98 protein-coding genes (2 of these 98 only partly in view) are annotated in these 115,343 nt (G+C 55.6%); 47 read left to right on the top strand and 51 right to left on the bottom strand.

Features of this window, described 5'->3' with window-relative positions; translation table 11 throughout:
* The 7 genes from rsxG to ydgT form a co-directional block, all read right to left on the bottom strand.
* On the bottom strand, positions 1 to 380 hold the 5' portion of the coding sequence (rsxG, locus tag FOC35_RS21480; RefSeq protein ID WP_172570160.1) for an electron transport complex subunit RsxG. Its footprint begins 247 nt before the window's first position; the window shows 380 of its 627 coding nt (coding positions 1-380); it begins with the start codon at positions 378 to 380; the stop codon falls past the left edge of the window.
* Positions 381 to 389: 9 nt separating this feature from the next.
* Positions 390 to 1,442: an electron transport complex subunit RsxD gene (gene rsxD / locus FOC35_RS21475; RefSeq protein WP_016536129.1), complete on the bottom strand. Its 1,053-nt coding sequence runs from the start codon at positions 1,440 to 1,442 to the stop codon at positions 390 to 392.
* Positions 1,443 to 3,404 carry an electron transport complex subunit RsxC gene (rsxC, locus tag FOC35_RS21470; RefSeq protein ID WP_172570159.1) on the bottom strand — a complete coding sequence of 654 codons (1,962 nt, stop codon included), beginning with the start codon at positions 3,402 to 3,404 and terminating at the stop codon, positions 1,443 to 1,445.
* Complete coding sequence (gene rsxB / locus FOC35_RS21465; RefSeq protein WP_016536131.1) at positions 3,397 to 3,975, bottom strand: electron transport complex subunit RsxB; 579 nt, start codon at positions 3,973 to 3,975, stop codon at positions 3,397 to 3,399. The genes rsxC and rsxB overlap by 8 nt, the downstream gene beginning before the upstream one ends.
* Positions 3,975 to 4,556, bottom strand: a complete 582-nt coding sequence (gene rsxA / locus FOC35_RS21460) for an electron transport complex subunit RsxA (RefSeq protein WP_016536132.1) — start codon at positions 4,554 to 4,556, stop codon at positions 3,975 to 3,977. Before rsxA ends, rsxB begins: the two co-directional genes overlap by 1 nt.
* Positions 4,557 to 4,633: 77 nt before the next feature.
* Positions 4,634 to 5,074, bottom strand: a complete 441-nt coding sequence (locus FOC35_RS21455) for a DUF2569 domain-containing protein (RefSeq protein WP_172570158.1) — start codon at positions 5,072 to 5,074, stop codon at positions 4,634 to 4,636.
* Positions 5,075 to 5,154: 80 nt separating this feature from the next.
* Positions 5,155 to 5,370, bottom strand: coding sequence for a transcription modulator YdgT (gene ydgT / locus FOC35_RS21450; protein WP_039899250.1), 216 nt, complete (start codon positions 5,368 to 5,370; stop codon positions 5,155 to 5,157).
* A gap of 360 nt (positions 5,371 to 5,730) precedes the next feature.
* Between ydgT and FOC35_RS21445 the strand changes: the two genes are divergently transcribed.
* Positions 5,731 to 6,771 carry an oxidoreductase gene (locus FOC35_RS21445; protein WP_172570157.1) on the top strand — a complete coding sequence of 347 codons (1,041 nt, stop codon included), beginning with the start codon at positions 5,731 to 5,733 and terminating at the stop codon, positions 6,769 to 6,771.
* 34 nt (positions 6,772 to 6,805) lie between these two features.
* Here the strand turns inward: FOC35_RS21445 and FOC35_RS21440 are convergent, their stop codons facing one another.
* Together FOC35_RS21440 and FOC35_RS21435 are read right to left on the bottom strand one after the other, a co-directional pair.
* Entirely contained in the window at positions 6,806 to 8,521 is a 1,716-nt protein-coding gene (locus FOC35_RS21440; RefSeq protein WP_172570156.1) for a ShlB/FhaC/HecB family hemolysin secretion/activation protein, read from the bottom strand.
* Between the two features lie 89 nt (positions 8,522 to 8,610).
* A complete protein-coding gene (locus FOC35_RS21435) occupies positions 8,611 to 9,795 on the bottom strand; it encodes a collagen-like triple helix repeat-containing protein (RefSeq protein ID WP_254065325.1) in 1,185 nt (394 codons plus the stop codon).
* Between the two features lie 444 nt (positions 9,796 to 10,239).
* Here FOC35_RS21435 and FOC35_RS21425 point away from each other — a divergent pair, with 444 nt between their 5' ends.
* Entirely contained in the window at positions 10,240 to 11,238 is a 999-nt protein-coding gene (locus tag FOC35_RS21425; protein ID WP_016536142.1) for a bile acid:sodium symporter family protein, read from the top strand.
* Between the two features lie 19 nt (positions 11,239 to 11,257).
* Here FOC35_RS21425 and add read toward each other — a convergent pair whose 3' ends face one another.
* The 7 genes from add to malX all read right to left on the bottom strand — a co-directional run bounded on the left by add (position 11,258) and on the right by malX (position 20,181).
* Entirely contained in the window at positions 11,258 to 12,259 is a 1,002-nt protein-coding gene (gene add / locus FOC35_RS21420; RefSeq protein ID WP_172570154.1) for an adenosine deaminase, read from the bottom strand.
* A gap of 118 nt (positions 12,260 to 12,377) precedes the next feature.
* On the bottom strand, positions 12,378 to 12,839 hold the full coding sequence (locus FOC35_RS21415) for a GNAT family N-acetyltransferase (protein ID WP_172570153.1): 462 nt from the start codon (positions 12,837 to 12,839) through the stop codon (positions 12,378 to 12,380).
* Between the two features lie 203 nt (positions 12,840 to 13,042).
* On the bottom strand, positions 13,043 to 13,840 hold the full coding sequence (locus tag FOC35_RS21410) for a class I SAM-dependent methyltransferase (protein WP_172570152.1): 798 nt from the start codon (positions 13,838 to 13,840) through the stop codon (positions 13,043 to 13,045).
* Between the two features lie 273 nt (positions 13,841 to 14,113).
* Positions 14,114 to 15,589 (bottom strand): peptide MFS transporter, encoded by a 1,476-nt coding sequence (locus FOC35_RS21405; RefSeq protein WP_172570151.1) that lies wholly within the window; start codon positions 15,587 to 15,589, stop codon positions 14,114 to 14,116.
* A 215-nt stretch (positions 15,590 to 15,804) separates the two neighbouring features.
* Positions 15,805 to 17,235, bottom strand: coding sequence for a CehA/McbA family metallohydrolase (locus tag FOC35_RS21400; protein WP_172570150.1), 1,431 nt, complete (start codon positions 17,233 to 17,235; stop codon positions 15,805 to 15,807).
* A 139-nt stretch (positions 17,236 to 17,374) separates the two neighbouring features.
* Positions 17,375 to 18,547: a MalY/PatB family protein gene (locus FOC35_RS21395; RefSeq protein WP_172570149.1), complete on the bottom strand. Its 1,173-nt coding sequence runs from the start codon at positions 18,545 to 18,547 to the stop codon at positions 17,375 to 17,377.
* A gap of 44 nt (positions 18,548 to 18,591) precedes the next feature.
* Positions 18,592 to 20,181 (bottom strand): maltose/glucose-specific PTS transporter subunit IIBC, encoded by a 1,590-nt coding sequence (gene malX, locus FOC35_RS21390; protein WP_172570148.1) that lies wholly within the window; start codon positions 20,179 to 20,181, stop codon positions 18,592 to 18,594.
* Between the two features lie 186 nt (positions 20,182 to 20,367).
* On the opposite strand from malX, the gene FOC35_RS21385 reads away from it, so the two are divergent.
* Complete coding sequence (locus FOC35_RS21385) at positions 20,368 to 21,402, top strand: Mal regulon transcriptional regulator MalI (protein ID WP_172570147.1); 1,035 nt, start codon at positions 20,368 to 20,370, stop codon at positions 21,400 to 21,402.
* A gap of 104 nt (positions 21,403 to 21,506) precedes the next feature.
* Here FOC35_RS21385 and FOC35_RS21380 read toward each other — a convergent pair whose 3' ends face one another.
* Both FOC35_RS21380 and manA read right to left on the bottom strand, forming a co-directional pair.
* Positions 21,507 to 23,060, bottom strand: a complete 1,554-nt coding sequence (locus FOC35_RS21380; RefSeq protein WP_172570146.1) for a YdgA family protein — start codon at positions 23,058 to 23,060, stop codon at positions 21,507 to 21,509.
* A 275-nt stretch (positions 23,061 to 23,335) separates the two neighbouring features.
* Positions 23,336 to 24,511 carry a mannose-6-phosphate isomerase gene (gene manA, locus FOC35_RS21375; RefSeq protein WP_172570145.1) on the bottom strand — a complete coding sequence of 392 codons (1,176 nt, stop codon included), beginning with the start codon at positions 24,509 to 24,511 and terminating at the stop codon, positions 23,336 to 23,338.
* Between the two features lie 206 nt (positions 24,512 to 24,717).
* On the opposite strand from manA, the gene fumA reads away from it, so the two are divergent.
* Positions 24,718 to 26,364 (top strand): class I fumarate hydratase FumA, encoded by a 1,647-nt coding sequence (fumA, locus tag FOC35_RS21370; protein WP_172570144.1) that lies wholly within the window; start codon positions 24,718 to 24,720, stop codon positions 26,362 to 26,364.
* 50 nt (positions 26,365 to 26,414) lie between these two features.
* The gene (gene fumC / locus FOC35_RS21365) at positions 26,415 to 27,812 is read left to right on the top strand and encodes a class II fumarate hydratase (protein ID WP_172570143.1); all 1,398 of its coding nucleotides are present in this window, start codon (positions 26,415 to 26,417) and stop codon (positions 27,810 to 27,812) included.
* A 16-nt stretch (positions 27,813 to 27,828) separates the two neighbouring features.
* Here fumC and tus read toward each other — a convergent pair whose 3' ends face one another.
* The 6 genes from tus to ydgH all read right to left on the bottom strand — a co-directional run bounded on the left by tus (position 27,829) and on the right by ydgH (position 34,253).
* A complete protein-coding gene (gene tus / locus FOC35_RS21360) occupies positions 27,829 to 28,758 on the bottom strand; it encodes a DNA replication terminus site-binding protein (RefSeq protein ID WP_172570142.1) in 930 nt (309 codons plus the stop codon).
* A 123-nt stretch (positions 28,759 to 28,881) separates the two neighbouring features.
* Positions 28,882 to 30,177 (bottom strand): two-component system sensor histidine kinase RstB, encoded by a 1,296-nt coding sequence (gene rstB, locus FOC35_RS21355; protein ID WP_016536162.1) that lies wholly within the window; start codon positions 30,175 to 30,177, stop codon positions 28,882 to 28,884.
* On the bottom strand, positions 30,177 to 30,905 hold the full coding sequence (gene rstA / locus FOC35_RS21350) for a two-component system response regulator RstA (RefSeq protein WP_016536164.1): 729 nt from the start codon (positions 30,903 to 30,905) through the stop codon (positions 30,177 to 30,179). Before rstA ends, rstB begins: the two co-directional genes overlap by 1 nt.
* Positions 30,906 to 30,983: 78 nt before the next feature.
* Positions 30,984 to 31,757 (bottom strand): dihydromonapterin reductase, encoded by a 774-nt coding sequence (gene folM, locus FOC35_RS21345; RefSeq protein WP_254065400.1) that lies wholly within the window; start codon positions 31,755 to 31,757, stop codon positions 30,984 to 30,986.
* Positions 31,739 to 33,121, bottom strand: a complete 1,383-nt coding sequence (locus FOC35_RS21340) for an amino acid permease (protein WP_039898155.1) — start codon at positions 33,119 to 33,121, stop codon at positions 31,739 to 31,741. Before FOC35_RS21340 ends, folM begins: the two co-directional genes overlap by 19 nt.
* A 187-nt stretch (positions 33,122 to 33,308) precedes the next feature.
* Entirely contained in the window at positions 33,309 to 34,253 is a 945-nt protein-coding gene (gene ydgH, locus FOC35_RS21335; protein WP_016536167.1) for a DUF1471 family protein YdgH, read from the bottom strand.
* A gap of 774 nt (positions 34,254 to 35,027) precedes the next feature.
* Between ydgH and pntA the strand changes: the two genes are divergently transcribed.
* Positions 35,028 to 36,554, top strand: a complete 1,527-nt coding sequence (gene pntA / locus FOC35_RS21330) for a Re/Si-specific NAD(P)(+) transhydrogenase subunit alpha (RefSeq protein ID WP_172570425.1) — start codon at positions 35,028 to 35,030, stop codon at positions 36,552 to 36,554.
* Positions 36,555 to 36,564: 10 nt separating this feature from the next.
* Positions 36,565 to 37,953 carry a Re/Si-specific NAD(P)(+) transhydrogenase subunit beta gene (gene pntB / locus FOC35_RS21325; RefSeq protein ID WP_016536171.1) on the top strand — a complete coding sequence of 463 codons (1,389 nt, stop codon included), beginning with the start codon at positions 36,565 to 36,567 and terminating at the stop codon, positions 37,951 to 37,953.
* Here pntB and FOC35_RS21320 read toward each other — a convergent pair.
* A complete protein-coding gene (locus FOC35_RS21320) occupies positions 37,945 to 38,880 on the bottom strand; it encodes a DMT family transporter (RefSeq protein ID WP_172570141.1) in 936 nt (311 codons plus the stop codon). The genes pntB and FOC35_RS21320 overlap by 9 nt on opposite strands.
* A 229-nt stretch (positions 38,881 to 39,109) precedes the next feature.
* Here FOC35_RS21320 and FOC35_RS21315 point away from each other — a divergent pair, with 229 nt between their 5' ends.
* Entirely contained in the window at positions 39,110 to 40,024 is a 915-nt protein-coding gene (locus FOC35_RS21315) for a LysR family transcriptional regulator (protein ID WP_172570140.1), read from the top strand.
* Positions 40,025 to 40,081: 57 nt separating this feature from the next.
* Here the strand turns inward: FOC35_RS21315 and uspE are convergent, their stop codons facing one another.
* From uspE to ogt, 3 genes are all read right to left on the bottom strand, one after another.
* The gene (gene uspE, locus FOC35_RS21310; protein WP_016536173.1) at positions 40,082 to 41,032 is read right to left on the bottom strand and encodes a universal stress protein UspE; all 951 of its coding nucleotides are present in this window, start codon (positions 41,030 to 41,032) and stop codon (positions 40,082 to 40,084) included.
* Positions 41,033 to 41,166: 134 nt separating this feature from the next.
* Complete coding sequence (fnr, locus tag FOC35_RS21305; RefSeq protein ID WP_147293938.1) at positions 41,167 to 41,919, bottom strand: fumarate/nitrate reduction transcriptional regulator Fnr; 753 nt, start codon at positions 41,917 to 41,919, stop codon at positions 41,167 to 41,169.
* Between the two features lie 197 nt (positions 41,920 to 42,116).
* Positions 42,117 to 42,632 carry a methylated-DNA--[protein]-cysteine S-methyltransferase gene (ogt, locus tag FOC35_RS21300; protein WP_039898162.1) on the bottom strand — a complete coding sequence of 172 codons (516 nt, stop codon included), beginning with the start codon at positions 42,630 to 42,632 and terminating at the stop codon, positions 42,117 to 42,119.
* Positions 42,633 to 43,011: 379 nt separating this feature from the next.
* Between ogt and smrA the strand changes: the two genes are divergently transcribed.
* Positions 43,012 to 43,575, top strand: a complete 564-nt coding sequence (gene smrA / locus FOC35_RS21295; RefSeq protein ID WP_039898163.1) for a DNA endonuclease SmrA — start codon at positions 43,012 to 43,014, stop codon at positions 43,573 to 43,575.
* A 24-nt stretch (positions 43,576 to 43,599) separates the two neighbouring features.
* Here the strand turns inward: smrA and FOC35_RS21290 are convergent, their stop codons facing one another.
* On the bottom strand, positions 43,600 to 44,523 hold the full coding sequence (locus FOC35_RS21290; protein ID WP_216845772.1) for a LysR substrate-binding domain-containing protein: 924 nt from the start codon (positions 44,521 to 44,523) through the stop codon (positions 43,600 to 43,602).
* A gap of 379 nt (positions 44,524 to 44,902) precedes the next feature.
* Between FOC35_RS21290 and FOC35_RS21285 the strand changes: the two genes are divergently transcribed.
* Positions 44,903 to 46,246: a VOC family protein gene (locus FOC35_RS21285; protein ID WP_172570139.1), complete on the top strand. Its 1,344-nt coding sequence runs from the start codon at positions 44,903 to 44,905 to the stop codon at positions 46,244 to 46,246.
* Between the two features lie 41 nt (positions 46,247 to 46,287).
* Positions 46,288 to 47,790, top strand: coding sequence for a carboxylesterase/lipase family protein (locus FOC35_RS21280; RefSeq protein WP_172570138.1), 1,503 nt, complete (start codon positions 46,288 to 46,290; stop codon positions 47,788 to 47,790).
* Here the strand turns inward: FOC35_RS21280 and FOC35_RS21275 are convergent.
* Positions 47,777 to 48,628, bottom strand: coding sequence for a LysR family transcriptional regulator (locus FOC35_RS21275; protein WP_172570137.1), 852 nt, complete (start codon positions 48,626 to 48,628; stop codon positions 47,777 to 47,779). The two genes, FOC35_RS21280 and FOC35_RS21275, sit on opposite strands and share 14 nt — an antisense overlap.
* 118 nt (positions 48,629 to 48,746) lie before the next feature.
* Between FOC35_RS21275 and FOC35_RS21270 the strand changes: the two genes are divergently transcribed.
* The 3 genes from FOC35_RS21270 to FOC35_RS21260 all read left to right on the top strand — a co-directional run bounded on the left by FOC35_RS21270 (position 48,747) and on the right by FOC35_RS21260 (position 52,630).
* Positions 48,747 to 49,916: a pyridoxal phosphate-dependent aminotransferase gene (locus FOC35_RS21270; RefSeq protein ID WP_172570136.1), complete on the top strand. Its 1,170-nt coding sequence runs from the start codon at positions 48,747 to 48,749 to the stop codon at positions 49,914 to 49,916.
* Between the two features lie 11 nt (positions 49,917 to 49,927).
* Positions 49,928 to 50,704 carry a transporter substrate-binding domain-containing protein gene (locus tag FOC35_RS21265; protein ID WP_172570135.1) on the top strand — a complete coding sequence of 259 codons (777 nt, stop codon included), beginning with the start codon at positions 49,928 to 49,930 and terminating at the stop codon, positions 50,702 to 50,704.
* Between the two features lie 270 nt (positions 50,705 to 50,974).
* Positions 50,975 to 52,630 (top strand): glucan biosynthesis protein D, encoded by a 1,656-nt coding sequence (locus FOC35_RS21260; RefSeq protein WP_016536184.1) that lies wholly within the window; start codon positions 50,975 to 50,977, stop codon positions 52,628 to 52,630.
* A 38-nt stretch (positions 52,631 to 52,668) separates the two neighbouring features.
* On the opposite strand, the gene FOC35_RS21255 is transcribed toward FOC35_RS21260, so the two are convergent.
* Both FOC35_RS21255 and FOC35_RS21250 read right to left on the bottom strand, forming a co-directional pair.
* Positions 52,669 to 53,031, bottom strand: a complete 363-nt coding sequence (locus FOC35_RS21255) for a type II toxin-antitoxin system HicB family antitoxin (protein ID WP_016536185.1) — start codon at positions 53,029 to 53,031, stop codon at positions 52,669 to 52,671.
* The gene (locus tag FOC35_RS21250; protein WP_172570134.1) at positions 53,028 to 53,303 is read right to left on the bottom strand and encodes a type II toxin-antitoxin system HicA family toxin; all 276 of its coding nucleotides are present in this window, start codon (positions 53,301 to 53,303) and stop codon (positions 53,028 to 53,030) included. The genes FOC35_RS21255 and FOC35_RS21250 overlap by 4 nt, the downstream gene beginning before the upstream one ends.
* Positions 53,304 to 53,573: 270 nt before the next feature.
* Here FOC35_RS21250 and rimL point away from each other — a divergent pair, with 270 nt between their 5' ends.
* Positions 53,574 to 54,128, top strand: coding sequence for a 50S ribosomal protein L7/L12-serine acetyltransferase (rimL, locus tag FOC35_RS21245; RefSeq protein ID WP_016536188.1), 555 nt, complete (start codon positions 53,574 to 53,576; stop codon positions 54,126 to 54,128).
* Here rimL and ydcK read toward each other — a convergent pair whose 3' ends face one another.
* A complete protein-coding gene (ydcK, locus tag FOC35_RS21240) occupies positions 54,129 to 55,055 on the bottom strand; it encodes a YdcK family protein (protein ID WP_172570133.1) in 927 nt (308 codons plus the stop codon). It lies immediately after the preceding gene.
* Positions 55,056 to 55,168: 113 nt separating this feature from the next.
* Here ydcK and tehA point away from each other — a divergent pair, with 113 nt between their 5' ends.
* Together tehA and tehB are read left to right on the top strand one after the other, a co-directional pair.
* Complete coding sequence (gene tehA, locus FOC35_RS21235) at positions 55,169 to 56,161, top strand: dicarboxylate transporter/tellurite-resistance protein TehA (RefSeq protein ID WP_172570132.1); 993 nt, start codon at positions 55,169 to 55,171, stop codon at positions 56,159 to 56,161.
* Positions 56,158 to 56,751 carry a tellurite resistance methyltransferase TehB gene (gene tehB, locus FOC35_RS21230; protein ID WP_172570131.1) on the top strand — a complete coding sequence of 198 codons (594 nt, stop codon included), beginning with the start codon at positions 56,158 to 56,160 and terminating at the stop codon, positions 56,749 to 56,751. Before tehA ends, tehB begins: the two co-directional genes overlap by 4 nt.
* Before the next feature lie 73 nt (positions 56,752 to 56,824).
* Here the strand turns inward: tehB and pepT are convergent, their stop codons facing one another.
* Positions 56,825 to 58,054, bottom strand: coding sequence for a peptidase T (gene pepT / locus FOC35_RS21225; protein WP_016536192.1), 1,230 nt, complete (start codon positions 58,052 to 58,054; stop codon positions 56,825 to 56,827).
* A 119-nt stretch (positions 58,055 to 58,173) separates the two neighbouring features.
* Here pepT and FOC35_RS21220 point away from each other — a divergent pair, with 119 nt between their 5' ends.
* Positions 58,174 to 59,769, top strand: coding sequence for an ABC transporter substrate-binding protein (locus tag FOC35_RS21220; RefSeq protein ID WP_016536193.1), 1,596 nt, complete (start codon positions 58,174 to 58,176; stop codon positions 59,767 to 59,769).
* A gap of 84 nt (positions 59,770 to 59,853) precedes the next feature.
* Here FOC35_RS21220 and celB read toward each other — a convergent pair whose 3' ends face one another.
* From celB to FOC35_RS21205, 3 genes are all read right to left on the bottom strand, one after another.
* Positions 59,854 to 61,221, bottom strand: a complete 1,368-nt coding sequence (gene celB, locus FOC35_RS21215; RefSeq protein ID WP_016536194.1) for a PTS cellobiose transporter subunit IIC — start codon at positions 61,219 to 61,221, stop codon at positions 59,854 to 59,856.
* Between the two features lie 91 nt (positions 61,222 to 61,312).
* Positions 61,313 to 62,614: a 6-phospho-beta-glucosidase gene (locus tag FOC35_RS21210; protein ID WP_172570130.1), complete on the bottom strand. Its 1,302-nt coding sequence runs from the start codon at positions 62,612 to 62,614 to the stop codon at positions 61,313 to 61,315.
* A gap of 18 nt (positions 62,615 to 62,632) precedes the next feature.
* Entirely contained in the window at positions 62,633 to 62,938 is a 306-nt protein-coding gene (locus tag FOC35_RS21205) for a PTS sugar transporter subunit IIB (RefSeq protein ID WP_039898171.1), read from the bottom strand.
* 250 nt (positions 62,939 to 63,188) lie between these two features.
* Between FOC35_RS21205 and FOC35_RS21200 the strand changes: the two genes are divergently transcribed.
* A complete protein-coding gene (locus tag FOC35_RS21200) occupies positions 63,189 to 64,313 on the top strand; it encodes a MurR/RpiR family transcriptional regulator (RefSeq protein WP_254065324.1) in 1,125 nt (374 codons plus the stop codon).
* An 82-nt stretch (positions 64,314 to 64,395) separates the two neighbouring features.
* Complete coding sequence (locus FOC35_RS21195) at positions 64,396 to 65,064, top strand: DUF3313 domain-containing protein (RefSeq protein WP_172570128.1); 669 nt, start codon at positions 64,396 to 64,398, stop codon at positions 65,062 to 65,064.
* 49 nt (positions 65,065 to 65,113) lie between these two features.
* Here FOC35_RS21195 and FOC35_RS21190 read toward each other — a convergent pair whose 3' ends face one another.
* On the bottom strand, positions 65,114 to 66,013 hold the full coding sequence (locus FOC35_RS21190; protein ID WP_172570127.1) for a DMT family transporter: 900 nt from the start codon (positions 66,011 to 66,013) through the stop codon (positions 65,114 to 65,116).
* 172 nt (positions 66,014 to 66,185) lie between these two features.
* On the opposite strand from FOC35_RS21190, the gene FOC35_RS21185 reads away from it, so the two are divergent.
* Positions 66,186 to 67,055, top strand: coding sequence for a helix-turn-helix domain-containing protein (locus FOC35_RS21185; RefSeq protein ID WP_172570126.1), 870 nt, complete (start codon positions 66,186 to 66,188; stop codon positions 67,053 to 67,055).
* On the opposite strand, the gene FOC35_RS21180 is transcribed toward FOC35_RS21185, so the two are convergent.
* Positions 67,038 to 68,204, bottom strand: coding sequence for a benzoate/H(+) symporter BenE family transporter (locus tag FOC35_RS21180; RefSeq protein WP_172570125.1), 1,167 nt, complete (start codon positions 68,202 to 68,204; stop codon positions 67,038 to 67,040). The genes FOC35_RS21185 and FOC35_RS21180 overlap by 18 nt on opposite strands.
* 94 nt (positions 68,205 to 68,298) lie before the next feature.
* Here FOC35_RS21180 and FOC35_RS21175 point away from each other — a divergent pair, with 94 nt between their 5' ends.
* The 11 genes from FOC35_RS21175 to FOC35_RS21125 all read left to right on the top strand — a co-directional run bounded on the left by FOC35_RS21175 (position 68,299) and on the right by FOC35_RS21125 (position 80,843).
* Complete coding sequence (locus FOC35_RS21175) at positions 68,299 to 68,838, top strand: helix-turn-helix domain-containing protein (protein ID WP_172570124.1); 540 nt, start codon at positions 68,299 to 68,301, stop codon at positions 68,836 to 68,838.
* 1,413 nt (positions 68,839 to 70,251) lie between these two features.
* Positions 70,252 to 72,216 (top strand): U32 family peptidase, encoded by a 1,965-nt coding sequence (locus FOC35_RS21170; protein WP_172570123.1) that lies wholly within the window; start codon positions 70,252 to 70,254, stop codon positions 72,214 to 72,216.
* Between the two features lie 367 nt (positions 72,217 to 72,583).
* Positions 72,584 to 73,723, top strand: a complete 1,140-nt coding sequence (gene arnB / locus FOC35_RS21165) for a UDP-4-amino-4-deoxy-L-arabinose aminotransferase (protein ID WP_016536207.1) — start codon at positions 72,584 to 72,586, stop codon at positions 73,721 to 73,723.
* 1 nt (position 73,724) lies between these two features.
* The gene (gene arnC / locus FOC35_RS21160; RefSeq protein WP_016536208.1) at positions 73,725 to 74,705 is read left to right on the top strand and encodes an undecaprenyl-phosphate 4-deoxy-4-formamido-L-arabinose transferase; all 981 of its coding nucleotides are present in this window, start codon (positions 73,725 to 73,727) and stop codon (positions 74,703 to 74,705) included.
* A complete protein-coding gene (gene arnA, locus FOC35_RS21155; RefSeq protein ID WP_016536209.1) occupies positions 74,705 to 76,687 on the top strand; it encodes a bifunctional UDP-4-amino-4-deoxy-L-arabinose formyltransferase/UDP-glucuronic acid oxidase ArnA in 1,983 nt (660 codons plus the stop codon). The genes arnC and arnA overlap by 1 nt, the downstream gene beginning before the upstream one ends.
* A complete protein-coding gene (arnD, locus tag FOC35_RS21150; RefSeq protein ID WP_016536210.1) occupies positions 76,684 to 77,580 on the top strand; it encodes a 4-deoxy-4-formamido-L-arabinose-phosphoundecaprenol deformylase in 897 nt (298 codons plus the stop codon). The genes arnA and arnD overlap by 4 nt, the downstream gene beginning before the upstream one ends.
* A gap of 4 nt (positions 77,581 to 77,584) precedes the next feature.
* Positions 77,585 to 79,246, top strand: coding sequence for a lipid IV(A) 4-amino-4-deoxy-L-arabinosyltransferase (arnT, locus tag FOC35_RS21145; protein ID WP_172570122.1), 1,662 nt, complete (start codon positions 77,585 to 77,587; stop codon positions 79,244 to 79,246).
* Positions 79,243 to 79,566 carry a 4-amino-4-deoxy-L-arabinose-phosphoundecaprenol flippase subunit ArnE gene (gene arnE / locus FOC35_RS21140; protein WP_016536212.1) on the top strand — a complete coding sequence of 108 codons (324 nt, stop codon included), beginning with the start codon at positions 79,243 to 79,245 and terminating at the stop codon, positions 79,564 to 79,566. Before arnT ends, arnE begins: the two co-directional genes overlap by 4 nt.
* Complete coding sequence (arnF, locus tag FOC35_RS21135) at positions 79,566 to 79,961, top strand: 4-amino-4-deoxy-L-arabinose-phosphoundecaprenol flippase subunit ArnF (RefSeq protein ID WP_172570121.1); 396 nt, start codon at positions 79,566 to 79,568, stop codon at positions 79,959 to 79,961. Before arnE ends, arnF begins: the two co-directional genes overlap by 1 nt.
* A 55-nt stretch (positions 79,962 to 80,016) precedes the next feature.
* Complete coding sequence (locus FOC35_RS21130) at positions 80,017 to 80,601, top strand: flavin reductase family protein (protein WP_172570120.1); 585 nt, start codon at positions 80,017 to 80,019, stop codon at positions 80,599 to 80,601.
* A complete protein-coding gene (locus tag FOC35_RS21125) occupies positions 80,601 to 80,843 on the top strand; it encodes a DUF2164 domain-containing protein (protein ID WP_172570119.1) in 243 nt (80 codons plus the stop codon). Before FOC35_RS21130 ends, FOC35_RS21125 begins: the two co-directional genes overlap by 1 nt.
* On the opposite strand, the gene FOC35_RS21120 is transcribed toward FOC35_RS21125, so the two are convergent.
* Together FOC35_RS21120 and FOC35_RS21115 are read right to left on the bottom strand one after the other, a co-directional pair.
* The gene (locus FOC35_RS21120; protein WP_172570118.1) at positions 80,833 to 84,120 is read right to left on the bottom strand and encodes a response regulator; all 3,288 of its coding nucleotides are present in this window, start codon (positions 84,118 to 84,120) and stop codon (positions 80,833 to 80,835) included. The genes FOC35_RS21125 and FOC35_RS21120 overlap by 11 nt on opposite strands.
* A 4-nt stretch (positions 84,121 to 84,124) precedes the next feature.
* Positions 84,125 to 84,748 (bottom strand): response regulator, encoded by a 624-nt coding sequence (locus FOC35_RS21115; RefSeq protein ID WP_172570117.1) that lies wholly within the window; start codon positions 84,746 to 84,748, stop codon positions 84,125 to 84,127.
* 551 nt (positions 84,749 to 85,299) lie between these two features.
* Here FOC35_RS21115 and FOC35_RS21110 point away from each other — a divergent pair.
* The 5 genes from FOC35_RS21110 to FOC35_RS21090 all read left to right on the top strand — a co-directional run bounded on the left by FOC35_RS21110 (position 85,300) and on the right by FOC35_RS21090 (position 91,223).
* A complete protein-coding gene (locus tag FOC35_RS21110; RefSeq protein WP_172570116.1) occupies positions 85,300 to 85,827 on the top strand; it encodes a fimbrial protein in 528 nt (175 codons plus the stop codon).
* A gap of 68 nt (positions 85,828 to 85,895) precedes the next feature.
* Positions 85,896 to 86,579 carry a fimbria/pilus periplasmic chaperone gene (locus FOC35_RS21105; protein ID WP_172570115.1) on the top strand — a complete coding sequence of 228 codons (684 nt, stop codon included), beginning with the start codon at positions 85,896 to 85,898 and terminating at the stop codon, positions 86,577 to 86,579.
* A 26-nt stretch (positions 86,580 to 86,605) separates the two neighbouring features.
* A complete protein-coding gene (locus FOC35_RS21100; RefSeq protein WP_172570114.1) occupies positions 86,606 to 89,140 on the top strand; it encodes a fimbria/pilus outer membrane usher protein in 2,535 nt (844 codons plus the stop codon).
* Positions 89,141 to 89,165: 25 nt separating this feature from the next.
* The gene (locus FOC35_RS21095; protein WP_172570113.1) at positions 89,166 to 90,191 is read left to right on the top strand and encodes a fimbrial protein; all 1,026 of its coding nucleotides are present in this window, start codon (positions 89,166 to 89,168) and stop codon (positions 90,189 to 90,191) included.
* A 15-nt stretch (positions 90,192 to 90,206) separates the two neighbouring features.
* The gene (locus FOC35_RS21090; RefSeq protein ID WP_172570112.1) at positions 90,207 to 91,223 is read left to right on the top strand and encodes a fimbrial protein; all 1,017 of its coding nucleotides are present in this window, start codon (positions 90,207 to 90,209) and stop codon (positions 91,221 to 91,223) included.
* Positions 91,224 to 91,230: 7 nt separating this feature from the next.
* Here the strand turns inward: FOC35_RS21090 and FOC35_RS21085 are convergent, their stop codons facing one another.
* The 6 genes from FOC35_RS21085 to FOC35_RS21060 all read right to left on the bottom strand — a co-directional run bounded on the left by FOC35_RS21085 (position 91,231) and on the right by FOC35_RS21060 (position 97,675).
* The gene (locus tag FOC35_RS21085) at positions 91,231 to 91,857 is read right to left on the bottom strand and encodes a response regulator transcription factor (protein WP_016536224.1); all 627 of its coding nucleotides are present in this window, start codon (positions 91,855 to 91,857) and stop codon (positions 91,231 to 91,233) included.
* A gap of 33 nt (positions 91,858 to 91,890) precedes the next feature.
* Complete coding sequence (locus FOC35_RS21080) at positions 91,891 to 94,377, bottom strand: ATP-binding protein (protein WP_172570111.1); 2,487 nt, start codon at positions 94,375 to 94,377, stop codon at positions 91,891 to 91,893.
* A 64-nt stretch (positions 94,378 to 94,441) separates the two neighbouring features.
* Positions 94,442 to 94,987 (bottom strand): shikimate kinase, encoded by a 546-nt coding sequence (locus tag FOC35_RS21075; RefSeq protein ID WP_172570110.1) that lies wholly within the window; start codon positions 94,985 to 94,987, stop codon positions 94,442 to 94,444.
* A gap of 96 nt (positions 94,988 to 95,083) precedes the next feature.
* Complete coding sequence (locus FOC35_RS21070; RefSeq protein WP_016536227.1) at positions 95,084 to 95,899, bottom strand: MetQ/NlpA family ABC transporter substrate-binding protein; 816 nt, start codon at positions 95,897 to 95,899, stop codon at positions 95,084 to 95,086.
* 92 nt (positions 95,900 to 95,991) lie between these two features.
* Positions 95,992 to 96,660, bottom strand: a complete 669-nt coding sequence (locus tag FOC35_RS21065; protein ID WP_016536228.1) for a methionine ABC transporter permease — start codon at positions 96,658 to 96,660, stop codon at positions 95,992 to 95,994.
* Positions 96,653 to 97,675: a methionine ABC transporter ATP-binding protein gene (locus FOC35_RS21060; protein ID WP_172570109.1), complete on the bottom strand. Its 1,023-nt coding sequence runs from the start codon at positions 97,673 to 97,675 to the stop codon at positions 96,653 to 96,655. Before FOC35_RS21060 ends, FOC35_RS21065 begins: the two co-directional genes overlap by 8 nt.
* A 452-nt stretch (positions 97,676 to 98,127) precedes the next feature.
* Between FOC35_RS21060 and FOC35_RS21055 the strand changes: the two genes are divergently transcribed.
* Together FOC35_RS21055 and btsR are read left to right on the top strand one after the other, a co-directional pair.
* Positions 98,128 to 99,816 (top strand): sensor histidine kinase, encoded by a 1,689-nt coding sequence (locus FOC35_RS21055; protein WP_172570108.1) that lies wholly within the window; start codon positions 98,128 to 98,130, stop codon positions 99,814 to 99,816.
* Positions 99,810 to 100,529, top strand: a complete 720-nt coding sequence (btsR, locus tag FOC35_RS21050; protein WP_172570107.1) for a two-component system response regulator BtsR — start codon at positions 99,810 to 99,812, stop codon at positions 100,527 to 100,529. The genes FOC35_RS21055 and btsR overlap by 7 nt, the downstream gene beginning before the upstream one ends.
* A 1-nt stretch (position 100,530) precedes the next feature.
* Here btsR and yjiA read toward each other — a convergent pair whose 3' ends face one another.
* From yjiA to FOC35_RS21035, 3 genes are all read right to left on the bottom strand, one after another.
* On the bottom strand, positions 100,531 to 101,493 hold the full coding sequence (gene yjiA, locus FOC35_RS21045; RefSeq protein ID WP_172570106.1) for a GTPase: 963 nt from the start codon (positions 101,491 to 101,493) through the stop codon (positions 100,531 to 100,533).
* Positions 101,494 to 101,504: 11 nt separating this feature from the next.
* Positions 101,505 to 101,708 (bottom strand): YbdD/YjiX family protein, encoded by a 204-nt coding sequence (locus FOC35_RS21040; RefSeq protein ID WP_016536233.1) that lies wholly within the window; start codon positions 101,706 to 101,708, stop codon positions 101,505 to 101,507.
* 76 nt (positions 101,709 to 101,784) lie between these two features.
* Positions 101,785 to 103,938, bottom strand: coding sequence for a carbon starvation CstA family protein (locus tag FOC35_RS21035; protein ID WP_016536234.1), 2,154 nt, complete (start codon positions 103,936 to 103,938; stop codon positions 101,785 to 101,787).
* A gap of 432 nt (positions 103,939 to 104,370) precedes the next feature.
* Here FOC35_RS21035 and cueP point away from each other — a divergent pair, with 432 nt between their 5' ends.
* The gene (cueP, locus tag FOC35_RS21030) at positions 104,371 to 104,919 is read left to right on the top strand and encodes a copper-binding periplasmic metallochaperone CueP (protein WP_172570423.1); all 549 of its coding nucleotides are present in this window, start codon (positions 104,371 to 104,373) and stop codon (positions 104,917 to 104,919) included.
* A gap of 30 nt (positions 104,920 to 104,949) precedes the next feature.
* On the opposite strand, the gene FOC35_RS21025 is transcribed toward cueP, so the two are convergent.
* Complete coding sequence (locus tag FOC35_RS21025; protein ID WP_016536236.1) at positions 104,950 to 105,516, bottom strand: hypothetical protein; 567 nt, start codon at positions 105,514 to 105,516, stop codon at positions 104,950 to 104,952.
* A 670-nt stretch (positions 105,517 to 106,186) separates the two neighbouring features.
* Between FOC35_RS21025 and pgaA the strand changes: the two genes are divergently transcribed.
* The 7 genes from pgaA to umuC all read left to right on the top strand — a co-directional run.
* Entirely contained in the window at positions 106,187 to 108,529 is a 2,343-nt protein-coding gene (gene pgaA / locus FOC35_RS21020) for a poly-beta-1,6 N-acetyl-D-glucosamine export porin PgaA (RefSeq protein ID WP_172570105.1), read from the top strand.
* Positions 108,530 to 108,537: 8 nt separating this feature from the next.
* Positions 108,538 to 110,553, top strand: coding sequence for a poly-beta-1,6-N-acetyl-D-glucosamine N-deacetylase PgaB (gene pgaB, locus FOC35_RS21015; RefSeq protein WP_172570104.1), 2,016 nt, complete (start codon positions 108,538 to 108,540; stop codon positions 110,551 to 110,553).
* Entirely contained in the window at positions 110,546 to 111,877 is a 1,332-nt protein-coding gene (gene pgaC, locus FOC35_RS21010; protein ID WP_016536241.1) for a poly-beta-1,6-N-acetyl-D-glucosamine synthase, read from the top strand. Before pgaB ends, pgaC begins: the two co-directional genes overlap by 8 nt.
* Positions 111,874 to 112,329: a poly-beta-1,6-N-acetyl-D-glucosamine biosynthesis protein PgaD gene (pgaD, locus tag FOC35_RS21005; protein ID WP_172570103.1), complete on the top strand. Its 456-nt coding sequence runs from the start codon at positions 111,874 to 111,876 to the stop codon at positions 112,327 to 112,329. The genes pgaC and pgaD overlap by 4 nt, the downstream gene beginning before the upstream one ends.
* Before the next feature lie 91 nt (positions 112,330 to 112,420).
* A complete protein-coding gene (locus FOC35_RS21000) occupies positions 112,421 to 114,520 on the top strand; it encodes an NEL-type E3 ubiquitin ligase domain-containing protein (RefSeq protein ID WP_172570102.1) in 2,100 nt (699 codons plus the stop codon).
* Positions 114,521 to 114,730: 210 nt separating this feature from the next.
* A complete protein-coding gene (gene umuD / locus FOC35_RS20995) occupies positions 114,731 to 115,165 on the top strand; it encodes a translesion error-prone DNA polymerase V autoproteolytic subunit (RefSeq protein ID WP_172570101.1) in 435 nt (144 codons plus the stop codon).
* On the top strand, positions 115,149 to 115,343 hold the start of the coding sequence (gene umuC / locus FOC35_RS20990; protein WP_172570100.1) for a translesion error-prone DNA polymerase V subunit UmuC. It continues 1,068 nt past the right edge of the window; only the first 195 of its 1,263 coding nucleotides appear in the window; it begins with the start codon at positions 115,149 to 115,151; the stop codon falls past the right edge of the window. The genes umuD and umuC overlap by 17 nt, the downstream gene beginning before the upstream one ends.

Below are 115,343 nucleotides of genomic sequence, written 5' to 3'. Positions count from 1 at the left end.
GTTTCGTGGTGTTCGGTTACGCGAGTGCCGAGAATGGTGCCTTTAAAATCGGCGCCAACCAGAATTTGTATCGCACCAGAATAGCCGTCCGGAGCAGTGGCTTCCATTACGACGGCAACCGGCGTATCGCCTTTACGAGCGACATAAATATGGCGAGCCCCTTTCCCGAGCGGGGAGTCCTTTACCAGCAGGCAGCTATTCTGAATATTGGTATCGTAAACATCATCCGGGATAACCTGGTCGAACAGCATTTTTTGCTGAAGCGCAGACTGCTGGGCGATTGTCGGCTTTGTAAGTTCGTTCACCAGCGCGGTGAGGCCGGTAAAGAGTGCGGCAAACAGCGCCAGCGCTACGCCATGCTTTTGCATTGTTTTAAACATAGCGCTTCCTTAACGGTGGCCGTAAGCGCGAGGGCGCGTGTAGTAGTCGATAAGCGGCACGGTAATATTGCCAAGCAGCACCGCAAACGCCACGCCGTCCGGGTAGCCGCCGTAAGTGCGGATAAGCCACACCAGCAGACCAACCAGAGCGCCAAAAATCAGGCGGCCACGGTTAGTTGTTGAGGCGGTAACCGGGTCGGTAAGAATAAAGAATGCGCCCAGCATGGTTGCGCCGGAGAACAGGTGTACCAGCGGAGAAACGCATTTCTCAGGAGCGATGAGCCAGCCCAGCGTGGAGCAAACCAGCAGGGCAATCAAGAAGCCCGCAGGAATATGCCAGCGAATCGTTCCGCGCCACAGCAGGAACAGGCCGCCTGCCAGATAGGCAAGGTTAACCCACTGCCAGCCCAGGCCCGCGAGTACGCCGCCAAAAATCGGGGCTTGCAGCAGCTGTTCGGCGGAATGCCCTGCGTGCAGGCCGGTTTTAAAGGTATCGAGCGGCGTAGCCTGGCTAATGCCGTCCACGCCCATACGCAGCTTGTCCATGGTGTCGCCGGCGGCGGTAGCACCGTGGAAAATCACCTGCAGGCTGTCAACGAAACCCGGCACCGTAGCGGCAATCGACTGCGGAGGCAGCCAGGAGGTCATCTGTACCGGGAAGGCTATCAGCAGAACAACATAGCCAATCATCGCCGGGTTGAAAGGGTTATTGCCCAAGCCGCCGTACAGCTGTTTGGCGATAATAATCGCAAATACCATGCCCAGCACCACCATCCACCACGGCGCAAGGGGAGGAATACTGATGCCCAACAGCAGCCCGGTGAGCAGGGCGGAGTTATCCCCGAGATGGCTTTGCAGCGATTTTTTGCGCAGGCGAAGCACCAATGCTTCTGCGGCCATGGCGCTGGCTATCCCGAGCGCGACCTGAACCAGCGTTCCCCAGCCAAACCAGTACCACTGCATCGCGATGCCGGGCAGGGCGGCGAGGGAAACCAGCATCATAATCCGCGCCGTGCTGCGCTGGTTATGGGTAAACGGGGAGCTTGCGATTTTAAAAACCATTTATTCCTCTGGAGACATCTGAGCGGCTTTGCGTGCCTGTACTCGGGCGATCGCCGCAGCCACCGCGGCTTTGCGTGGATCTTGTTCTTTTTCAGCCGGTTCAGACTGCTCCGACTCGGCTTTCTGAGCCGCTTTACGTGCTTTAGCGCGGGCAATTGCGGCCTCAACGGCGGCTTTACGCGGGTCTACCGGAGTAGCCTGAACGACCGCTTCTTGCTCAACTGGCGCGGCTGCCTGAGCCGCTTTACGTGCTTTAGCTCGGGCGATAGCGGCTTCAACGGCGGCTTTACGTGGATCTGCCTCCGCGTTGGCAGGAGCTTCCGTCTGCTGAGCTTTCTCCGCCTGGCGCGCACGCGCTTCGGCTTTACGCGCTTCGCGAGCGGCAATGACTTCGCTATTGTCCGGCACGCTTCCAGCTTTAACGATAATGGGCTCTTCGCTGGCCTGCGCTTTTTTGCTTTTCACGCGGGCAAGTGCAGCCTGAATAGCATCGTTGTCCTTCGCCGTTGGCTGAACTGCGGCGCTTTTATGGCGCTCAAGGCGGGCGGCCTTCTCGCGCTCAAGCCTTGCCTGACGGGCTTCAAAACGCGCTTTCGCTTCAACGGTGCGCTTAGCCTCAACCTCAATCTCGCGGATCTCGGCTTTTTCCTGGCGGAAGTATTGCACCAGCGGAATATTACTCGGGCAAACATAGGCGCAGGCGCCGCATTCGATGCAGTCCGAGAGGTTATGCGCGGTGGCCTTGTCGTGCTGCTGGCCTTTGCTGAACCAATAAAGCTGCTGCGGCAGCAGATCGGCCGGGCAGGAGTCCGCGCAGGCGCTACAGCGAATACAGCCTTGCTCTTCCTGCTCTTCGCCCATTTCGCTTGCCGAAGGGGCAAGCAGGCAGTTGGTGATTTTTACCACCGGCACGTCAAGCCACGGCAGGGTGAAGCCCATCAGCGGCCCGCCCATAATCACCTTCTGCTCTTGTACCGGCCTGAAGCCCGCAAACTCCAGAAGATGATTAACCGGCGTACCGAGGCGCGCCCATACGTTACCCGGCTGAGAGATGGACTCCCCGGTTAAAGTGACCACGCGTTCGGTAAGCGGCTCGCCGTCAATAACCGCGCGTTTTACCGCATAAGCCGTCCCGACGTTTTGCATCAGAATGCCGATATCCGACGAACGGCCGCCGTGCGGAACCTGCTTACCGGTCAGGATCTGAGTCAGCTGTTTGGCGCCGCCGGACGGATATTTCGTTGGGATCACGCGTAACTGCATGTCGTGGCTATTTGCCAGCACCGCACGCATCATCGAAATCGCCTGCGGCTTATTATCTTCGATGCCAATTAGAATGCGCTGCGGCTGCAATATATGGGCGAGAATGCGTACGCCTTCGACGATTTGCGCCGCGCAATCCTGCATTAGCCGGTCATCGGCGGTGATATAGGGTTCGCACTCAGCGGCGTTAATGATGAGCGTGTCGATCTTATCGCCGCCGCCCAGCAGCTTATTGCCGGTAGGAAAACCCGCGCCGCCCAGTCCGGCAACGCCGAACTGATGAATGCGTTCAATAAGCGCCTCGCGGCTCTGGCAGCGGTAGTCGCTCCAGCCGTCACGCTCAATCCAGAGGTCTTCACCGTCGGCATCGAGGATGACGCTTAACTCTTCGAGTGCGGAAGGGTGTGCCGTTGAGTGTGGGGCAATGGCTTTTATCGTACCGGAGGTTGGGGCATGTACCGGCAGCATTCTGCCGCGCCCGCGGGTCAGCGGCTGGCCGCGCAGCACGTAATCACCCGGCTTCACGCAAAGCTCGCCTTCAGGGCCGATGTGCTGTTTAAGCGGAATAACCAGCTGAGAGGGCAGAGGAACCTGGCGCAGCGGCGTGCCGTTGGACTGGGTTTTCATCTCCGGGGGATGAATGCCGCCGTCGAAATCCCAGATCCTGTCTTTTTTAAAGCGATTGAAAAAATTAAGCATGATTATCCGCCGGGATCATACGCACCGGGATGGTCTGCAAATCCCATTTCCAGCTTTCGGTAGTGGGGCTGACCGGACGCAGTTCAATGCAGCGGGTCGGGCAGGGGTCAACGCAGAGATTACAGCCGGTACACAGGTCGCTCACCACGGTATGCATCGCGCGGGTTGCCCCGACAATGGCATCTACCGGGCAGGCCTGAATACATTTGGTGCAGCCGATGCAGTTCGCTTCGTCGATAATAGCCAGCATGCGCACCGGTTCCGCATCGGCGGCGTCGCCGTCAATGGGCTGCGGGTCAACGTTTAGCGTAGCGGCAATCTTGAGCATCACGGCTTCACCGCCGGGCGCACAGAGGTTTATCTTCGCGCCCTGGTTTCCTACCGCTTCAGCATAAGGGCGGCAGCCGGGGTAGCCGCACTGGCCGCACTGGCTCTGCGGCAGCAGTTCGTCAATGCGGTCAACAATCGGATCTTCTTCAACCTGGAAGCGGCGCGAGGCATACCCGAGGATCACGCCAAACAGCAGGCCCATCAGCGTGACCGAAATAATAGCCATCCACAGCGTAGTCATCAGAACTTCACCAGACCGCTAAAGCCCATAAATGCAAGCGCCATCAGTCCGGCGGTAACCAGTGCAATGGCGTTGCCACGGAAAGGCGCGGGGATGTCGGCAACGACCATGCGTTCGCGGATGGCGGCAAATAGCACCATCACCAGCGAGAAACCAAGCGCGGCGGAGAAGCCGTAAACGGCGGACTGCAGGAAGTCGTGCCCGAGGTTAATGTTGAGTAGCGCCACGCCGAGCACCGCGCAGTTGGTGGTGATAAGCGGCAGGAAGATACCCAGCAGACGGTAAAGCGCGGGGCTGGTTTTACGCACCACCATTTCGGTGAACTGCACCACCACCGCGATAACCAGAATAAAGGCCAGCGTGCGCAGGTAAATCAGGTCCAGCGGCACCAGGATAAATTCATCAATTATCCAGGCAAAAATTGAGGCGAGCGTCATCACGAAGGTGGTTGCCAGACCCATGCCGATGGCGCTTTCCAGTTTTTTGGAAACCCCCATAAACGGACACAGGCCAAGGAACTTCACCAACACGAAGTTATTGACCAGCACAGTACCAACAAAGAGCAGTAAGTAATCTGACATTATTCGACCTGAAACAAAAAAAGCCGCCTATTATCGACTAATCGAAGGGCGGCGACAACGGGCTATCTATAGGGTTATTACGGGTTAATGAAGGTCTGCTTTACGCGCCTGGAACGCTTCAAATAGGGCACCAGTAATGCCGCCGCCATCAGGGAAGGGAGCAGCAACTGTACCGCCACCTTGTCGCTTACCGGCGAGAATGCAAAAGATTTAATCGCCAACAGCACGGTAAACAGCAGCCAAAGGACATAATGGCGGACCACGTTCTGGCGGCGTTTAAAGAAAGCGATAGTTAACCACAGCGTGTAGCCCCACATCGCCAGCGCGCAGCCGACGGAAAGGGCAAACAGCAGGGTCGTTTTGGCATCCGCATTGCCGAGGGCCTGGCGGGCCTCAGGGGAAAGAAGCAGCATCAGGAAGCTCGCCAGCGCTACGGAGCTGCTGAGTAACGACATTAATAGCCACGCCAGAGGCGCAAGCAGCCAGCCTGCAATACGAGGCGGTTGGGTCGTTGTCATATTTCCTCCCGATTTACCAATATGATGAATAAAGCGGGGGGATTATAAGGGATTTTGCCGCCATTGCTACCGGCAGGCGTTTACTGAACGTAACGCCAGACGGTTTTGGGGACACAGCCAAGGTCAAAAAGGCGGCCGCCGGAAGCGAGTTCTGCCCGGCGATGATCGGCCGCGCGGTACATACTAATGATTTCGCCGCTGTCGGTTAGCGTGTAATTGAGGTGGTCGAACAACTTTTCCAGACTGTCGGATGTGTTGATTTTACGAAACTTCATCAGGTAATCGAGGGTGCTCAGGGCGGTAGCATTTTCCATAAGTAGAGTAAGATTATAATTATCAGTTAACGGGAATGAGGGATAATAATCGCAAAAGGGGACAGAAACTTAGCGCTATTATTAAGCAACTGAACAATTAGGAGTTTTCTCTGCCGGAGCCAGGAAGATAGTGACGCAGGAGGCTAATTATCTTATTCATTTAATTTAATCTGACAGACTGTAGATCTTATTAGACATTGATATTAAGACCACAGCTAATATCAGGTTAATTAGCAATAATGGCTCTCAACCGGCCGGTAATTACGCAACGCGGTAACTTGCTGTTGTGGCAAGTCGGGGGATAAGGTGAAATGACGGAGTCCATTGACGAGAGGAAAACAAATGAGTGATACCATTCGTGTCGGGCTGATCGGTTACGGTTATGCCAGCAAAACTTTTCACGCACCGCTTATCTCCGGTACGCCTGGAATGAGCCTCGCTGCGGTATCCAGTAGCGATGCCGATAAGGTTCACGCTGACTGGCCGGGAATGAAGGTTGTTTCAGACCCTCAGCATCTGTTTAACGACCCCAATATTGATCTCATTGTGGTTCCCACCCCGAATGATACCCACTTCCCGCTGGCAAAAGCGGCGCTGGAAGCGGGAAAACATGTCGTTGTCGACAAACCGTTCACCGTAACGTTGTCGCAGGCTCGCGAGCTGGATGCGCTGGCGAAAAATCTCGGCCTACTGCTTTCGGTATTCCATAACCGCCGCTGGGACAGCGACTTCCTGACGGTGAAAAATCTGCTCGCCGACGGCACGCTGGGCGAAGTGGCCTATTTTGAATCTCATTTTGATCGTTACCGCCCCCAGGTTCGCAACCGCTGGCGCGAGCAGGCGGGCGTCGGGAGCGGTATCTGGTACGATTTGGGGCCGCACTTGCTTGACCAAGCGCTGAATCTGTTTGGCCTCCCGGTCAGCATGACGGTCGATCTCGCGCAGTTGCGGGCGGGCGCTCAGGCTACCGATTACTTCCACGCCGTGCTGGCTTACCCTCAGCGCCGCGTGGTGCTGCACGGAACCCTGCTGGCGGCGGCGGAAACGGCTCGCTACATCGTTCATGGTACGCGCGGGAGTTATATCAAATATGGGCTCGACCCTCAGGAAGACCGCCTCAAGGCCGGTGAGCGTCTGCCGCAGGAAGACTGGGGCTATGATATGCGAGACGGCGTGCTGACCCTGGCTCAGGGCGAGTTGATGGCCGAGCAAACCTTGTTGACTGTCCCCGGTAACTACCCGGCTTACTATGCAGGCATTCGCGATGCGCTGACCGGCAAAGGGGAAAACCCTGTTCCGGCCGTGCAGGCAATTCAGGTGATGGAGTTGATTGAACTGGGCATGGAGTCGGCGAAGAAACGCGCCACGCTGAACCTTTCCTGAGTAAGATCCCTCACCGCAGCGGTGAGGGATTTCCTTAATGCAGATTATTAAAGTTGTAGGTAAACGTCAGGCTGAATCGCCAGTCGCGACGGCTGCTGTCGCTGGGCAAATCTGCCAGCGGCCTTGCGGCTTCAACGGAAACAGAATAATGACGGCTGTCGCCGACCGTGACGCCGGTAGCCACCGAGGCCAGACGCTGGTGCCGGAACCCCTGCTGGTTAAACCAGGTTTGGGCGGTATCCGCCACCACGTAAGGCTGCACCGTGTTAAGCCATACGCCTTTCTCCAGATTATGCAGATAGCGCAGTTCAACCTGCCCGCCGTAGCCGTAGTCACCGCTTGCCTCGCCGTCCGGGTAGCCTCGCCCGTAGCGCTGGGCGCCAAAGCTCACGCGCTCTGCTTCCGGTAAATTATTGTTCGACCAGTCACCCTCCAGCGAAGTGCTTAACTTCCAGCGCTCGGCCACCATCCAGGCGGCATCGCCGTTGGCTTTCCAGCGGGTAAAATTGAGGTTAGTGCCTGAGCCCGGCGTGGTGCTTGCGCCGAATCCGTCGATGCCTTTGCGCAGCGTCAGACGTGTGCTCCAGTTTGTTTTCTCATATTCCCGGTAGCCCCAGGCCGAAAACTCGGCTGCCGGGTAGCGCGTCCGCTGGCTGACGGAAGGTAAGTCGATACTATTTTCGAACCTGCTGGCCCGCAGGGCGTAATCGTCGCGCTTATCTATATAATCCAGCCCGCCGCTGACGGAGAACTGTTTTTTACGCTCCAGGAGCAGCGGATAGCTGAAGGCAATCCCGCCGGTGTACTGCGTGGTTTTTTCCCGTGCTTCAATGGCAATGTCCTGCGGCAGATACAGCAGCGGCGTAAAGTCGCGCGGGTCTTCGCGGTAGAAACTGCCCTTGAGCTGCATCAGCAGGCCGTTATCGGTGAGGTATTGCTGATAGTTGGCGCCGAAATAGGTTTTTCGGGTGCCGTTATCCAGCGGGATAAGCGTTGCCAGCCCCAACTGATCGCCGTAGCTGGTGAGATTGCTCAGCGTGCCGTTCACCAGCGCCAGGTTAGATCCTTTGCGCGTATCGATGGTGGAAGAGAGATTCCATATATGCGGCTGCGTGGCATCGATTTTCATATCTGCCGCGCCGTAAATATTATTCGGCAGGGCGGCATTAGCCTCAACTTTAGTGGCCGGAGTACGCTGCATCAGCAGGCTGTAGCGGTCGAAGGTGGCCTGGCTGAGCGGCTTTTCCTCCATCATCAGCGCCGAAAGGCGGCTTAAACGCTCGCTGGTGCTGGCATTGTCGCTGTTGATATTGCTGTGGGCGATATAGCCCTCAACCAGCACGATGCGCACCGTGCCGTCATGAAAATTATCGCTCGGTAAATAAGCATACGAGAGCGGGAGGCCATCCTGCTGATAGCGCTGAGTGATGCCGTTGGTTAACGCCAGCAACTGTGAGAGCGGAACGGTTTTGCCTACCAAAGGGCGAAAGGGTTCAACCAGCGAGTCCAGCGGGTAGCGGGTACCGCCGATAAACTGCAAATGCTTTACCGTCACCGGCGTTTGCGGTGTCAGCTGTGGGGCCGGAGGGGCAACACTGACCTGAGGCGTTTTTTGCCCGACCGGGGGAAGCGCAACGGGGCGCGCCGCTTTGGCGGGGTTATTGGGGTCGATAAGCGTGGGGGACATGTCAGCAAAGCTGATGCTCAGCGTTGCTCCGTACAGCAGCAGAATACCCAGACGATTGTCCATAGTGAGCTCCCTTAACTGCGCAGCGAATCAAATGCTGTGAAAAAAGTGCTCCCGCCGTTACCACGGGAGCACATGTGCCATATTAAGCACTATTTACTTTTCAGAAGACCGCCGACCGCTCCGGTAAGCCCGGTTTGCTGGCCTGTTGTTCCGTTATTGGTAGTGCCTGCGCTGGCGCTGACGTTCGTGGTTAGCGATGAGGTCAGGCCGGTGACGGTAGTGCCGAGGTTGGTGACCAGCCCGTTACCGCCGATGCCGAGCGAGCCGGAAGCGCCCGCCGATACCGAACCTGAACCGCTGCCGCTGCTGCCGGTTTGCACCGGTTTTACCAGCGCGCCGCTGTCCGTAACGGCCTGCCCGGTATTCTGAACGACTTGCCCAACGCCGCTAAGTGAAGGGTTGCTGCCGCTGATATTTGAGCCAATGCCGCTCACTGCGCCACCTGCCGACGTCAGGATATTGTTAACCGGCGTGCCGAGCCCGGTTGCGCCGCCTACGGCCTGAGTGGCTTTTTGAGTGTCGGCGAGCGTAGTGTTAACAAGACCGGTAGCGCCGGTCGTGAGATTGGCGACGCCCGGGCTTTGTACGGTTTGCGTCAATGCATTACCCGCGCCGGTAACCACTTTGCCCGTGGTATCCACCAGGCCGCCCGCTGCGCCGGTTAAGCCACCGGCTGGAGTATTCGCCGTGCTACTGGCAAGGTTAGTGCCGATAGCCGAAACGGTAGTTCCGAGCCCTGAAACCGCGTTAGTTGAACCGGACAGAGTTGTGCCGAGACCGTTCGGGTTATTGGCGTTACCCAGCCCGGTAACCAGCCCGTTGCTGACGGTTGAAACCGCGCTGCCGGTTCCGCCGACGGCAACCGCTACGGTTGAGGTCACCGGATTATTAACCGGAAGTTGAGAGGCTACTCCGGTAAGCGTGCTGCCCACGCCGCCGGTTACCCCGCCGACATCTTTAATCACGTTATTTCCGGCGCTGTTGGCAACGGTTTTACCGCCACCGCCTGTTCCACCGCCGCCAGTACCTCCTCCTCCGGTGCCTCCGCCAGAGCCGCCGCCACCTGTTCCACCACCGGTTCCTGTTCCGCCTGAACCAGAGCCACCCCCGCCGTTATTTGCGGTATCTGTCCCGCCGGCGTTGGTGCCGGTCGCCCCGGCCGTTTTCGCCGTATTGTGCGAACTTCCGCCCCCGCCGCTACAGGCGGACAGGGAGAATACAAGCAGTACCGCCATCGCAATAGCGCTGAGGCGGCCAATGTTATTTGAGCGCATAGCAATACTCCACTATTAGCACGCCGGACGGCGTAATAATAAGTGTATGGCTTATTTCACGCATCGCCACACGATAGGCAATTTAATATGAATTTAAATTGCTAAATGAGAGCTATATCTTCTTTATTTATTGGTCTGGTTAAAGATAATGTATTAATTCTCAATGTTATCAATTGTTTGATTTTTTACCATGAAGTCAAAATTTATTTATTTAAATCACCTTGATTTAATCTAATGTGCGTTATTAGAGTGGTTTTAAATTAAGCGCTACTGTATTCATACTTTAGTTGTAGTTGTGCTAAAAACTTAGCGTTTCGTTTTTCAATAAAAATAGAACGAGAAGGTAAATAATTTTTCGATGGTTATGAAATTGTTAACTCGCCAGCGCGGCAAAATTGTTGCAAAGTAACGGACTGGTTCGTTTTGGTAAGGAAAGGAACAACAATGGGTTGGTTGCAAAAACTAAAAATTGATAATTTTTTGCTGATAATGATTGCTGTCGTTGTGGTTGCTTCGCTGTTTCCCTGCGAGGGGATAGTGAAAACCGGGTTTGAGTATCTGACGACTTTTGCGATTGCGCTTCTGTTCTTCATGCACGGCGCCAAGCTCTCCCGTGAGGCGATTATGGCGGGAATGGGGCACTGGAAACTGCATTTAGTCGTGTTTCTCAGCACCTTTGCTCTGTTCCCTCTACTGGGGCTGGCAATGGGCTTTCTCTCTCCGGCCATTCTTAGCCAGCCGCTGTATATGGGCTTCCTTTATCTCTGTGCGCTCCCGGCGACGGTTCAGTCGGCAATCGCCTTTACTTCCGTTGCGGGCGGGAATGTAGCTGCAGCGGTTTGCAGCGCCTCTGCCTCCAGCATTCTCGGCATCTTCCTTTCGCCGGTCCTGGTTGGCGCGTTGATGCAAACTCAGGAAGGCTCCACCGATACCCTGCATGCCATCGGTAAAATCATCATGCAGCTGATGGTGCCATTTGTTATCGGCCACCTTTCTCGTCCGCTTATCGGTAAATGGGTGGATCGCCATAAGAAACTTATCGGCCTGACCGACCGGTCGTCCATCCTGCTGGTGGTTTACGTCGCCTTTAGCGAGGCGGTTGTTGAAGGTATCTGGCATCAGGTAAACGGCTTCTCGCTGCTGATGGTTCTTATCTGCTCTCTGGTATTGCTGGCGATTGTGCTGGTGGTAAATACCCTGGCGGCGCGGCTGCTCGGCTTTAATACTGCGGATGAAATCACCATCGTTTTCTGCGGCTCGAAGAAGAGCCTGGCAAACGGCGTGCCGATGGCAAATGTCCTGTTTCCCGCAAGCGCGGTGGGAATGATGGTGCTGCCGCTGATGATTTTTCACCAGGTACAGCTGATGATTTGCGCGGTGCTGGCCCAGCGCTATGCGCGTAAAACTGCCGCAGAAAAACGGCAACTGGAATCAGCGTCCTGACGCCAGCCGCCGCAGAGCGTTAAGCGGCGCGAACCTTAGCGGTTAGCGCCTGCTTTTCGGCTTCGCTGAGGAAGGCAATCTTCAGGCCATTCTCCTGCGCGGTGCGAATATGCGCCGCGCTTAGGCCAGCCTGCGGAGCCGCCACGGTATATTCGTGAATAATATCGATACCCTGAACCGCCGGATCGTCGGTATTCAGGGTCGCCAGCACGCCGTGGTCGAGGAAAGTTATCAGCGGGTGCTTCTCCAGCGCTGCAACGGTGCTGGTCTGAATGTTGGAGGTCAGGCAGGATTCGATGCCGATTTTTTGCTCGGCGAGGAAGTCCATCAGCGCCGGATCTTCAACCGCTTTGACGCCGTGGCCGATGCGCTCTGCGCCCAGCTCGCGAATCGCCTGCCAGATGCTTTCCGGGCCTGCGGCTTCGCCCGCGTGGACGGTAATGCGCCATCCTGCGTCACGCGCACGGTTAAAGTGATTCAGGAACAGGCTGCCAGGGAACCCCAGTTCGTCACCCGCCAGGTCCAGGGCGGTAATGCTGTCGCGGTGGGCGAGCAGGGCATTCAGCTCGGCTTCGCAAGCGGCTTCACCGAAGGTACGGCTCATAATACCAATCAGGCGGGCTTCAACCCCGAAATCACGGCAGCCCTGGCGAACGCCTTCGATAACCGCTTCTACCACGCCCGCTACCGGCAGGTTATGGCTCATCGCCATATAGCCCGGCGAGAAACGCAGCTCGACGTAATGCAGGCCGTTGCGGGCGGCATCTTCAATGTTTTCCCAGGCAACGCGGCGGCAGGCGTCCAGGTCGCCAAGCACTTTCACGCCCCAGTCCAGTTTTTGCAGGAAGCTCACCAGATCCGGTGCGGTTTCAACTACCTGAACGTGTGGACGCAGGGCTTCGAGGGTATTGGCAGGTAAAGATAAGTTAAACTGGCGGCCGAGATCGAGGATGGTTTGCGCACGAATATTGCCATCAAGGTGGCGGTGCAAATCGGTTAACGGCAGGGTGGTATCAATCATGGTCGCACTCTTTTTTTGATTAAAGTGCGGCGTATTATAAAAAGAAACCGGGGGCAATTGCTATGGTTGTGAGAACTTTGTTGCGCAAACGTCCCTGTTGCGGTTCAGAAGATAAAAACTACTTCAGCGAAAGCTTGTAACCAAGATGGCTGGCTTCGAAACCCAGCTTTTCATAAAAGCGATGCGCATCGGTTCGTGTTTTATCCGTCGTCAACTGGACTAGATGACAGCCTTTTTCTTTGCATTGATCGATGGCCCAGGCAAACATTTTTTTGCCAAAACCGGTGCCTCTTTGCGAGCGGGCGATACGCACGGCTTCAATTTGGGCGCGCCATGCGCCTTTACGCGCTAACCCCTGTATGAAAGTTAACTGCAATGTTCCGATGATTTCATCCCCGGATACGGCCACGGCGAGCAACTGATTCGGGTCGGCATTGATGGCATGGAAGGCTTCAAGATAGCGCGGGTCCGTAGGTGTACTGGGATCTTCTCTCAGGCGGCCCAGCACGTCGTCGGCCAGAAGGGTGATGATGGCGGAAACATCGGCAAGCTGTGCTTTGCGAAATATTATCTCTGTCATTAAATGGCTTCCGTCGGTGGGGAGGGGGGAAATATCTAAGCCTGCGAATATTACCATAGCCCGCCTTGGGAATTGGTTAATGTTTGTTCTCAAATGTGTTTATTTGTAGAGGTATCTCGATGAAAACTAAAGCTCATCCAGGCTGGTTTAGCTAAATGCTCCCCGGAGAAATATTGCAGAGTCTAATTCTGCGGGGAGATTTTTTATTTAATTGCGCAGGTTGCTATAAAGGTTGGCATATAGCGCTCTATTAAAAACCTTGGGTTGGGCTGCAGGTCTTCATAAAATCCGCATAACCTGAAACCTGCCGCGAGCTGGCCTCCAATTTGCTGATTTAGCGAATGACCAAAGATCAGCGCTTCTCCGCGTTTTTGCTTTGCGGCTAATTCATCCGCCTGGAGATCTTTTATGTCGGAATAAGGCAGGCTAAAGCGGGGGCGAATGATCCCTTGCTCAGCGTATTCCGCCGCCCGGTCGCCGATAAAAACGACCGGATTGAAGAAGCTGGATAATAACTTCCCTCCACTGGCTAATATTCGGTAGCAGCCCTGCCATACGGGGCGTATGTCCGGCACGTATTGGTTGGATATCGGGTGAATTATATAGTCGAAGCTTTCGGCCCCGAAGGTAGACAGGTCGCACATATCACCTTCAATCAGAGTAAGCGTTAAGCCGTCTCTTTCGGCGACGTATCGGTCTTTTTCAAGCTGGCCTCTGGACAGGTCAAAAACCGTTACTTCTGCGTCCGCTGCCGCCAGGACCGGTGCCTGCTGGCCGCCCGCAGAAGCGAGGCAGAGAATACGTTTCCCCTGCACGTCCGGGAGCCAGTCGGCAGGTAGCTTGCCCGGCGTAAGATGGATTTGCCATTCGCCACGGCGGGCGCGGGCAATAATTTCCTGGCTAACTGGCTGCGACCATTCGGCCTGCTGCCGGGCAAGCGTGTCCCAGGCGGTACGATTATGTTCGAGCAAATCGGCATGTTTTGTATAAGTATCAGGCATCTTATTTTCCTTTTAACTTGAAAAACAGAGCCAGGGGAATACAGGTGTTAGCAATAAAACGCGGGGCGGAGACTCCACGGCTGAAATTGCAATAATAAACAATAATGCGTATTCACACTGGCATAGAATTAGCGCGGTTTCGCATTAGTTGTTCATTTCGTTGCAAGCCTCGGGGGAGTTCTGAATGAGGTTTTTAATTTAGACGCAGCGTATTAGCGGGTCAATATAATTATCGGCGGGAGAGAGGCGCGAGCTATGCCCGCGCCCGAATACTTAAGCCTGTACGGCGCGTTTCTCATCAATCAGGCGGCGCAGCAGCGGGATCAGCAGCAGCAGCACGGCGCCTGTCAGGAGCGAACCCCAGCCCAGCTGATTGAAGACCGTGCTGTAGCCCGAATCGGTTAATGCCGGTGTGGTGCCGCTATTTTGCGGCATGCGGCCGGAGACATAGCCTGCAAGCACCGAGGCCACGCCGGTCACCATCATCCAGCAGCCCATCATCAGGCCCTGGAGGTTGGCCGGAGCCAGTTTGCCTATCATCGAGTACCCCACCGGGGAAATCAGCAGCTCGCCGATACTTTGCAGAATATAGCTGATAACAATCCATTTCAGAGCAACCATGCCGTCCGCGCCCGCCATAGAAATACCCAGCGGCAGTACCAGCATGCCAAGCCCCATGCAGAACAGGGAGGAGGCAAATTGCGCGGGGATATCAATCCGTACACCGCGATCGCGCAGGCGTTTGAACAGCCAGGCCATCAGCGGCCCGCCAATCACAATCACAATCGTGTTGATGTTTTGCAGCCACTGCGGCGAAACCTGCCAGCCAAAGGCGTTCAGGGTAACGTTATGTTCGGCAAACAGCGTCAGACCCATCGGTGCGAGCTGGTACAGCGACCAGAAGACCAGCGAGCCCGCCGCCAGCAGCAGGTAGGCAACCATGCGGCGGCGCTCTTGTTTACGTGAGTGGCGGGCCGTCATTACGCACAGCATCAGGAACACCAAAGCGCCCAACACCAGCACGAAGCTGCTGCTGAATTCAGGATGCCCCAACAGCAGGCGCAGCACCGGCACAAGCAGGGCGAGGATCAGCAGGCCAAACGCCATGCGCAGGTAAAAATTCCGTCCCTTAACGTGCTGGAGCGGGGTGCTGATGTCGGCCAGAACCGGCCAGCGGAGCAGGGTTATCACCACGGCGGCAACGTTGCCGAGGGTGGCGAACAGGAACAGCGCCCGGTAGCTTTCGGTCAGTTGGTAGTAGCCCGCCACGGTAAAGCCGATAAAGAAGCCCAGGTTCATCCCGGCGTAGTTCCACAGGAAGGCTGCTTCCCGGCGGTCGTCATCCGGGGCAAAGCGCTGGGTCAGCATCATATTCAGGCAGGTGACGTTCAGCCCGCTGCCGCTCAGGAACATCGCCAGGCCCCACCAGAGGCCGGTCAGGCCAGCATCCGCTATCAGATAACAGCCTGCCACCTGTAGCAGCATGCCGAGGATAAACAGGTTGCGGTTGCTCAGGTAACGCCCGCCGAGGCAGCCGCCAAACAGGTGCAGCCCGTAGTTAAAGGCTCCGAAGATACCCATCATGGCGTCGGCCTGGCCGTCGCTGAAGCCGAGGCGTTTAGTCACGTACAGGACCAGGGTGGAGTACAAAACCGCAAAGCCGAGCGTGGCGAACATCTGGATGAAGAACAATGCGCCGGAGCCGGGAGGGATCGCCTGCTGCGAGGCGTGGCCGGAAGATAAACTCATACTGGTATCTCTCTGAACAACAAAAAGACCCGGGAGGCAAAGGCGTCACCGGGTCTTATTTCTATGACTATGATGAGAGAGCATTTTCGTCGCATTTAGTCTTTTTATGCAAAAGAGATCGACTAAATATTCACATTAAATAATTTCAAAATTTTACAAACGGCGATTCGGCCAGCAACAAGCTGCTGCTTTTTCGACCGCTGGCGCAGAAAAAACTACTCATCGTCTGCGCCGCGGGGGAAGGACAGATGCGCGGTGACATCACCCCAGGTTTTGCCTACTGGCGCTTTAAACAGCGGATGATCCGCACAATAAATCGGGTTGATCATGCCCTCCAGCGTGCCGTTGCTGCGGCGAATGTCCCAGCGAACCCATGCGTGCTGCGACATATCGCAGCGAATATCCTGCGGAGCGGAGCTTAGCGGATATTCCGCCTGTATGCCTTTGTCAGAGACTACCTGGAGCCTGTAGCTCTGTTCGTCGTCACGCACGGCTACGGTCAGGATCGCCGTTTTGCCGTCGGCAGCCTGGCCCGGCAGCAGGTCACCATCGTTCAGGCTGAAGTTCAAACCGCAGCGGCGTTCAAAGTAGCTATGGCCTTTTTTAATGGCGGCAAGAATAGCTTCCCCGCTGAGCGCAGAGGCATAAACATAGGTGCTCGGGTCGCCATAAATCGAGGATTCTGTCGCCTGCGGATAGCGTTCGTGAGGCTGCATATGGCAGTCGCTGCCGCCCACGGCATAAATACGATGCCCGGCGTTCCACAGGGTAGTCAATATCTCTACAACCTGTTCGTTGCAGGTGGCGGCAGTTTTCCACGTCGGATCGTTCAGCACTTCCAGCACATCGATTTCGGCCAGCGGCATGTCGTCGTACAGCCAGCTCCAGGGGTGCAACATGGCGTGGTTTACGCTTAGCACGCTTTCCGGGCGTTTAAGCGCGATGCCCTGAGTAATCAAGCCGCGGCTGCTGTAGTCGGCGTTGTGCATATTCAGCGTAGCGGCAGGGCCGTGAACGTTCAGATGGCCTTTATCTGCCGTGACTTCAATGCCCGGTAACAGTAGCACGCTGTCGTGGCGCGGCAGGCAGGCGTGAGACAGGTTGTGTTCGGTCAGGAAAAAGAAGTCCAGCCCCTGTTCGGCCATGATATCCAGCGCCTGGTGCAGCGTGTTATTACCGTCAGACAAGGTGGTATGGCCGTGCAGATCGCCGCGATACCAGCCGGGGCGGTCGCTGAGTGTACGCTGATAGTCAAAAATGACCTGATGATCGGGGCGCAGGACGTCCAGTTTTTCAAAGTCGGCCGGGGCGGCCAGCGCGTCAAAACTAATATCCAGCCGGTAGCTCATCGGCTGCGGCGAACGGCTTTCGCCGATGACGTTATAAACGTGCAGCTGCCACTCTCCCGCAGGCAGGTCTCCGGCCAGCGCGCCAACGGAGGCCCAATCAGAGCAAACCGTCAGCACTTTTTCTGGTTTTTGCAGCATAACCGAAGCCCGCAATTGCTGGCGGCTGTCGTAGAGGTAACAGTAAAGATGACCCGTGCGCAGCGTGGTGCCCGTCAGGCTGATTGCCGGGGTATTTTCTGCTACCGCAAAGGAGTGAACAACGTGGCCGAAGGGAATTTCACCGGAAAAAACGTGCATGATTTGCTCCTGTTTTTAATGGGCAAGAGCATAAGGGGAGAGGGTGAAGATAGTGTGTCGGTTGGGTGTCGGAAAGATGACGGAGAGATGAACTGGCCCGGTGAAGAGGGGGAGTTTGTGTCTTGCTCCCCCTTTAAGACTATTTCAGAGAGCGTATCCCGGCGATAAGCCGCTCAACGCCAGCTTCTAGCTTGATGCGCGGGCAACCGGCGTTAAGGCGAATAAAACCGTTCCCTTCCACGCCGTAGGTGTAGCCCGGCATAATGGCGACCTTCTGCTGCTCGATAAGTACCTTTTGCAGTTCACGGTCATCGAGCCTCAGCGGGCGCAAATCGACCCATGCCAGATAAGTGGACTGCGGCGGCTGCCAGTTAAGCTCGGGGAAAGCCTGATTCAGGCTATCGGCTACAAACTGCAAATTGCTTTGCAGGTAAGTACGCAGGGCTTCGAGCCACGGCTCGCCTTCACGGTAGGCTGCTATGTGGGCGACAATCGCCAGCACCGCAGGGGATGAAAGACCGTCCTGGCCTTTCAGCACGTTCAGATAATGCTGGCGGTCGTCTTCATGATTAATCAGGCCGTAAGCGCCGGTCAGCGCCGGAATGTTGAAGCTTTTAGAGCCTGAAGTGAACAGAGCCCAGCCGCCGCGGCCGACTTCGCACCATGGAATGTGCCGGTTCTCGCCCCAGACCATATCCATGTGAATTTCATCGCTAATCACCCGCACACCGTGGCGCTCGCACAGGTCAGCCATCAGCTCAAGTTCTGCGCGTGTCCACACTTTGCCGGTCGGGTTGTGCGGGCTGCACAGCAGCATAATTTTGCACTCGGGGCGGGCGAGCAGGGCTTCCAGCGCGGCCATGTCACACTGCCAGCCGTTCGCCGTATTTTGCAGCGGGGCGCTCAGGACCTGGCGCTGGTTCCCTTCTATCGCTTTATAGAATGCGTCGTAAGCCGGGGTATGGATCAGCACGCCGTCGCCGGGCTGAGACCACTGGCGTACCAGCTGCGAAACCATATAAATCACCGATGGGCCATAAACCACGCTTTCCGCGTCGATGCTGGAATTAAAGCGGCGCTGATACCAGTGGGCAATGGCTCCGAGGAAATCTTCGTTTTTCCAGCGGCTGTAGCCGAGCACGCCGTGGGCCAGGCGTTTTTGCAGGGCTTCAAGAATGCAGGGAGCGGTAGGAAAGTCCATATCGGAAATGGTGAAGGGGAGCAGGTCTGCCGCGCCGAAGCGGTCGGCAACGTAGTCCCACTGGGTGCACCAGGTGCCGTGGCGGTCGACAGGAACAGAAAAATCAAACATAAAGCCTCACAGCTAAAAAGGGCGCCTGAGCGCCCATTTATAGATTAAGCCTCGACGGTTCGCATCAGGCCGACCATCTCATCTTTTACCGACTGAACCTGCGGCCCGATAACGACCTGGAGGTTATGGTCGTTGAGCTGTACCACGCCGATAGCGCGGTTAGCCTTCAGGGCTGCGGTATCAACCAGCGTCATATCTTTTACCGACAGACGCAGGCGGGTGATGCAGTTATCAAGCGTGGTGATGTTGTCGCTGCCGCCCAGCGCCGCCAGAATCGCCGGAACATTATAGCCGGACTTACCAGGCTGGCCGATAACCGGTTTTTCAGCGGTGGTGGTTTCGATATCACGACCCGGCGTTTTGATATTAAAGCGGGTGATGGCGAAGCGGAAGATGGCGTAGTAGCCAGCAAACCAGACCGCCGCCACTACCGGCACCATGTACCACTTGGTGGACAGGCCGTGCAGCACGCCGAAGACGAAGAAGTCGATAATGTTGCCGTCGGTGTTGCCGATGGTGACGCCCAGCATGGACATTAAAGTGAAGCCGATACCCGTCAGCACGGCGTGGATGAGGTACAGCACCGGCGCAACGAACAGGAACAGGAACTCGATTGGCTCGGTGGTGCCCCCGACTACGCAGGCGATAACGCCGGAAATCAGCAGGCCTTTAATCTTGTGGCGGTTTTCAGGGCGAGCACAGTGATACATCGCCAGCGCGGCGCCGGGCAGGCCGCCAAGGAAGGCAGGCATTTTACCCTGAGAAAGGAACTGGGTAGCGCTTTCAGAGAAACCGTGGTTGGTCGGGCAGCTTAACTGAGCCTGGAAGATGGTCAGCGCGCCGCTTACGGTGTGGCCGCAGACGTCCATCGTGCCGCCCGCTTCGGTGAAGCGAATCAGAGCAACCAGGATGTGTTGCAGGCCGAACGGCAGCAGCAGACGTTCGCCGGTGCCGAAGATCATCGGTCCGAACACGCCAGCGCTGTGGATCATATAGCCCAGAGCGTTGATCCCGGCGGCAAATACCGGCCAGATAAGCGGAATAACCAGGCCAACAAGGCCCATCACTACGGTGGTGATAATCGGGACGAAACGTGTGCCGCCGAAGAAGGCCAGCGCATCCGGCAGGCGGATGTTATGGAAACGTTCATGCAGCAGGTAAACGATAATCCCGGCAATCACCGCCCCGAGAATACCGGTATCGATGGATTGAACGCCAAGCACGCTTTGAATGTTGTTGGCTTTCAGAATTGCGGCGTCGGTAGTCGGCAGAATTCCCTTGGCGGTGAGCCAGAAGTTAACCGCAAGGTTCATCACCATATAGCCGACGAAGCCCGCAAATGCGGCAACGCCCTTGTTTTCACGCGCCAGGCCAAGCGGGATGGCAATACAGAACATCACCGGCAGGAAGCTGAAGGCGAATGAGCCCATTTTGCTCATCCAGGTGAAGATCAGCTGCAGGACAGGGTTGCCCAGCGCCGGGATTTCTGTAATGACGTCGTGGCTGCTTAACGAGCTGCCGATGCCGAGCATGATGCCGCAGAACGACAGCAGCGCCACGGGTAACATAAAGGTTTTGCCGAGGTTCTGGAAAAATTCCCAAAGCGATTTTTTTTGTGGTGTATTAGCCGCCATCACGACTCCTTGACCCGGTTAAAATGAGATGTTGAGTAACGAAAGTTTGGCGATGATAAAACGTTTTACCAAACTTTATCGTGAGGACGATCGCAGAATTACCGCGCATAATGAAGCTTAATATGCCAGCATAAGTAAAACGTTTTATCTTTATATTTACCGATTCACGGAGGATCTGACTTAACGATGTCGACGCTGACCAAAAGAATCACTATTAACGAGGTTGCCGAAGCCGCAGGCGTATCGGTGACCACGGTATCGCTGGTCCTTAGCGGCAAGGGGAGGATCTCCACCGCCACCGGCCAGCGGGTCAATGAAGCCATCGAAAAGTTAGGGTTTGTGCGTAACCGCCAGGCGGCGTCGCTGCGCGGCGGGCAGAGCGGTGTAATTGGTCTGATCGTGCGTGATTTGTGTAACCCGTTTTATGCCGAGTTAACCGCCGGGCTGACCGAGGCCCTGGAGCAGCAGGGGCAGTTGCTGTTTCTCACCCAAAGCGGCAGCAAAGGGCAGCATATGCAGCGCTGCTTCGACACCTTAGTGTCGCAGGGCGTGGACGGCATTATTATCGCCGGGGCGGCTGGGCAGGGGGCAGACCTGCGTGAAATGGCGGCGCAGAATAAACTGCCGCTGGTTTTTGCCTCCCGCGCCAGCTATCTCGATGAAGTGGATATTATCCGGCCGGACAATATGCAGGCCGCGCAAATGGTGACCGAACATCTGATTAAGTGCGGGCACCAGCGTATAGCCTGGCTTGGCGGGCGCAGTTCATCCCTGACGCGAGCCGAGCGGCTGGGCGGCTTTTGCGCCACCCTGATGCAGCACGGCTTACCGTTCCACAGCGACTGGATCCTCGAATGCGAGCCGAGCCAGAAGCAGGCGGCGGACGCGATAACTGAATTGTTGCACAATTTTCCGACCATCAGCGCGGTGGTCTGCCACAACAGTACGGTGGCGATGGGCGCGTGGTTTGGCCTGACACGTGCTGGCTGGCAGATGGGCGGCGGCAGCGTGGACAGCTATTATGACAGGCATATCGCCCTTGCAGCTTTTGCCGAAGTGGGCGAAGACGACCTGGATGATGTCCCGATGACGTGGGTAACGACTCCGGCCAGAGAAATTGGGCGCAGCGCGGCACAGCGTATTCTCCAGCGCGGCCAGGAGAGCGAAGTTGCCTTTAGCAATCAGATAATGCCCGCCCGCCTGATAACCATCAAAAACTGATCTTCCCCGGAACGCTGGAAGGGATTGTGCGCCATGAAAGAATCAGCCGGATGGCCGCGAGGGACTAAAAAAATAGCCAGTCATTCGACTGGCTATTTTTAAGCTTACTGCTGAGGAGCCGGAGCGGCATCCTGAGGCTGAGGAACGGCATCGCTGTCGTTATCCTGCCCCGCCGGGCCGCCGAGGCCTGCCGGCAGAGCAAACATGCTAAACAGTTCGCCCAGAGACATTTGCTCGCCGTTCAGGGAGGCTTTTCCCGTGCCGTATTGCAGGCTGGTGGTGATGTTGTCGCCGTCAACTTTAGTGACGCGGAACATCTGGCCCATTGCCGCGAGGCCTTTGATCTGCTGGCTTGCCAGTTTACCCGCTTCATCCTGGTTGTAGCCTTCCAGTTGAGCAATCTGGGTCATCATTTCGGTTGCCATCGGCATCGGAATAACCAGCTTCGCGTCAAGAGACTTCACATAGCGGTCCAGCTGTTCTTCCGGCGTGTTGGCCGGGCCGGTTACGCCCTGCGGATCTTTCATAAACAGCGACAGGTTGAAGCTGGACTCGCCTTTTGCGTTCTTCCAGCTCAGCGGCGCGACGGTTATTGTCGGGTTGCCTTTCAGCAGCAGCGGCAGGTTAGCGCCAATTAATTCAACGGACTTCTGCTGATACAGCTCAGGATTTTGCTGCAACGTCGGGTCGGTCATCAACTGCTGCACGCCAGCGTTATATTTCTGGGTGAATTCACGCAGCGCGGCGGCGTCGATATTGCCCACTTTAAGCGTTAGCTTGCCGCTGCCCATATTCTGGCTTTGCACTTTTAACGCGTCCAGGCTGTAGTCGAACTGGCCGGTGAAGTGTTTTTTATCGTCCTGAACGTCGGTTTTGGCGTTGAGGTTAAACCCTTCCACCACGGCAATTTCTTTGCCATCCACCACCATAGAGAGCTTATCTACAGTGGCTTTTTGCGAGCCAACGCGCTGGTCGAACAGGCTGCGCTTGCTGTTACCGTCGGTTTTGATGCCGTTGAATGAAAGCTGAACGCGCTGGCCGTATTCGTTAACGGTGTTGATAAGCCCGCTATCGGCAGAACCTGAAAGCGTAATTTCGTTGCCGGAGCCGTCAACGTCGGCGTTCAGTTTAGCTCCGCTGAAGCTGAACTTGTTTTCGCCTTCGGTGGCGTCGATGGCCGCCAGCGTGATGTCAGAGGAGGTTGCTCCGCTATAGCCCACCCGGGTTTCCACTTCAACAGGCTGTTTGTCTTTGGTCAGGGTGAACAGTTGTTTGGTAATGTCGGTGTTCACAAGCTCGGTGTGGATAGACGCCATGCTCGGGATCAGGTTGAATTTCTTCAGCTGAGCGAACGGGAACGGGCCGTGATCGATGGTTTCGTTAAATAATACGCTTTGCTCCGGGGTCAGCAGCGCATTTTTGGTACCGGCAGCCTGTTTAACAACCAGCTGCACGCTGCTGTGGAACAGGCCACGTTTATAGTTCTGATAGCTCAGAATCAGCCCTGATTCCGGCGCCGAGTTTTTGATCTCCGCATTGGCGTTATCGATCATTTCGGCCATACGGCCTTCGAGCTGTTTGCCCGTAAACCAGGCTCCGCCGGTCCACACTACGCCCAGCGCCACAATTACCCCAACCGCAACCAGAGATTTTTTCATCGTATCATTGTCCATGTTAAGAAGCCGGTAGCCGTCCTCCACCGGGCGAATGAAAAACGCCTGTGAGCAGGCGTTTCAAGTTATTGACAAAAGACTTCGAGATTAAAGGCACGCCTTCGGTGCGATTAAAAGCAAAGAATTTTGTCTTCTGGTTTATCCCAAATGGCTCAAAACCGCGTTTTGGGCCATTTGCCACCAATCAAAAACGCCTGTGAGCAGGCGTTTTCGTAAACGTAAACTCTAGCTTAGCAATCCGCGCTAAAAAGATCAGTAAGTTAAAGTTTGTTAAACACTCGCGCTACCCGGCCAACGCCGCTGACCGCTATCGGCGACTCGTCGGCACCGATAAACGCCGACTCGCCCGGCTTCAGCACCAGGTGCTGCCGGTCTTTACTCAGGACGGCTTCTCCTTCCACGCAGAACACGATGGCCGCGCTCTGCTGGGCCAGCGTCGATTCCTGAGCGCTCAGGTCGTGCAGGGAGAAAGCGAAGTCGTCCACCGGGATCGGGAAGTCCAGTTCGCTGCCGTTTTTCTGCGGCTGAGTAAGCAGCTGGTCGGCCGGCTTTGGCTCAAATTTAACGTTGGCAACAAGCTCAGGGATATCGATGTATTTTGGCGTTAACCCCGCGCGCAGCACGTTATCGGAGTTAGCCATAACCTCCAGCGCTACGCCGTTCAGGTAGGCGTGTGGCGTTTCGGCAAACAGGAACATGGCTTCGCCTGGCTCAAGCTTAACCACGTTGAGCAGCAGAGGGGAGAACAGGCCGCTGTCGTCCGGGTAGAATTCGGAGATCACGCGGATGGTTTCCCATGGCTCGCCCTGTTGGCTGTTCAGCGCCGCTTTTAACACGCCTAAAGCCAGCGCTTTTTCTTCACCCTGCATATTCAGCAGACCGGCAAACAGCTTAGCCAGGCCATCGGCGTCCGGCTGTTGCAGGAAGTGAGCAATTAAGGGGTGCGCCCCGGCAACCGGCTGTAGCAGGGAAACAATGTCGGAGAATTCGCGGAAGGCGTTCATCGCAAGGAACGGCGTTAAGGCAAACACCAGCTCCGGTTTATGGTTAGGATCTTTGTAGTTGCGCTCTGCTGCGTCCAGCGGAATGCCCGCTGCGTTTTCTTTCGCAAAACCAATTTCAGAGGCTTTTTTGTTCGGGTGAACCTGAATAGAGAGCGGCTGGGCGGCACACAGCACTTTGAACAGGAACGGCAGCTCGCCAAAACGCTCGGCCACAGCTTTGCCGAGTAAAGTCGGCTGGTCGGCATCAATTATTTCGCGCAGCGAGTGCTGTTTACCGTCGGCTGCGGTGACTTTTGAGCTACTCTTTGGATGGGCGCCCATCCACAGTTCGGCCATCGGTTTATGTTCCGGGTTGGCTACGCCGTATAGTTCCGTCAGCGCCGTCTTACTTCCCCAGGCATAATTTTGTACCGCATTGATCAATTTTTGCATTTCTGGTCCCTGTAATCATTTAGTCGAAGTTTCAGTTATTAAAGCAATTATCCGCGGGGAAGTAACCAGGGCAACAAAAAGTCGTATTAGTCTCAGTTTCTGTTAAAAAATTGTGTAGGATGTTATGACTTGTTTTTGGAACACAGCGCGAAATTCTGTGCTGAACAATAAAAATTAACATTACTGTTGTCGCAAGTGAGAGAAATATGTCGAATAAACCCTTTCATTATCAGGAGCCGTTCCCGCTCCAAAAAGACCCAACCGAATATTACCTGCTGAGCTCCGACTACGTTTCCGTTGCCGAGTTTGACGGCCAGCAAATCCTTAAAGTTGACCCTAAAGCCCTGACGCTGCTGGCTCAGCATGCCTTCCACGACGCATCCTTTATGCTGCGCCCCGCTCACCAGCAGCAGGTGGCCGATATTCTTGCCGACCCGGAAGCCAGCGAAAACGATAAGTACGTGGCGCTGCAATTCCTGCGCAACTCGGACATCGCCGCGAAGGGCATTCTGCCGACCTGCCAGGATACCGGCACCGCGATTATCATGGGCAAGAAGGGCCAGCGTGTCTGGACCGGCGGCGGGGATGAAGAAGCGCTGTCCCGCGGGGTGTACAACACCTTTATCGAAGATAACCTGCGCTACTCCCAGAACGCCGCGCTGGATATGTACAAAGAGGTCAACACTGGAACTAACCTGCCTGCGCAGATTGACCTCTACAGCGTGGACGGGGACGAATATAAGTTCCTGTGTATCGCGAAGGGCGGCGGCTCGGCCAACAAAACCTACCTTTACCAGGAAACCAAGGCGCTTATTACTCCGGCGAAGCTGAAAGACTACCTGGTTGAGAAGATGCGTACGCTCGGCACCGCGGCCTGCCCACCGTACCACGTTGCGTTCGTTATCGGCGGCACTTCCGCAGAAGCTACGCTGAAAACCGTGAAGCTGGCCTCGACTAAATACTACGACGGCCTGCCGACGGAAGGTAACGAGTACGGCCAGGCTTTCCGCGACGTACAACTGGAAGAAGAACTGCTGAAAGAGGCGCAAAATCTTGGCCTCGGCGCACAATTTGGCGGGAAATACTTCGCTCACGACATCCGCGTTGTGCGCCTGCCGCGCCACGGCGCGTCCTGCCCGGTCGGTATGGGCGTGTCCTGCTCTGCGGACCGTAATATCAAAGCCAAAATCAACAAAGATGGCATCTGGCTTGAAAAACTGGAGCATAACCCTGGGAAATACATCCCGGAAGAGCTGCGCCAGGCCGGTGAAGGCGAAGCGGTAAAAGTGAACCTGAATCGCCCGATGAAAGAGATCCTCGCTCAGCTGTCGGACTTCCCGGTTTCAACCCGTCTGTCGCTGACCGGCACCATCATTGTGGGGCGTGATATCGCCCACGCTAAGCTGAAAGAACGTCTTGATAACGGCGAAGAACTGCCGCAGTACGTGAAAGATCACCCGATTTACTACGCAGGCCCGGCGAAAACGCCGGACGGTTATGCATCCGGCTCTCTGGGGCCGACAACCGCAGGCCGTATGGATTCCTACGTGGATCAACTCCAGGCCAACGGCGGCAGCATGATAATGCTGGCTAAAGGCAACCGCAGCCAGCAGGTGACCGACGCCTGCCACAAACACGGCGGTTTCTACCTCGGCAGTATCGGTGGTCCGGCGGCGGTGCTGGCGCAAAACAGCATCAAGAGCCTTGAATGTGTGGAGTACCCGGAACTGGGTATGGAAGCTATCTGGAAAATTGAAGTGGAAGACTTCCCGGCGTTTATCCTGGTGGATGACAAAGGTAACGACTTCTTCCAGAAGATTCAGGCTTCACAGTGCTCTCGATGCGTTAAGTAATACCCGAGCCGCCCTCCGTGGCGGCTTTTTTTATCGCAAAGGAGAAAGAAATGGCATCCAGTCGCAGTGAAAAAGATTCAATGGGCGCAATCGATGTACCCGCAGATAAACTGTGGGGCGCGCAGACCCAGCGGTCACTTGAACACTTCCGCATCTCTACCGAGAAAATGCCAACCGAGCTTATCCGGGCGCTGGCGCTGACCAAACGTGCGGCAGCGAAGGTCAACGTCGACCTCGGCCTACTGCCTGCCGACCGGGGTACGGCGGTTATCGCGGCCGCGGATGAAGTGCTGGCGGGGAAACACCCCAATGAGTTTCCGCTGGCCATCTGGCAGACCGGCTCAGGCACCCAGAGCAATATGAACATGAATGAAGTTCTGGCGAACCGCGCCAGCGAAATTCTGGGTGGCGTGCGCGGTATGGAGCGACTGGTGCATCCGAATGATGACGTTAACAAAAGTCAGAGTTCAAACGACGTATTCCCGACCGCAATGCACGTTGCGGCAATTATTGCGGTACGCGAGCATTTGCTGCCGCAGTTAAAAGTGCTGAAGCAGACGTTGGCGCAAAAAGCGGATGCGTTTAAAGATATCGTAAAAATTGGGCGAACCCACCTGCAGGATGCGACGCCGCTGACTCTCGGCCAGGAGATTTCTGGCTGGGTGGCGATGCTGGAGCATAATCTGAAGCATATCGAGCATAGCCTGCCGCACCTCGCGGAACTGGCGCTTGGCGGAACGGCTGTAGGGACGGGGCTGAATACTCATCCTGAATATGCGGTGCGCGTGGCGAAAGAACTTGCTGACTTTACTAAGCAGCCGTTTGTGACCGCGCCGAACAAGTTTGAAGCTCTGGCCACCTGCGATGCGCTGGTACATTCCCACGGCGCGTTGAAGGGGCTGGCGTCTTCTCTGATTAAGATTGCCAACGACGTACGCTGGCTGGCCTCCGGGCCGCGCTGCGGCATTGGCGAGCTGTCTATCCCGGAAAACGAGCCGGGCAGTTCCATCATGCCGGGGAAAGTGAACCCAACCCAGTGCGAGGCGGTGACCATGCTTTGCTGCCAGGTGCTGGGCAACGACGTGGCGGTGAACATCGGGGGCGCTTCGGGCAACTTTGAACTGAACGTTTATCGCCCGATGGTTATTCATAATTTCCTGCAATCGGTGCGCCTGCTGGCGGACGGCATGGAAAGCTTTAACGAGCACTGCGCGGTGGGCATTGAGCCGAACCGCGACCGCATCAGCCAGCTTCTGAATGAGTCGCTGATGCTGGTGACGGCGTTGAATACCCACATCGGCTACGACAAGGCTGCGGAAATCGCCAAAAAGGCCCATAAAGAGGGGCTGACCCTTAAGGCGTCTGCGCTCAAGCTCGGCTATCTCAGCGAAGAAGAATTTGATGCCTGGGTGCGGCCGGAAGATATGGTCGGCAGCATGAAGCCGTAAGTTTTCACCCGCAAATCTATTCTTCGCAATACAGGTGCAGCCGCGGGCTAATTAATCTTAGCGGCTGCGCTTTCGGTTTATAGCGATGGCGAATGTTTTCCGCATCGTAATTCAGCAACTCTCCTAAGTCCGGCGGCGTTTCACCATTGTCCTGCCTGCACAGCACAACCAGCGGCGAAGGGCAGGCGAGCTGCACCTGCTTTTGCTGAGCCTGATACCAGACGCGGGCCACGGGCTGTACTTTAACCGGCCTTTTAATTTTCAGTCGTGCGTTTTCCGGCAGGCTCGCCACATCGTTTATTTCCTGCGTCACGCGCTCTGCCCACTGTTCTTTGCTCCACGGAGCAACCGCCCGCCCGGCGTTCAGGCTTTTCTCCAGCATTTCCAGCACCTGCTGGCGGCTCAGGTTTTTGACTATCTGCTTGTTGGCCCAGCCAAAACGCACGGTATCCGGCGTTTCAGGCTGCGTGATGGTGCGGTAGGCGTTGAGCGTGATAAGCCCGGGAATATGGCGATGCACCCACTCAAAACGCTGAGAAGAGGGCAGCCCGGACTCAATGCTGATTATCTGTTCCAGCGCCTTTTTCAACTGGTTAACCTGCGTGATAAGCGCCGTGGTTTCCCGAAACTGGCCTTCTGTGACGGCATAGCAAACTGCGCCCGGCAGGCGTACGGCGGCTTTGCTGCTGGCCTTTTCTGACTGCTGCTGGATAAACATCCGGGTGAAGTGGGCTACCGCCGCTTCGTGCGCATCCTGGCCCACGCGTTGCGTGACCTGTATCGACGAGAGCGGGTCGTGCTCCTTGCTCTTTTCAATTTCAGGCAGGGTGAAGACCCGGCCGCTAAGCAGCCTGAGCTCGCCAAGCTGCCCGCGGAGCAGGTTCAACGCCTGCTCCAGAGAGCGGAAGGTGGAAGTCAGGCGTTCAATCAGATCGTAACGGGCCATAAAAACTCACTTTAGTTACAACATACTAATGAACTGTAGCAGGGGGCGATAACATCGGCAACAGTGTTTGATTTTGTTTAGCAGGAGGGAAATACCCGGCCTGGGGGGCCGGGCAAGCTGTTATCAGGAGAGGTAAGTGGTGTTTACCGGCCACGAGAAGCGGAAGCTGGCTCCGCCAAGAGGGCTGCTATCAATGGTGACCTGGCCGCCCATAGCAACGGCGATAGAATGGACGATGGCCAGCCCGAGGCCGCAGCCGCCGGTGGCTCTGTCGCGGCTTGGATCCAGGCGCACAAACGGCTCAAATACCCGGGCGCGTTCTTCTTCCGGTATTCCCGGGCCGTCATCTTCAACCTGTAAATTGGCGATGTCGCCTTCGCGCCACAGGCTGATGCGCAGCTGCTGCTGGCTGTAGCGCAGGGCATTGTTGATCAGGTTGTCGGTCACTCGCTCCATCAGGCGCAAATCAATAGCGCCGTAGTCGATGGCGTTTACCGTATCGGTGGCGAGGGCTATCTGGCGCTGGCGGTGAATGAGCTGCACGTCGGCAATGTGGGTTTCCATCCAGCTGGCGAATTTAACGTGAGCAAGATGAAGTTCGGTTTGGGGCCTGTCGAGACGGGCATAGGTCAGCAGCTCGTCAATCAGCGCTTCCAGCTGGCCGATGTCGCGATTAAGCGCCTGCGACTCCTCAGGGCTGAGGTTATCACTCATTTCAAGGCGGTAGCGCAGGCGAACCAGCGGCGTTCTTAGCTCGTGCGCAATGCCGTCGATCAGCTGTTTTTTACTGGCGATCAGGGCGTTGATGTTATCCGCCATCTGGTTAAAGGCGATGCCGAGCCGCTCAAAACTCGAAGCATTATCAAAATGAATATGCTCATCGAGATGGCCTTGACCAAAGCGCTGGGCGGCACTCTCAAGCTTTAGCATGTCCTGCCAGTGCGGGCGCATCCAGATAAAAACCGGGAAGGCGAGGGAGATAGCGATAAAGGCAATTAGCCCGATGTCCAGCAGCCGCATTTGGTGCAGGTAAAACAGGTAGGGAATCGGCCCAACGGCCAGCACATAGTGGCTGCGCGGAATGCGCTGGATAAAGGTGTATTCTTCGTCGAGCGCGACTATTTCGCCCTCGCGCAGGTGACGAGCGGCAATATCATCCAGCTTAAACTTGCTCATTGGCTCAATGTTGAGCTTAAAAGAGAGGTTAAGGTCGAGATCGTTGATGGTTTTATTCCAGTCGCGCGGAGGAATTTCTCTCAGCTCGCTGCGCATCAGGTAGAGCGAACTTTTCATCAAGTCATCAAGCGACTGCCGCCCGGCGCGCTCTGCGGTGAATTTATACACCAGGCCAACCAGCATGGTCATCACCAGGAAGCAGACAAACAGCAGGAGATAAAACTGTACAAACAGCTTTTTCATCAGGCTTCGCTTTCCCAGGCGTGCGGGGCAAATAAATAGCCCTTGTTGCGCACGGTTTTAATGCGAAAGGGTTCTGTGGCGTTGTCGAGCAGCTTTTTACGCAGGCGAGAAATCGCTACGTCGACGCTGCGATCCATACCGTCATAGGTTACGCCACGCAGGTTCTTCAGCAGCGCATCACGGTCCATTATCTGGCCTGCATGAGTGGCCAGCTCCCACAGTAAGTCAAAGTCAGCGGTAGAAAGCACAACATTTTCGGCCCCGAGCGTGACCTGGCGGTTTAACGGGTCGATGCACAGAGTGCCAAAGCGTATCGCTTTATGGGGCTTGAGGTTACTGGCCGTGGTATCCGCCGTATGCTGGGCCGACACACGCTGGCGCAGGTGCAGCCGCAGGCGAGCCAGCAGCACCGCAGGCGGCGTGGTTTTCAGAATATAATCATTAGCGCCCATCTCGAGCGAAAGGATGTGGTTCATGTCGCTGTCCAGCGAGGTCAGCAGCACAATCGGGCCGTCCCACTGCGGGCGTAGATCCCGACACAATGTCATCCCGTCTTTACCCGGAAGCATAATATCGAGCAGCACCAGGTCAGGTTGCTGTTGTTGAATAACCGCTTCGGCACGATCGCCGCGGGTTTCAACGATAACATCAATGTCGTGTTTCCCGAGGTAGGCCGCTATCAGGCCGCCTACTTCCGGGTCGTCTTCCACATAAACAATTTTGCTCATAACCTGCCGCGTTGGCTGTTAAAGAAATAAACATACAATGATGCAATAGATTACACCATTAATGGTTGGTAAACAGTTTTAGCGCAGGTGGCGCCCGCCGTCGACCGCATGACTGCGCCCGGTAACGTAGCGGCTGGCTAACAGATATTCCACCAGGTTAACGACCTCCTGTTCACCCGGCGCGATTTTCATCAACGATTTATTTAACGCGCGTTGGCGATACTCCGCATCATCACTTTCATTAAACATAATCAGGGCAGGGGCGATGGCGTTAACCTTAACCTCAGGCGCAAGTTTGAGCGCGAAAGAGAGCGTCATGTTTTCAAGTGCGGCTTTGCTGGCGGCATAAGCGATATGCTTGTCGCTCCCACGCTCTGCGACATAATCGGTGATGTGAATAATATCGCTGCCGCCCTGGCCGTGGCCGCGCAACAACGCTTCTAATTCGTGGTTGAGCAAATAGGGCGTCGCAACGTGGATTTGCATCATCGCATTAAACGTTTCACTTAGCGGCGTGTGGCGACTTTCCGGCTGCCATTCGCTGGCATTGTGGATTATTGCACGTAATGAAGGAGTCAACGCTTTCACCTGCTCCGCAAATCGGAGTATCCCTTCAGTGCCAGAAAAATCCGCATGCAGGCAGGTTACGCCAGCATGTTCGAGGGTGTCGATTGAGGAGTGCCGGGTGCGATAGCTGATAATCAGCGGCTGCCCCTTTGCAATAAACTGTTGAGCCAGCGCCAGGCCAATACGTTTCCCGGCGCCGGTTATCAGAATAGGACGGTTAATAGCAATTCTCCCCTTAGAATGTATCTGCCGGGGGAGTAATGCTTCTAGCCCACCAGCATCCATGTTGCCGGGAATGCTGCCAGCAGCATCAGGCAAATAACGGTTCGCTCTTTTAGGTTAAGCGATTTTTCGTGCATGTGGGTACTGCGGGCATACATAAACACCAGCAGCCCTGGAGCATAAAGTACCACTGAAAGCAGTAAATGCATCGGGCCTGATGCATAAAGCAACCACAGGCCATAAACGCAGGCACCCACGCCAATTGCCTTGTGCAGAGGGCGACTGGCGACTTTCAGCAGGTATGCGCCTACCAGGAAATAGGGCACCAGAATCATTTCCGAGGCGATGGTCAGCAGGGTGTTGTAGTCCGAGCCGGTAAGCCAAATTAATACCAGACAGACCTGCACGCTAATATTAGTCAGCCACAGCGATGCCGACGGAGCGTTGTTTTTATTCTGACGGGCGAACATCTTCGGAAAGGCTTTATGGGTAGCCGCCAGCAGCGGGACTTCCGCTGCCATGATTGTCCAGCTCAGATAAGCGCCGCATACGGAAACAATAAGCCCGGCGGCAATAATAATCTCGCCCCACGGCCCCATCATTTCAACCATCAGGCCAGCCATCGACGGATTGCGCATTGCCGCCAGCTCCGGGCGGGCCACTACGCCAAGCGAAAGTAGAGTGACCAGCAGGTAAACGACCAGAGCGGAGACTACTGCCAACAGCGTTGCGCGACCAACATCTTTTTTATTTCTCGCACGAGCCGAAACAACCACCGCGCCCTCAACGCCGATAAATACCCACAGGGTGATGAGCATAGTATTTTTCACCTGCTCCCATACGGGCACGCCGAGCTTGAGGCCGGTGAAATCGAGGGTGAATGTCGGGAGTTTGAACGCCATAAAGGCCAGAACCACAAACATACCCAGCGGCAAGAGTTTTGCTAGCGTGGCTACAAGATTGATGCTGGCTGCGGTCTGTACGCCGCGCAGCACCAGCCAGTGCACCATCCACAATAGTATCGAAGCGCCTACGATAGACTGCCAGGTGTTCCCGTCGCCGAACAGCCGAATCTCGGGCGTGTCGGTAAAGAAACTGAGAGCGGAAAAGACGATAACCAGGTAGGAAACGTTGGCGATAACGGCGCACAGCCAGTAGCCCCAGGCCGAGCAAAATCCAATGAGCTCGCCGAACCCTTCGCGCGCATAAGTAAATATGCCGCCATCGAGATCGGGGCGCAGACGCGTCAGTACCAGCATCGCCAGCGCCAGCAGCAGGATCCCTACGCCGGTGATTGCCCAGCCAATAAGCAGGGCCGCAGGGCTAGCGACAGCGGCCATATTCTGCGGCAGGCTGAATACTCCCGCGCCGAGCATAGAGCTTAATACCAGAGCGGTTAGCGCCGCGAGGCCGAGTTTCTTTTCCATAGAGGTCCTGTAAAGAGTTAAGGGATCCAGCATAATTATTATGCTTTTACGCATATAAATGGAGGATCACGCTAAGGCGCGGGATTCTACGGAGTGTGAACACTGCTTGCAATGAGCTGAGCCATAAAATGAACTGAATGGCAAAAAAAAGGGCAGCTTTCGCCGCCCTGAGGTTTTTTAACGCACCTTATTTATACAGGTCTGCGCTAATGGTGATGTTATTACCACGCTCCTGCCACTGGCGGGTAATGTGGTAGAACTTGGCCCCTTTTTTAGCCGCGCGTTTGGCGACCTGGTAGGAGATCTCGGTCATGTTGCCGTAGTTCCCTGTGAACTGAATATTATCAAACGGCACCATTTGGGCTGCGGTGATTTTATTCACTTCTTCGATCTTAGTTCCGTCCGGTAAAGTTACGGTGTAACGGCCACCTTTAGAGCTTTGAGTCTCGAAGAAACGGCCCACGTCGCTGGACGGCGCTTCGGAAGAGGCGATACCCGGGATTTCAACCTGTTTCGCCGCCGCGCCACCGGCCGCTAATGCCGCTTTACCTGCTTCAGAGTTAGCCGGCAGCAGGTCCGGGCTCTGAACCACACGCTGTTTAGCATCGGCTTTGTAAATGAATGCGGTAACGCGCTGGTTTCCGCCTTGGTTAGCATCAACCTGGCGCACGATGAAGAATGAGGCGGCACCTTTGTTGCGTGCGGCTTTCGTTATCGCATCATTCACTTCAGGCTGGCTGCGGTAGAAACCCTGAACGGTCACGGTATCGAAAGGCTCAAGCTTAAAGGCCTGCTCTTTCGGCAGTTCCACAATGCCGTTAATTACGCGGTTTTTGATCGCATCTGCTTTTGGTGCGTCGGCTTTATACACATCCGCTATTACACGAGCATTGCCGCTTTCCCCGATGAAATTGCTGTCCAGTACATAGAAAGAGGCCGCGCCAATTTCATCCGCACGGTGAGAAACAGCAGACACAGCATCGCCGATGGCGTTAAAGCGCCCGGTGACGGTGATACGATCGTAGGGTTTAAGAGCAGATGCTTGTTCAGGCGTCAGTTCTGTCGCAGCCTGAGCGGACAGCGAAGTAACAGAAATAAGAGCTGACGCCAGAAGGGTGTTCTTGAGATTCATAAAAATAATCCTTCGCCTTGCGCAAAATGAGTGCTGATACTGCGTTCTCTGATAATGACAGGTTAACGGCCGATTATGGCACTGAAATTAAGGCTAATCTACAACCGTTTGCTTGGCGATAAGTGCCGCTAAAGTCTAAATCCGGCATGGAGTTTCTGTTTCTCAGCCCATATAACCGGCGATGCCATCCCACAGGAGTTTGATTGCGGTTATCACCAGCAAAAGCAAAAAGTAAATCCGGCTGTAATGGTAATGGGGCAAGGAATGGCAGCGGGTTCGCATGCTGTACTACAGTTACCGGGACTGCGAGCACTGGCCGTTGAGGCGATTCGACTGCTTGCGGCGGCGATCCAGGATTATATTGCTGCTGGAGAAAAAAGATAAGTTGAAAAAATAGCCTTCGAAGCTTCAATTCTGCTAAAGATTATGACTTGCTTGGTTAATTTATTGTTAATTGCTGGTTTTGCTGTGAGTAAGAATCATGTGGACGGGCTTCTATTAAGCGTATTATCAGGCTCTGAGGGTTAAATAGCGGTAAAAACGACTGCCTGGGTGCCGCAGCACTAAATTTTTGCGATAAAAATACAAATACCAGGATGCAGATGTAGATCACAGTCGTTATTTTCAGTAGGTTATAAAAAGTTTGTTACAGATCTAATTTTTGTTGAAGTGAGCGTGGAGAAGATATCTGCCGGCGGCGCGCGGGCGGATGTTTGCGTCTGGCCACGGCAATGTCTGGCAAACCATCATCAAAAACAGGTGGAAGGGAATATTATGCGTATTGGCGTACCAAAAGAGCGGTTGACCAATGAATCCCGAGTAGCAGCCACGCCGAAAACGGTTGAGCAACTGCTAAAACTGGGGTTTACGGTCGCCATTGAGAGTGATGCGGGAAAACTGGCAAGTTTTGACGACGAAGCTTATGAGCGTGTTGGCGCAAGCATCACTGATAGCGCGGATGTCTGGCAGTCGGACGTAATTTTAAAAGTGAACGCGCCGCTGGAAAACGAAATCGAACTGGCGCGCGAAGGCTCTACGCTGGTGAGTTTTATCTGGCCTGCGCAAAATCCGGAGCTGCTTGAGAAACTGGCCGCACGCAATATTACCGTGATGGCGATGGACTCCGTGCCGCGTATTTCGCGCGCCCAGTCTCTGGATGCACTTAGCTCTATGGCGAACATTGCTGGCTACCGTGCAATTGTTGAAGCCGCACATGAGTTTGGCCGCTTCTTTACCGGCCAGATTACCGCTGCCGGTAAAGTGCCTCCGGCCAAAGTCATGGTTATCGGTGCGGGTGTTGCTGGCCTGGCGGCCATCGGGGCGGCGAATAGCCTTGGTGCCATTGTTCGTGCGTTTGATACTCGCCCTGAGGTTAAAGAGCAGGTTCAGAGTATGGGCGCGGAGTTCCTCGAGCTGGACTTCAAAGAAGAAGCGGGCAGCGGTGACGGCTACGCGAAGGTGATGTCCGAAGCCTTTATTAAGGCAGAGATGGCGCTGTTTGCGGCCCAGGCGAAAGAAGTCGATATCATCGTCACTACCGCCCTGATCCCGGGTAAACCTGCACCGAAGCTTATCACCCGCGAAATGGTTGACTCTATGCAACCGGGCAGCGTGATTGTCGATCTTGCTGCGCAAAATGGCGGCAACTGCGAATACACCGTGGCGAATCAGGTTACCATTACGCCTAACGGCGTGAAGGTCATAGGCTATACCGATTTGCCGGGGCGCCTGCCGACTCAGTCTTCCCAGCTGTACGGCACTAACCTCGTTAACCTGATGAAGCTGCTGTGCAAAGAGAAAGACGGCAATATTACCGTTGATTTCGAAGACGTTGTGGTACGCGGCGTGACGGTTATCCGCGAAGGTGAAGTCACCTGGCCCGCTCCGCCGATTCAGGTTTCTGCCCAGCCGCAGGCGGCAAAGGCAAAAATCGAGCCTGTTGAAGAGAAAAAACCAACTTCACCATGGTTTAAATACGGCCTGATCGCGCTGGCGATTATTCTGTTTGGCTGGTTCGCAAGCGTGGCGCCAAAAGAATTCCTCGGCCACTTTACCGTGTTCGCACTGGCCTGCGTGGTGGGCTACTACGTGGTCTGGAATGTTTCGCACGCGCTGCATACCCCTTTGATGTCGGTCACTAACGCCATCTCCGGGATAATCGTCGTAGGCGCATTATTACAAATCGGCCACGGCGGCTGGGTCAGCGTGCTGAGCTTTATTGCTGTGCTGATAGCCAGTATCAATATTTTTGGTGGATTCACCGTCACTCAGCGCATGCTGAAAATGTTCCGGAAGAACTAAGGGGTAACAAATGTCTGGAGGATTAGTTACAGCTGCATACATTGTTGCCGCGATCCTGTTTATTTTCAGCCTGGCGGGCTTGTCCAAACACGAGACCTCAAAACAGGGCAACCTGTTTGGGATCGCGGGGATGGCAATTGCCCTGGTGGCGACGATTTTCGGCCCGGAAACCGGCAACGTGGTGTGGATCATCATCGCCATGGTTATCGGCGGGGCAATCGGTATTCGCCTGGCGAAGAAAGTCGAGATGACCGAGATGCCGGAGCTGGTGGCGGTGCTGCACAGCTTTGTCGGTCTGGCCGCGGTGCTGGTTGGTTTTAACAGCTACCTCGATCATGCGCCGGGCCTCGAGCCAATCCTGGAGAATATCCACCTGACGGAGGTATTCCTTGGGATCTTCATCGGGGCGGTGACCTTTACCGGGTCTATCGTGGCGTTTGGTAAGTTGTGCGGCAAGATTTCGTCTAAACCGCTGACGCTGCCTAACCGTCATAAGCTGAATCTCGCTGCGCTGGTGGTTTCCTTTGCGCTGCTGATCGTGTTTGTGCGTACCGAAAGCGTGGGCCTGCAGGTATTAGCCCTGCTGCTGATGACCCTTATTGCGCTGGCGTTCGGCTGGCATCTGGTTGCCTCCATCGGCGGTGCGGATATGCCGGTAGTGGTTTCTATGCTGAACTCCTACTCCGGCTGGGCGGCGGCGGCGGCGGGCTTTATGCTCAGCAACGACCTGCTGATCGTCACCGGAGCGCTGGTGGGTTCTTCCGGTGCCATCCTGTCGTACATTATGTGTAAGGCGATGAACCGCTCGTTTGTCAGCGTGATTGCCGGTGGTTTCGGAACGGATGGCTCCTCAACCGGTGAAACGGAAGAGGCGGGCGAACACCGTGAAGTCAGCGCCGAAGAAACCGCTGAAATGCTGAAAAACTCCACTTCGGTCATCATCACCCCGGGGTACGGTATGGCTGTTGCTCAGGCACAGTACCCGGTTGCTGAGATAACAGAGAAACTGCGCGCTCGCGGCATCAAAGTGCGCTTCGGCATTCACCCGGTTGCGGGGCGCCTGCCGGGCCATATGAACGTGCTGCTGGCAGAGGCCCGCGTGCCGTACGATGTGGTACTGGAGATGGACGAAATCAACGACGATTTTGCCGACACAGACACCGTGCTGGTTATCGGGGCTAACGATACCGTCAACCCGGCGGCTCAGGAAGATCCACGCAGCCCAATTGCCGGTATGCCGGTGCTGGAAGTGTGGAAGGCTCAGAATGTCATCGTGTTCAAACGTTCGATGAACACCGGCTACGCTGGCGTGCAGAACCCGCTGTTCTTTAAAGAGAACACGCAGATGCTGTTTGGCGATGCTAAAGCAAGCGTTGAGGCGATTCTCAAATCACTCTGAGTTTGCACTACGCTGTTCACGAGGCCGCCCAAAGGGGCGGCTTTTTTTTGTCTGAACAGAACAGAGCACTATCCCGAAGGCAATAAATAGGGCACTAACCAGATGGAAACTCTGCACAGGAAGGTCAAGAAACAGAATGCTTAAGACTCCTCCACTCAGTGGGATCAGATGGGAATAAATTTCCCCTCGGGTAGCGCCGATGGCCAGGATGCCCTTATTCCACAGTAAATAAGAAAGCCACGACGGGAAAATCACCAGGTAAGCCAGTCCGAGTAAAAATGCTCCGTTCAGGGGGAAGTCTGGCAGGTGTGGTTGCCAGGCCAGGTTAACAAACAGCAGTGGCAGCAGTATCAGAGCGCCCAGTGTGGCACTAACGGCCACAAATGGATTCCCGCCGATTGTTGCCGGTTTAAGGCGTAAAAATGCGCAATAAATTGCCCAGCTCGCCGCCGAACCCATCGTCCAGACATCTCCTCGATTCAGGTTCTCCAGCGTATCGAGATGCAGCAGGTCGCCCTGTAAGACCAGATAAATCACCCCCAGCGAGCTCAGTAATACTCCAGCCACGTTGCGCCTGGTGATGGTCTCTTTGAATAGCAGCTTGTTGATCAGTAGTACCAGCGCGGGCGTAGTAGATAAATAGATAGCCGCGTTCAGGGAGGAAGTGTATTGCAAGCCGATGTAGAGCGTCACGGGAAACAGTACCTGGCCACATAACGCCAGAAAAAAGACTATCCCTTTTGCTTTCAGCATTTCTGCCCATTGTTTTTTCACCTGAGGGTAATAAAGCCCCATCAGCAATGCTGCGGTGAGCAACCATCGTGTTTCTGAAAGCAATATTGGGTCCACCTGGGCCACAAGCAGATGGCCAACAACATAGTTGCCTCCCCAGAACAGGGCGGCAAGGCTAAGTAATAAATATGGCATAGTTTCTTTTCCAGTCGAGAAGAACGGACGCGGCTGTTTGCAATAGATATCGTTTTTATCTATATATCATGTGCGCATAATGGCCGATCCAGGGGGCCAGTAAGGCGAGCAACAAGAGCGGTTGTCGGTGATTTACGGCCAGCTGGTTCAGCATTGACGGAAAAATAGTAAAGCTATCGGTGCGACAAAGCTAATTCATCCTTTTTATTTAAAGGTATCGTTTTTATCTATGAATTTTACTCTGCGGCAACTTGAATTTTTCATCGTATTAGCACAGGAGAAACAGATTTCCAAAGCGGCTACCCGATGCCATATTTCACAGTCATCTATGACGGTTGCCATGCGTAACCTGGAGGAGGCTCTTCACAGCCAGCTGTTTCTGCGCCAGCCGAAGGGCGTGCAGCTTACCCCAGCCGGCGAGCGCTTTTTACTTCACGCGCGCAAGATAATTAATGACAGCCTCCACGCGATTGAAGATTTACACTACCAGCCCGAACTGGCTGGTGGCCAAATTGTAATCGGTATTGCTAAGACGCTATCTGCCTATTTGTTGCCCTCGATTATTAGCGAAGTGGAGCAGCATTTCCCGCTGATGGCGATCCAGTTTGTTGAGGGAGATCCTGCTGAGCTAATCAAAAATTTGCGGGATAACAAGCTGGCGTTTGCGCTGGTATTAACCTCTAACATCAGTCATGACTCAGGCTTTAAAATCGAAACTTTTATCCGCTCTCAGCGGCGGCTGTGGGTTGCTCAGGGCCATTCACTGCTCAGTAAGGCCTCGGTGAAACTTAGCGATCTTGAAAACATACCCTTTATCATGCTGGATACGGACAAATACCCCGATGTAATAGGTGAACATTGGGCCAGCCGGGGAGGGCAGCCAAACATAAGCTTTACTACAACCTCGTTTGAGGCTGTCCGTAGCCTGGTAGCAAAAGCTAAAGGGGTGACTATTCTTTCGGACCTGGTCTATCGCCCGTGGTCTCTTGAGGGATTACGCGTTATGCGCAAAACCATTGAAGACAGCGTGACATTTATGGATGTCGGGGCGGTGATGCCGCAAGGCGGGGTGATGGTTGAGGCCGACAGAGCGGTACTCGATTATTTGCGAGGGGCGATTATCCGCCTTGATGATAACGCCTGAAGGCCAATAAAAAGCCCGCCAGATTGGTGGCGGGCTGCATTACTTCAGAGGCTTCAGCTAGTCGTCTTCGGGGTCATCCAGCTCGACCGGCGTCTGGTAATCGTCCGGTTTTATCACAAGTAGATCACAGCGAAGATGGTCGATAACCTGCTCGGCGGTGTTGCCAAGAAATGCCGCCGACAGGCCTGTTCGCCCAACCGTGCCCAGAACAACAATCCCCGCCTGGAGATGTTCCGCCATATCAGGAATCACTTCCTCGGGCAGCCCTTTCTCGACGTGGGTCATTTTTTCATCAATGGCGTATTTCTGACGCAGCGCCTTCATCGCAACGAGGTGCTGGCCGCGAATCGCATCGTTATACACGCTGGGATCAAAGTCGGGGAGTTCAATCGCAATATTGATTGGGGTCACCGGGTAGGCGCCAATCAAATGCACTTCGGTGTGGTTAACATCGTCGGCAAGTTTCAGGGTCTCTTTAACCAGCTTTTCGTTCAGCGCATTGTGGTACAGCTCTTCGCTGGCGAGGTTAACCGCCACCAGCGCCTTACCGCCTTCCGGCCAGGGCTGATCTTTAACCATCCACACCGGGCAAGGACATTTGCGCAGCAAATGCCAGTCGGTAGGCGTAAAGATAACCGCTTCCAGCTTATCGTGCTGGTGCGCCATTTTTAGCATCAGGTCGTGGCCGCCGGCGATCACTTCCTGGATGATGGCTTCAAACGGGCGGTTATGCCACACCACTTTGATATCAATAGGAATACCGGCTTCGATGTAGTACTGGGCCTGCTGTTTGATCCAGGCTGTGCGCTGGCTGATAACGCCTTTGCGCATCGCCGTACGTTCGTCAGGTGACAGAAGCGTGGTCATTTCGTAGGAAAAGTCATAGATGGGCAGGAAGGCTTTGATTCTGCCGCCAATCCGTTGATGCAAATAAACAGCACGCCGCAGGGCAGGTTGATCGTCCTGGTTGGGGTCAATCGCGACTAGCATGTTTTGGTAGTTTGCCATACAGGTCTCCTTACAACTGCTTAACCACAGTCTGTAAAGTAAGATTAACCCATAAGCAGGGAATGAAACAGGTGGGCAGCCTTTGCCGGATCAATAAAACAGAGAAAAGGCGATCCGGCAAAGGAGGGCGGTTATCACGCGACGCTGCGCGACTGGCCCGCTAAATCAGAGAGCAGGTCGATATTCTCGATGGTGATGTATTTGCCCTTCACCGCCAGCATGCCGCTTTTCTGGAAGCGACCCAGCAGGCGGCTGATGGTTTCAACCGTCAGACCGAGATAGTTACCGATATCACCGCGTGTCATGGTCAGGCGGAACTCACGCGGAGAGAAACCACGCTGGGCGAAGCGACGGGACAGGTTATAAATGAACGCCGCCAGGCGCTCTTCAGCATTCTTCTTGGACAACAGCAGGATCATGTCCTGGTCGCCTTTGATCTCGCCGCTCATCAGGCGCATCATCTGCTGGCGCAGGCTCGGCATCTTGCCGGACAGGTCATCAAGCGTCTCAAACGGGATTTCACAAACCATTGAGGTTTCCAGCGCCTGAGCAAAGCTCGGATGATGGCCGGTGCCGATGGCGTCAAAGCCGACCAGGTCGCCCGCCAGATGGAAGCCGGTGATCTGCTCATCGCCCTGTTCGGTAATGGTGTAGCTTTTTATGGTGCCTGAGCGAATAGCGTATAGCGATTTCAGTTCATCACCCGCTTTAAACAGGGTTTGTCCCTTTTGAATCGGTTTTTTACGCTCGATGATATTATCGAGCTGATCGAGTTCATGCTCATTAAGCGTGAAGGGGATGCATAATTGGCTAATGCTGCAATCCTGGCAATGGATAGCGCAGCCGCCAGACTGAATTCGTCGAATAATACGCTTTTCAGGGATCATAGATATGCTCTGACCGTAATTGATATTGGTCAATTTTAACATCTTTTTGCCGGTAGAGTAAGTCTGGCAGAACGCTATTCGGATGATCATAGAGGATGGCGGCAAAAAATAACTCGCCATCTCTTTGAATTTGTTGAAACGTTAAAGAACGGCGTCCTTATTCTGGAAAAAATAGCCGCACTTTTGGCACTATTTGCTTACAGCAATAAATAACCTTCATGTCGCAAAAGCCATTCTTTACGCGCAACGCCGCCCGCATACCCGGTCATTGTGCCGTTGCGGCCGATAACGCGATGGCAGGGCACGACGATACTTACCGGGTTGGAGCCATTGGCGGCGCCAACCGCTCTTGCAGCACCGGCGCGGCCTAGCTGTTCGGCAAGCTCTCCGTAATGCATCACTTTTCCGCACGGAATATCGCGCAGCGCCTGCCAGACCTGGCGCTGAAAATCGGTGCCTGCGGTTGCCGTCGGCAGCGCGTCTATTACCGCCAAATCGCCTTCAAAATAGTCACGCAGCTTGTCGCTCAGCCCGTTGGGGTTAACGCTGCCAATACGCTGAAATCCCCGGGTGCCATAATGAATATTCAGCAACTGCTCCATGCGGGAGCTATGCTCTTCCCACTCCACGGCTCGCAGATTGAATTGCTCGTCGCATAAAATCCATAGTGGACCCACCGGGGTGTCAATTTTATCTTCCAGTATCGTCAGCACAGCTTGCTCCGTTTCACGCAGGCGAGGGCGAATGCCCGGGCCAATTATCCGAAGCAAAAGATAGCACGCGCTGCCGGAAGGCAACCAGACCCCAAAAGGATTAGCATAATAACCGGGCTCGCCTGCGGGTAGATTTATTCATAGATGAGATAAATAAAATGCTGCTCAGGCAGGCCTGATGGCGGAATTATTATTTATTCGTGAGTCTGTTATTTATTTCACGTTTTGTTAACGAGCAGGCAAAGCGATTATTTGCGGTTGCGGAATCTGAGTTTCCAAATAATGAACTGCCGAACCGGTGGCTTTGCGCCCGGCAGACCCGTTGAGCCAGGGCAAGTGCGAGGTTATAGTAGCCGCAGATAATGCAGGAGGATTGACCGTGAACCTTGACGACAAATCGCTTTTTCTTGACGCCATGGAGGATGTCAAGCCGCTGAAAAACTGCGCGGACAGCCAGTGGATCAAGCCTCAAAAAGAGCACATCGTCGCTAAGCCGGATCTGCTCCAGCTGGATAACTTCCTGACTACAGATTTTTTGGAAATCGTGCCGCTGGGTACGCAGCTTGAGTATAAACGGGAAGGGCTGCAGAACGGCGTGCTGGACAAGCTGCGCCAGGGAAAATACAGCCAGCAGGCGAGCCTGAACCTGCTGCGCCAGCCGGTGGAACGCTGCCGCCAGCTGCTGTTCGCTTACATTATGCAGGCGAAGCAGGACGGCCTGCGTAATCTGCTGATTGTTCATGGCAAAGGGCGCGAAGATAAATCTCACCCCAATGTAGTGCGCAGTTTTCTCGCCCGCTGGCTGGTGGAATTCGACGAAGTTCAGGCTTTTTGCGTGGCGATGCCGCACCACGGCGGGAGCGGTGCCTGCTATGTGGCGCTGAAAAAGTCCGAGCAGGCCAAACTCGAAACCTGGGAAAAACACGCCAAGCGCAGCCGCTGAAAAAACGGCTGCGCTTCGTTGTTTTTAACCCGGCATAGATTTCCGAATCGAAGAAAGCAAGATTTGTGCGGCGGTTGAAAGCGGCCTGTCCACCCGGGTGAGAATGCCGATAGGCTCGCCTGCGCCCGAAATGGCGACCGGCAGCGCGGTCAGCGTGCCCTGGCGCAAATCATCCTTCACCGCGCCGGACGGCACAAACCAGACGTAGTTGTAGTCCACGGTAAGCTGACGCGAAAGCGAGGCAGAAAGAGTCTCGATGCAGGTCGAAGGCAGCTTGCAGCCCTGGGCCGCCAGCAGCGATTCGGCGTTATCACGCGGCACCGTTCCCTGCGGCGAAACGACGGCGGGCCACTCCATCACCCGGCTCAGGGTAATGTTTTCATGCAGCAGAGGGTGATTAGGGCGCACCACCAGCTTCAGCGACTCAAGGAATAGTAGCTCATAATTTAGCCCGGTCATCAGCTCCGGGTCAGACATCCTCCCGATGCCCAAATCCAGTTCACCGGACTTAAGCCCCGCCAGCAGCATGGTGTTATTCATGGTGCCAACCTGAAGCGTCACGTCGCTTTGTTGCTTATGAAACTCGCCAATTACCGTCGGCAAAATGCCCAGGGCGGCGGTTGGCAAAGCGCCAATTCTCACCACATCCGGGCCGTTTTCGTCTTTGCGGTTAAACGACTGCCCGGCATGATTCAGGGCGTCGAGAACTTTAACCGCATGGGTCAAAAACTGCTCGCCCGTCAGGGTTAATTGCGCGCCGAGGCGGCCACGTTCGAACAGACGGGTGCCGGTCAACTGCTCCAGTTCATTAAGGGTTTTGGAGAGCGCTGGCTGGCTAAGGTTAAGGGTTTCAGCCGCGCGACCCAGGGTTCCCTGCTGGGCGACGGCTACGAAAGTATGCAAATGGCGCAGGCGAATGCGCTGACTGAAAAGAGCATTTTTTTCCATAGGCGATGTTAAAAACAGACCGGTTGTGCTGACAAGCTTCGTTGCTTGATTTTGATAACCTGATTGCAAAATATCATTAACATTTAGCCATGGGTAGCAACATAAGCGATTTATATCAGAAGAATTTTTGCTCAGCAGGATAACCAGATAGTGCCGAAAAGCGGCATCGCCAGCAGAATTTAGCCTCGCCTGTTTTAGTTAATTTATTGTTAATTTAGAATCTGCCGGGCGGCGATTTCTCATAACACGATGTTATGTAATACGCTGAAACAAATTACTTTTTAGGCGCTGCAAAGCAGATCACAAAACGGAAATTCTTCCACCTGGCCGACTCGCCAGGCTCTACGCTTTCAGCAATATCCACTGGAGGCATGACATCATGGCGAACACCATCACGGCCGATGAGATTCGGGACAAATTTTCGCAAGCTATGTCGGCGATGTACCAGCAAGAAGTGCCGCAGTACGGCACTTTGTTAGAACTTGTGGCCGATGTGAATCTCGCGGTGCTGGAAAACGACCCGGAACTGCATCAGCAACTGGAAAATGCCGACGAGCTGGCAAGGCTCAACGTGGAACGCCACGGCGCGATTCGGGTGGGGAAAGCGGAAGAGCTGGCCATCCTCAGGCGAGTTTTTCAGGTGATGGGGATGCACCCTGTCGGCTATTACGATCTCTCGCAGGCGGGCGTGCCGGTGCATTCAACCGCGTTTCGCCCGGTGGATGACCAGGCGCTGGCCCGTAACCCGTTTCGCGTTTTTACCTCGCTGCTGCGCCTTGAGTTGATTGATAACCCCGAACTCAGAACCCGAGCCGCTGCCATTCTGGCGAAGCGGGATATTTTTACCCCGCGCTGTCGCGAAATGTTGGATCTCTATGAGCAACAAGGCGGTTTTAGCGAAGCGCAGGCCGATGAGTTTGTGGCCGAGGCGCTGGAAACATTCCGCTGGCATCAGCACGCAACGGTTGACGCCGAAACCTACCGCGCGTTGCATGATGAGCACCGGCTGATCGCCGATGTAGTCTGCTTCCGTGGCTGCCACATTAACCATTTGACCCCGCGCACGCTCGATATCGACCGCGTGCAGTCGCTGATGCCGGAGCGCGGAATTACCCCAAAAGCCATTATCGAAGGGCCGCCGCGCCGCGAGCGCCCGATTTTACTGCGCCAGACCAGCTTCAAAGCGCTGGAAGAGCCTATTTTGTTCGCCGGTGAACACCACGGAACGCATACCGCCCGTTTCGGCGAAATAGAACAGCGCGGCGTAGCGCTGACGCCGAAAGGCCGGGCGCTGTACGACGAACTGCTGCTGGCGGCGGGTAACGGCACGGATAATCTCAGCCACCAGCGGCATTTACACGAAGTGTTCAGCCGTTTCCCGGACAGCGACGCGCTGCTGCGCCGCCAGGGGCTGGCCTATTTCCGCTACCGTTTGACGCCCGTTGGCGAAATGCACCGCCAGTCAATCAAGCCAGGCGACGATCCGCAGCTGCTTATAGAACGCGGCTGGCTGATGGCGCAGCCGGTTATTTATGAAGATTTCCTCCCGGTCAGCGCGGCGGGTATTTTCCAGTCAAACCTCGGCAGCGACGGCGGGCAACGGCAGCACGGCCATTCCAGCCGCAGCGAGTTTGAACAGGCCCTTGGCGCAGAGGTTGCAGACGAGTTCGCCCTCTATCAGCAGGCCGAGGATCGCAGTAAACGCCGTTGCGGTTTGCTGTAAACGCGCTACCCTGCTGGAGTGTCAGTAACAAGGAACAGCAGATGGAACAAGTTGTTAGCGTTGCTCAGGGGAGACTGAGCGGCGTTCTTCAGGGGAAAGTTGCGGTCTATCGCGGCATCCCCTTTGCCGCTCCGCCGGTGGATGAACTGCGCTGGCGAGCGCCTCGTCCCCCGGCGCACTGGCAGGGTATCCGCCAGGCGGATACATTTTCGCCTGCATGCTGGCAAAGCCTTGAATACTGCAAAGCGGTTGGCGGCGGCGATCCCGGCCAGTTTTCTGAAGATTGCCTGTATCTCAATATCTGGACCCCGGCCCGGCGGGATGCGGAGCCGCTGCCGGTCATGGTCTGGCTGCACGGTGGGGGCTACACCATCGGCGCAGGCTCGCTGCCGCCCTACGATGGAGCAGCCTTTGCCTCGCGGGATGTAGTCCTGGTGACGGTGAATTACCGTCTTGGCCATCTCGGCTTTTTCGCCCACCCGGCGCTGGATGAAGAAAATCCCGACGGCCCGGTCCATAATTTCGCGCTTTTAGACCAAATTGCTGCCCTGAAATGGGTGCAGGAAAATATCGCTGCTTTCGGCGGCGACGCGGGGAATGTTACGCTGTTTGGCGAGTCTGCCGGGGCGCGTAGCGTGCTTTCGCTGCTGGCTTCGCCGCTGGCGAAAAACCTTTTCCACAAGGGCATTATACAAAGCGCCTACACGTTGCCGGATGTCGACAGGAAGAAAGCCCTGAAACGTGGCGTAGCGCTGGCCGGTCATTACGGGCTGCAAAATGCCACTGCGGATGAACTCCGTGCTCTGCCTGCGGATGGGCTGTGGGCGCTTGAAGGGCCGCTTAACATTGGTCCAACGCCAATCTCCGGCGACGTCGTGCTGCCTGAGCCGATGCTGGATATATTCTTCGCCGGGCGTCAGCATCGCATGCCCTTGATGGTCGGGAGCAACAGCGACGAGGCAAGCGTGCTGAGCTACTTCGGCATCGATCCTGCCGGGCAGGTCGAACTGCTGCGCCGGGAGCGGCGTTTCGGACTGGGGCTTATCAAACTGCTGTATCCCGGAGTGAAAGGGGACGCCGAACTCGGGCGACAGGTGTGCCGCGATATGGCTTTTACCACGCTGGGTTTTGTTGTGATGCAGGCCCAGCAGCGGGTCAATCAGCCCTGCTGGCGCTACTATTTTGATTATGTGGCGGAGGCGGAACGTAAAACCTATGCCAACGGCACCTGGCACGGCAACGAAGTGCCGTATGTTTTTGACACGTTAAGTCTGACGCCACCCGCAAGTGAATACGTCAACCAAAACGATCTCACGTTTGCCGGGCAAATTTGTGACTACTGGACCCGTTTTGCCCGCAGCGCCGGTCCCCACAGTAAAGCGATACCGGGCCCGCTAAGCTGGCCTGCCTGCGTTCGCGGCAAGGACCGAACGATGCGGTTAGGCGTTCACTCGCGGGTGCGGTTCAAAGTGGAAAACCGCTTTATGCGCATGAGAATGCAGCTGTTTAAGCGGGTCATGAAGCATCACGTCAGCCTTGACTGAGCAACTCATGGCAAAATGCTTCAAGCCCGGCGGCGTGCTCGCTGCCGGGTTTAACCGCCAGACGGTAGCCCGCACCGGTTTTTACACTGCGATCAAACGGCCTGATCAGCCGCCCGGTACGAATATCTTCTGCCACCAGCGTTTCATCGGCGATGGCGATCCCAAACCCCTGAATAGCGGCGCTGATGGCGAGATCCATAGTGTCAAAATGCTGATTTTTACTCATTGCCCGCCAGGGCGCAGAAAACCCTGTCTGCCAGAGCGACCAGTCGGTGCGGTCCCGCGTTGGATGCAAAAATGTCAGTCTTTCCCAGCCGCTATCTTCTTTTGGCAGCAGGCTCTGGCTTACAACCGGCGTCAGCGCCTCCTCGAACAACAGCGTGCCGGTTTTCGCCGACTGCCCAAAAACAATTGCCGCGTCAAACGGCTCATTTTTGAAGTTCACGCCGTGCTCAACGGTCGTGGTCAGCGCAACCTGTAGCTCCGGCATGCGTTGTTCAAGCTGAATCAGCTTTGGCACCAGCCAGCGCATCGCGCAGGTTGGCGCTTTAAGACGAATAATTTCTGGCTTGTGGCAGGCGCGGTCGGCTACGTCCAGCAGATTATTGAACGCGCTTTGTAATTCCGGGAGCAGGGCGCTGCCCTGTGGCGTAAGGCGCAGCCCGCGCGCGTGGCGTTCAAAAAGCGCAAAGCCAAGCCACTGTTCGAGGGCGGCAATTTTGCGGCTGACGGCGCCCTGGGTGAGGCAAAGTTCCTTCGCGGCCCTGGTCAGGTTCAGGTGCCTGGCGGTGACGAGAAAAGCGTCCAGAGTATTCAGGGGAAAATTGCGCCGCGTCATGATGCTCTCCGTTGAGCTATGCATTTTTTGCATGGCTATTATGACAACAATTCGATTGTCGTGGCAATCGCATCCGGATTGAATAGTTATGCAAATCGCATATTGTTCAGGAGCGGCTATGGCCATGCAAACCCCGGTGCAACATCGTTCAAAACTGCCGGATGTAGGAACCACCATATTTACGGTTATCGGTCAGCTTTCCGCCCAACATAAGGCGATCAACCTTTCTCAGGGCGCGCCCAACTTCCCCTGCGACCCGCAGCTTATTGCCGGAGTCACCAGGGCAATGCAGGAGGGGCATAACCAGTACGCGTCCATGACCGGACTTGCGTCGCTGAAAAATCTTATTGCTGAAAAAGTCGCGGCGCTTTACGGCTCAACCTACGATCCGGCGGATGAAGTGCTGGTTACCGCCAGCGCCAGCGAAGGACTGTATTCCGCTATCGGCGGACTGGTACACCCCGGCGACGAAGTTATCTACTTCGAACCCTCTTTTGACAGCTACGCGCCGATTGTTCGGCTCCAGGGCGCAACGCCGGTTGCCCTTAAGCTCAGCCTGCCTGACTTCACCATTAACTGGGATGAAGTGGGCGCCGCCATAACGCCGCGTACCCGCATGATTATTGTCAACACGCCCCATAACCCAAGCGGGCAGGTGTTCAGCGCTCATGATCTCGAAATGCTGGCGGCGCTGACCCGTAATACGGATATCGTTGTCCTGTCTGACGAAGTGTACGAGCACATCGTGTTTGACGGACAAAAGCATCACGGCATGGCCACGCACCCGCAGCTTGCCGAGCGTAGCGTTATCGTTTCATCGTTTGGCAAAACCTTCCATGTTACCGGCTGGCGCGTGGGGTACTGCCTGGCGCCCGCCGCGTTGATGGATGAGATTTGCAAGGTGCATCAGTTCCTGATGTTTTCAGCCGATACGCCAATGCAGCACGCTTTTGCTGATTACATGAGCGATCCGCAAACTTATCTCTCGCTGGCGAGCCTTTACCAGCGCAAGCGTGATTTAATGCAGTCTCTGCTGGCGGAGTCGCCATTTGAGCTGCTGCCGAGCGCCGGATCCTTCTTCCTGCTGGCTCATTTTGGCCACTTCAGCGACGAGTCCGACAGCGAAATGGTGAAGCGTTTGATTACCGAATACGGAGTGGCAACCATCCCGCTCTCTGCGTTTTATACCGACGGTACCGATAACAAAATTATCAGACTGTCATTTGCCAAAGATGAAGCCACATTACGGGCGGGCGCGCAGGCGCTGTGCCGGGTTAAGCCACGCTGAAAGGGGTCATGATGAAAAAAATTTATGCGCTTAGTTTGCTTATTGGGCTGTGCTCTTCGTTTTCTGCGCTGGCGGCCGGCGAGCTGCGTTATGGCCTCGAAGCCGAATACCCGCCGTTTGAAAGCCGCAACAGCGCGGGCGAGCTGGAAGGCTTTGATATTGAACTGGGGAAAGCGATTTGCCAGGCAGCCCGCCTCAAATGCACCTGGGTTGAAACCTCGTTTGACGCACTGATCCCGGGGCTTGCGGCGAAGAAATTCGACGCCATCAACTCGGCGATGAACATTACCGCCCAGCGCCAGAAAAGCATTGATTTCACCCAGCCAATCTACCGGATTCCTTCCCAGCTGGTGGGCAAAGAAGGCAGTGGCCTGCAAGCCACGGCGGAGGGGCTGAAAGGCAAAACTATCGGCGTTCTGCAAGGCTCGATTCAGGAAACCTACGCGAAAGAGCACTGGGAAAAGCAGGGCGTTAGCGTCGTGTCGTACAAAGACCAGAATATGGCCTGGGCCGACCTGCTGAATGGCCGTATCGACGCCTCGCTGGTGATGTCCGCCGCCGGTCAGGCCGGGTTCCTGAGTACGCCGCAGGGCAAAGGCTTTGGCTTTATCGGCAAGCCGGTGAGCGACGACACCATTCTCGGGAGCGGGATCGGTTTTGGTTTGCGTAAAGGTGACGCCGTCACTAAAAAAGAACTGGATGCGGCCATCGACAAAGTTAAATCCGACGGCACCGTAACGAAGCTGGCGCAGAAATTCTTCCCCGGTATCGACGTTAGCGTGAAATAACCCCGTCAGATATCGCCCCGATAAGCGTGCAGCTCGGGGGCGATATCTCCTCGCGTGCCGCCTTTTCTTGCCGGAGAATTGCAAAATTTTCGGCTATATCTGGTTTCCATAAAAAAAACCTTCGTTCAATCCCCGGAAAGCTTCGCCGCCCATTGGATTCATTGTGAATTTTGTCTAGAGTGTGCGGTCGTACAGGTAGCAGTCTCTTGCCGCTGTTCTGCCCGCCGGGCGGGACGAAACACATCGACACATAAGGACGATTTCTCAGGCATGAATCGCAGACGTTTTATCCAGGCCTCTATGGCTCTCGCCGCTGCCTGCGGCACGCCGACCCTTGCCACGCTGTTCTCCCGAAGCGCCTTCGCAGCCGAGTCCGGCATTGCGGACGGCCACTCCACCGCGTTCGACTTTGCGGTATTACAGGGAATGGCCCATGACCTGTCGAAGAAACCCTGGGGTGGAGCACCCCGACCGCTGCCAAATACCCTTGCCAACCTGACGCCTCAGGCCTACAACAGCATCCAGTACGATGCCGATCATTCCCTGTGGAACAATATCGACAATCGCCAGCTCGACGTGCAGTTCTTCCACGTTGGTATGGGATTCCGTCGCCGCGTCAGAATGTTTTCCCTGGACTCCGCAACCCACCAGGCTCGCGAAATCCACTTCCGCCCGGAGCTGTTTAACTACAACGACGCGGGCGTCGATACCAGGCAGCTTGAAGGCCAGACCGATCTCGGTTTTGCCGGCTTAAAAGTGTTTAAAGCGCCAGAACTTGCCCGCCGTGACGTCGTTTCATTCCTCGGCGCCAGTTACTTCCGCGCCGTGGACAGCACATATCAGTATGGCCTTTCCGCGCGTGGCCTGGCCGTTGACACCTTTACCGATACGCCGGAAGAGTTCCCGGACTTCACCTCGTTCTGGTTCGAAACGCCTAAAGCTTCCGACACTACTTTCGTGGTTTATGCCCTCCTGGACAGCCCGAGCGTCACCGGCGCGTATAAGTTCACCATCAGCTGCGAGTCCGAGCGCGTAGTGATGGATGTGGATAACCACCTGTTTGCCCGCAAAGACATCAAGCAATTGGGCATCGCGCCGATGACCAGCATGTTCGCCTGCGGAACCAATGAACGCCGCACCTGCGACACCATTCATCCGCAAATTCATGACTCCGACCGCCTGGCCATGTGGCGCGGCAACGGCGAGTGGATTTGCCGCCCGCTGAATAACCCGCAAAAGCTGCAATTCAACGCGTTTATGGATGAGAACCCGAAGGGCTTTGGCCTGTTGCAGCTGGATCACGATTTTGCCAGCTACCAGGACATCATGGGCTGGTACAACAAGCGCCCGAGCCTGTGGGTGGAGCCGCGCAATAAGTGGGGCAAAGGCACCGTCGGCCTGATGGAAATCCCGACCACCGGCGAAACGCTGGATAACATCGTCTGCTTCTGGCAGCCGGAAAAGCCGGTGAAAGCCGGGGATGAGTTCGATTTCAAATACCGCCTCTACTGGAGCGGTCTGCCGCCGGTTACTACGCCGCTGGCGCGCGTTTACGCCACTCGCACCGGCATGGGCAGCTTCCCGGAAGGCTGGGCGCCGGGCGAGCACTTCCCGGAAAAATGGTCGCGCCGCTTTGCCATCGACTTTGTAGGCGGTGACCTGAAGGCCGCCGCGCCGAAGGGCATTGAGCCGGTCATTACGCTCTCCAACGGCGAAGCGAAGCAGGTTGAGATCCTCTACGTCGAGCCGTTTGACGGTTACCGCATTCTGTTTGACTGGTATCCGACCAACGACTCCACCGACCCGGTTGAGATGCGCATGTTCCTGCGTTGCCAGGGTAAAGCCATCAGTGAAACCTGGCTTTATCAGTATTTCCCGCCGCCGCCGGACAAGCGTAAATACGTCGACGACCGCGAAATGCGTTAATCATCCAGCCCCGCCGTGTAAAAGCAGCGGGGCTTTTTTTAACGAGCTTTTAGCTGTTTTGCCAGGGCGTCAATAATGTAGCTGTTAAGAGACATACGCTGTTCTGCCGCAGCCAGCGCGAGGCGCTCGCCTAATGATTCAGGGTAGCGAAGCGTAAAGGTTTTCACTTTTTCCTCTTTCTCAAAAGGTTCAATGCCGCTTTCCCGGCAGTCCTCGATATACAGCTGCAGCGACTTTTCGCCTTCCCGCTGTAGCCCCGGCGCGCTGTCAGCCACAAAGTCGCAATAGCCCGTCAGCCCGAGAAATTTGCCACGGAACAGATTGATTTCGGGTATCCAGGCGATTAGCGCTGGCTGGCCGTTGATAATCATAATGTTAGGCAGTGCTTGTGCTGTGGTCATGGCGTTACTCCAATGCTCTCAAACCATTCTTTTATGTTATTAATCGCACCCTTGTCGGTATCAGGCGAGGGGTGGGGTCGGTGAAAATGCGCGATGCTGCCGTTGAGCAGAAAGCGCACCCGGGAGCCGCTGCCCTGGCTTACTTCACCGCCTGATGCCAGAACCAGCATTTCAATATCCTGCCATTTAATGCCTGAAGGTACCGGGCGGGCAAAAATTTGAATCAGCGTCTGATGATGTTTTTTTCTGAGGTAGTCCTTGCCATATCCCATGAATCCTTCCGTGACTTCAAATTATGATGTCATCATATCATACAGGATTTTGACGTCAATTTCTGAAGTCACTTTGCGCAATGTTTTCCAGATTTTGATAAAAGTCAGGCCGGGCAGGAGGGCGGTTATTCAAGACACTTATTGATTGATGAATTATCCATAGTGAATTTTTATGCATCACCATTTGGTGAGGCTGTCGCAGCGGATGCAATTTCCGGGAAAAGTGACATAAGATAAGCGCCACCTGTTTAATAACGCCGGAGCCTGAGTGTGGAAAATAATGAAGAATGGCGGGATGAAATCATCGAGGTAGACGGTCAAATAGCGCTGCATTCGGTTAGCGATAAGTACGTTGAGCCGCTATTTTCACTGATCCAACGTAACAAAAACTGGCTGCAAAAGGCGATGAACTGGCCGCAGTTTGTCACAACCACTGAAGATACGCGCAAAACCGTTCAGAGCAACCTTATGCTGCATCATCGCGGTTACGCGAAGATGTTTATGATCCTCTATCGCGATGAGCTGGTAGGCGTATTTTCGTTTAACCAGATAGTGCCGACCGACAAAACGGCCTACATCGGTTATTGGTTAAGTGAAGATATGCAGGGGAAAGGTATTGTTTCTGCGGCGCTGGAAGCGGTTATCGGTAAATATTCCGCAGAGGGAACGGTGCGGCGCTTTGTGATTAAATGCATCGTCACGAATATTGCCAGCAATAGCGTCGCAACGCGCAATGGATTCACCCTTGAAGGCTGCCTGAGGCAGGCCGAATATCTGAACGGCGAGTTCCACGACCAGAATATTTACGGACGCATCGTCGACTAATCAGAACACACCGTAAAAAGGTGAGCGGGTAATAAGCTGCTCGCCGTTGATATCCTTAATGCCGCGGATATGGATAAGCTCGTGGCCGCAGCCTTCCACGGCGGCGCGGTCATAAATCTGCACGTTGTTCTCAATCAGCACATTGCCCGTTAATCGGGCCTCGCCATAAATGTGCACATTGTCATCCAGTTGGATAGGGCCGCCAGTCAGTATCGCATCGCCAAAAACGCGCACACGATGCTTCAGCACGCAGTCACCTTCGATAACGGCATTATCATAAACCTGCGAGGAATAGCGAATGGTGGGAATTTGGCTGTCGCCGAAGCCGGCAACTATTCTGGCGCTGCCGAACACTTTGGCGCAGTCGCAGATCCAGACGTTATTTTCCTCGTTGCCTTCAATGATGGCACGGTCATAAACCTCTGCCCGGTGCTCAATAAACGCGTTATTGACCCGTGCATGGCCATAAATTTGTGCCTGATGAACCACGCGAGAGGCGCCGAGCGTGGCATGGCCGTAGATCTGTAGCCGTAGCTCAGGGTCTTCCGTTAGCCCGAGTACGGCAATAATCTGACAGCGGTTTTGCACGCGGGCGTGGTCGAAAATGTGGCACTCGCCGCTGATTTGCGAGTGCTCAATCCGCGCGTTGCCGCTAATTCTCGCTCCCTGGCAAATCTCTGACTCGCCCGTAACGAGGGCATTATCCTCAACGCTTGCGCCGCCCCATATTTTGGCATTCTCATCCAGCCAGCAGTCACCCGCCTGGCTGAGATTTCCCTCACTTTCCACCCAGCCGCCGCTTTGCCCGGCACGCACATCGGCAAAGTCGCGAAGCGCCTCGATTTGCCAGAGCCGGACTTGCTGGTTTTCCCCCCCAGGCTGATAATCATGAAGCCGTGAGTCCTCGGTAAGCCGGTATTTTTTCATCGCAGTTTCTCGCCGTTGCCTGATGATAAACGTAGCAGGAAAATCATCGGCGTAGCGTTCTGCCGGGGGATCGAATAAAATGCATTTAAAATACATTTTAAAAAATAAACAGAATGAATAAATCTTCTTCCGCCAGCTTTATCAATCTGCCCGCAGGTTACTTCGGCTTGGTGCTGGGTATTATCGGGATGGGCTTTGCCTGGCGTTATGCCGCCACCATCTTGCCGGTGCCGTCGGCCGTCGGCGAAGCGCTGGTAGCTCTCGCCAGCGTTATCTGGCTGCTGCTTGCCGCCGCGTTTATCACCCGTCTGGTGCGTCATCCTCAGAGCATAAAGGCAGAAATCTATCACCCGTTGATGAGCAGTTTTGTCAGCCTGTTTCCTGCTACCACTATGCTGGTGGCGATCGGCATTACGCCGTATTTTCGTCCACTTGCTGTAGCGCTGTTTGGTTTCGGGGCCGCGGTGCAGCTTTGTTATGCGGCCTGGCAGTCCGCCGGGTTATGGCGTGGCTCTCACCCGCAGGACGCCACCACGCCGGGGCTTTATTTACCCACGGTTGCCAATAACTTTATCAGCGCGATGGCAAGCGGGGCGCTGGGTTACCACGACCTCGGCATTATGTTTCTTGGCGCGGGCGTCTTTTCCTGGCTTAGCCTGGAGCCAGCAATTTTGCACCGCATGCGCAGCGCGGGTGAGCTACCTGCGCCGGTTCGGACTTCTCTCGGTATTCAGCTGGCTCCGGCCCTGGTGGCCTGTAGCGCTTATCTTGCGGTTAACGGCGGCGTCACCGACTTCTTCGCCAAAATGCTATTCGGCTACGGCCTGCTGCAACTGCTCTTTATGCTGCGATTAATGCCCTGGTATATGGCGCAGCCGTTCAATGCGTCCTTCTGGAGCTTCTCGTTCGGCATCTCGGCGCTGGCAACTACCGCGCTGCACCTGAGCCACGGCAGCACCGACGGCCTGTTCCGCATCATTGCTATTCCGCTTTTTATTTTTACTAATGTGATTATCGGCCTGCTGCTGGCGCGCACCTTTATCCTGCTGATGCAGGGAAAGCTGATTTTGCGCTCCGCACTGCCTGAGAAAAAGGATCTGTTATGACCGTGAAGTCTGAAAGCTACTACAGCGAAAAATATGGTTTAACCGCAACACACTCCGATGTTGTTAATGCCGCGACTATCGTACCGCCCGGTAAAGCGCTGGATCTTGGCTGCGGCGGCGGGCGCAACAGCCTGTACCTGAACCAGAAAGGGTTCGACGTCACCGCGTGGGATAAAAACCCGATGAGCATTGCCAACCTGAACCGGATTATCGAGACGGAAGGGCTGAGCAACATCGTTACCGCGGAAGTGAATCTCAATGAGCTGACCTTTGACGGCGAGTACGACTTTATTCTCTCCACCGTGGTGATGATGTTCCTTGAGCGCTCTACTATTCCGGGGCTGATCGCCAATATGCAGCGCTGCACGAAGCCGGGCGGATACAACCTGATTGTGGCGGCAATGGATACTGAAGACTTCCCTTGTACCGTCGGCTTCCCGTTTGCATTTAAAGAGGGCGAGCTGCGTAATTACTACGAAGGCTGGGTGCTTGTTAAGTACAACGAGGATGTGGGTCAGTTGCATAAGACCGATGAGAACGGTAACCGTATTAAGCTGCGTTTTGCCACTATGCTGGCGCGGAAGGGATAAAGGTTAATCCTCTCCCTCGCTCTTGTTCTGATCCCCTCGCCCCTTTGGGGAGAGGGTTAGGGTGAGGGGAAAACTACTTCGCCGCCAGCAGGCAGAGTTTCAGAGCCACATTATAAGAAGCCTCAAAAGCCCTCAGCGGCAAAAACTCAAACCGGGAATGGAAGTTATGCGCCCCGGTAAAGAAGTTCGGGGTCAACAGCCCCTTGGCCGACAGCGCTGCGCCGTCCGTGCCGCCGCGCATTGGGATAACCTTCGGCTCAATATCAAGCTCTTCGAGGGCGGCAAAGATCAAATCAATTGCCCGGCGATCTTCGGTAATAGCATTGCTGATGTTGCTGTAGGTATCGCTGATGCTGTATTCCACTCGCGCGGTTGGGTATTGAGCAGCAATTTTCTGTGCCACTTCGCCAATCTGCTGTTTGCGGCGCTCAAAGTTTGCCTGGTCGAAGTCCCGAATATTGGCCTTCAGCACCGCTTCGCTCTGTGAAGCCTGAATTCCGTTAAACCAGATATAACCCTCGCGGCCTTCGGTATGCTCCGGCGTCTGCTGGCGGTCAAAGTGGCTGATGTAATCCGTCGCCATTAGCAGAGGGTTTACCAACACGCCTTTGGAAGACATCGGGTGGCTGGTCACGCCGGTAAATTTTAGCTCGGCGTGCGCGGCGTTGAAGTTCTCATAAACCACTTCACCCAGCTCACAGCAGTCAATAGTCCAGGCGAAATCTACGTCAAACCGCGCCAGATCCAGCGCCTTCGCGCCGCACAGGCCAATCTCTTCATCCGGCACAAAAGCTACCACGATATCGCCGTGCTTATGCTCCGCCGTCAGGTTTTCCAGCAGGGTCATCACCACCGTTACCGCCGCTTTATTGTCCGCGCCCAGCACGCTGGTGCCGTCGCTAAAGATAATGTCTTCCCCTGGATAAGCGTTGATTTCCGGGTGTTCGGCGGTGCGCAGCCAGATGTTTTCTTTGGCATTAAGGCACAGGTCTTCGCCGCTGAAACGCAGGATTTGCGGATGGATATCCGGGGAGAGGCCAACGTCAACGGTGTCGATATGGGTGATAAATCCGATGCGAGGTGCGCCCTTTACGTTGCCTTTTTTCACGGCGGTTACCGTGGCGTGCTGGTCAATAACAATATCGTCCAGGCCGAGCTGACTCAGCTCTTCTGCCAGCAACTGAGCCATCTCATGCTGCCCCTGCGTGCTGGGCAGCGTGCCGGTGCGCGGGTCGCTCTGGCTGGTGACCGCCAGGTAGCGGAAGAAACGTTGGGTAAGCTGGGCGCTGAGCGGCGAAGGCATAGTGTTTCCTTATTGTTCGATGTTGTTTGTTGGCAATGTAAATTTAATGTTATTTATTAAGGCGATTTGCACAAGCTTTATTCATTCAGGGTCAGGACAAACACCACAGGAAGATAGCGATGAGAACAAAGATTACAACGCTTGCGCTCGCCGTGGCGGCGCTCTCTTTAAGCACCGGCGTTGCCGCCAGTACGCTGGTTTACTGCTCGGAAGGCTCGCCGGAAAACTTTAACCCGCAGCTTTATACTTCCGGCACCAGCGTGGATGCCAGCGCGGTGCCGGTTTATAACCGCCTGGTGGACTTCAAAGTCGGCACCACCGAGTTACAGCCAAGCCTGGCGGAAAGCTGGGACGTGAGTGAAGACGGTAAGGTTTACACCTTCCACCTGCGCAAAGGGGTAAAGTTCCAGAGCAACAAATACTTCAAGCCCACGCGCGACTTTACCGCCGATGATGTCATTTTCTCGTTTATGCGCCAGATGGACCCAAAGCATCCGTACCACAACGTTTCCAACGGCAACTACTCCAACTTTGAAAGCCTGGAGTTCGGCAAGTTAATTACCGCCATCGATAAAGTGGATGACAATACGGTTCGCTTCACGCTCGCTCACCCGGAAGCGCCGTTTGTTGCCGATCTGGGCTGGTATTTCGCTTCGATACTTTCCGCCGAATATGCCGACTCTATGCTGAAAGCGGGCACGCCCGAGCGCGTGGACTCCGATCCTATCGGTACCGGGCCATTTGAGCTGAAGCAGTACCAAAAAGATTCCCGCATTCTGTTTACCGCTTTCCCGGACTACTGGCAGGGCAAGTCGAAGCTGGATCGACTGGTATTTTCCATCACGCCGGACGCCTCGGTGCGCTATGCCAAGCTGGAGAAAAACGAGTGCCAGGTGATGCCGTTCCCGAACCCGGCTGATTTGCCGCGTATGAAGGAAAATAAAGACATTAACCTGATGCAGAAAGCGGGGCTGAACACCGGTTTTCTCGCCTTCAATACTCAAAAGCCGCCGCTGGATAACGTGAAGGTTCGCCAGGCGCTGGCGCTGGCCATCAACAAGCCGGCGATCATCGAAGCTGTCTTTCACGGAACCGGCATTGAAGCAAAAAATCTGCTGCCGCCGGGCGTGTGGAGCGCGGACGATAAGCTGAAAGACTACGATTACGATCCGGAGAAAGCTAAAGCGTTGCTGAAAGAGGCTGGCTTTGCCAACGGCATGAGCATCGATCTGTGGGCGATGCCGGTTCAGCGCCCGTATAACCCGAACGCTAAACGCATGGCGGAGATGATTCAGGCCGACTGGGCGAAAATTGGCGTTACGGCGAAAATTGTCACCTACGAATGGGGCGAATACCTCAAGCGTGTGAAAAGCGGTGAACATCAGGCTGCGCTGATGGGCTGGACCACGGCAACCGGCGATCCGGATAACTTCTTCGGCCCGCTGTTTACCTGTACCGCGGCCAACGGCGGCTCCAACTCATCAAAGTGGTGCTACCAGCCGTTTGATAAGCTAATTATTGAAGCCCGCGCCGAAGGTAATCATGACAAGCGCGTGGAACTTTACAAAGAAGCGCAGCAGATGATGCACGACCAAATGCCGGCGGTGATGATTGCCCACTCAACCATCTTTGAGCCGGTACGCAAAGAAGTAACCGGGTATGAGGTTGATCCTTTCGGGAAGCATATTTTTTATCAGGTGGATGTGAAGAAGTAACTCAGGCAGGCTGCTTTTTCCCCCTGCACGTTCAGAGAACGGTAAACGTGTCAGGGGGAATTATGCCATTCCCCCTGATTCCGGTTAGCCTGGACTACGCTCGCTAACCGCCTCTACCGGCGTAGCCGCCGCCGTCTGATTAGCCTGCTGCTCTTCGCGGAATTTCAGGTTATCCCACACCCGGAAGAACGGGTAATACATCACCAGTGAAATCGCCAGGTTCACAATTTGCAGAATCGAGCCGGAAATATGGCCGCCTGTCGCAAGATAGCCGCTGACGATAATTGGCGTGGTGAACGGCAGGGCGATACCAGCAGGCGGCGCGACCAGGCCGGTTGCCATCGCGGTGTAAGAAACGATAACCAACACTACCGGCGTCAGGATAAATGGCACCACCAGGTACGGGTTCATCACCAGCGGAATACCAAATACCATCGGCTCGCTGATGTTAAACAGGCTGCCGGGGGCGGCGATTTTGCCCAGTTGCTTCATCTGCACGCTGCGGCTGCGGATAAGCATAAAGATAACCAGGCCTAACAGCGCGCCCGTACCGCCCGGGGCAATCCACAGGTCATAGAACTGCTGGGTAATGATGTGCGGGATCGGCAGGCCGTTCTGGAAGGCTGCCAGGTTTTCGGACATGTTGGTCAGCCAGACTGGGCGGATAAACACCAGTACGATAGTGTCGCCGTGCAGGCCCAGGGTCCACAGAATACCAATCAGAATAACCGAAACGATCATCCCCGGCAGAGAGCCGCCGATGTGACTCATCGGGATGCCAACCAGGTCGGTAATCATGGTGTTGATATCGCCGAACGGTGTGGCTTCAACCAGCAGACGCAGCGCCAGCACGACAGCCAGCACGCAGAAGCCCGGCACCAGCGCGAGGAACGATTTTGCCACCGCAGGCGGCACGCCTTCCGGCATGCGGATAACCAGATTGCGGTTGCTGATAAAGCGGTAAATTTCGGTGGAAAGCAGGGCAACCAGAATCGCCACGAACAGCCCCTGGCTGCCAATTTGCCCCATCGGCAGCACGCCTTTTACGAACTCAGCAGGCCCGCCGGAAGGCGGCGTAAACATAATGTTCTGTGGAATCGTCATAATAAAGGCCACCAGCGACACCGCGCCTGAAGTCAGCGGATCGATGGTACGGTACTTTTCGGCCAGGCGGTAGGCGATACCAAAGCTGGAGATTATCGCCATAATATCGTAGGTCGCTTTTACCGGGTAAAGCAGCTTACTCTGCCAGCTGGCACCGAACAGGTCGCTCATCAACTGCGGGTAACCGGGCACCGGCAGGTAGGCAAAAATCAGGAAGAACGAGCCGATAAGCATAAACGGCATGTTCAGGATTATCCCGTCGCGGACGGAGAGCACATGTTTTTGCCCGGCGATTTTCAGCGCTACCGGCAGCACATATTTTTCAAGGAACGATTTTTTTGTAGACACGGTTACCCCTGTCCCGGCACGGGGCCGGGTATTATTGTTATTGGTCTGGTTTCCCGGCGAGCCTGCATAGCGCACCAGCCGGGCAGCGGCGCTAGTTAAACTGCGGCAGCCATGCCTTATTACTTTCCAGCACTTCTTCAAGCAGCGCCTGAGCGATGTTGACATCCGCCACCAGCGGGTTGGCAATCAGCGCCAGCAGCGCCTGTTGCTTATCGCCGTGGACGGCCGCTTCAATCGTCAGCCGCTCAAAGTCTTTTACCTGCTGCGTCAGGCCGTTCATCAGCGGCGGCAGCTTGCCAAACGCCAGCGGATGAGCGCCGAGAGCGTCTATCACGCAGTTGGTTTCGATAACCGCATCGTCCGGCAGGCCCTGAATCGCACCGTTATTGGCGGTGTTGACCACCATTTGCCTGCCGAGGTTGTTGTACAGAGCGTCGATAAGCTCCAGCGCCACCTCGGAATAAAACGAGCCGCCACGCTGGCTAAGTTGCTCCGGCTTTTTGTCGAGCTGCGGGCTGGCATAAAGTTCAAACAGCTCGGCTTCAACCTTCATTACCTGCTCGGCACGGGTGCCTTTACCGCTGGCAGCATCGGCCAGTTCGTCTTTGAGCATGGTGCGGGTTTGCCAGAAATAGCGGTGATAAGGGCAGGGAATAGCCTTCAGGGCGCGCAGCAGCGCCGGAGGCCACGGAATGGCTTTGATGTTGTTCATCGAAAGCTGCTCGCCGTCGCACAGCATTTCGATGACTTCGGCGGTGGCGTCCCGCCCATCGGCAATGACTTCGTGCACCCAAACCATGTGATTGAGCCCGGCAAAGCGCAGCGTCACTTTGTCATAAGGCAGTTTCAGCATTTCGGCGATGGTGTGGTGCATGGTCACCGGCACGTTACAAAGGCCAACGATCTTCGCGTTGCTGTAGCGGGACACCGCCTCGGTCACGATACCCGCCGGATTGGTGAAATTGATTATCCAGGCATCAGGCGCAAGGCGCTCTACACGTTTAGCAATATCCAGCATCACTGGAATAGTGCGCAGCGCTTTGGCAAAACCGCCGACGCCGGTGGTTTCCTGGCCCAGCAGCTCGTGACTTAGTCCGAGGCGCTCGTCTGCGGCACGAGCGGGCAACTGACCAACGCGCAGCTGGGTCAGCACAAAGCTGGAACCGGAAATCGCAGTATCTGGATCAAAGTGAACCGAAACTTTGACCTGCTCAAGCCCCTTACTAACGAACATGCGGCGGGCAAGGGCGGCGATAATCTCTACTTTTTCACGCCCGGCTTCCACGTCCACCAGCGCCAGCTCCGTCATCGGCAGGGCGGCATGGCGCAGGATCAGGCCTTCAATCAGTTCCGGGGTGTAGCTGCTGCCCCCGCCCACAACGGTAATTTTCATCTCTCTCTCCCGGTCCGGTCAGGCCATTAAAGTGATGGCTTTATCCAGCACGCGGTCGCCGCGCATGGTGCCGTAATCCATCATGTCGATAACCGCGACTGGCTTACCAAGCGGGGCAGAAAGTTCGGTCAGGCGAGCCAGTTCGAACTGCACCTGCGGGCCAAGCAGCACGACGTCTGCGCTGGAGAGGTGGCTTTCAATCTCGGCGACCGACACGGCATCAATCTGCACATCCAGGGCGCGCTTCGTTGCCTCTGTGCGCATTTTTTGCACCAGCATGCTGGTGGACATTCCCGCGGCGCAACATAACATGATCTTTTTCATTACCTTTCCTCTCAAAAATGAAAACCTGTTTCAAACAACAGCGCGTTTATTCAGCATGTATGAAAATTATTTTCATGACCGTGATCTGCGTTGGATTATTGATTTCCCGAATAGCAAAGCAATTTGCAGCAGGATGCGGTATGGCTGAGAGAAGGCATGCGGCAACCACGCCGCAGTAATTGAAAAATAATTTCAAAGCACTATGATGACTTATCAACCCGTGACGCAGACACAAGGAACCCATACCTCGATGGATATTGTTTATCACCTGGTCCACGGGTTAGCCGACTCATCTCCCCAGGAAACTCGCCTGGCCCGCTTTTTCCTGGAAAACTTCTTCCAGTTACCGGACGCCAGCATGGAACAGCTGGCTGCCAGGGCAGGCGTAAGCCAGGCGACGCTGCAACAGTTTGCCCGCACCATCGGCTGTAGCGACATGAACGACTTCCTGGGCCAGGTTCGCCACCAGCGTGACGACAGCCGCGTGCAGCAGGCGCTGGCCGTACCGTCTCAGGTTTTGGGCGACGCGGCCTGGGTGGATAACGAAACTCTGCAATACCTCGCCAATCGAGGCGGCGTGGCAAAGGACGTACTGGAACGTTTTTCTCATTCCATCGGGCGGGATACCGACGGCGATATCATCATGCGCATCCGCCAGCGGCTTGCGGAGTTCAGCCAGCAAGAGTCCCGGGTCGCCCAGGCGATACTCGACGATCCCGGCTTCGCCGCATCGGCAACCATCGATCAACTGGCCCAGGCCGCAGGCGTTAGCCCGGCAACGATTACCCGCTTTGCGCGGGCGGCGGGCTGCGACGATATACGCGACCTGCGCATGAAACTGGCTCAGGCCAGTACGGCACTGCCGGGCAGCGGGCTGTCATCACGCTGGCAGCAGCGGCTAAACGGCATTCAACAAACGCTGAACCAGCAGCTGGAAATGCTCCAGGAGGCTGCTGTTGCACGGGCAATAGCGCTGCTTAAACGCGCCAACGCAATCCATATCTTTAGTGCCGGAGCGGCGGACACGCCTTTCGCCAACCTGCTGCAATACCGGTTGTTAACCCAGGGACTACCGGCGAGCGTCTGCTCCGACCCTGCGCTGATGAGCTTTACCGCCTCAATGTTAAATAGCGGCCAGGCGATGATCGTCCTTGCCGGTTCTGGGCCGGACGGCGCGTTGCTGGCAGCGGTACAGCAGGCTAGAAAGCAGGGGGCGGAAGTGATTATGGTTACCAGCGATCCGGGCGCGACCGCACATGCCAAAGATATTCTGTTATCTCCCGGCGACGGTCGCTACGGTTCGCTGCTGATTATTGATTTACTGTGCGACGGCGTAGCCGCCGGGCCGGAAGCGAGCGGTGGCTCTGAGTTTTAAAATCAAAGCAGCATTACCCACTCGAGGAATGTCGTTTTTTGCTATACCTGAAAGGCTTATACCAACTAACAGGGATCAAACGATGCGTACCACAACGTGTTTTAAAGTTGCTTGTCTGGCAGGATTGTTAGCGTTGGCGGGGTGTGCTTCAAAAACCACCGCGCCGGAAAAATACTCTGGGTTTTTAAAAGATTATTCCGGCCTGCAGGAAACCAAATCTGCAACCGGGAAAACGGTTATGCGCTGGGTTGACCCGAATTTCAAACCCGCGAATTACGACAGTCTGGTTTATAACCCGGTAGTTTATTATCCGGTTCCAAAACCAACGACGCAAATAGGCCAACAAACACTGGACGGTTTGCTGGCTTATACCAACACCAAATTAAAAGCCGCGGCGCAGCAACGTAAGCCGCTGGTCACCACGCCTGGCCCGCATAGCCTGATTTTCCGCGGGGCCATTACCGGCGTGGATAGCAGCAAGGAAGGGCTACAGTTCTATGAGGTTATCCCTGTTGCCATGGTCGTAGCGGGCACGCAGATGGCTACCGGCCACCGTACCATGGACACCAATCTCTACTTTGAAGGCGAGCTGATTGACGCTGCAACCAATAAACCGGTACTGCGAGTGGTGCGTAAAGGCGAGGGCAAAACGCTCAATAATGAGAATGCCAAAGTGACCGTCGATACGTTGAAACAGGTTGTTGATGGCCTGGCAACGGATGCCACGATGTTTGACGTTCCGAATAAATAATCGCTTTAATTCAGACAAAAAACCGCAGCTCATCGCTGCGGTTTTTTTATTACGCCAGCTTTCTGCGCCAGGGTAGCCACTGCTCGGGTTTGGCAAACATCACCAGGTTACCCACCAGAATCATCACCAGGCCGAGCACAGCGTTAGCGTGCCAGACATGACCCTCGTAAACCGTCGATAACGAAAGCGCCACCAGCGGGAACAGCAGCGTACTGTAGGCCGCCTGGCTCGCGCCGATGCGGCCTACCAGCGTGAAATAGGCACCAAAGGCGATAACCGAGCCGAAAATCGCCAGGTAGAGCAGCGAGCCGATATAGCGCACGCTAAAGTCCGGCATAAACGACTCTCCGCCTGCCAGCGCCACCAGCCCCATAATGGCGGTGCCGTAAAACATCGCGTAGGTGTTAGTGGAGAGCGTTTCCAGGCCACGGCTCTGGTGGCGGGTGCTGATCATATTGCCGAGCGAGAACCCGAAAGTGCCGAGCGCGCTAAGGCCAATGCCAATTAACAGCGAAGGCGCAAGCTGGGTAGCAACCAGATCATGCCAGAACATGGCGATAATCCCCGCTATCCCCAGAGCTGCCGCAGGCAGAACGCGTGGTGACGGCTTTTTGCGGAAGAACAGCATATTGTTGAAGGCGTTAAACAGCACCGCCATCGAGAAGATGACCGACTCCAGGCCGGAACTGATATAAGCCGCTGCGTGATAAAAGCAGAAGAAGTTGAAGCCAAACACGCACGCGCCCTGTAGCACGCAAAACAGATGATCTTTAAGCGCGATGCGCTTCAGGCGGCCCAGCGCCAGCAACGTGACCAGCATCACCACGGCCGCTACGGCAAAGCGCCAGAAAATGGAAACGGGTACGGACACCACTCCCTGTTGCATATAAATAGCAATCCAGGTAGTTCCCCAAATCACCACCACCAGAATATAAAGCAAAGCGTTCATTGAATTTCTCATTAGTCCGGAACATGGGATGAGTATCAATCGCGGCTCTTAAAAGCGCTTTCACCCGCCTGCGGGACTTGCATATTCTTGCGGTTTTTTTTCACCGCGATGCTGGCGACTAAGGCGCGCAATCCCTAAACTAGCAGACATGTTCCAGAAGCTAAATTCCCCAATGACCGCGTCTTATCACGCCTTCGAAACGTTGCAAAAGCACAAAGCCCGCCTGAACGGTAGCGTTCAGCTTGGCTCCGGTATTCAGCTTGCGGCCTGGTCAAACGGCGACGACTGCATTACCCAGCGCAGCGATCACCACACGCTCAGCTTGTATGTAACCGAGGGGTATGAAACCTATCAGAAAACGGCCTCCGGCTGGCGCAACGGCGGTGGGCCCGATCGTTTCTGCATCATGCCGGAGGACAGCGAGTCAACCTGGGACGTACGGGATGAGTTCTCATTTGTTCATCTCTACTGTACGGACGAACACCTGCGGGATATTGCCGAACAGATTTGGGAACGCAGCCCGGCGGGGATTAATCTTGATGAAAAAACGTTTGCCGATGATCCGCGAATAACCCAGCTGTATCGCCATTTTTTGCTGAGTAGCGACTGGCAGCAGCGAGCCAATCATCTGACGTTAAGCACCGCTTCAACGCTCTTGCTGACGCATCTTGTGCAGCATTACAGCAGCGTACAGTGGAAACTGCCGACGGTTCGCGGCGGGCTGGCGCCTGCGGCGTTACGCAACGCTCAGGCTTATATTGAGCAGAATATCAGTGAATCGCTGACGCTGGGCGAACTTGCTCAACTCGCGGGCCTGAGTGAATATCACTTTGCCCGTATGTTTAAACAGTCCACCGGCCTTGCACCGCACCAGTACGTGATGCAGCGCAGAATGGCGAGGGCGGAGCAACTGGTACGCCACGGACAGTTGCCGCTGACGGATATCGCCATGGCCTGCGGGTTCAGCTCGCCAAGCCATTTCAGCAACCGCTTCAGGAGCGTATTCGGCGCAACGCCTTCACAGCTACGCGCGCTTAAATAGCGAAAACGCCGTATAACAAAAACCCCCTGCAACCAGCCCCCAGAAGGCCGAACTCACGCCCAGCAGGTTCACGCCGGATGCGGTGGCCAGAAACGTCACGATTGCCGCATCCCTTTCGCGCTCGTGGTTTAGCCCCTGATGCAAACTCCCGGCGATGGTGCCCAACAGCGCCAGCCCGGCAAGAGTATGTATCCAAGCCAGCGGCAGCGCGGTGAGCAGCGCTGAAATCGAACCGCCAAAGATCCCCGCAATCAGATAAAACACCCCGGCGGCCGCGGCGGCCATCCAGCGTTTGTCTTTATCAGGATGCGCTTCACCGCTCTGGCAGATGGCTGCGGTAATGGCCGCGATACACACGGAAAACACGCCAAACGGCGCAAGCAGCAGGGCGATTGCGGCGGTAACCACCATCAACGGTGAAACGGGAATGTTGTAGCCAGACGCCTTCAGCGTCGCCACGCCGGGCGCATTTTGGGAAGCCATCGTCACCAGGAAGAAAGGAACGCCGATGCCCAGCAGGCTGGTGAGGCTGAACGCGGGCGCAGTGAATTCTGGAATAATCAGGGAAACAGGAACCGCGTTGGCATTCATCTCGCCGCCGACAAGGCAAATCGCCAGCCCGGCAAGCATTGCCGCCACTACGGCATAACGCGGGGCGAATACCTTCGCGAGCAGCCAGGCCAGAAACATACTGCCGCTCAGTAAAAAGTGACCCTGTAACGAAGTGAATGCCTCAAGCCCGAAGCGCAGCAGTACTCCGGCCAGCATTGCCGCCGAAAGCGTAGGAGGAATAACGCGCATCAGCCGTGCGAAAAGCCCGGTCGCGCCGCAGATCAGGATAAGCAAAGACGCAAAAATAAATACGCCAACAGCTTCATTAAGGCTGGTGCCGGGCAGGCTGGTAGCCAGCAGCGCCGCGCCGGGCGTTGACCATGCCGTCAGCACCGGCACGCGATACCAAAGCGTAAGCGCCAGGGTACTGACGCCCATTGCAATCCCCAGCATCGTCAGCCAGCCAGCTATCTGGTGGGCATTCGCCCCTGCTGCGTCGGCGGCCTGCCAGATAATAGCGGCCGAACTGGCGTAGCCGACCAGCACGGCAACAAACCCGGCCAGCACGGTGGGTAGCGGAGGAAAGGAAAGACGCATGATGTTCTCGTTTGTGCGTTATAACGTCCGGCGAATATAGCATTGTGCGTTATAGCGCACAAGGCGCTATACTACGCCGCCAAAGGAGAGTGATATGGATATAGCATTACATCTGGCTAATACCCTGAAAGACCTGCGCCAGGCGCGGGGCTGGAGCCTGACTCTCGCCGCCGGGAAAACCGGCGTTTCGAAAGCGATGCTCGGGCAGATCGAACGCAATGAATCCAGTCCGACGGTGGCGACGCTCTGGAAGATAGCCACCGGCTTTAACGTGCCGTTCTCGGTATTTCTTGAGGCGGAAGCCGCGCCCGCTCGCCCGGTATTTGATCCGCAGCAGCAGGATATGGTGGTGGTGCCCATTTTCCCTTATGACCCGCAGCTACGTTTCGATCATTTCTCTATCCGGCTTGCACCGGGGGCGCTTAGCGAGTCCTCCGCACACGACCACGGCGTGGTGGAGCATGTGGTGGTAATTACTGGCGAGCTGGAGATGAAAATCGACGGTGAATGGCGGCTTTTACGCGCGGGAGAAGGGGTTAAATTTCACGGTGATCGGCCTCATGCATACCGTAATCCCGGCGCTGATGAGACACATTTCCATTCGCTGATTCACTATCCGATGACGACGGCGTAACGTCTCTTTTTTGCACTATTTTGCATGAGCGGAATCATCTCCGGATTGGCATAAACGGCTGTAATCAGAAGAGATAATCTCTGTGAGCCGGCTATGTTCCGTTCACCGGTAAATCTGCTTCCTCTGCACGTTCTGCGAACGGTGAACGTGTCAGGGGAAATTCCGCCATTCCCCCTGACAACCCCCGGCGCCCGGCAAACTCATCGCCGCTAAAGCGGTAAACCCACCGTCTATCACCCAAACATTCGGGGTCGTTCGCGATCCGTTCCCGACGATCGCTCTCTTTCGCTGCTCCCGGCAGCTCCACCCCGCCTGAAATGGGTCAAAGCCGGGGACGATGAGAGCCTGGGACAAGGGCGTGGCTGCGGAAACTAACGCGACGTGGGGTTGGAATGTGGCTGCAAGCCTGAAGCGCGGCACTTGTTCCGGCTTAAATCGCCTCAGTTTTCTCTCCGACTGACCAGGGTCCGGACGCCGGGAGCGGGCGGAGGCTGTGAGCGTCGGGAACGCATCTCAGCCGACCCAGGGCTGGGAGATAAAACGGAGGTTTACCGCTTGCGGCGATTTATCTCGCCGGGAGTCCGGGTTCTCAGGGGAGTGACGGTGACTCCCCTGAGACGTTCACGGGTGCCGGAGCTACATAAGCAGCGGGATATTGCGTGAACGGAATTATCTCCGGGTTCGCATACACGACTATAACCAGAAGAGATAACCCCTGCATGTCCGGCTTTGTTCCGTTCACCCGCACAGCAGATTATCTCTGCCATTACAGCGCACGGTGAACGTGTCAGGGGAAATTCCGCCATTCCCCCTGACAACCCCCGGCGCCCGGCAAACTCATCGCCGCTAAAGCGGTAAACCCACCGTCTATCACCCAAACATTCGGGGTCGTTCGCGATCCGTTCCCGACGATCGCTCTCTTTCGCTGCTCCCGGCAGCTCCACCCCGCCTGAGTTGGGTCAAAGCCGGGGGCGATGAGAGCCGGGGACAAGGGCGTGGCTGCGAGATTTAATCGACGCGGAGGTTCAGAGTGGCTGTGGGATTAAAGCGCGGCACTTGTTCCGGCTTAAATCGTCTCCGGTTTTTCTCCGACTGACCAGGGTCCGGACGCCGGGAGCGGGCGGAGGCTGTGAGCGTCGGGAACGCATCTCAGCCGACCCAGGGCTGGGAGATAAAACGGAGGTTTACCGCTTGCGGCGATTTATCTCGCCGGGAGTCCGGGTGCTCAGGGGAGTGACGGTGACTCCCCTGAGACGTTCACGGGTGCCGGAGCTACATAAGCAGCGGGATATTGCGTGAACAGAACCGTCGCCGATCCTGCATAGATGATATTTATGACCGGGAGACAGTGTTTTTGCGCCGGGGAAGTGACTACAATACCCGCCTTTCGACCATTACAGAACACGACAAACTATGCGCCTGCACGCGAATCAACTTGAATTACTCAGCCCTGCCCGTGATACCGCCATCGCCCGCGAAGCCATTCTTCATGGCGCGGATGCGGTTTATATCGGCGGGCCTGGCTTTGGCGCACGCCACAACGCGGGGAACAGCCTGCAAGACCTGGCTGAACTTGTGCCGTTTGCCCACCGTTATGGGGCGAAGATCTTTGTCACTCTGAACACCATTCTGCATGACGACGAGCTGGAGCCTGCGCGCTCGATGATTATTGACCTCTACGAGGCCGGTATTGATGCGCTTATCGTTCAGGATATGGGCGTGCTGGAGATGGACTTGCCGCCGATTGAGCTGCACGCCAGTACCCAGTGTGACATTCGTAGCGTGGAAAAAGCGAAGTTTCTTTCTGATGCGGGCTTCTCGCAAATCGTGCTGGCGCGCGAGCTGAACCTGCAACAAATTGCCGCTATCCACCAGGATGTTGACGCGACGATTGAATTCTTTATCCACGGTGCGCTGTGCGTGGCGTATTCCGGGCAGTGTAATATTTCCCATGCCCAGACGGGGCGCAGCGCGAACCGCGGCGACTGTTCTCAGGCCTGCCGCCTGCCGTACACCCTGAAAGATGACCAGGGACGCGTGGTGGCTTACGAAAAACACCTGCTGTCGATGAAAGACAACGACCAGAGCGCCAACCTTGCGGCGCTGGTGGACGCGGGCGTGCGCTCCTTCAAGATTGAAGGCCGCTACAAAGATATGAGCTACGTGAAAAACATCACCGCTTATTATCGCCAACTGCTCGACGAGCTGATGGAAGGGCGCAGCGACCTGACCCGCGCCTCTGCGGGCGTGACCTCCCACTACTTTATTCCGTCGCCGGACAAGACTTTCCACCGCGGCAGCACCGATTACTTTGTTAACGAGCGTAAAATCGACATCGGCGCGTTCGACTCGCCGAAGTTCGTGGGCCTGCCGGTTGGCGAAGTGCTTAAGGTCAGCAAAGATCACCTCGACGTTAACACCACCGACACGTTAACCAACGGCGACGGTCTGAACGTGCTTATCAAGCGTGAAATTGTCGGCTTCCGCGCTAATACGGTGGAAAAAACCGGTAAAAATCAGTACCGTATCTGGCCAAATGAAATGCCGGATATGCTGAAGAAGCTGCGTGCAAATCATCCGCTCAACCGCAACCTGGACCATAACTGGCAGCAGGCGCTGCTGAAAACCTCCAGCGAACGTCGCGTGGCGGTGGATATTGAACTGAGCGGTCACCAGCAGCAGCTGGTGATGAAGGTGACCAGCGAAGAGGACGTCAGCGTTACGCAAACCCTCGACGGCCAGTTTGACGTTGCCAATAATCCGCAGAAAGCCTTCGACAGCCTGCGTGACGGCCTCACCAAACTCGGGCAGACCATGTATTCTTCCCGCGCGGTGAACATTATGCTGGCCGAAGCGCTGTTTGTGCCGAACGCCCAGCTCAACCAGCTGCGCCGCGATGCTATCGAGCAGCTAACCGAAGCGCGTCTGCAAAGCTATAAGCGCGGCAGCCGCAAACCGGTTAGCGTTCCGCCTCCGGTCTACCCGGACAGCCACCTCAGCTTCCTGGCAAACGTCTATAATCATAAGGCGCGTGAGTTCTATCACCGCTATGGCGTGCAGCTGATTGACGCCGCCTACGAGGCGCACGAAGAGAAGGGCGAAGTCCCGGTGATGATAACCAAACACTGCCTGCGCTTCGCCTTTAACCTGTGCCCGAAACAGGCAAAGGGGAACATCAAGAGCTGGAAGGCAACCCCGATGCAGCTGGTGCACGGTGACGAAGTGCTGACCCTGAAATTTGACTGCCGTCCGTGCGAAATGCACGTCATTGGCAAGATGAAAAACCACATTCTGAAAATGCCGCTGCCTGGAAGCGTAGTTGCCTCCATCAGCCCGGATGAGTTAATGAAAACGCTGCCGAGCAAGGCAAAACGTTAACCATTACCTGAATATTTCAAACCGCTCTGCGTGAGCGGTTTTTTTTAATCAAACTGCATTAATTTAAATATATTTAGTGACGGGCTGAATTATTACCCAATTAAATAGTAGCGCAATGAGTGTGAAACTTAACCAGTTGTTGCACGGCATTTAGACGCTTTGCGTCGTGCAAGGCTCAACTTCACGATTTTTCGTTATATCTCATTTTCTTAATACTGTTCTAAGATTTCTTTGTTAAATTCTTTCTATTGATTACCCGTTTAGCTAAACAGGGCGTACTCTTCTAATGTTGTGCTTTTATTTAAACAGCCTGCTTCATTATCCCGTCAGCTTTTGGCGTTCAGCGATTTAATAAGGAATCCACGTAATGAGTGATTTTCTGCCTTTTTCACGTCCGGCGTTAGGCGCGGAGGAAATTGCAGCGGTATCTGAGGTCTTGCTTTCCGGCTGGATAACCACCGGGCCAAAGAACCAGGCGCTTGAACAGGCATTTTGTGAGCTAACCGGCAATAAGCATGCGATTGCGGTCAGCTCCGCGACCGGCGGGATGCACGTCACCCTGATGGCTCTGGGGCTCCAGCCTGGCGATGAGGTTATCACTCCTTCTCTGACGTGGGTTTCCACGCTGAATATGATTGTGTTACTCGGCGCAGAGCCGGTGATGATTGACGTAGACAGAGACACGTTAATGGTCACCCCGGAAGCTATCGAAGCCGCTATTACGCCGCGTACTAAAGCCATCGTCCCGGTTCACTACGCGGGCGCGCCTGCCGATATCGACGCTATCCGCGCGATTGGCGAGCGCCACGGCATTCCGGTTATCGAAGATGCTGCTCACGCGGCTGGTACCGAATATAAAGGCAAACACGTCGGCTCTCAGGGCACCGCTATCTTCTCGTTCCATGCGATTAAAAACATGACCTGCGCGGAAGGCGGCCTGATCGTTACCGACAACGACGAATTTGCCAACCGTATCCGCAGCCTGAAGTTCCACGGGCTGGGCGTGGATGCGTTCGACCGCCAGACTCATGGCCGTGCGCCGCAGGCGGAAGTTATCTCTCCAGGCTATAAATACAACCTGGCGGACATCAACGCCGCCATCGCGCTGGTGCAGTTAGGCAAGCTGAAAGAGCTGAATGCCCGTCGCCACGAGATTGCCCAGCGCTATCTCAAAGAGCTGGCCGACACGCCGTTCCTGCCGCTTTCCGTGCCTGAGTGGCAGCATCGCCACGCCTGGCATCTGTTTATTATCCGCGTTGATGAAGCGGCCTGCGGTATTTCCCGCAGCGGCCTGATGGACGCCCTGAAACAGCGCGGCATCGGCACCGGTCTGCATTTCCGCGCCGCCCATACGCAAAAATATTACCGCGAACGCTACCCGCAGCTTCAACTGCCGAACAGCGAGTGGAACAGCGACAGGATCTGTTCGATCCCGCTGTTCCCGACCATGACTGATGACGACACCACGCGAGTGATCGCCGCATTACGTGAAATAGCAGGACTTTAAGATGATGACCCCGGCTCCAATCAAGAAAGTATCCATCGTAATCCCGGTCTACAACGAACAGGACAGCCTGCCTGAACTGCTGCGTCGTACCTCGGAGGCTTGCCAGAAGCTCAACCGTGATTATGAAATTCTGCTGGTCGATGACGGCAGCAGCGACGACTCCGCCGCGATGCTGACCCGCGCGGCAGAAGCGCCGGACAGCCACATTGTGGCAGTACTGTTGAACCGTAACTACGGCCAGCATTCGGCGATTATGGCGGGCTTTAGCCACGTTACCGGCGACCTTATCGTCACGCTGGACGCCGACCTGCAAAACCCGCCGGAAGAGATCCCTCGCCTGGTTGAGAAGGCCGACGAAGGCTATGACGTTGTCGGCACCGTTCGCCAGAACCGCCAGGACAGCTGGTTCCGCAAGCGCGCATCTAAAATGATCAACCACCTGATCCAGCGCACCACCGGCAAAGCGATGGGCGACTACGGCTGTATGCTGCGCGCCTACCGCCGCCACATTATCGACGCGATGCTGCACTGCCACGAGCGCAGCACCTTTATCCCTATCCTGGCGAACACCTTTGCCCGCCGGGCGATAGAAATCCCGGTGCACCACGACGAGCGCCAGTTCGGTGACTCGAAGTACAGCTTTATGCGCCTTATCAACCTGATGTATGACCTGATCACCTGCCTGACCACCACGCCGCTGCGTTTGCTGAGCGTAGTGGGCAGCATTATCGCGCTGTCCGGTTTCGGCCTCGCGGTGCTGCTGGTGGTGCTGCGTCTTGCCCTTGGCCCGCAGTGGGCTGCGGACGGGGTGTTTATGCTCTTTGCCGTACTGTTCACCTTCATTGGCGCTCAGTTTATCGGTATGGGGCTGCTGGGTGAGTACATCGGCCGTATCTATAACGACGTGCGCGCGCGCCCTCGTTACTTTATTCAACGCGTAGTTAGCAGTGAAACCGCATTATCTTCAGAGGAAAATCAATAATGAAAGCAGTTGTTTTTGCCTATCACGATATGGGCTGTGTGGGCGTTCGTGCCCTTGTTGAAGCTGGCTATGACATCGCGGCAATTTATACTCACCCGGATAACGCGGCTGAGAATAACTTCTTTGGTTCCGTTGCCCGCACTGCGGCAGAATTCGGTATCCCGGTTTTTGCGCCGGAAGACGTTAACCACCCGCTTTGGGTTGACCGTATCAAAGAAGCCCAGCCGGAAGTGATTTTCTCTTTCTACTATCGCAATCTGCTGAGCGAAGAGATCATCAACAGCGCATCCGTAGGCGCATTCAACCTGCACGGCTCCCTGCTGCCTAAATTCCGTGGCCGCGCGCCGCTGAACTGGGTGCTGGTGAAAGGTGAAACCGAAACCGGCGTTACCCTGCACCGCATGGTAAAACGCGCTGACGCGGGTGACATTGTTGCTCAGGAACGCGTGGCGATTGCCGCAGAAGATACCGCTCTGACCCTGCACCACAAGCTTTGCGAAACTGCAAAATCCCTGCTGGCCAGCGCGCTGCCGGTTATCAAAACCGGCCACTTCCCGCAGACCGCACAGGATGACAGCCAGGCAACCTATTTTGGTGGCCGTTCTCCAAAAGACGGCGCTATCAGCTGGGAAGGCAGCGCTGCCGAAGCCAACAACCTGGTGCGTGCGGTAACCGAGCCGTGGCCGGGCGCGTTCAGCTACGTGGGCGGCAGCAAGTTTATAGTCTGGAAAAGCCGCGTGCTGGACAGCAATAACGGCGCTAAAGCAGGCACCGTGCTCTCCGTTAGCCCGCTGGTTATTGCCTGCGGCACCGGCGCGCTGGAAATCGTGACCGGCCAGGCCGAAAACGGCGTTTACATGCAGGGCTCCCAGCTTGCTCAGTCCCTGGGCCTGGTCAACGGCGCTATCCTCAGCAGCAAACCGGTATCGGCGATCAAACGCCGCACCCGCGTGCTGATCCTCGGCGTGAACGGCTTTATCGGTAACCACCTGACCGAGCGCCTGCTGCGCGATGACAACTTCGAAATCTTCGGCCTCGACATCGGTTCCGACGCTATCTCCCGCTTTATCGGCAACGAGCGCTTCCACTTTGTGGAAGGGGATATCAGCATTCACTCCGAGTGGATCGAATACCACATTAAGAAATGCGACGTGGTTCTGCCGCTGGTTGCTATCGCAACGCCTATCGAATACACCCGCAACCCGCTGCGCGTATTCGAACTGGACTTCGAAGAGAACCTGAAAATCATCCGCGACTGCGTGAAATACAAAAAACGCATTATCTTCCCGTCAACTTCCGAAGTGTACGGCATGTGTACCGACGCCTCGTTTGACGAAGATAACTCCCCGCTGATCGTTGGCCCAATCAACAAACAGCGCTGGATTTACTCGGTGTCCAAACAGCTGCTGGACCGCGTAATCTGGGCATACGGCGAGAAAGAAGGGCTGCGCTTCACGCTGTTCCGTCCGTTCAACTGGATGGGGCCGCGCCTGGACAACCTGAACGCCGCGCGTATCGGCAGCTCCCGCGCCATCACTCAGCTGATCCTTAACCTGGTTGAAGGCTCGCCTATCAAGCTTATCGACGGCGGCAAGCAGAAGCGCTGCTTCACCGATATCGGCGACGGCATTGAAGCGCTGTTCCGCATCATCGAGAACAAAAACAGCAACTGTGACGGCCAGATTATCAACATTGGTAACCCGGACAACGAAGCAAGCATCAAACAGCTGGCAGAAATGCTGCTGGAAAGCTTCGAACGCCACCCGCTGCGTAGCCAGTTCCCGCCGTTTGCCGGTTTCCGCGAAGTGGAAAGCAGCGCCTATTACGGCAAAGGCTACCAGGACGTTGAGCACCGTAAGCCGAGCATCCGCAACGCGCAGCGCCTGCTGAGCTGGACCCCGGAAGTTCATATGGAGAAAACCATCGACGAAACGCTGGACTTCTTCCTGAAAACCGTTGAACTCACGGACCCTGCTTCATGAGAAAAGTCGGCCTGCGCATTGATGTCGACACCTGGCGAGGCACCCGAGAAGGGGTGCCAAACCTTCTGGAGACGCTAAGTTTACATTCGACTCAGGCAACTTTTTTCTTCAGCGTTGGGCCAGACAACATGGGGCGCCACCTGTGGCGCCTGATCAAGCCTAAGTTCCTGTGGAAGATGCTGCGCTCCAACGCGGCATCGCTCTACGGCTGGGACATTTTGCTGGCGGGCACCGCATGGCCGGGGCGCAATATCGGCGCCGGTAATGCCGCGGTGATTGCCGCAGCGGCTGACCACCATGAAGTTGGCCTTCACGCCTGGGACCACCATGCCTGGCAGGCCTGGGCGGGCGTCTGGGAGCGTGAAAAGCTCGAACAGCAGATCCGCCTCGGGCTTGAAGCGTTGCAGAAAATCATCGGCCAGCCGGTAAGCTGCTCGGCTGTCGCAGGCTGGCGTGCCGACCAGCGCGTAGTGCAGGCCAAATCCGCTTTCCCGTTCCAGTACAACAGCGACTGCCGCGGTACCGCGCCGTTTATTCCGGTGCTGGCAAACGGCAAGCAGGCGGCGGTGCAAATCCCCGTCACGCTGCCGACCTGGGACGAGGTTATCGGGACTGAGGTTAATAAAGAAAACTTTAATCGCTATATTCTGGATAAAATTCATCAGGATAGCGGTACACCGGTTTACACCATTCATGCTGAAGTTGAGGGCATGGTGATGCGAGAATCCTTTAGTGAATTGCTGGCGATGGCCGCCGCCGAAGGGGTGCAGTTCTGCCCGCTAAGCGAGCTGCTGCCGGACGATTTATCCACGCTGCCGAAAGGCAAAATTGTGCGCGGGACAATCCCAGGCCGGGAAGGCTGGCTGGGTTGCCAACAACTTATAGAGTCTTGAACCGATGAAATCAGCAAAATATGGAATGACCCTGCTGGTCTGTTTTGCCTTACTTTACCTGGTGCCGCTGGAGTTTCGTGCTCTGTGGCAGCCAGATGAGACGCGTTACGCGGAAATCAGCCGCGAAATGTTGTTCTCCGGTAACTGGATCGTCCCACATTTTCTCGACCTGCGTTATTTCGAAAAGCCGGTTGCGGGCTACTGGATCAATAACATTAGCCAGCTGATCTTCGGTCATAACAATTTTGGGGTGCGTTTTGGCTCGGTCTTCTCGATTACCCTGAGCGCGTTGCTGACCGTGTGGCTGGCGTTCCGCCTGTGGCGTGACAAAACCGTTGCCGTACTCTCCGGCGTGATTTTCCTTACCTGCCTGCTGGTTTACGGCATCGGCACCTATTCGGTGCTCGACCCGATGATAACCCTGTGGCTGACGGCGGCTATGTGCAGCTTCTGGCTGGCGAGTACGGCGAAAACCACCGGTGGCAGAATTGGCGGTTATGTGCTGCTTGGCATGGCCTGCGGCATGGGCGTGATGACCAAAGGTTTTCTGGCGCTTGCGGTGCCGGTGATCGGCGTGCTGCCTTGGGTTATTGCGCAAAAACGCTGGAAAGAAGTGCTGCTGTTCGGGCCGCTGGCGGTACTGAGCGCGATACTTATCACGCTGCCGTGGGCGCTGGCGATCGCCAAAGCCGAGCCGGACTTCTGGAACTACTTCTTTTGGGTGGAGCATATTCAGCGTTTCGCCGAGAAAGACGCCCAGCACAAAGCGCCGTTCTGGTATTACATTCCGTTCCTGATTGCCGGAAGCCTGCCGTGGCTCGCGCTGCTGCCGGGTGCTTTAAAGCGCGGCTGGCAGGAACGAAACGAGCAGAGCGGGGCGTTCTACCTGCTGGGCTGGGTGATTATGCCGCTGCTGTTCTTCAGCATCGCCAAAGGCAAGCTGCCGACCTATATCCTGCCGTGCTTTGCGCCGCTGGCTATCCTGATGGCTCGCCACGCCGTGCAGCTGGCTCGTACGGGGTCGAAGGTGCTGCGTATCAACGGCTGGATCAACATGCTGTTCGGCCTGATCTGCGTGATTATCGTCGGCTTCGTGCTTGCGCCGTGGGGCCTGGCTAAACACCCCGTGTTTGCCGCCAACGAAACCCTGAAAGTGGTGCTCGGCTGTCTGGCGTTCGCGGTTTGGGGAGGGGTAGGCCTGTTTACCCTTAACAACAGCTCACAACGTTGGTTCTGGGCGGCCCTTTGTCCGCTGGGCCTGGCGCTGCTGGTGGGCGCGGTTATTCCCGCTAAAGTGGTTAATTCTAAACAGCCTCAGGCGTTTATTCACCAGATGCACGCCCAGTTGGAAGACAGCCGCTATATCTTTACCAACAACGTCGGCATCGGGGCGGGTATTGCCTGGGAGATGAAGCGCAGCGACATCAACCTTTACGGGCAGCGCGGCGAAGTAAGCTACGGCCTTGACTATCCGGAAGGCAAAGGGCGTTTTGTCAGCTACGAACATTTCAACGACTGGCTGGCCGAGCACCGCAAAGAGGGCAAAGTTTCACTGCTATTGCTGCTGTCTAACAATAGCGACCTGAGCGACCTCAAATTGCCAACGCCTGACCACCGCGCAAACAGCGGCCGCTTCGTGTTGCTCGAGTACGATGAGCAGCCATGAATATCGCGCTGATTATTCTGGCCAGCCTGCTTAGCTGCGGTGGCCAGCTGTGCCAGAAGCAGGCCGCGCAGGGTGAAGGGCGTCGGCACCTGCTGACCTGGCTCGGGCTGAGCATTGTGCTGCTCGGGCTGGGGATGCTGGTCTGGCTGTTGGTCCTGCAACATGTTGAAGTCAGCATCGCTTACCCGATGCTGAGCCTGAACTTTATCTTTGTCACCCTGGCGGCGCGCTGGATCTGGAAAGAAAAAGTTTCGACGCACCACTGGATAGGCGTGGTGCTGATTATGCTCGGCATCATCGCTCTCGGAGGACACGCCTGATGGGTTATATCTGGGCGTTAATGAGCGTACTGCTGGTGAGCGGGGCGCAGCTCGCCATGAAGTGGGCAATGATTCAGTTTCCCGCCGCTTCTTTAAGTCTCGACTTTGCCTGGGCGGTACTTTCCGGCGGCTACGCGCTGTTTGCGTTGTTGTGCGGGCTGGCGGCTTATGCGTTCTCGATGGGCTGCTGGTATCTGGCGCTGCGGCGTATTCCGCTCAGCAAAGCTTATCCGCTGCTTAGCCTCAGCTACGTTCTGGTGTGGGTTTCCGCCATCAATCTGCCGTGGCTGAATGAGGCGTTCAGCCCTGAAAAGCTAATCGGCGTGGCGGCGATTTTCTTCGGTCTGGTACTGATTTGCCTGCCGCATAATTTGCGCCAAAAAAAGGAAAAGTAATGCGCTAAATGTTCAGGCAAACTGACGGCAATCAGATGAATACCGGATGCAGTATATGAACCCACATATCATTGAAGTGCCGTTAGAAAAGTCTTACCGCCTGATCAACCACGGCCCAACCGTTCTGGTCTCCGCCCATCACGATGGCGTGGACGACGTAATGACCGCAGCCTGGGCCTGTGCGCTGGATTTTACCCCTTCAAAACTGATGGTGGTGCTGGATAAAAGCACCGTCACTCGCACGTTAATTGAAAGCAGCAGCACCTTTGTGATTCAGGTGCCGTGTGCCGCCCAGCTGAACATGACCCACTTTCTCGGCACCCACAGCCTGAAAGAGATGCCCGACAAACTGCAACAGGCGGGCGTTGAGCTGTTTCATGCTCCAGGGCACAGCGCGCCGCTGGTGGCGGGCTGCACCGCCTGGATGGTTTGTAAACTGATCCCTGAACCGCATAACCACCAGGCGCACGACCTGTTTATCGGCGAAATTATTGGCGCATGGGCGGACGACCGCGTATTCCAGAATGACCGCTGGTCATTTGAAACCGCCGACCCGGCGTTCCGCAGCCTGCACTACATCGCGGGCGGCCACTTTTACGCTATCGGCGAGCCGCTGGTGGTGCCAAACGTGGAGGCATAATGAAAAGGATTGAGCTTCCCGCCGACGACTACCGCAAATTGCGGGACTTTATTACCGACTGGCTGGAGGACAAACACGACCTCCAGCTCGGGCAGTTTGAGGCAGAATTTTTCCTCGATGAACTGGTGAAGAAAATGGCTCCGGCTCTCTATAACAAAGGGCTGGACGACGCTCTGGCCGTGGCGCAAAGCAATATGCTGACGCTGGAAGAGCTGCTCGATTTAGAGAAGGTCATCGATTAGCCTGCTCCTTTGCTAACCAGGCGTTTATCGCCTGGTTAAATTGCCCCACGGCGCAGGCGCACTGTAGCCATAAATCTTCGATTTCTACTTCATCTACCACGGCTTCGCGGCAGGCCAGCTCCAGTTTACGGCAGGCGGCTTCGGCCCGTTCCGCCCCGCATATTTGTACCGCCCCGGAAATGCGATGCACGCAGCAGGCCAGCTCGGGCCAGTCCTGTAGGTTCAGCAGATCTTCGGCAAGGGTTAAATCCTCCTCGTTGCTTTGCAGCGTCAGGCCCAGCAGCTCTTTCAACATGCCGCCGTCGTGGCTGCTCATGGCCTGAAGTTTTTCGATGTTGACCAGTTTTTCAAGGCTTACCGGCTCCGCCTGTGCTTCCTGTTTGCTGTTCATCACGCCGGCGAGAATCGCCTCCAGCTGCGGGAGCTGGAGCGGCTTAAACAGGCAGTCATCCATACCCGCCAACATGCAGCGGGTGCGCTCTTCCGGCCAGGCGTTGGCCGTCAGTCCAAGAATAATCACCGGCGCGGCCTGGTGCTGGCGAATAAGCCGGGTGAGCGCCGGGCCGTCCATCCCCGGCATGCTGCAATCGGTTATCACCACGTCGAAGGCATTTTCCTGCCACAGCGCCCAGGCCTCTTCGCCGTCGCGAGCCTCGGTGACCCGGTGGCCGAGGTGAGCCAGTTGGCTGCGCAGCAGCAGCCGGTTTGCAGGGTGGTCGTCGACCGCCAGAATACTCAGCGGATAATGGCGCACCGCCTGCTGGTGACTCTCGGACTTCGTCTGCTCAGGCCGCCGTTGGCTTTGCGCCACGGGTACGGTAAAACTGACTTCGGTTCCGTGTCCGTGGAGGCTTTTCATCGAAATATTGCCGCCCATCATCTGCACCAGCTGGGCGCAAATCGCCAGTCCAAGCCCGGAGCCGCTTTGCCCGCGCCCGTTCTTAGCCTGCACCCACGGGGAGAAAATATTTTCCTGCTCCTCGGCGGTGATGCCTCTCCCGCTATCTACTACGCTTATCTTCAGCAGCACGCTGTCTGCCGGGCCGCTCTCCAGCGCCGCGATATCAACGTTAACGCAGCCCCGGTCGGTGAATTTAATCGCGTTGCTTACCAGGTTCGATAGCACCTGGCGAAAACGCAGCGGATCGATATACACCTGGTAAGGCAGAGGCGGGGATAAAATGCAGCGCAGCCGCAGGCTTTTTTGCCGCGCCAGCCCTTCGAATACGCGCACTACCGGCGGCAGCAGGTCGGTAGTTCTTACCCACTCCGGTGCCAGTTCCAGGCGGCCTGACTCAATCCTCGCCATATCGAGAATATCGCCGATTAGCCCCATCAGGGTGCGGGCAGACTCCCAGGCTACGTGAATCGGATCTTCCTCCTCCGGCAGCTTGCCGTTGGCTTTTACCGCCAGCTCCAGCAGGCCAATAATCGCGCTGACCGGGGTGCGGATTTCATGGCTCATGGTCGCCAGAAAAGTGCTCTTCGCCCGGTTTGCCTGCTCGGCTCGCTCGCGCTCTTCCGAGAGCGCCAGGGTCAGGGTTTCGTTGTACTCCAGCTGGGCCTGCAACTTCTGCTGCGCCAGCAGGCGCGCCCGGACTTCGCGATGCAGGTAATAGACCCAAATAAGCGAAGTCAGGATCAAGATGCCCGCTACGCTAAGCACCAGCCAGAACTGGGTTTTATACAACTCCCACGTATCCAGCCGAACGTCCGGTCGGGTTTGCCATTTGTTGATGATGCTGTTGATGTCGGCGGGGGAGATATTCTCCAGCGATTTATTCAGAATGCTGAGCAGCTCCGGCTGATCGCGGGAGACGGCGAAAGAGATCCCCGCCGTCTGGCCGCCAACGCGTCCGCCAATCTTCAGCCTGTCGCGGAAGTAGCGGTCAATCATGTAGCTGGCGCCAAACAGCGAGTGAATGGCAATATCGGCCTTGCCGTCATCGATCATTTGCATAGCAATGCTGGCATTGGCGGTTTCGATAAGGCGAATACCGGGATTAAGCTGTTGCAGTTCCGGGATCAGGCTGTTTTTGCTGACGATGGCAACGCGGGTGCCTGCCGGAAGCGGGGAGGCGTAGTTTTTTTCCTTTGCCTGAACCATCACGAATGGCGATGTGAAATAAGCACGAGAAAACAGCAGGTTCTGGTTCCGCTCTTCGCTGTGGCTGACCGCGCCGATAAACATCGCCTTTTTATCCGTAAGCTGGTGCTCCATCGCGCTGACGGAATCCGCTGAAACCGGCTCAAAATGCAGGCCGGTACGCAGCCTGATTAACCGTAAAATATCATCCGTTACGCCATAAAAATTGCCGTTGGCGTCGATCATGGTAAAGGGTGCATAAAAGGCGTTTACCGACACTTTTACCGTCGGGTGTCGTGCAAGCCACTTCTTTTCCGCCCCGGAAAACTCCACCTGCTTGCTGACGCGCCAGAGGTTAGCCCGCTCGCTCCACTGCTGGAGGATCACCTGATGCTGAATGCGTGGAATGGACTCCAGGGCACGATTCACCGCCCGCATCAGCGGCAGATCTTCGCTACGCAATACAAAATGACTGCCGGTTTCCCGCTCGGGGTAGACCCGCTGGAAAGCGAGAAAATGCGAGTAATTACGCTCGAGCAAATAGGAGGTGGTCACCAGGTTGCCGATGTAAAAATCATTTTCCTCAAAGGCAACCGAGGCCATGGCCTGTTCGTCGGTAGAAAAATGGCGGATGATCACGCCGGGAAAATTTTGCTCTATCCAGCTGTCGTCCACGTACCAGCGGGCAATCGCCAGCCGCATGCCCGGCCGGTAGCGGAAGGGCGCGACATTGCTGCTTTTTCTGTGAACCAGTACCGGGTGGTCGCTAATAAAGTTGCCGGATGTGGCAAACTTTGAATGCTGAGGCAGCACTTTACCCGAAGGGTCGGCAACCATATCTACTTTGTGCTGCGCCAGCGCGCTTAGCGCCGCCTCGCGGTCGGCAAACATCTGCACGTTGACGCGCAGACCCAGGTATTGTGCTATCAGGTGGATGTAGTCGGCTATCATCCCCTCATAGCGACTGTTTCCCGTATACAGGTAAAGCGGTGGGATTTCGGGCTGCCAGACCGCAACGTGCAGCTCGCGCTTGTTCCCCAGCCAGCGCCAGTCCTTGTCGTCGAGGGTAAAGGCTTTGGGCTGGTAGCTTTCACGGCTCAGGATATGCAGGCGCTCCGGTTCTGCGGAGCGTTCGGCCTGCGCCGGAGGGAGGATTAACAAGCTAAGCAGCAGGAGAAAAAAATTGAACATCGGTTTAATCCAGGCTGTGGCGGCGGGCAAAATCAATCAGCTCGAGGGTGCTGCTGACCTGAAGCTTGGTCATGATGCGGGTTTTATAGGTGCTGACCGTTTTGTTACTGATGTGCATTTTGTCGGAGATATCCATGATTTTTACCCCCCGGCTCAGGTAACAAAGCACCTGTAGCTCGCGGTTGGACAGTCTTTTTACGGCCTCAACTTCGCTCGCAGGTCGGGTGTTTTTCGCGCTGGCCTGGCGGCGTAGCGGAAAGTAACCATAGCCGCGCTCTACGGCACGTACCGCATCCTGTAATTCGTCCAGATTATTGCCCTTGCCGACAAAACCATCCGCGCCGCTGTTCATGCAGCGGCTTAAATAATGCTCGTCATCGCGCCCGGTTAGCACTAATAGGCGGCCAGAGAAGTCGTGGTTTCTTAATTTTTCTATTAATTCCACGCCGCTCAATCCGGGAATATCTAAATCCACGACGACAATTTCGGGGTTTAATTTTTGAATTAATTTAAATGCCTCCGAGCCGTCGCCGGATTCGGCAAGGATTTGATGACCGTCTTTTTCCAGCAGCATGCGAATAGCCAGACGCGCCATCGGATGGTCGTCTATTATCAACAGGGTCGCCATTATTCTTCCTCGAGTTTGTTTTCTTTATAAAGGCTGACATAAAATGGCCGTTTATATCAACAGATAAAATAATGCATACTTTTCTTGTCGTCCTTTGTCGATTGTTAATGCTGCCCGCCATTCGCGCTGGGTGCGGGGCTGTTGCGGCTCAGCAAGGTGTGTTTGTAGTCCTGGGATGACAGAAATTGATGACTTTGATGACAATGCTCTGACGCCATTCTGAATGTTTAATTATTTGGTGGGCGTATAGTGAGTTCCACAAGGCGGGAATATATCGGAGCGTATATTTACCAAGCTTACCGCAAAGGATTTGCGACTGGTTCATGCAGCGCGGAATAATGATTGAATAACCTTTTATACTTACTTGGTGTTAATTGATACTCGCAGCGTGGCCCGCTTTGCTAATTAACTACAGGAATGACCGGTAACTCACCGCCTTTTCTTTAAAGAAAAGTTTTGAATGCGCATCTTTCATAAACCAATACGGTTATGCAGGAAGGTTAATACGGTGTCCGGCGTTGAACTTCATTTATTCACAGGAATCATGTTTTATGAAAAAGCAATTACACGCTCTGGCATTACTTTCCGTTATCAGCGGTGCGGCAGTTTCAACGGCTAACGCAGCCGACGGCACCATTCAGTTTAACGGTGAAATCATCGATGCAGCCTGCACCGTCTCTCCGGCAAGCGCCAGCCAGACCGTTACTCTGGGTCAGGTAAGCGATAAAGCGTTTGCCGCGCAGGGCGACACCGCTGGCGCAACGGCCTTCCAGATTGACCTGACCAGCTGCCCGGCGACCGTCACCAGCGCTACCGTGAAGTTCGACGGTACAGCATACCAGGGCGACAACTCCGCGCTGGAACTGACCCAGGCTCCGGGCGTGGCTACCGGCGTAGGCATTCAGATCCGCAATGCGGACAACTCCGTGCTGCCGCTGTTCACGCCTTCCCAGAGCATCGCACTGGCTCAGACAGGCACCAACACGCTGAAATTCAACGCGGCCTATGTGGCTAAAGCGGCAACCGTGACCGCAGGTCCGGCCAACGCCACCGCAACGTTCAGCGTGGTTTACAACTGATTGCTCTAAGCAATTACTCCAGCCGGCCTGCGGGTCGGCTTTTTTTCCCTCTCTCTGGAGTCTCTATTGTGAAGACAAAACTCTCTTCTCTGCTGTTAGCAGGCTTACTCGCAGGAAGCGGTATTGCTCACGCTGGCGTTGTCGTTGGCGGCACGCGAGTTATTTACGACGGTGAGAAAAAAGAAGCGGCAATCGGTATCGACAACCCGGACGCCTCTCCGTACCTGATTCAGTCGTGGGTGGAAAACGAAGCGGGCAATAGCGATAAGCGCAGCTTTATCGTCACGCCGCCGCTGTTCCGCCTCGACGCCAAACAAAAGAACACCCTGCGTATCATGCAGGCCGGTGCCGGTTTGCCAGCGGACCGTGAAACGCTGTTCTGGCTGAACATAAAGTCTATTCCGGCGACCGATGCTTCGGCGGCTGAAAACACCTTACAGCTGGCAATTAATACCCGCATCAAGCTGATTTATCGCCCGGCGGCGCTGAAGGGTGAAACGCCGGAAAACGCCAGCGGCCAGCTTAAATGGGCGCGCCAGGGCCAGGCTCTGTCCGTAACCAACCCGACGCCTTATTACATCAATTTCCAGTCGGTCAGCATCGGCGGCCGTCAGCTCGACAAGGCCACTTACGTTGCGCCGCGCTCCTCGGCCCGTATTGAACTGCCGGCAGACGCGCGCGGCAGCCAGGTTGAATGGAAAGTCATCAGCGACTACGGCGCCGTTGGCGCAGTCCACAAAGCCTCTCTTTAAAGAATCGAATCCGCTGGAATAAAATTATGCCCTTTTTTGCTTGCTCCGGAAAAACGCGGCCAACCTTACTGGCTACCACTATCGCACTGCTCCTGTCTTCGCTTGCGGTTGAGGCAAAGGATTACTTTAATCCCGCGCTGCTTCAGCACACCGGCGAAGGCGGCACCGCACCCGATCTCTCGGCGTTTGAAAACGGCGGTCAGCTTCCGGGCAGCTACCCGGTGGACATCTACCTCAACGGCGAGCAGGTAGACAGCAAGGCGGTAACGTTTTTCCAGACCGCAGATAAGGGTCTGCAGCCGTGCCTGACCGTGGCCGATCTGGCGCAGTACGGCGTGCGCGTGGATTTATATCCAGAACTGCAAGTGGCGGGTGAAAACTGCGCTTCGCTTGCGGCCATTCCCGAGGGCAGCGCCGAGTTCGTTTTCAGCGCCCAGCGCCTTGACCTTTCTATTCCTCAGGCGGCAGTTAGCCCGCGCATTCGCGGCTATGTCCCGCCTTCGCAGTGGGATGAGGGGATTAATGCTGCCCTGCTGAACTACAGCTTTAGCGGCATGAGCGAGCTGGAAGGCCAGCGCGGCGGTTCGGGCGGTAGCCAGTATCTGAACCTGAGGCCGGGTATTAACCTTGGCCCGTGGCGCCTGCGCAACTACTCAACCTGGTCACGCAGCAACGGCGAGAATGATAAATGGAGCACGGTTTACAGCTATGCCCAGCGCAGCATCGTGCCGTTCAAAAGCCAGCTTACGCTGGGCGAAAGCCTCGCGCCGTCGGACGTATTCGACAGCGTGCCGTTTCGCGGCGCACAGCTGGCTTCCGATGACGAAATGCTGCCGGAAAGCCAGCGCGGTTATGCCCCGGTGGTGCGCGGCATCGCACGGAGCAACAGCGCGCAGGTTATCATTCGCCAGAACGGGTATGTCATTTACCAGACCACGGTGCCGGCAGGCCCGTTCGAAATTACCGATATGTTCCCGACCGGGGGCAGCGGCGACCTGTACGTCACGGTAAAAGAAGCGGACGGTAGCGAGCAGAGCATGGTGGTGCCTTTTGCCTCCTTGCCGGTATTGCAGCGCGAAGGGCGGCTGCGCTTTAGCCTGACCGGCGGCCAGTACCGCACATACGACAGCAGCGTTGAAAAAACCATGTTTGGGCAGGGCACCGCAATTTATGGCGTCGGCAAAGGCATGACGATATACGGCGGCGCGCAGCTGGCTGAGCATTACCGCTCGTTTGCCGCAGGCGTCGGGCAGAACCTCGGCGTTATCGGCGCTATTTCCGCCGACGTAACGCAATCCTGGGGCCAGCCGAAGGAGCAGGAAGCCAGCCAGGGGCAGTCGTGGCGCGTGCGCTACAGTAAAAGCCTCGCCGAGACGGGAACCCACGTCGCCATTGCCGGTTATCGCTACTCCACCGAGGGCTTTGCTTCGCTGTCGGACGTGCTGGAAACTTATCGTGATAATCCGTACACCCTGAGAAACGACAGAAAACGTAACCGGGCGGAACTGACGCTGAGCCAGGATCTCGGTGACGAACGCGGCTATTTATCCGTCGGCGCGATTAGCGAGGATTACTGGAATGGCGCACGCAAAACCTCCTCCTGGAGCGTGGGCTACAACAACAGCTGGAACGGCGTCAGCTATAGCCTCAACTATGCCCTGAATCGCAATACCTCCCAGGCCGGAGCGGCGACGGAGTACGGCAAAACCTACGATCTTGACCAGGTTGTCTCGCTGAATATCAGCCTGCCGCTTGGCCGCTGGCTGAGCAACAGCTACGCCAGCTACGGCATTAGCAGCAGCAAGTCCCGCGGCACGGTGAATACCGTCGGCCTGAACGGCACTGCGCTGGAAGGTAATAACCTTAACTGGAACGTGACCCAGGGCTATGCCTCGCGCGAGCGCGAAAATTCAGGCTACACCAGCCTTAACTATCGCGGCACCTACGGGGAAGTTAACGGCGGCTACAGCTACGCCAGCGGGCAGCGCAACCTGAACTACGGCGTGCAGGGTTCAATTGTGGCACATGCGGACGGAGTCACTGCCGGGCAGCAGCTTGGCGAAACATTTGGCCTGGTCAAAGTGCCGGGGGCTTCCGGCGTGGCGGTGAATAACCAGACCGGCGTGAAAACCGACTATCGTGGTTACGCCCTGGTGCCGAACTTAATGCCGTACCGCCATAACGACGTCACGTTGAGTACCGAAAGCCTGAAAGAAAACGTCGATCTTGAGCAAACCAACCGTAGCGTGGTGCCTACTCGCGGAGCCGTAGTGCGCGCCGATTACCGCGCCCAGGTCGGCCTGCGCGTGTTAATGACCCTGATTCGCGCGAACGGCAAAGCCGTCCCGTTTGGCGCTACGGTCGCCAATGAAGCCGAGCGCAGCGGCGGCAGCGGTATCGTCGGCGACGGCGGCCAGGTCTATCTCGCCGGTTTACAGCCTAAAGGCACGCTGCTGGTGCAGTGGGGCAAAGGAGCAGATAGCCGGTGCCGGGTCAGCTACAGCCTTAATCATGACGAGGCGACTGCGGCTATTGCCTCCCTTGACGCACAGTGTCGCTAAGCGCGGCTTCGGATAAGAGATAACGATGAACAGATTAATTAAAAAAGCATTTCGCCCGCGCCTGCTCACCTGCGCGCTGCTGCTGGTTGCCTCAAAAGGCGCGCTGGCAACCTGCTCGTTTATGGATAGCCGCTTCGGGCCTAACGACTCGGTTGCGCTGGACTGGGGCACGATAGTCGTCCAGCGGGATACGCCGGTGGGCACGGTCGTAGCCAGGCTCGGTGACTCTACGCTCGGCGGGCGTAATAATTTTCTGCAATGCAACGCCAGCGGCTTTACCACCCAATGGGCAGTAGGGCCAGGATTTGCACCGGTAGCTTATGGCGGACAAACTCTGTACCAGTCAGGCGTACCGGGGCTGGCATTTCGTATTGTGACATCAGGAGCGGGCTCTACTGCCGGGCGCTACGGCACCGGCCCGCTGCCGCGGCAGATCACTAATATGGCCTGTAATACCGGGACAGGATGGTGGCGTCTGTGCGGCGGCACATGGGGCGGGATGAGCCTTCAGCTGGTCAAAATTTCCCCGATAACGGGGTCCGGGCCGATGACTGCGGGGTCGATCGTTCAGGCGCTGGTGGTGGGCGACACCAATGTTATTGATTACACCATCGGCAGCGGTGTAATTCAGACGGTTGCCTGCTCGGTAAGCAACAGCAATATCAGCGTGACGATGGGCAAAGCGAAAAACACCGACTTCGGCACCCCCGGCAGCACCAGCGGCGATGCCGATTTCGCTATCGACCTGAACTGTGACGCTTCCACCCACATTAATCTCACCCTTGCGCCGGGCAATGCGGGCGCGGCGGATGCGGCTAAGGGCATTCTTAATATCGACAATTCGGGCGCGGGGAAAACCGCCAGCGGCGTTGGCGTGCAGGTTATGTATAACAACGCGCCCCTTGCTCTGAACAGCAGAATTGCGGTTGCCACTACGGCGGCAGACGGCACTTATGCTATTCCACTCAAGGCTCGCTATTACCAGACGCAGCCCGCCGTTACGCCGGGAATAGCCAACGCCAACGCCACTTTTACGCTGACATATCAGTAGAGCCAGGCCGCAAATATGAAAACATTATTCAGCAAAGTTATCTGGGGCGGCGTATTGCTGCTTGGGGCGGAAAAAAGCGTCCAGGCAAGCTGCACCTTTATGGACGGCCGTTTCAGCGCCAATGATTCGGTTACGCTCGATTTCGGGCATGTTGTGGTGCAGCGGGATGCGCCCGTTGGCAGCGTGGTGGCGACGGCCATTGATACCCGTCTCGGCAGTCGCGACAGCTTTATTCAGTGCGACAGTCCAGGATTTGTCACCCGCTGGGCGCTGGGCAACGGGGGATTTATGCCGGTGAACTATAACGGTCAGACGCTTTATCAGTCCGGGGTGCCGGGTCTGGCGTTTCGCGTGGTGACCAGCGGGGCGGGATCAACGACCTGGCGCTACGGCACCGGGCCTTTGCCGCGTCAGATCTCCAACACTTCCTGTACCTGGTCCGGCACCTGGTGGCGTCTGTGCGGCGGAACCTGGGGCAACTACCGGCTACAACTGGTAAAAATTGCCCCGGTTACCGGCTCAGGCCCTATTACTATCGGCTCCATCACTCAGGCACTGGTGGTGGGTGAAACCAATATCATGGACTACCGCATAGGTAGCGGAAGCGTGCAAACCGTAGCCTGTTCGGTGCTGAACAGCTCGATTACCGTGAGAATGGGCAAGGCGAAAAATACCGATTTCTCCGGGCCGGGCAGCACCAGCGGCGACGCCGATTTTGCCATCAAGCTGAACTGCGATGCCGAAACGAAGATAAAGCTGACGCTTGCGCCGGGAAGCGGCGGGGCGCAGAACAGCAGCCTGGGTATTCTTAATCTGGATGCTGCTCAGGCGGGACAAACGGCTACCGGAGTGGGTATCCAGGTGCTGTATAACGACACGCCGCTTGAGCTGGGTACGATGGTGAGCATTGCCACCACCAGCGTCGATGGCGCTTATTCGCTCCCGCTTGTGGCGCGTTATTACCAGACCGGGGCGAAGGTCACGCCGGGCAGAGCCGATGCTAACGCCACCTTCACTATGACTTATCAGTAAGCGCGGCTCAGGCGAGATTATTGCGTTTGGCAAACTCGATCATCTCCAGCGTTTTACTGAAGCCGAGCTTGGCCATAATGCGGCGTTTATAGGTGCTGATGGATTTATTGCTGACGTGCAATTGCGCGGCGATATCAATCAGCATCTCGCCGCGAGAGATAAGCCCCAGCACTTCAAGCTCGCGGTTGGACAGCGTACCGAGCAGCTCGCTTTCAGATTGAACTCCGGCCGATGTATTCACCGCCTGCGGCCGCTGAGGGAAGAACTCGTAGCCGCTGATAATAGCTTTGAAGGCGTCAACCAGCTGATCGAGATGGTTATTCTTGCTGATAAACCCGTTTGCTCCGGCGCGGCGGGCGCGATCCACAAAGTGGCTATCGTTATGGCCCGTGAGCACCAGAATGCCGCCGTTAAATCCCTGCTGGCGCAGTCGTTTAATCACGTCCAGCCCGTTAGGCGGCGGGATTTCGATGTCGATAACCACCAGATCTACTCCGGCGTTACCGCTGAGGGCGTTAATCGCGTCGCGGCCGTTATCGCTGATGCCAACCACTTCGTAGCCGTTATTCGCCGCCACCACTTTGACGGCAAGCTGCGAAACAGGATGATCGTCGACGATATAAATCTTACTCATATAAGGGCGGCCCGAAGGTTAGGTATCAACTGGTTATGGCAGTATAGCAACCTGGCGTAGCGTATTCTCCAGCTGTTTTACCAGCCGTTCGCAGTCTGCGATTAAAGCGTTAATCGCCTCACTATCTCGCGCCTGCGCAGCGGCCTCTATTTTCCCGCAGATTTCGGACAGCCCGGCGGCATCCGCCAGCCGTGCGCTTCCGGCCAGGCGATGAGCGCTGTTTTTAGCCCGGATGAAATCTCCACCGGCAAGGGCGCTATTTAGCGCGGTTATATCAAGCTGGTTTTGCTCAATTATAGTGTTAACCAGGGCTTGAAAAGCCCCCGGCTGTGAACCCGCAAGCTTGTTAAGAGAAAGCAGCGCTCGCGGTGGATGTTCGCCGATGTTCTCAGCTGATTCATCGATGCGGGAAAGCAGCGTTGCCAGTTCCACCGGTTTAAACAGGCAGTCGGTCATCCCTGCCTGTATTGCCCGGTCGCGTACCTGCTGCTCTGCCATGGCGGTCAGGCCGAACATCGGTTGGGGCTTGCTTCCCGCCAGCCGCTCTTTTTCCCGCAGCTGGCGCACCAGCTCAAAGCCGCTAAAGTCCGGCATGTTGCAGTCGGTGATGACGATATCAAACGGCGGCTGTTCCGCTTCCCAAAGCCGCAGTGCCTGAGCGCCGTTTTCCGCCGCCACGCCGGTATGGCCTGCAAATTCAAGCTGCTGCACCAGCAGTAAACGGTTTGCCGGATGGTCGTCAACAACCAGAATTTTGCGTGAGTGTGAGGCGCTCAGGCTGGCTCCGGGTTGACTCCTGTCCTGTTCAGGAGGCGCTATCGGAGCCGAGAAACGGAAGATAAACGTGATGCCTTCGCCCGGCGTGCTCTCAACCTCCAGGCTTCCGTGCAGTAGATCTGCCAGCTGGCGGCAGATACTTAATCCCAGACCGCTGCCGTGGTGCGCCCGCCGCGCGGCGTCCAGTTGAACAAAAGGTTCGAAAATAGCTTTTTGCTGCTCTTCGCTCATTCCCACGCCGCTATCGCAGACTTCCAGCACATAATCGCCTTTCTTACCAGGCTGCTTGTTGGCCTGATAGATAATGATTTCCACCTCGCCCCGGGCGGTAAATTTGATGGCGTTGCTCACCAGGTTAGAAACGATCTGTTTGAGCATAACCGGGTCGAACAGAATCAGGTCGTCCTGCACTTCAACACTTGTATGTAGCGAAAGCTGCTTCTCTTCCGCGCTGTAGCGGAACAGGGTGCTGATGCTGTTAATCATCTCGCTCAGAGAAAGCGGCACGCTGCGTACCGTAAAAGTGCCGGACTCGATTTTTGCCATATCGAGAATATCGCCCACCAGCATCAATAATGATTTCGAGGACTCATAGGCGACGGCGATGTTATTACGCCGCTGTTCCGGCGAGCTGCGCCCGGCATTCTCCAGCTCCAGCAGGCCTATCAGGGCGTTCATCGGGGTACGTATTTCATGGCTCATCTGCGCCAGAAACTGGCTTTTTGACTCGCTGGCTTTTTGTAACTGCGCCTGAGAAGCCTGAAGCTCGTTTTGCAGCGCCCGCTGGGTTGCGAGGGTGCGTTTAAGCAGGCGATTGCGCCAGAAGTAGAACACCAGCAGCATCGCGGCCAGGCTGATGAGAACAATTGCGCTCATAATCCCGGTGCGGTAATGGCCCCAGACCTCAAAGCGCTCCAGCGCGTAGCGCATTTGCCAGCCGCTAAGGTGCTCCTCCATTTCCTGGGGCGGCACTCGCTCCAGAGCTTTGTCGATTATCGACAGCAGCGCGCGGTTTTGCTCGCCGGAGGCCATCGCCAGCCGCAGCGGGGGGACGGGCACCGTTATGGCGATACGGAATCGATCTTCGAGATAGCTTTTCAGCACGAAGCTGGCAGCGGTTTGCGGCACGATGGCGCCGTCGAGATTATGAATGAACAGGGCGAGGGCGGTTTCCAGCGAGAAGTCCTGCTCGACAAACTCGACCTGCGGAAACCGCCTGCGTAAATCCGGGAGATAATAACTGCCGGTAAATACCGCCACCTTTTTACCGTTCATTCCGGCGAGCGAGTTTATGGCGGGGAAATTTTTGCGGGTGACCAGCACCCAGTCGGTTACCTGAATCGGGCGGGTATAGATAAGCCCGGCATCAGGCCCCGTTGCGGAGGCATCGGCGGCGGCAATTAACGAGTTGGGATCTTTTTTAAGCTGTTCGCGCATCTCCACCAGATTATTGAAGGGATGCCAGGTAAAACGTAGCCCGATTTGCCTGCCGATGCTGTTCAGCAGCGCCACGGCGTAACCGCTTTGCTTGCCTTCCTGATTTATAAAGGTCAGCGGAATATGAGTATTGACCACCAGAACCGGCACCACCGGATGAGCGGCAACCCAGTCTTGCTCTTGCTGGGTCAGCCCGAGAGGGTTAGCCATGCCAGGTGAGGCAGAGGGCGCTGGTTGAGCATGCAGCACGGAGGCGATGCAGAGCAGGCAGAGGCTAATCAGGCGCAGAACAGCGGTCAGCCGCATCGTGGCGTTCCCTTCGGTGGCTTTTGGGCTTAGATGTCAGTCAATATAGCTGTAAAAACAGAGATTAATAAGCGACTCGTCGGCTGTTTAACTCATCAAAGATGCTGGCGGCGATGGCCTCGGGGGCGGCCATAGAAAATATCTGCACATCGCCTGACAATAGATATGCCTCAAAACGCTGGCTGAATTTCGCGATTTCGCTTTCTCTTTTCAGGCCGAAGCCCCGCTGTAGCTGGCGCTCGACAATACAGTTAACAGCCTGCTGATAATCGCGGGACGGCATCAGCAGCACCGAGGTGCCGCTTTCTGCGACTCGTTTTCTGTTCCGCTCCACGATGTCGGGGCGGATATCGGTTGCCAGAAATCCTGAGGAAAGGATAAAGACGCTATCAGCTTCGGCTTCTTCCAGCAGCGTCTCCAGCAGTTTTGCATTCTCCAGGAGATAGCTTTCATAGCCGTTAAGGGCGATAAATTCGCGGATGTTCAGGATTCGCTCACAGAACTCGTCGTCGAGATCGACTTTTGCATAGCCGAGGCGAGCCGCCAGAAATTTACCCACGGTACTTTTGCCCGCGCCGCCGGGGCCAATAAGAAAAACAAAATCTGCCATCTGCCTTCTCGCTTATTTATCCTCTCCCTGAATGCTATTGGATAAAAGAAAGGGGCACAATGTGCCCCTTTTCAGAATGTGGACGAAGAAAGATTATTACTGGTTAACCGGCACAACCGCGCCGTGGTATTTCTCTTTGATCCAGTCCTGAATCTCTTTAGAGTGCAGGACTTTTACCAGTTCTACGACGTCATGTTTCTTCACGTCCGCGCTGTGCACGGTGATGATATTGGCGTACGGGTTGCCTTCGGTGCTTTCAACCGCAATCGGATCTTTGATTGGGTTCAGGCCCGCGTCCAGCGCGTAGTTGGCGTTGATAACAACCGCGTCGCCTTCGTCATTGGCATACATCTGCGGCAGCAGGGCGGCTTCGATATCAGCCTTAAATTGCAGGTGTTTTGGGTTAGTTGCGATATCGGTAATGCGCGCGTTAACCGGCTTGATGCCCGGTTTCAGGGTGATAACGCCTTCGCGCTGGAAGATAGCCAGAATTCGGCCTTCTTCGGCAACCGAGTCACGCATAATGACTTTCCCGTTTTGCGGCAGGTCTTTCAGGCTTTTATATTTCTTTGAATAAATACCAATCGGCTCAACGTGGATCGCCCCGGCGCTGACGAAATCGTAGTTTTTATCGCCTTTATGATCCTGTAATACCGAGTCAAGGTACGGCTGATGCTGAAAATAGTTGGCGTCAATTTCACGCTCCGCCAGGGCGGTGTTCGGCAGAATGTAGTCCTGGAAGGTCTTAATCTCCAGGTCGATACCTTCTTTCGCAAGGATTGGCTTCGCCTGCTCCAGAATTTCCGCATGCGGCACGTTAGACGCGCCAACAATCAGCTTTTCTGCCGCATTGGCATGCAGGCTCAGCGCGGTCAGAGAAGCCAGAGCTAACATCATAAATTGTTTTTTCATTATCCCGTCCAGTAGTGATTAATTATAAAAAGCATTGCCGTGGAACTCCGGCAGGCAGATAGCGCGCCTGACTGCCGAAAGATGAATCTCTGCTAGCGCTTATCCAGCAGAGTGGTAATACGGTCGCCGATAAACTGAATAATAAAAACGATGGCCAGTATCATGCCGGTTGCCACTAAGGTGACGTCGTTGTGGTTGCGCTGGAAACCTTCCAGATAGGCGAGGTTGCCGAGGCCGCCCGCGCCGATAACGCCCGCCATCGCGCTGTAGCTGACCAGCGCAATCAGGGTGACGGTAATCCCGGACACCAGCGCCGGAGAGGACTCGGGCAGCAATACGCGGAAGATAAGCGTGTGGGTTTTGGCCCCCATGGAGCGCGTAGCCTCGATAACGCCTTTGTCGACTTCGCGCAGGGCAATTTCAACCAGCCTTGCATAGAAGGGCGCGGCGCCCACAATCAGCGCCGGAAGCGCGGCGTTGGTGCCGAGAATGGTGCCGACCAGCGTTTTGGTAAACGGGATCAGCAGCACTATCAGAATGATAAAAGGAATCGAACGGAAGACGTTTACCAGCACCGTGACAACCGAATAAACCAGCCGGTTTTGCAGCAGCTGGCCGCGAGAAGTTAAGAACAGCAGTACGCCGAGTGCGATGCCCAACACCAGCGTCGCCAGCCCGGACCAGGCCGTCATATAAAGGGTTTCGCCGGTTGCGGCCCACAGCTTATCGAGGTTTAAATGCGGGAATAATTGCTCAGGCATGTTGAATAACCTCGGTTTCTACCCGCTTTTGATTCAGGTATTGCACAATATTGTCCAGCTGGCTGGCCTCTTCAAAATGGACATAAAGCTCGCCAAACGAGCCGTCCACCGTTTGGGTAATTTTGCCGTGCAGGATATTCAGCGCGAGGTTGAAGTGCTGAATGACTTCGGCAACCACCGGCTGCTGAGCCTGGCCGCCGGGGAAAATAAGCTTCAGGATGCTGCCGCTTAACCCCTGAACCCACTGCGGGTTGAACGGGCTGCCGCCTTCGCCGTGGTGGGAAACCTGGCGGACAAAGGTTTGTGTTATCGGCTGTTGAGGATGAGTGAACACGTCCAGCACCGCGCCTTCTTCGACGATTTTGCCGTTTTCCATTACCGCGACGCGCTGGCAAATTTTGCGTACTACGTGCATTTCATGAGTGATAAGCACGATGGTTAATTTGAGCTGGCCATTGATGTCGAGCAGCAGGTCGAGAATGGCGTCGGTGGTTTGTGGATCTAATGCGGATGTTGCTTCATCGCACAGCAAAACCTCCGGATTATTAGCCAGCGCACGGGCAATGCCGACGCGCTGTTTCTGGCCGCCGCTGAGCTGGGAAGGGTAGGCGCCTTCTCGTCCTTCCAGGCCAACCAGCTTGACCAGTTCGCCAACGCGTTGCTTAATCTGGCGTTTATTCACCCCGGCAATTTGCATCGGGAAGGCAATATTCTCAGCCACCGTGCGCGACCACAGTAAATTAAAATGCTGAAACACCATGCTGACTTTTAAACGCGCCTGGCGAAGCGCTTCGCTGCTGGCGTTGGCGATATCCTGACCGGCAATAAAAATAGAACCGGAAGAGGGCGCTTCGAGGCCGTTTAATAACCTTATTAAGGTGCTCTTACCCGCGCCGCTATAGCCGATAATGCCGTAAATCTGGCCTTTTTCGACAGTGAGGCTAATATTTTCCACGGCTGTAATATCGCCGTTTTTCCCGGCAAATATTTTCGACACGCCCGATAGAACGATCATTATTACCTTTCCTTAACTGCTTAAAACTTCCGCCTTCCGGCAGCATAATCCGCTGTGAATGGCCGATAGTGGGCTTTGTCCTGCGAGCTTAATCGCCGTTGTTTAGCCGATACTACCTGCTAACGTGCTATCCCAGAAGAATATAAAAACATGAGTTATAGCGATAAGGCATATAGCAATGCCGGGCGTTCCTGAACTGCATTATCTGGATTTTCTTTAGCAAATAATCAGCGTTGCTTATATTGAGTTTGGATATTTATTATTCTCTGGCTAATTAATTTACGTTAAGGCCTGTGTCTGATTTTTTATTTAAAAAAGTCTATTTAATAGCCGAGTATCTGAGACGAATTAAAAATTCTCCCCGCAGGATTAACAAAGCGTGAAGCGCGATCGGGAAATATTTTGCCAGCCGCGCTATGTTGTCGCGCGTTGTGTACGGAGAATGTCTGAGCATGTATGAGTTCAATTTAGTGCTGCTGCTTTTGCAGCAAATGTGTGTGTTTCTGGTGATTGCCTGGCTGATGAGTAAAACCCGCCTGTTTATCCCGCTGATGCAGGTAACCGTGCGCCTGCCGCACAAGCTGCTGTGTTACATCACCTTCTCCGTTTTCTGCATTATGGGTACCTATTTTGGCCTGCACATTGAAGGCTCGATTGCCAACACACGCGCCATCGGGGCGGTGATGGGCGGCCTGCTCGGAGGCCCGGTCGTCGGCGGGCTGGTGGGCCTTACCGGCGGGCTTCACCGCTATTCTTTGGGCGGAATGACGGCGCTTAGCTGCATGATTTCGACCATCGCCGAAGGCTTAATCGGCGGACTGATCCACAGCTATTTAATCAAACGAGGCCGTACCGACAAATTGTTCAGCCCGCTGATGGCAGGGGCGGTGACCTTTGTTGCCGAGCTGGTGCAGATGCTGATTATCTTGCTGATTGCCCGGCCGTTTGAAGACGCGCTGCACCTGGTCGAAAGCATTGCTGCCCCGATGATGGTGACCAATACGCTCGGTGCGGCGATGTTTATGCGCATCCTGCTGGATAAGCGCGCGATGTTTGAGAAATACACCTCGGCTTTTTCCGCCACCGCGCTAAAAGTAGCGGCTTCTACGGAAGGTATTCTGCGCCAGGGCTTTAACGAGCAGAACAGCATGAAGGTAGCGCAGGTGCTGCTTCAGGAGCTGGATATCAGCGCCGTCGCGATTACCGACCGCGAGAAGCTGCTGGCTTTTACCGGCACCGGGGATGACCACCACCTGCCGGGGAAACCTATCTCGTCGGGCTACACCTGGCGGGCGATTGAGAATAACGAAGTGGTTTATGCCGACGGTAACGCGCTGCCGTACAGCTGTTCTCTGCATCCTCACTGCAAGCTGGGCTCAACGCTGGTTATCCCGCTTCGAGGCGAGAATCAGCGGGTTATCGGCACGATTAAACTTTACGAGGCGCGCAACCGGCTGTTCAGTTCAATCAACCGTACCCTTGGCGAAGGGATTGCGCAGCTGCTGTCGGCGCAGATCCTCGCCGGTAAATACGAGCAGCAGAAGGCGCTGCTGGCGCAGTCGGAGATAAAGCTGCTCCACGCCCAGGTGAACCCGCACTTCCTGTTTAATGCCCTGAATACGCTGAAGGCGGTTATCCGCAATGACAGCGATAAGGCCGGGCAACTGGTGCAATATTTATCGACTTTCTTCCGCAAGAACCTCAAGCGCCCGTCGGAGATTGTCACGCTGTCCGATGAAATTGAACACGTTAACGCCTACCTGCAAATAGAGCTGGCGCGGTTCCAGTCGCAGCTTAAGGTTGAATTACAGGTGCCGGAGGCGTTTGCCCATCAGCACTTGCCCGCTTTTACGCTGCAACCAATTGTGGAAAATGCGATTAAACACGGCACGTCTCAGCTGTTAAGCACCGGTGTTATCACAATTAGCGCACGCAGCGAGGGGGACAATGTCTTTGTGGACATAGAAGACAATGCCGGGCTGTACCGGCCGAAAATCAACGGTAATGGGTTAGGCATGAATCTGGTGGACAAGCGCCTGCGGGCGCGATTTGGCGACGATTATGGTATCGCCGTGAGCTGCGATCCTGACTGTTTTACGCGCGTCACGCTGCGGCTGCCTGCGGGGGAGTTTGTATGTTAAAAGTTCTGATTGTTGACGATGAGCCGCTGGCGCGTGAGAACCTGCGCCTCCTGCTACAGGATGACGGCGACATTGAAATTATTGGTGAGTGCTCCAACGCGATTGAAGCGATTGGTGCGGTAAATAAGCTGCGCCCGGACGTGCTGTTTCTTGATATTCAGATGCCGCGTATCAGCGGTCTGGAAATGGTCGGCATGCTCGATGAGCGGCACCGCCCGCGCATCGTCTTCCTCACGGCTTTTGATGAGTATGCGGTGCAGGCTTTTGAAGAGCGTGCCTTTGACTATCTGCTGAAGCCGATTGAGGCTCCGCGATTACAAAAAACGCTGGCGCGACTGCATCAGGAACACGAAGCGCAGGACGTTTCTGGCCTGCCTGAAAGCCAGCAGCCGCTGAAGTTTATCCCGTGCAGCGGGCATAGCCGCATCTGGCTGTTGCAGATGGAGGAAGTGGCCTACGTCAGTAGCCGGATGAGCGGGGTGTACGTCACCAGCCGGGACGGCAAAGAAGGGTTTACCGAGCTGACGCTGCGCACGCTTGAAAGCCGCACGCCGCTGCTACGCTGCCACCGGCAGTATCTGGTGAATATGAATTATCTTCAGGAGATCCGCCTGGAGGATAACAGCCAGGCGGAATTGCTGCTGCGCGACGGGCGTACCGTGCCGGTCAGCCGTCGCTATTTAAAATCGTTGAAAGAGGCGGTGGGGCTGTAAGTCAGCCCTGGCGTAATCCGGCAAAAGCCTCGCGGACCTCGGCTTCCGGCAACGCTATTCCAATAAACACCAGCGTGCTGCCCGGCGTTTCGTCCGGCTGCCATTCCCGGTCCCAGTCTGCGCTGTAAAGCCGCTGTATGCCCTGAAACAGCAGGCGGCACGGCTGGTCTTCAATCCACAGCATGCCTTTATAGCGCAGCAGATTGTCGGCAAAGCCGGAAAGCAGTTTTTCCATCACCGAGGAAACCGCCGCCAGCGCTACCGGGTAGTCAAGCGTGACCACAATCGAAGAGACAGGATTTTGCTGCTGCGCAATGTGGTGGAAGCGAGGCTTTGCCGCCACAACATTTTCTTCCAGCATAAAACCGCGGGTATCAAACAGCAGGCCCAGTTCAATATCGCCGTGGACTACCGGGTAAACCGGGGCGCGTGCGTTGATGCGTTGCAGGCGCTCGATGAGTTCGCTGCAATCCCCGGCAACGTCGGTTTTAGTCAGCAGGATACGGTCCGCGTAGCCAATCTGGGATTGAGCAAGCTGGAACTGGTCGAGCTGCGATGTGGCGTGAACCGCATCGACCAGGGTGATAACGCCGTCGAGCAGGTAGCGCTCGCAGATAATTTCATGGGAGAAAAACGCCTGAAGAATAGGGCCGGGATCCGCCATGCCGGTGCATTCGACGATCAGGCGGTCAAACTGCACCTCGCCTTTATCCAGGCTGTCGAGCAGGTCAAGCAGGGCGTCTTCCAGCTCGCTTGAGCGGGTGCAGCAGATACAGCCGTTGCTCAGCGTGGTAATGCGGGTGGCGCGGTCGCCAATCAGCTGGCTGTCGATGGGAACTTCGCCAAATTCATTCTCAATAACGGCAATCTTGCTCTCCTGCTGGTGATGCAGAATGTGGCGTAATAGGGTGGTTTTCCCCGCGCCGAGAAAGCCGGTTAAAACAGTCACTGCAATCGGTGTCATAACATTATTCCTTAACAGCAGCGCATTCCGCCTTTTCCATCTCCGCCGTAGCGCGCCTGCTGGCGCTCGCGGAAGAATTCTTTATAGCTCATGGCCGGTTTGTCCGGGTGGTTGGTCTGCATATGCAAAACGTAGGTGTCGTAGTCCGGAATGCCGACCAGCATCCGGGCCGCCTGGCCGAGGTATTTTTTTGCTGCGCCTAAGTTATCGAACATCCGTCGCTCCTTAAGAAATTTAGCCGCTATGCGGCAGGAGAAAGCCCCGCGTGGGCGGGGCAGTCAGATGAAACGATCAGTGGCCGGATGAGAGTTTAACGCCTTCCTTCGGCACCGGCTGATAAGGGGTTTCTTTATCAGTGCGAAGCTCGGTCTGGCGCGCTTCTTTCCACGCTTTGATACCGTAGAAGATAATGCTGTACACCACAACCAGGAACAGAATACTCAGACCCGCATTGGTGTAATTGTTGACGACGATATGGTTCATATTCGCAATCTCCTGAGCTGTCAGGTCGGCACCGCCGGCGCTGATACGCGCCTTATACTGGTTGGCCATAAAGAAGAAGCCTTCCATTTGCGGGTTGCTGCTGAACAGCTTCAGGCCGAGCGCCCAGGTGGTGCAAATAAGCAGCCAGACGGCAGGCACCACGGTAACCCAGATGTATTTGGTGCGCTTCATCTTCACCAGCACCACGGTTGCCAGCACCAGCGCTACGGCGGCCAGCATCTGGTTGGAGATGCCGAATAGCGGCCACAGGCTTTTCACCCCGCCGAGAGGATCGACCACGCCTTGATACAGCAGGTAACCCCAGAGCCCAACGCACCCGGCCGTGCCGACAATACCTGCGACCAGCGAGTCGGTCTTTTTCAGGAACGGAATAAAGTTGCCCAGCAGATCCTGTAGCATAAAGCGCCCGGAACGCGTACCGGCATCCAGCGCGGTAAGGATAAACAGCGCTTCGAACAGAATACCGAAGTGATACCAGAAGCCCATATCTGCAACCGGCACAATCTTGTGGAACACATGGGCGATACCTACGGCCAGAGTTGGCGCGCCGCCAGCGCGGTTAAGCACCGAAGGTTCACCAATATCTTTGGCCGTTTGCAGGATCTGTTCCGGGGAAATAACGAAGCCCCATGAACTTACCGTCGCCGCCGCGTGGGCGGTCACATCCTTCAATTGCGCCAGAATCATCGGCGCATTCTCTCCGCCCAGCTCATGCAGGTTTGGCATGGTAATGCCAAGGCCCGCTGGCGGCGTGTTCATGGCGAAGTAGAGGCCTGGTTCGATAATGGAGGCGGCAACCAGCGCCATCACCGCAACGAAGGACTCCATCAGCATTGCGCCGTAGCCGATAAAGCGGGCATCGGTTTCACAGGCCAGCAGTTTTGGCGTTGTCCCGGAGGCGATAAGCGCGTGGAAGCCGGAGACGGCCCCGCAGGCAATCGTAATAAACAGGAACGGGAATAGCGCCCCTTTCCACAGCGGGCCGGTGCCGTCCACGTATTGGGTGATGGCCGGCATTTTCAGTTCAGGGTTGAGAATAACGATACCGATGGCCAGGCCGACGATAACCCCGATTTTCAGGAAGGTTGCCAGATAGTCGCGTGGGGCGAGGATCAGCCACACCGGCAGCAGGGCAGAAACGAAAGCGTAGCCAATCAGGGTAAAGGTAATGGTGGTGTCTTTAAAGGTCAGCGCCGGGCCCCAGTACGGGTCATGGGCAATCACGCCGCCAAAGTAAATCGAGGCGATAAGCAAAATAACGCCGATGACCGAGACTTCGCCAACCCGCCCGGGCCGGATAAAGCGCATATAGATGCCCATAAACAGGGCAATCGGCACCGTCGAGCAAACGGTAAAGACCCCCCACGGACTTTCTGCCAGGGCTTTAACCACGATAAGCGCCAGCACGGCAAGGATGATTATCATTATAAGGAAGCAGCCGAACAGGGCGATTGTGCCCGGCACCGGACCCATTTCCTCTTTGATCATCTCGCCAAGGGAAGCGCCATTACGACGCGACGAGATAAACAGCACCATAAAGTCCTGTACCGCACCCGCCAGCACTACGCCCGCCAGCAGCCAAAGCACGCCGGGTAAGTAGCCCATTTGCGCGGCCAATACCGGGCCAACCAGCGGCCCCGCACCGGCTATCGCGGCAAAGTGGTGGCCGAACAGCACGTTGCGGTTGGTGGGAACATAGTTCAGACCGTCATTGTTAATAACCGCAGGCGTCGCGCGCGTAGGGTCAAGCTTCATCACCTTTTGCGCAATATAGAGGCTGTAATAGCGGTAGGCGACGAGGTAGACCGAAACCGAAGCCACGACTATCCACAGGGCGCTGATGTGTTCCCCTCTTCTCAGGGCAACCACTGCCAGGCAGCAGGCCCCGATTATCCCCAGAATCACCCAGGGTATGTGTTTGAGAAATTTATTTTTATTCATAATAATTCCGTTTGTCAGAATACTTTCGTAATACCTGTCTCTGTATTACTGAACCTGGTTTTTGTCACAAAGGAGCATGAATTTATGCCGTATATAGCCTGACGCCGTTTCTTGCCCGGCGGGAGAAAGAGTGGCTGAGCGGTCATATGCGAAGATAAGCGGTTGCCGGATGGGCTAAGCGGTTTTGCCGCGGCGCTAACTTGCTGAAAGTTGTGATTTAGATCTCACGGATGCCCATGCAAAGGGAAAAAACAGCGATTCAACGGTCCGATTGCGGTTCATGGCGGCGGACAATGTTTGATTGAAATCAATTAAAACTGAATAAATACATTGCTTTACCTTTCTATACTCCCCGGGCTTTGACCTTCCCCCAGGGGGAAGGTGTAACGTCTGCGCCAGTTATTTATGCACACTGACTCCAGGGGAATAATGATGAAAATGCGTACCATAACGGCGCTTGTGGCGCTGATGCTGAGCGGTTCGGCTTTGGCGGCTACGTCTGAAGGCGATGCGTTTCTGGCCCGTCACGGGCTGGAAGGCAAAAACGTTGAGCAACTGGTTGAAGCTATTGATGGCTCTACGCAGGCTCGCCCGCTTGCCTATAGCGCGGGCATAACCAGCGGAGCTTTAGTCCTGTCGGACGTGAAGCAGCGGGTGAGCTACCCGCTGGGGGATAAATTCTATCTTTCGTTTGCGCCTTACCTTCAGCAAACCCATCCCTGCTTTAACCACAGCCTTTCCGGCTGCCAGGGGGAGCTTGCCAATACGGCGTTTGAGGTGAACATCACCGATAAAGCAGGGAAGGTGATTTTGCATAAAACGCTGACCAGCCATCAAAACGGTTTTGTTGGCGTGTGGCTGCCGCGTAATACCGAAGGCACGATAAACGTCAGCTACCAGGGGCGCTCGGCCAGCTCGCCTTTTGCTACCTATGACGGCAGCCAGACCTGCATGACCACTCTGCAACTAAAACAGGCGTAATTTACCCGGCCGCCCGGCTCTCCGGTTACATTATGGATAGTCCGGCGGCTCATTTCTGAAAATAAGCAGGCAGGCTTCATTAAAACTCGCCAGGCCGAGCCGCTGGTATAGCTCAATACGCCTGCGATACAGACTTTTAAGCGAAGTATTTAATTTCAACGCCGCCTGTTCCATCGGCACGCCCAATCTGAGTAGCCGCATCATCGCCCGCTCTTCGCCGCTAAGGCGCATCTCGCGAAACCACTCTTTTGCCGCAACTTCAGGTTTTATCCGGCGTAATTGGGTCAATATTGCTTCTATCTCCCGATACGGTATCGACATATCCAGGCTCTGTTTTAGCCTTAGTGGAGGGATTTCGCTGTGGCGCATATCGAGAATAATGCAGCGAATACGCGCCCCGGTTTTGTCCGCGCTAATAACAATATTCTGCCAAAAAAACAGCGGCAGGCGGCTATCAACCAGCAGCGAGTATTCCTGGTATCCGCTGCTAAAAATCCTTCTGTCTACGGTTCGTAACTGAAGCGTTTCCGGCAAACAGTTTTTTATGCCCTGAAAAAGATAGTAATCCTGAGTGACTAAAAGTGTCGCATTCACCACGGCTCATCCTGTTAATATCCGATCAACAAAAACGGCTATCCATAGCGGAAGAAGAGCCGCAGCTTTCTTTCCGGCATTTAGATATTTCATTGAAAATGAGTTAACTAACCTTTTTGTTAGTTAGCCTGCCACCAAAACACGACGTTGAATAAGATATTAAAAACGCTTTGTGCATTTTTTATGATTATCCATGTGGCGAATTATAAATTAAATGAATGGAGAAAGAAGTGGGCTAATAAAAAATTAAGAATCTTTGCCAGGAAACTTCCTGAATGGCACAGGGAAAACCACCAGACAATGGATTTTTTCCATTTCATGGGTTTTCATTTGTTTGTTTTTTTATTTGTTAATCATTATGTTATCGAATTTTATTTTATCTGGAAATAACCGTTGCAGAGTATTCTTAAAAGCGCCGCAACCGCCTTTTTGACGTATTCACAAAACGGCTAACGGTACTTTATTATTCTCGTCGGTCATATCGGGTGGCCAGGCGAATGTATTTTAATTCTCCGTTTTAACGTAAGGGTGAAGCTACTCAAAAACACACGCATCGCAATAACCCACGATAAAATCCATCGCGTGGATCTAATGTGCACATTTTCCATTAGTAGCTGATTTAACGCTACGGAAAGCGCGTACTCATTCATAACGGAATATAGAATAGATATTTATGGCACAACGACTGAATATCAATAAGTTATTCTTTTGTCATGGCGCAGAGCTGGCGTTATTGCTGGGCTTAATAGGGCTATTTCCCGCTCAGAGTTTCGGCGGTGAGTCCGCCTATGAGCGGCAGGTGATGCTGGCCCGTAGCGGGAATTATCAGCCGCTGCTGGATACATTAAAACGACAGCAAATGCCGGGGGGGCTTAGCGACGAAAAGGTTGCCGACTGGCTGCAGGTGGCTTCCTGGGCCGGGCGGGATGAAGAAGTGGTTAGCGTCTGGCAGAGTTACCAGCAGCGTGTTTCAATTCCCGCCAGGGGCATAGCTTCTGCCGCCCGGTCATACCGCAACCTGCGGCGCTGGACGGAGTCGCTTGCGCTCTGGGAACAGGCGCTACGCCTTGCTCCGGCAAATATTGACTACCGCATCGGGCGGATAAAAACGCTTGCCGACGGGCAGCAGGAATGGCCCGCGCTGTTTGAAGCTCAGCGGCTGGTAGCGCTCGCGCCTGAAGATCTCGCGGCGCTGCGTACCCTGGCCGATGCTTTAAGCGTTAACCGAATTAGCGCTCCCGCTTTGGAACTTGCGGGCAGGGCAAATCTCACTCCCGCAGAGCGGCGCCGGTTGGAAATAGATGCCGCCTCAGAGCTGGTGCGCATTGCGGATATTATTCCTCGCGAAGAAAAAGAACGCTTTGCCGTCGCAAAACAAGCGCTGGACCGCTACGACGTGTTTTTTGCCCGCTGGCGCAGCGACCCGCAGGCCGCCAGAGACCTTGTTCGCGCCCGCATAGACAGGCTTGGCGCGCTGTATGCACACAACTATTACCCGCAGGTCACCGCTGAATATGAATCGCTGGCTTCAGAGAAGGCGGATGTTCCCGACTGGGCGCTGCGCTGGGTGGTGGACGCTTATCTGGCGCAAAGAAGGCTGGAGCCGGCCGTAGCTCTGTCGCCCCAGGCTGCACGGCCTTTGCCGGATGAAAGCGAACACGCGATGTTTTATGCCCTGCTGGACAGCGGCCAGTATCTGGCTGCCAGGCGCTATGTGGAGAGCATCACCGGCAGCGCGCCGTATGTTGTTTACATCGCAGGCTCGCCCACGCCTCAGCCTAACGACGCCTGGCTGGAGGGTAAAACGCTCTCTCTGCAATATCTTCTGGCAACACATGCGCTGCCGGAGGCGGAAAAGCTCGCCTATCACCTGGCGACGACCGGGCCTGGCAACCAGGGGCTACGAACAGGTTACGCTGAAGCGTTGCAGATGCGGGGATTGCCGCAGGCCGCCGAACGAGAACTGAAGGCTGCGGAGGTTCTGGAACCGTCTAACCTGGAGCTTGAGCGGCAGCAGGCTTATGTCGCGCAGGATCTTCACGAATGGCGGCAGATGAGCCTGCTGACCGACGACGTGCTGACGAGAGCGCCGCTGGATCCTGACTCCCGGCAGCTTAGCCGCGCCCTGGACGTTCACCGAATGTCCGAGTTACGCCTCAGCGGCAATCAGGGCATTACCTCCGATACGCCGATAAGCGGCGCTCACGACTTTAGCTGGGATGCGGCAATTTACGGCCCGCCGCTGGCGGATGACTGGCGGCTGTTCGGCGGCAACCGCTTTAACAGCGGGCGCTTTGAAGAGGGGAAAGGGCTAAACCGCAGCGTATTTGGCGGCATTGAGTGGCGGCCCCGCGCCAGCTGGGCCGAGTTTGAACTGGCAAATAACCATTTTAACGGCGGCAATAAACCCGGTGCGAGACTTGCGGCGTGGCACAGCTTCAGCGACAGCTGGAGAACGGGCGGCGGCATTGAACGCCTTGCCCGCAGCACGCCGCTGCGGGCGTTACGCAACGGCATCAGCTCAAACCAGGCCAATATTTGGCTGCGCTGGTATCAGAATGAACGCAGGGAATACCAGCTCACCGCCACCGCCAGCCGGTTTACCGACCATAACTTCCGCCAGGAATATAGCCTCGAGGGAAAAGAGCGCGTCTGGCAAATGCCGGGGCTGACGCTCGACCTGCTGCCCGATTTTTCCTTCGGCGCTAACAGCCGCGCCAATACGGTTTACTACAGCCCGAAATGGGATCTCTCTGCGGCACCGACGCTCTCCGCAGACCACGTAATGTACCGGCGCTACGACACCGTCTGGAGCCAGCAATTTACCGCGAGCGCGGGCGTTTATCGGCAGAAAAGCTACGGCTCAGGCGCCATTACCTCGTTCGGCTACGGCCAGCGGATCGAATGGAACAACGTTCTCGACACCGGCGTGATGCTGAACTGGGAAAAACGCCCCTACGACGGCAGGCGCGAAAGTAATCTCGCCGTGGCCTTTGACGCGAATTTAAGATTTTAAGGACAAGCATGCTGACCAACAGTTTCCGAATCAGCCTGATCGTTATCGGCTGGTTATTTACCCTTTCTGGTTTGTGCGCTCAGGAAATTCATTTTCTGCCCCCGCAGGACAGGCCGCAGCCCGAAGCCAGCAAACCCTGGCCGAAGAACAATTTTCTGGTGCTGGCTTACCACGACGTGGAGGATAGCGACCCCGATCAGCGTTATCTGGCGGTGCGCACCAGCGCGCTAAACGAGCAAATAATCTGGCTGCTGCATAACGGCTACAGCGCGGTAAGCGTGCAGGATATTTTGAACGCGCATGACGGCGGTAAGTCGCTGCCGCCGAATGCTTTTTTGCTTACTTTTGATGACGGTTACAGCAGCTTTTATACCCGCGTCTGGCCGCTGCTTAAGGCCTACAATGTTCCCGCGCTCTGGGCACCCGTGGGCAGTTGGGTCGGCACACCGCAGGGGAAGCCGGTCGATTTTGGCGGGCTGAAAACGCCGCGTGAAAAATTTGCCACCTGGGAAATGGTGCGGGAGCTGAGTGAATCGCCGCTGGTGGAAATTGGCTCCCATACCTGGGCATCTCATTTTGGCGTGCTGGCTAACCCGCAGGGCAGCCGCGAACCGGCTATCGCCAACCGGGCCTGGGACAAAGAAACCGGCCAATATGAGGATGACGAGCAGTTTACCCGTCGCATTGATGACGACGTGAGCCGCATCAGCACCAAACTGGCGCAGGTCAGCGGGAAAGCGCCCCGGGCCTGGGTCTGGCCCTACGGCGCGGCAAACGGCACTTCGTTAAGCGTAATAAAAAAACACGGTTACCGGCTGGCGTTCACGCTTAACGATGGCCTGGCTAACGTTCGCGATCTGGACAATATTCCCCGGCTGCTTATCTCCGGCAACCCTTCGCTCAAGGCCTTTGCCAGCACGGTGACTCGCATTCAGGAAACCGAGCCGGTACGGGTGATGCATGTTGATCTGGACTACGTCTACGACAGCGATCCCGCCCAGCAAACGAAGAATATCGATGCGCTGGTGCAGCGCGTCTACGACATGAAGATTAGCCATGTTTTCCTGCAGGCGTTTTCCGACCCGGCCGGAGACGGCAATATTAAGTCGCTCTATTTTCCAAACCGCTGGCTGCCGGTGCGTGCCGACCTGTTTAACTTCGTCTCCTGGCAGCTACAGACAAGGGGCGGGGTGAAGGTTTATGCCTGGCTGCCGGTACTCTCGTTTGATTTAAATGCTTCTCTGCCGAGGGTTGAGCGCTGGGATACAGCAACCCGGCAGTCGCGCCGCGCTCACAGCCCTTATCTGCGCCTTTCGCCGTGGAATAAACAGGTTCGCAGCCAGATTGCCGACCTTTATCAGGACCTTTCCCGGTATGCGACCTTCGACGGCATTCTGTTTCATGACGATGCCCTTCTGACGGACTTTGAGGACTCCGGCCAGGACGCTTTGGCTGCCTATCGCCGTGCCGGTTTTGCACAAAATATTGCCGATATTCACGGCAATACCGCCGAATTTCAGCGCTGGACGCGTTTTAAAAGCCAGACGCTGGTTGGCTTCACGCGCACGCTGACCCAGGCGGTGAAGGACATTCGCGGCCCGCAGATAAAAACCGCCCGCAATATTTTTGCCCTGCCGATTCTGGAGCCGGAGAGCGAGGCCTGGTTTGCGCAGAACGTTGATGATTTCCTTGCCGCCTATGACTGGACGGTGCCGATGGCTATGCCGCTGATGGAGTCCGTTCCGCCTGCGGAAAGTAACGACTGGCTGGCGCAGCTTATTCGCCGCGTGGCGGCCAAACCTCTGGCGCTGAATAAAACCATTTTTGAGCTACAGGCCCGGGACTGGGGCAGCAAAGGGCAAAAGGGTGTTGCCGATAAACAGCTGGTGGAGTGGATGCGTCTGTTGCAGCTCAACGGCGTAATGCATTACGGCTATTACCCGGACGATTTCATTAATAATCAGCCGGATATCTCGCGCATCCGGCCTGAATTTTCCTCATGGTGGTACCCAGACAATGACTGACCGGATTATTTCTCTGCTGATCCTGTGCCTGATATTTGGCCTGCCGCTTAGCGTGGCGGCCGTTTTCACCGGCAAAATTCTGCTCGACTTCGTCTTCTTCTGGCCGCTGTTTATGTCGGTATTGTGGATGACCGGCGGGCTCTATTTTTGGTTCCAGCTGGAACGGCACTGGCCCTGGGGGAAGGAGACTCCGCCGCCGCGGCTGGAGGGTAACCCGCTGATCTCGATCCTTATTCCCTGCTTTAACGAGGAGAAAAATGCCAGGGAAACCATCGAAGCGGCGCTCAACCAGCGCTATCAAAATATTGAGGTTATCGCCATCAATGATGGTTCGGGGGATAACACTTCCGGCGTGCTTGGGCAGCTGGCGCAAGAGTATCCGCGCTTGCGGGTTATCCATCTGGCAGAAAACCAGGGCAAAGCGGTGGCCTTAAAAGCGGGTGCCGCCGCCGCGCGAGGCGACCTGCTGGTTTGTATCGACGGCGATGCGCTGCTGGAGCGGGATACGGCGGCTTACCTTGCCGCGCCGCTGCTCCAGCATCCACACGTTGGTGCGGTGACCGGCAACCCGCGCATCCGCACGCGCTCCAACCTGATTGGCCGCATCCAGGTTGGAGAATTTTCTTCGATTATCGGGCTTATCAAGCGCACTCAGCGCATTTATGGCCGGGTGTTCACCGTGTCCGGGGTGATTGCGGCCTTTCGCCGCCAGGCGCTGGCGGACGTCGGCTACTGGAGCACGGATATGATAACTGAGGACATTGATATCAGCTGGAAGCTACAGCTAAGCCACTGGACGATATTCTTCGAGCCGCGGGCGCTGTGCTGGATATTGATGCCGGAAACGCTGCGCGGGCTGTGGAAGCAGAGGCTGCGCTGGGCGCAGGGCGGGGCTGAAGTATTCCTGGTTAATGTTCGTCGGCTATTTCGCTGGGAGCACCGCCGCATGTGGCCGCTGTTTCTTGAGTATGTGTTATCGACGGTGTGGGCGTTCGCCTACGCGATAACCATCCTGCTGTTTATCGCAAGTCTGGTTGCAACACTACCGCCCAACCTCGTGGTACGCAGCCTGTTTCCCCCCGAGTTTACCGGGCTGCTGCTGGGCGTAATGTGCCTGATGCAGTTTCTCGTCAGCCTGTTTATCGAGCGGCGCTATGAGCGGCGGATAGCCGGTTCGCTGTTCTGGATAATCTGGTTCCCGATGATGTACTGGATGATTGGCCTGGTAACCACCCTGGTGGCATTCCCCAGAGTGATGCTGAAACGCCAGCGTGCAAGGGCGCGCTGGGTAAGCCCTGACCGCGGAAAAGGAAGAACAGAATGAACGCCAATACCCTGATATTAACCGAACACAGAATCGCCCCGCGCCTGTTCGACGGCCTGCTGACGTTTATCGCCTGGGCTGGGTTTGTGTTCTTCGCGTATAAAAACCTGCTGCTGCAAATAATGACGCTGCCCGGCCAGCGCGGGGAGATTATCGTCTCGTCGCTTAATTCGGTGCTGCTTTATTTGTTGCTCGCGGTGGTCAACGGCTGGCTGCTGATCCTTTGGTATCAGTACAGCCTGCGCAGGCATAACGCGCGCTACCATGAAAGCCTCGCGCCGCTGCATCTCAGCGAACTGGCGCAGAGCTTTAACGCCCCGCCGCAGTTGATATCCGAGATGAGCCAGCATAATCAGCTGACGGTTTACCACGACCAGATTGGGCAAATTATTCATTTAAAAAGCGGTGAGCTGGCGGCGGGGCGGGAGAGTCAGCCAATGACCGTATTATGAAATAAAGGGCCGGGGAAAAATGATACCGTCAACGGCAGCCGTTGACGTCACCGGACAGGCATTATGTGTAAATTTACAGAGAAATTTTATTATGATCTTTCAAGTGAGTAATGGATCTTTTCCCGCCGCAATCAGCAACAATCACATTCACAGAATCGCCCACCCTGGTATCCCATCTGAAATGGGCGCATGGGAAAAAATAGAGGATTTTTTCTGCGAAACGAATAAACTCGAGGCATTGGAGTGTATTCAGAGGATTTATCACCCACCGGGCAGAACGATATGGGAGGATGTAGTCAGCAGGTTTGAACGGCTCAGGGCGCTCGCATATGCCGGGCGTAGGGGAAACATTCAGTTCGGCCGACACGGGGAGGGCCACTTTTGTATCCTGGACTCAGGCAGCCGGGAGATTCTGTCCGTCATCCCTGATAACGCCGGGAAGTATACCGTGAATTGTCAGGGGCACAATGAAACACATAACCTCAGCCTGCGTACAGAATTGAGAGCAGAAGATTATGAAGCTGTCTGGTCAACGTGGGAAATTATTGCTCCACCAGAAGAGTCATACCATCGCGCAATCGTGGTACAGAAAATGCGTGACTGCCTGAATAATGGCAATCCAGAGCTTAACCTGAGCAACTTTGACATCACCTCCTTACCCGACCGTTTACCGCCGGATATGGCAAGGTTGATCCTTGATAATGTACCACTAACCAACCTGCCAGCGTTGCCGTCAGGACTCCAGACTCTGCGGGCCAGCCATAGCGAGCTGGTCAGTCTACCAATGTTACCGTCAGGGCTACAGGAACTGGTTATCAATCATAACGTTCTGATAAGCCTGCCTGAGTTGCCTTCAGAACTACAGAAACTGGTGGTTGATTGCAACACTCTGAGCAGGCTGCCAGCGCTGCCGTCAGGGCTACAGACTCTGTCTGGCAGTCATAACTATCTGAGCACTCTGCCTGCGTTGCCGCCAGCTCTGCAGGAACTGAAGGTCGATGATAACGAAATCACCAGCCTGCCTGAGTTGCCGTCAGGGCTACAGACGTTGTGGGCCAGTTATAACGAGCTGAACTACCTGCCGGTATTGCCGTCAGGGCTACAGGCGCTGACGGTCAATAATAACCGTCTGACCAGGCTGCCTGAAAGCATCGCCGGATTGTCCGGGGATATGTGGGTCGACCTGTCAGGGAACCCGCTGTCAGATCGTACGCGTCAGGCCCTGCTGGATATGACCCATGCCCCTAACTATTCTGGCCCCAGAATATATTTCGGTGTGGGCGGCCCTCCCGTTTTCAGGAAACCTCGCCCACTGCATCAGGCAGTCGCTGATTGGCTGGTGCCTGCCAGGGAAGGTGAGCCGCGCCTTGCGGGCAAGTGGCAGGCGTTTGAGCAGCAAGATGATGCGGCCTCCTTCAGCAGTTTTCTGGACCGGCTGAGCGAGACGGAAAACTTCAAAAAAGACTCGGGTTTTAAAACACAGATAGCCTCCTGGCTGGCACAGTTGGTTGACGATGATGAGCTGAGAGCAAAAACATTTGCCATGGCGACAGAGGCGACTTCAAGCTGTGAGGATCGGGTTACCCTTGCGCTGAACAAGATGAAGAACGTGCAATTAGTACATAATGCGGAAAAAGGGGAGTTTAACGAGAATCTCCCCGGGCTGGTCTCGGTTGGGCGTGAAATGTTCCGGCTGGAGAAACTGGAGCAGATTGCCCGTGAGAAGGTCAAAACGCTGTACTTCGTCGATGAGATCGAGGTCTATCTGGGCTATCAGAATAAACTGAAGCAACCGCTTGAGTTGACCAGCGTGACGGCAGAAATGCGGTTCTTTGGTGTATCCGGCGTGACGGAGTCAGACCTTCAGTCCGCTGAAATTCAGGTAAAAACTGCCGAAAACAGCCAGTTTGCAGAGTGGATATTGCAGTGGGAGCCATTACGCAAGGTACTGGAGCGTACGGAGCCGACAAGCTGGGAAGCACTTTGTGAAAAGAAAATATCAGATTATGAAAACACGTACCGAATTCTGTCTGACACAGAGCTAAAACCGGCAGGTCTGCTCGGCAATAACGATGCTGAGCGTATTATCGGAGCAAGAGCCATGGAAAGTGCGGAAAGGGCATTTCTTGATGGCCTTCACCCTCTGGCGGGCAATATGTTGGGCAGATATCTAAAGCCCAGATGGTCTTAACTGAGCGCTGGCTGTTTTTTTAAAACAGAAGACGGCGCGGAGCTACCTCCTTCATTAAATGTGAACCGCGCCGGGCGAAGCCTGTGGTCAGCTACAACTAAATCCCCATAAACATCAGCACGTTTGCGTAACGGCCTGCCCGGCGGCTTGAGTTATTCACCTAATCTATATAATACTGTGTATGCATACAGTATTTTGAGGTGAGCAATCATGACCGTCCCTTATCCTTATAAACAAGAGCAAATCATCGAGCTGCCGCTATTTTTAGAGCGGGTTCCGTGCGGCTTTCCCAGCCCTGCCCAGGACTACGTCGAAGAGAGCCTGGACCTGAACAAGCTGGTGGTTAAGTACCCAAGCGCCACCTATTTTGTGCGAGTGAGCGGGGATTCTATGGTTGGGGCAGGCATTGGCGATGGCGACCTGCTGGTTGTAGACCGGTCGCTGAGCGCAGAGCACGGCGATATTGTGGTGGCGGCGGTAGCGGGGGAGTTCACGGTGAAAGAGCTGCAAACCCGGCCTTTGCTCCGGCTGGTGCCGCATAACGCAGACTATGCGCCCATTGAGTTCCTGGCGGAGGAAGAGCTGCAGATCTTCGGCGTTGTTACCTTCACCTTAAAAGCAAACAAACATGTTCGCGCTTGTTGATGTAAACAACTTCTATGCCTCCTGCGAGACGGTATTCAGGCCCGATCTTCAGGGCAAACCGGTTGTCGTTGTCTCAAACAACGACGGATGCATTATTTCGCGGTCGGCAGAGGCAAAGGCGCTGGGTATAAAAATGGCTGCGCCTTACTTTAAAATCAAAGATGATTTGCGCCGCCAG

Origin of the sequence: Cedecea sp. FDAARGOS_727 (genome assembly GCF_012273235.1) — a bacterium.
Lineage (GTDB): Bacteria > Pseudomonadota > Gammaproteobacteria > Enterobacterales > Enterobacteriaceae > Cedecea > Cedecea davisae.
Note: the sequence above shows the minus strand (reverse complement) of the source record. Positions and strands in the feature narration are given on the sequence as shown.

Coding starts and splice junctions, on each gene's coding strand:
- rsxD (WP_016536129.1), bottom strand. CDS start 1,442: ATGGTTTTTAAAATCGCAAGCTCCCCGTTTACCCATAACCAGCGCAGC.
- rsxC (WP_172570159.1), bottom strand. CDS start 3,404: ATGCTTAATTTTTTCAATCGCTTTAAAAAAGACAGGATCTGGGATTTC.
- rsxB (WP_016536131.1), bottom strand. CDS start 3,975: ATGACTACGCTGTGGATGGCTATTATTTCGGTCACGCTGATGGGCCTG.
- rsxA (WP_016536132.1), bottom strand. CDS start 4,556: ATGTCAGATTACTTACTGCTCTTTGTTGGTACTGTGCTGGTCAATAAC.
- FOC35_RS21455 (WP_172570158.1), bottom strand. CDS start 5,074: ATGACAACGACCCAACCGCCTCGTATTGCAGGCTGGCTGCTTGCGCCT.
- FOC35_RS21445 (WP_172570157.1), top strand. CDS start 5,731: ATGAGTGATACCATTCGTGTCGGGCTGATCGGTTACGGTTATGCCAGC.
- FOC35_RS21440 (WP_172570156.1), bottom strand. CDS start 8,521: ATGGACAATCGTCTGGGTATTCTGCTGCTGTACGGAGCAACGCTGAGC.
- FOC35_RS21435 (WP_254065325.1), bottom strand. CDS start 9,795: ATGCGCTCAAATAACATTGGCCGCCTCAGCGCTATTGCGATGGCGGTA.
- FOC35_RS21425 (WP_016536142.1), top strand. CDS start 10,240: ATGGGTTGGTTGCAAAAACTAAAAATTGATAATTTTTTGCTGATAATG.
- add (WP_172570154.1), bottom strand. CDS start 12,259: ATGATTGATACCACCCTGCCGTTAACCGATTTGCACCGCCACCTTGAT.
- FOC35_RS21415 (WP_172570153.1), bottom strand. CDS start 12,839: ATGACAGAGATAATATTTCGCAAAGCACAGCTTGCCGATGTTTCCGCC.
- FOC35_RS21410 (WP_172570152.1), bottom strand. CDS start 13,840: ATGCCTGATACTTATACAAAACATGCCGATTTGCTCGAACATAATCGT.
- FOC35_RS21405 (WP_172570151.1), bottom strand. CDS start 15,589: ATGAGTTTATCTTCCGGCCACGCCTCGCAGCAGGCGATCCCTCCCGGC.
- FOC35_RS21400 (WP_172570150.1), bottom strand. CDS start 17,235: ATGCACGTTTTTTCCGGTGAAATTCCCTTCGGCCACGTTGTTCACTCC.
- FOC35_RS21395 (WP_172570149.1), bottom strand. CDS start 18,547: ATGTTTGATTTTTCTGTTCCTGTCGACCGCCACGGCACCTGGTGCACC.
- malX (WP_172570148.1), bottom strand. CDS start 20,181: ATGGCGGCTAATACACCACAAAAAAAATCGCTTTGGGAATTTTTCCAG.
- FOC35_RS21385 (WP_172570147.1), top strand. CDS start 20,368: ATGTCGACGCTGACCAAAAGAATCACTATTAACGAGGTTGCCGAAGCC.
- FOC35_RS21380 (WP_172570146.1), bottom strand. CDS start 23,060: ATGAAAAAATCTCTGGTTGCGGTTGGGGTAATTGTGGCGCTGGGCGTA.
- manA (WP_172570145.1), bottom strand. CDS start 24,511: ATGCAAAAATTGATCAATGCGGTACAAAATTATGCCTGGGGAAGTAAG.
- fumA (WP_172570144.1), top strand. CDS start 24,718: ATGTCGAATAAACCCTTTCATTATCAGGAGCCGTTCCCGCTCCAAAAA.
- fumC (WP_172570143.1), top strand. CDS start 26,415: ATGGCATCCAGTCGCAGTGAAAAAGATTCAATGGGCGCAATCGATGTA.
- tus (WP_172570142.1), bottom strand. CDS start 28,758: ATGGCCCGTTACGATCTGATTGAACGCCTGACTTCCACCTTCCGCTCT.
- rstB (WP_016536162.1), bottom strand. CDS start 30,177: ATGAAAAAGCTGTTTGTACAGTTTTATCTCCTGCTGTTTGTCTGCTTC.
- rstA (WP_016536164.1), bottom strand. CDS start 30,905: ATGAGCAAAATTGTTTATGTGGAAGACGACCCGGAAGTAGGCGGCCTG.
- folM (WP_254065400.1), bottom strand. CDS start 31,757: ATGGATGCTGGTGGGCTAGAAGCATTACTCCCCCGGCAGATACATTCT.
- FOC35_RS21340 (WP_039898155.1), bottom strand. CDS start 33,121: ATGGAAAAGAAACTCGGCCTCGCGGCGCTAACCGCTCTGGTATTAAGC.
- ydgH (WP_016536167.1), bottom strand. CDS start 34,253: ATGAATCTCAAGAACACCCTTCTGGCGTCAGCTCTTATTTCTGTTACT.
- pntA (WP_172570425.1), top strand. CDS start 35,028: ATGCGTATTGGCGTACCAAAAGAGCGGTTGACCAATGAATCCCGAGTA.
- pntB (WP_016536171.1), top strand. CDS start 36,565: ATGTCTGGAGGATTAGTTACAGCTGCATACATTGTTGCCGCGATCCTG.
- FOC35_RS21320 (WP_172570141.1), bottom strand. CDS start 38,880: ATGCCATATTTATTACTTAGCCTTGCCGCCCTGTTCTGGGGAGGCAAC.
- FOC35_RS21315 (WP_172570140.1), top strand. CDS start 39,110: ATGAATTTTACTCTGCGGCAACTTGAATTTTTCATCGTATTAGCACAG.
- uspE (WP_016536173.1), bottom strand. CDS start 41,032: ATGGCAAACTACCAAAACATGCTAGTCGCGATTGACCCCAACCAGGAC.
- fnr (WP_147293938.1), bottom strand. CDS start 41,919: ATGATCCCTGAAAAGCGTATTATTCGACGAATTCAGTCTGGCGGCTGC.
- FOC35_RS21290 (WP_216845772.1), bottom strand. CDS start 44,523: ATGGAAAAAAATGCTCTTTTCAGTCAGCGCATTCGCCTGCGCCATTTG.
- FOC35_RS21285 (WP_172570139.1), top strand. CDS start 44,903: ATGGCGAACACCATCACGGCCGATGAGATTCGGGACAAATTTTCGCAA.
- FOC35_RS21280 (WP_172570138.1), top strand. CDS start 46,288: ATGGAACAAGTTGTTAGCGTTGCTCAGGGGAGACTGAGCGGCGTTCTT.
- FOC35_RS21275 (WP_172570137.1), bottom strand. CDS start 48,628: ATGACGCGGCGCAATTTTCCCCTGAATACTCTGGACGCTTTTCTCGTC.
- FOC35_RS21270 (WP_172570136.1), top strand. CDS start 48,747: ATGGCCATGCAAACCCCGGTGCAACATCGTTCAAAACTGCCGGATGTA.
- FOC35_RS21265 (WP_172570135.1), top strand. CDS start 49,928: ATGAAAAAAATTTATGCGCTTAGTTTGCTTATTGGGCTGTGCTCTTCG.
- FOC35_RS21260 (WP_016536184.1), top strand. CDS start 50,975: ATGAATCGCAGACGTTTTATCCAGGCCTCTATGGCTCTCGCCGCTGCC.
- FOC35_RS21255 (WP_016536185.1), bottom strand. CDS start 53,031: ATGACCACAGCACAAGCACTGCCTAACATTATGATTATCAACGGCCAG.
- FOC35_RS21250 (WP_172570134.1), bottom strand. CDS start 53,303: ATGGGATATGGCAAGGACTACCTCAGAAAAAAACATCATCAGACGCTG.
- ydcK (WP_172570133.1), bottom strand. CDS start 55,055: ATGAAAAAATACCGGCTTACCGAGGACTCACGGCTTCATGATTATCAG.
- tehA (WP_172570132.1), top strand. CDS start 55,169: ATGAATAAATCTTCTTCCGCCAGCTTTATCAATCTGCCCGCAGGTTAC.
- tehB (WP_172570131.1), top strand. CDS start 56,158: ATGACCGTGAAGTCTGAAAGCTACTACAGCGAAAAATATGGTTTAACC.
- pepT (WP_016536192.1), bottom strand. CDS start 58,054: ATGCCTTCGCCGCTCAGCGCCCAGCTTACCCAACGTTTCTTCCGCTAC.
- FOC35_RS21220 (WP_016536193.1), top strand. CDS start 58,174: ATGAGAACAAAGATTACAACGCTTGCGCTCGCCGTGGCGGCGCTCTCT.
- FOC35_RS21210 (WP_172570130.1), bottom strand. CDS start 62,614: ATGAAAATTACCGTTGTGGGCGGGGGCAGCAGCTACACCCCGGAACTG.
- FOC35_RS21205 (WP_039898171.1), bottom strand. CDS start 62,938: ATGAAAAAGATCATGTTATGTTGCGCCGCGGGAATGTCCACCAGCATG.
- FOC35_RS21200 (WP_254065324.1), top strand. CDS start 63,189: ATGGATATTGTTTATCACCTGGTCCACGGGTTAGCCGACTCATCTCCC.
- FOC35_RS21195 (WP_172570128.1), top strand. CDS start 64,396: ATGCGTACCACAACGTGTTTTAAAGTTGCTTGTCTGGCAGGATTGTTA.
- FOC35_RS21190 (WP_172570127.1), bottom strand. CDS start 66,013: ATGAACGCTTTGCTTTATATTCTGGTGGTGGTGATTTGGGGAACTACC.
- FOC35_RS21185 (WP_172570126.1), top strand. CDS start 66,186: ATGACCGCGTCTTATCACGCCTTCGAAACGTTGCAAAAGCACAAAGCC.
- FOC35_RS21180 (WP_172570125.1), bottom strand. CDS start 68,204: ATGCGTCTTTCCTTTCCTCCGCTACCCACCGTGCTGGCCGGGTTTGTT.
- FOC35_RS21175 (WP_172570124.1), top strand. CDS start 68,299: ATGGATATAGCATTACATCTGGCTAATACCCTGAAAGACCTGCGCCAG.
- FOC35_RS21170 (WP_172570123.1), top strand. CDS start 70,252: ATGCGCCTGCACGCGAATCAACTTGAATTACTCAGCCCTGCCCGTGAT.
- arnB (WP_016536207.1), top strand. CDS start 72,584: ATGAGTGATTTTCTGCCTTTTTCACGTCCGGCGTTAGGCGCGGAGGAA.
- arnC (WP_016536208.1), top strand. CDS start 73,725: ATGATGACCCCGGCTCCAATCAAGAAAGTATCCATCGTAATCCCGGTC.
- arnA (WP_016536209.1), top strand. CDS start 74,705: ATGAAAGCAGTTGTTTTTGCCTATCACGATATGGGCTGTGTGGGCGTT.
- arnD (WP_016536210.1), top strand. CDS start 76,684: ATGAGAAAAGTCGGCCTGCGCATTGATGTCGACACCTGGCGAGGCACC.
- arnT (WP_172570122.1), top strand. CDS start 77,585: ATGAAATCAGCAAAATATGGAATGACCCTGCTGGTCTGTTTTGCCTTA.
- arnE (WP_016536212.1), top strand. CDS start 79,243: ATGAATATCGCGCTGATTATTCTGGCCAGCCTGCTTAGCTGCGGTGGC.
- arnF (WP_172570121.1), top strand. CDS start 79,566: ATGGGTTATATCTGGGCGTTAATGAGCGTACTGCTGGTGAGCGGGGCG.
- FOC35_RS21130 (WP_172570120.1), top strand. CDS start 80,017: ATGAACCCACATATCATTGAAGTGCCGTTAGAAAAGTCTTACCGCCTG.
- FOC35_RS21125 (WP_172570119.1), top strand. CDS start 80,601: ATGAAAAGGATTGAGCTTCCCGCCGACGACTACCGCAAATTGCGGGAC.
- FOC35_RS21120 (WP_172570118.1), bottom strand. CDS start 84,120: ATGTTCAATTTTTTTCTCCTGCTGCTTAGCTTGTTAATCCTCCCTCCG.
- FOC35_RS21115 (WP_172570117.1), bottom strand. CDS start 84,748: ATGGCGACCCTGTTGATAATAGACGACCATCCGATGGCGCGTCTGGCT.
- FOC35_RS21110 (WP_172570116.1), top strand. CDS start 85,300: ATGAAAAAGCAATTACACGCTCTGGCATTACTTTCCGTTATCAGCGGT.
- FOC35_RS21100 (WP_172570114.1), top strand. CDS start 86,606: ATGCCCTTTTTTGCTTGCTCCGGAAAAACGCGGCCAACCTTACTGGCT.
- FOC35_RS21095 (WP_172570113.1), top strand. CDS start 89,166: ATGAACAGATTAATTAAAAAAGCATTTCGCCCGCGCCTGCTCACCTGC.
- FOC35_RS21090 (WP_172570112.1), top strand. CDS start 90,207: ATGAAAACATTATTCAGCAAAGTTATCTGGGGCGGCGTATTGCTGCTT.
- FOC35_RS21085 (WP_016536224.1), bottom strand. CDS start 91,857: ATGAGTAAGATTTATATCGTCGACGATCATCCTGTTTCGCAGCTTGCC.
- FOC35_RS21080 (WP_172570111.1), bottom strand. CDS start 94,377: ATGCGGCTGACCGCTGTTCTGCGCCTGATTAGCCTCTGCCTGCTCTGC.
- FOC35_RS21075 (WP_172570110.1), bottom strand. CDS start 94,987: ATGGCAGATTTTGTTTTTCTTATTGGCCCCGGCGGCGCGGGCAAAAGT.
- FOC35_RS21070 (WP_016536227.1), bottom strand. CDS start 95,899: ATGAAAAAACAATTTATGATGTTAGCTCTGGCTTCTCTGACCGCGCTG.
- FOC35_RS21065 (WP_016536228.1), bottom strand. CDS start 96,660: ATGCCTGAGCAATTATTCCCGCATTTAAACCTCGATAAGCTGTGGGCC.
- FOC35_RS21060 (WP_172570109.1), bottom strand. CDS start 97,675: ATGATCGTTCTATCGGGCGTGTCGAAAATATTTGCCGGGAAAAACGGC.
- FOC35_RS21055 (WP_172570108.1), top strand. CDS start 98,128: ATGTATGAGTTCAATTTAGTGCTGCTGCTTTTGCAGCAAATGTGTGTG.
- btsR (WP_172570107.1), top strand. CDS start 99,810: ATGTTAAAAGTTCTGATTGTTGACGATGAGCCGCTGGCGCGTGAGAAC.
- yjiA (WP_172570106.1), bottom strand. CDS start 101,493: ATGACACCGATTGCAGTGACTGTTTTAACCGGCTTTCTCGGCGCGGGG.
- FOC35_RS21040 (WP_016536233.1), bottom strand. CDS start 101,708: ATGTTCGATAACTTAGGCGCAGCAAAAAAATACCTCGGCCAGGCGGCC.
- FOC35_RS21035 (WP_016536234.1), bottom strand. CDS start 103,938: ATGAATAAAAATAAATTTCTCAAACACATACCCTGGGTGATTCTGGGG.
- cueP (WP_172570423.1), top strand. CDS start 104,371: ATGAAAATGCGTACCATAACGGCGCTTGTGGCGCTGATGCTGAGCGGT.
- pgaA (WP_172570105.1), top strand. CDS start 106,187: ATGGCACAACGACTGAATATCAATAAGTTATTCTTTTGTCATGGCGCA.
- pgaB (WP_172570104.1), top strand. CDS start 108,538: ATGCTGACCAACAGTTTCCGAATCAGCCTGATCGTTATCGGCTGGTTA.
- pgaC (WP_016536241.1), top strand. CDS start 110,546: ATGACTGACCGGATTATTTCTCTGCTGATCCTGTGCCTGATATTTGGC.
- pgaD (WP_172570103.1), top strand. CDS start 111,874: ATGAACGCCAATACCCTGATATTAACCGAACACAGAATCGCCCCGCGC.
- FOC35_RS21000 (WP_172570102.1), top strand. CDS start 112,421: ATGATCTTTCAAGTGAGTAATGGATCTTTTCCCGCCGCAATCAGCAAC.
- umuD (WP_172570101.1), top strand. CDS start 114,731: ATGACCGTCCCTTATCCTTATAAACAAGAGCAAATCATCGAGCTGCCG.